The following is a 115,343-nucleotide window of genomic DNA, read 5'->3' as shown; positions in this document are numbered from 1 at the left end:
CCAGTTGTTTATTTGTTGCTTACGAAGAAAGAGAGCAACTTTACTGAAGTAAAATCAACAACGGAACATCACGAAGTTAAAAGTCAAAATTGGGTAGCTTATTTTATTGAAAAACCGTTATTGAGTTTTGCTTTTTGCGGACTTTTGATTATTTCAATAATTTTAATTTTGCCCCGATTAGAAACTGGCTTTTTACCAGAGATGGATGAAGGAAGTATTGTTTTAGATTATGAATCACCACCAGGAACTTCATTAGAGGAAACGGATCGAATGTTAATTGAGGTAGAGAAAATAATACATACTATTCCAGAAGTAGAAGCGTATAGTAGAAGGACAGGGACACAAATGGGCTTTTTTATTACGGAACCCAACAGAGGTGATTATTTAATTCAGCTTAAGAAAGACCGATCTAAAACTAGTAATGATGTTATCGATGAAATTAGATTAAAAGTAGAAACTTCACAGCCTGCACTTCGAATCGATTTTGGTCAAGTGATTGGTGATATGTTGGGAGATTTAATGAGTTCTGTTTCGCCTATTGAGGTAAAAGTTTTTGGGAATAATCAACAAGAATTGCAAAAAATCGCAAAACAAGTAGCTCAAATTGTCGAAAAAACAGAAGGCACCGCTGATGTATTTGATGGAATTGTATACGCTGGGCCATCGATAAGTATTACGCCTAATTACAGTCAATTATCCCAATATGGCATTAGTCCAGCTAATTTGCAATTTCAATTACAAACGTTGTTGGAAGGGAATGTGATCGGTTCTATTTTAGAATTAGATAAGGCGGTACCCATACGAATGATTTATCCCAATACTCAAAACAGAAATTTAGAAGAGATTAGAAAGATTTTTATTTTCTTACCAAATGGAAAATCAATACCGATAACTAATCTAGTTACTATTTCGATTTCAAAAGGAATTGCCGAAATAGAACGCGAAAATTTACAGATGATGTGCGTTGTTACCGGAAGGTTAGACAATAAAGATTTAGGTACGGTGATGCAAAACATTAAAAAAGAAGTATCCAGCAAAGTGACGCTACCGAGTGGCTATTATATTGATTATGCTGGAGCTTACAAAGACCAACAACAATCGTTTAAGGAATTATTGCTTATTTTGATGGCTTCTTGTTTATTAGTTTTTGGTGTTTTGTTATTTCTGTTTCGAAATCTAAAAGTAGCTTTCATTCTGCTGTTTATTTCAGTTTTGGGTATCGCAGGAAGTTATTTATTATTGTTCTTGACAAACACACCACTGAATGTAGGTAGTTACACCGGATTGATTATGATTGTTGGAATTATTAGTGAAAATGCCATTTTTACCTATTTACAATTCAAAGAAACCTTCCTTAGTTCGAATAATAAAAAACAATCGTTGGTCTATGCGATTTCAACACGTTTGCGACCAAAATTAATGACTGCTTTAGGAGCCATTATTGCATTATTACCTTTGGCGATTGGTATAGGTACAGGTTCAGAATTGCATCAACCTTTAGCAATTGCTGTAATTGGTGGTTTTTTAATAGCAATGCCATTACTTTTGATCGTATTACCAAGTTTATTGTTTTATTTTAATATTGAACATAAAGAATAGTTTACTTATTGAATAGTAGAACGTTTTGCTTGTTGATTTAGCTAGAGATTGACAGTGTTTTTAATCTAAGTCAGTACAACAATGGAATGCGATAGTAATCGTTGTTTTTAATTACTTTTGGAATAAAAAGAAAATAATGGGTTTCAAACATTTATTTAAAGCAAAATTGAATTGGTTTTCCACCAAAGAGGAGGAGGTTTCGACTTCTAAAATTTACAGTAAAACCCATACCGTTAGCATTGAAGGGAAGCCGATTTTGAATGTTTCTGCTGCCAAAGCATTTAAAGGTGATCCAACGTTGTATAATCCAGAAGATTTGCTCCTAAGTAGCGTGGTTTCCTGCCACATGATGTCGTACTTATATGTATGTGCTCAAAACGGAATCGAAGTGCTTTCATACACTGATAATGCGGAGGCAACACTTGAAGTTTTAGATAACGGCAGCGGACGCTTTATTGAAGTTTGCTTGTATCCAAAAGTGATCATAACACAAAAAGATAAAGTAGCAGAAGCGATCACTTTACATAAAAAAGCAAATGAACTTTGTTTTATTGCTAATTCCTGTAATTTCCCGATTATTCATGAGGCGAGTTGTGAAATAGGATAAGCTTTGAAGTTTAAAAGGAGCATTTTGTGGTTTCGGTAATTTATTTACATTTCAAGGATGTTCGGGTTCTATTTTCTAGATGAAGACAGAAAAAGAGTCCAACTAAAAGTGAAAGTAGTAATTATGAAAACAGCTACCGAAGAAACAGCGAACGAGGAGGTAGCAATATATAAAACGGCTAGGAACAAGAACACCGAAACAATTTTTCTTCGAGAAAATAAGAACAACCTAAAAGATTCCACAAGCTCCATAAATCTTGAAAAACCAAAATTTACAGATAGATATTGGCTCGCTAAAAGAGTAAAGTCTAAAAATTGATAAACTACACGAAAATAAGAGCTACCACTTAGTTCAAAATGAGGTAATTTATTTGTTAGTTTTTTCATTGGTTTTTTTGATTTACCCAAAGTTACGAATTCAAATTTGAGTCTCCTACTTTTCAACCAAGAACTAACAATACATTTACGCTATCACAGATTTATAATCTGTACTCATTGACAGTTATCTAAGATAACAAATCTGATTCTAGTTCTCATTTGTAACTAGTACTGATTAATAAAAAAAAAGCCTTGCAAATCAAAGATTTACAAGGCTTTTTGTGGAGTCGGGGAGAATCGAACTCCCGTCCAAACAAGCAACTAAAAGGCTTTCTACACGTTTATTTCCTGATTAGATTTTCGATAGTGAGCAAGGTCAGAAACAGCCACTCAATACTTATCTTCTTTATTTCGAAGTCCACCCGAAGCTTATGGAAATCTAGGTTTAAATTTACGATTCACCTTTATCGACCGCTATAAACCAAAGCTTTCGAGGTAAATCCTGCTTTCCTATCTAATAGGACGAGGCTAATCTTACTATAATTCAGATTATGCAGCAAGAGCGTAGTTTCCTTCGCCGTGTATGTGTTTTGGAACCTTTTATTAACGAGAATTGTCCCAGTTCTCCACGTGCTTACTTTTCAATTCGACTTGCTGTCAAAACCAGTCGACCCCTTTTTTTATTCTAACTCAAAAAATAATTTGAGTTTGCAAATGTATTGTATTTTAACTGAAATCTGCTATCTGCATTCACAATATTAAACATCAAATATCATTCCTCTTTTCCGTCGTCCTCTAATTTGAAAGGATAGTCACCAAAAAGTGCGGATAGATTTCGAACTTTATAGGTCATACGATTGAATTTGTTCGATAATGCTATAATAGTCACTTTTTCCTCTGGTAAGGTAATGTAAGCAGAAGTATTACCATGCCACCAACCATTGTGAAAATAAAAGTTCTGTCCTGTTGGCCAGTTCATCATTCGTATCCCTAAACCATAGTTGTTTTTTCCTTTATGTTCGTTACTGTAGCCAATAAAGGCTTTTTGTAGAAGTTTTGCTGGAAAGAACTCAGGAGAATTTCTCCCCATATCAAATTTTAATAAATCTCTTGGTGTAGAGTAAATATTTTTGTCTCCATAAATACCATCTAAATAATCTAGATTTACTTTAGAAAAATTCCCTTTGTAAGATGGTGTTGCTGTTTCTTTGTCTTTTTCATAATCAAATACATAGGTGTCGTTCATTTCTAAAGGCTTGAATATAATTTGCTCCATTGCCTTTTTATATGGAAGTCCAGTCACTTTTTCGATAACTAATGCCAACATGGCATAATTAGTATTGCAATAACTAAAACGGGTATCTGTCTTGAATTCTAAATCAATCCCTTTTGTAGCCATAATGGTCAAAATATCTTGATTAGTAAGTATCTTATGACGGTCCCAAATCCCTTTTTTTTCTGTGAAGTAGGCATAATTACGCATACCTGTCCTATGACTTAAAAGCGTTTTTATAGTTACGTCAGGATAAGGAAACCCTTTTAAAATAGTGTTTAACTTTTGATCTAAACTTAGTTTTTTTTGATCTATTAATTTTAAAACTGCAGTAGCGGTAATTACTTTGCTAACAGATGCAATATGTAGAGGTGTACTACTAGTCATCTCCTGCTTAGTTTTGTAATTAGCTAGTCCTTCATATTTTTCAAAAATAATATGCCCATTTTTAGCGACTAAAAAGCCTCCATTAAGACTATTATGAGGCCAGTTTTTATTATAAAAATGAGTGATGGAACTTTTCTTAGACGCTATATAGCTTTCAGAAAGTTTTGGCCCTTTTTTTATCAATTCAACTTTTTTAGTTTTAGTTGTTTCTTCTAATGCTGTGGTGGATTCATTCTTTTGTTTACAGGAACCCAAAACCAATGACAGCATGAGTATTTGTAGTATATTTGCTTTTTTTATAAAGATCATTATTTGGTGAAGTTGAAACGCAAATATATAGAATCAAACTTTGTTGTTATTATTTTTTTTTAAACCTTAACAGTATTTTATTAAAGTTTTTGGCTTCTAATTACTATCATTTTGGGCTTCAGCTTTTAATACATGGAAGGATTATTTATTTTATAAAAATCAAACAATTTTAGTTTAAAGTGTTATATTTGTAACAATTAGATTTTACAAAATTAGAATAAGCCAAAACGAAAGCCTTAAATATATATGAAATTCGGAATTTTAAAAGAAAGAAAGAGTCCACCAGATAGAAGAGTTGTTTTTTCACCTGATGAACTGCTACGATTAAAGCAACTTTATAAGGATGCTACGATAAAAGTGGAAAGTTCAGAGATCAGAATTTTTACCGATGAACAATATAAAGAATTGGGAATCGATATTGCGGATGATATTAATGATTGCGATGTTTTATTTGGAGTTAAAGAAGTTCCAGCGGACTCTTTAATAGCTGATAAATCGTATTTCTTTTTTTCGCATACAATCAAAAAGCAGCCGTATAATAGGGAATTACTACAGACTATTCTTGAAAAAAATATCGACTTATATGATCATGAAACGATAGTCAACGAAAATAACCGCAGGTTAATTGGTTTTGGAAGATACGCCGGAATTGTAGGGGCTTATAATACGATTCGTGGGTTCGGACTAAAGTTTGGATTATTCAAATTAGCTAAAGCAGAGACACTATCCGGAAAAGAGGAGTTGATCAATCATTTGAAAAGATTGGTTTTGCCTCCGCTAAAATTTGTGATTACAGGATCAGGAAAAGTGGGTGGTGGTATCAAGGAAATTTTGGATGCCATGAAGATCAAGGAAGTTTCTATTGAAAACTACTTAAGCAAAAACTACGCGCAGCCTGTTTATACACAAATTGAAGTATTAGATTATAATAAAAGGATAGATGGGAAAGTTATAGATTGTAAAGATTTCTATAAAAATCCAACGGAATATGTTAGTGATTTTGAGCGATTTGCAAAAGTTTCTGATATTGTTATTACGGGGCATTTTCATGGAAATAATGCACCAGATATTCTAACAAAAGAGATGCTGCAGTCGAAAGATTGTAAAATTAAAGTAGTAGGGGATGTGTCATGTGACATTGATGGACCTATTGCTTGTACTCTTAGATCATCCACAATTGCAGAACCGTTCTATGGTTACCTACCTTCTGAACACAAAGAAGTTGATGTATTTCATCCTGCGGCGATCGTTGTAATGGCGGTAGATAATTTGCCATGTGAATTGCCAAAAGATGCTAGCGAAGGTTTTGGAACAATGTTTATGGAGCACGTTATTCCTGCATTCTTTAATGGTGATAAAGATGGGATTTTGGCTAGGGCCAAAATGACTGAAAAAGGAAAATTAACTGCAAGATTCAGCTATTTACAGGATTTTGTAGACGGGAAATAGATTCTGAATTAGGAGTATTTGATTATTTCTTCAAATGCTTTTAGGTTATAAATAAAATTAAATTGAAAAACCCTGCAATGTTACATTGCAGGGTTTTGAATTTATGACTTTAATTGGAACTATTTAAGACTTCCAACCATATCTTCTGGTTTTACCCAAGCATCAAAATCTTCTGCGGTAACATACCCTAAACGAACCGATTCTTCTTTTAAAGTTGTTCCGTTTTTGTGAGCAGTTTGAGCAATTTCTGCTGATTTGTAATATCCGATTTTAGTGTTTAAAGCAGTAACTAACATTAATGAGTTGTCAACCAACTCTTTTATACGTTTGTAGTTTGGTTCAATACCTTGAGCACAATGTTCGTCAAAAGACGTACATGCATCACCTAATAGACGAGCTGATTGCAAGAAGTTTGCTGCCATTACGGGTTTAAAAACATTTAATTCATAATGTCCTTGCATTCCACCTACAGTGATTGCTACATCATTACCCATTACTTGAGCACAAACCATAGTTAAAGCTTCGCATTGTGTAGGGTTTACTTTTCCGGGCATGATAGAGGAACCTGGTTCGTTTTCTGGAATGATTAATTCACCAATTCCTGAACGCGGTCCTGAGGCCAACATACGGATGTCATTTGCAATTTTATTTAATGAAACAGCCAATTGTTTTAATGCGCCATGTGATTCTACAATCGCATCGTGAGCGGCAAGTGCTTCAAATTTATTTTCGGCAGTTACGAAAGGATGTCCTGTAAATTCAGCAATGTATTTTGCCACTGTTACGTCATAACCAGCAGGAGTATTTAATCCTGTACCTACTGCAGTTCCTCCTAATGCTACTTCTGATAAGTGAGCTAAGGTATTTTTTACCGCTTTTAAACCATAGTTCAATTGCGCCACATAACCAGAAAGTTCTTGGCCTACTGTAAGTGGCGTAGCATCCATAAGGTGTGTACGACCTATTTTCACTACGTTTTTGAATTCGGTTGCTTTTGCGTGTAATGTGTCTCTTAATTTTTCAACACCTGGAATTGTAACTTCTACGACTGCTTTGTAAGCGGCAATGTGCATTCCTGTTGGGAAAGTATCGTTTGAAGATTGTGATTTGTTAACATCATCATTAGCTTTAATGAATTGTTCGCCTTCACCAATTTCAAATCCTTTAAGAACTTGAGCGCGGTTAGCAACCACTTCGTTCACGTTCATGTTACTTTGTGTACCAGAACCCGTTTGCCAGATTACTAATGGAAATTGATCGTCTAATTTACCCGCTAGAATTTCGTCGCAAACTGCAGCAATAGCATCACGTTTTTCAACAGGCAGAACACCTAAGTCGCAGTTAGCATAAGCAGCTGCTTTTTTTAGATAGGCAAAACCCTCTATGATTTCTTTTGGCATAGAAGCCGATGGACCTATTTTAAAATTGTTTCTAGAACGTTCTGTTTGTGCTCCCCAGTATTTGTCAGCTGGAACTTGCACTTCACCCATGGTGTCTTTTTCTATTCTGAATTTCATTTTATTGTTGATTTGTATGTGTTAGTTTAAAAATTAATTTCTGGAACTGTACCTGATGTCCTAGCCCCGATAGCAGTGAAAATCCTTATATGCCATTGTTTGGTATATAAGATTGTAGCGAATAGCGGGAATAGCTCCTTAAATTGAGCTCAAAAATACGGATAAATACTTTTTTATGAAAATTGAATTGGATTTTTATTGCTAAGAAAAAATAATAAACATACATTTGTACTTACATTCAAAAATTCCGGAAAACATGTTTGAATTTTCACAGTACTTAGGTTTTTTACTTTTTTTAACCATCCTAACAATGGGATTTTGGTTAATGTTTTTTTTAGTTAGTTTCGTATCCTATTGGGTAGGTGGCGCAACTTATGAAGCATATAAAGAAAAAAGAAAAGCAAAGAAAGAGCAATCAGTTTAGTTTGATTGACACATAAAAAAGGACCCGTTTGTACGAGTCCTTTTTTTTTATGTTTTTTTTTGAAAAAAAATACGGGCTCGTATTGAAACGAACCCGTACTTGTTGAATTAATTAACCTAATTAAATCACTTATTATCCAGGAAATCCGCCGCCTTCTTCCTCATTGTTTTTTGGCGCATTTTTATCTTTATCCGTTTTCTTTTTGTTGATTCGGTAGGTGAATGATAAATTAAACTGCCTTTTTCTCCACTGAAATTCACTGTATGAACTTACACTAGGTAAATTAGTTTCGGATCTCATTTTTCTCGAATTGAATATATCACTTACGTTAAAAGCAATTGTTGCTTTGTCTTTCAGTATGTCTTTGCTAAATGCAGTGTTGATCATATATTGACCTAAACTTCTACCTTGTGCAGTGTTGCTAGGTCCAAAATACATTGCGCTAGCTTGCCATTCAACTTTTCCAGGTAGTGTTAAACGAGAGTTTACACGAGAAAACCATGAAAAAGCTTCGTTATCGAGATTTTGAATAATTACTTCGTTTTGTGAATTAGTGTACACAAAATCACCCGTTGTATTCGTGTTATACAAGTTGAAACTACTGTTTATTTTCCATTTTTTGATTGGAGAATAATTTAAAGTAAACTCGAATCCAAATTTTTGCTCTTTTCCAATGTTGATAGGTGTACTCAAAATTACTGGTGTACCATCTACAAATTCACCACTTTCATAACGTACAAATGAGAATACATCAGTTGTATTTTCAAAATACATAGAGGTGTTAAACGTTACTTTATCCCAACGTTTAATGTATCCAATATCAAATTTATCTGTCAAAGAAGGATCTAAATCAGGATTACCTCTAAAGATATTAATGTTACTTGATACGTTAGGGGTAGGATCTAAAAAGCGACCTCTTGGTCTAGATAAACGTTTACTGTAACTTAAAGAGATGCTACTTTGGTCTGAAATTTCATAATTTACAAAAGCACTTGGGAAAAACTTATTGTATTTTTTATTGTTGTACTCTGCCGAACCTAATAAGTTCACATCAATGTTTGTGTCTTCCCAACGTAAACCAAATAAATAAGAAAATTTATTTACTTTGAAACCATATTGTGTATAAAGGGCGTTGATTTTTTCTTTGTATTCTAATGTATTTGATAAGAAATTACCAACAGTATTTCCATTGTCATCAGAGAAAATATCATACGCTTTATTTAGATTATTGAAGTTTCCTTTATATCCTGCTTCAAACTGGCTTCCTTCCCCAATAGGCAAAACGTAATCTGCTTGAAATTGAAATTGTTTTTGAACTTCATGATTGTTTGTAGTACCAAAAGTTGATTTCTCTGGAAAAGTATCGTTTACTCCGTTGATCGTTGAATCATCTTTATCATTACTTTTTGAAAACGAACCATCAACCGTTAGTTTATGTCCTTCGTCATTGAAGTTCTTAATTAAGTTAGAGGAGTATTCAAAGTCTTCGCCATTGTCATTTCCGTTATTTAAACGGTAGCTAGTCGAAGCGAAATCTCTATTGCTGTCAAAAGCATTGTAATTTACTAGATCTTCATTCTTTCCGCCATTTTCTCTGTAACTAATCGAGTTGGTCCAAAAAGTAGTAGGATTTATTGTCCATTCTACACCAGATTTTGTGTTAATTCCGTCTCTGGTTCTTTTCGTATTTCTAGTTTCATCGATGTATTTGTTAGTAGAACCGTCAGAATTGAAATATTGAGCATTAGTTAATCCTCCACCTTCATTGGTTCTGTAACTATAGCCAGTTGACGTAAAGTAATTCAGATTTTCAGTTTTGTAATTTAAGTTTGCGCTTAAACCATAGGTTTCAGGAATTCCTGTTGAAGCGATGAACGAACCATTAAACCCTTGGTTTTTTCCTTTTTTAAGGATGATATTTAAAATTCCGGCGCCACCTTCAGCATCGTAACGAGCAGATGGATTAGTGATTACTTCTACCTTGTCAATAGCATCTGCAGGAATTTGGCGCAAAGCTTCGGCCATGTTTAAAGCATTTGAAGGGCGACCGTCGATGAAAATACGAACATTATCACTTCCTCTTAAACTTACGTTTCCTTCTACATCAACAGAAACGGAAGGAACGTTTTCTAAAACATCACTTACTGTGCCACCTTTAACTAACATGTCTTGACCTACATTGTATACTTTTTTATCGAGTTTAATCTCGACAGTAGATTTCTCTGCACGAATAACTACTTCATTCAGTTGTGCCGCATCTTCACTTAATGAGATTGTTCCTAAATCAGTACTTGCTTTAAGCGCTTTATCTTTTAATTCTATTGATTTGAAAGAAATAAACTCAATTTTGATGGTGTAAATTCCTGGATTCACATCTATATTGAATTCTCCTTTTGGACTTGTAATACCTCCAGCTACAACTTTAGCATTTTTAGAACTGGTAAAGGTTACTGTTGCGTATTCTAGCGGTTGTTTGCTTATTTTTTCAATAACAGTTCCTGTTATCTTAATTTTTTCTCCCATTGGACCTCCTTGCTGAGAAAAACTCATAAAAAAGGTTAGAAATAAAGTGAGGGTAAAAAAGTTTTTTAAAAAGTGCTGCATCATTACTAATTTTAGTTATGCAAATTTGACTACAAATTTTAGATATGGTTTAATGTACAAATCATAAAAAACTGTTAAATAAAACTACTGCTGATTACAGGAAACCGGTCATTTTTTCTAAGTCTCTGCCAATGATTGCCTTGTCTTCGCTAATTACGATAGGGCGTTCTATAAGAATTGGATTTTCGATCATGGATTTTATGATTTCTTCGTCTGTCATTACTTTGTTTTTATAGTTTTCTATCCAAATTTTTTCTTTTTGACGTACTAACTCCAATGGTTTAAAGTTTAACTTTTTCAAGAGCGCTTTTAGTTCGTCTACAGTAGGAGGGTTTTCCAGATATTTGATGATTTCATATTCTTTTCCTGCCTCTTCTATAAAGGCAATACAGTTTCTTGATTTTCCACAGCGTGGGTTATGATATATTTGTATCATGTGCTTGTTTTTTTCTTTACTAATGAAAATTAAAATAAATAAAGTATTTTCGAAGGAACAAAAATAGACTTTGATAGTCTAACTACTTATATATAATTAAAGAAATAATACATGTTTATAGAACAGGGAGTACATTCAGAGAATAAATTTTGGAAATATTTAATTGGTTCAGTAATAATAATTGCGACCTCATTTGTTGGTCAGGTTCCGTTGCTATTGGGGATAATTTATGAAACAGTTGCAAAAGGAGTCCCTTATCCTGCCGGAAATGAGGAGCTGATGCATTTTTTTGACCCAAATTTGACTTTGTTTCTCATTTTGATTTCGTTTGTTTTTACCATGGTGGGGATTTATTTTGTAGTGCGCTATTTGCACAAGCAAACCATGCGGTCCGTGACGACATCGAGACCAAATATTGATTGGAAGAGGGTGTTTTTCTCTTTTTCTTTATGGTCTGCTTTTACGATTATTTCCACATTACTTTTTTACTATACTAATCCTGGTGATTTTGTATTGAATTTTAAACCCGTACCCTTTGCAATATTAGTAGTTATCGGAGTGTTTTTAATTCCAATTCAGACAAGTACAGAAGAATACGTTTTTAGAGGGTATCTCATGCAGGGATTTGCAAACCTGGCGAAAAATAAATGGTTTCCTTTACTGATGACGTCGATAATTTTTGGCGCTATGCATCTCTCTAATCCAGAAGTTTCAAAAATGGGGAATATCATTTTTGTATATTACATAGGAACAGGCTTATTTTTAGGAGTATTAACCTTGATGGATGAAGGAATGGAGCTGGCCTTAGGTTTTCATGCTGCCAATAATCTAGTAAGCGCTTTATTAGTTACTTCAGACTGGTCTGCTTTTCAAACACATTCTATATTTAAGGACATATCTGAGCCTAAAGCTGGACTGGACGTAATATTGCCAGTAATGGTAATTTACCCAATACTTTTATATATCTTTAGTAAGAAATACCAATGGAGCGATTGGAAAGAAAAATTGACAGGTAAAATTCAGATTCAAGAAAACAACACTATTTAAAATAACATACTAGTAATGAAAGAAGTAACTTATAAAAACGTACACAGTGATTTTAAATTGAATGGGTTTTCTCTAAATAAAAAAGATTTATGCAGAGTGTCCTATTGTTTGATAAAAGAAGGAGATGAATTTGAGAAGTCGATAGGTGATTTTTTATTAGACTGGTTTGATGAAAAACCATATATCGATTTACAAACTTCTGGAACTACAGGAATACCTAAAATGATTAGAACAAATAAACAAATGATGGTGAATTCTGCCTTGGCTACAGGTGATTTTTTTAAATTAAGCCCTGGAGATAAAGCTTTGTATTGTTTGCCTACTAAGTATATAGCCGGAAAGATGATGTTGGTTCGCAGTTTTATTCTTGGGTTAGATGTAGATTTTGTTGCACCAAGTTCACATCCATTAACAAAGAATGAGACCAAATATGATTTTGTGGCCATGGTTCCTTTGCAAGCTGAAAATTCATTGGCAGGATTGAAAGATGTGAAAAAAATGATCGTTGGTGGTGCCAAAATGAGTAAGTCACTTGAAAAAAGACTTTTAAAAGGCAAAACAGAAGTGTACGAGACTTACGGTATGACCGAAACTGTCACACATATTGCTGCCAAAAAAATAGGGGAGAAAGCATTTTCAATTTTACCGAATATTCAAATTTCACAAAATGATAAGAATTGCCTAGTAATTGATGCGCCAAAGATTTCTGATGAAATTATTGTCACTAATGATTTAGTAGAATTAATAAATGATCATCAATTTATTCTTTTGGGAAGAATTGATAATGTAGTCAATAGCGGCGGAATTAAACTGATTCCAGAGCAAATCGAAGAAAAATTATCACATGGAATTCATTCTAGATTTTTTGTGGGAGGAGTTGCAGATGCCGTTCTAGGAGAGAAATTAGTACTGATTATTGAAGGGGAAAAACTGCTACTAGATGAGGATATTTACAGTTCATTAGACAAGTATGAAAAGCCAAAAGAAGTTTTTTATATTGATAAATTCTTTGAGACTGAAAGCGGAAAGATAAAAAGACAAGAAATGTTAGAAAGTATATAATACCATTTAATTCAAACACTAAATGGTATAAATTTTTTTCTGGTAAAAAGCATCATGTGCAGTAGTCATTATGCTTTTTTATTGGTTACAAAGACAGTTAGAACTATCGACTTTCTGTGTATGGTAGCTTCTACAGATGTTTTGCCACTAATAAAAAATTATTAATCTGTGATAATTGGTGTAATCTGTGTTAAATTTTGATTGTACAGACGCTCTGTCGGCCAAACCAAAACTATGGGCATAAGGTGCTTCGTTGATTCTACAGATTTAAAAAGGATTAGTGGTGTTTTATCTCTTTAGGACTTCTAAAAACTCTTACTGATTGGTTATTAGGTCATTTAAAATCCAGTTGAGCTCAGGATCATTTCCTTTCAGTCGGTCTTCTAGGGTAGTGCTGATTTCTTTGTCGGGAAAAATCCCATGCCCTTTTATTTCGGTTTTATGATGAGGAGCCATCATCATTAATCCGATTCTAATTTTTAATTTAGAATTGGGTAATTTTATGACTGGCATAAATCCCGCCACCGTTCCGTTAAAGGCTCCGCCGGTTTCTTCTCCGACAAAAGTCACCCTTTTAGAGCTTTTCAAGTTGGAAGAAATAAGACTGGAAGCCGAAAAGCTCCCTCCGTTTATCATTACATAAATTTTTCCGTTAAAAGGATTAGTATTCACTTTATGCGGTTTAGTTTGGGTGGCATAATATTTTTTGCCAGAAGTATCTTTATGTACCGTCAAGAGTAAATAGGAGTATACTATAGGAGCGTAAATCGCTTTTAGGATTTTTACGCCAAAAGAACCTCCATTAAAATAAGCACCTTCTATCAAACTTGATTTTGAGACTACTTCCGACTTATCCAAGAACACAAAAGTAGAGTCGGCCAAATAAGAGTATAAATCAACAATTTCATTTAAGCGCCCACCGCCATTATCTCTTAAGTCAAGAATCAGGGTATTGGATTTATATTTTTCAATTTTACGAAAGCTTTCTTTATAAAAAGGCCTAAAATCCCCTTTGTTAAAACTTCTAATCTTCATGATGGCAACACTGCTGTCTTTTTCGATGAAATCTAGGTTTCTGTTGTAGTTTTTCGAATCAGCTTTATACCCATTCACTCTTTTCTTCCTTCTGATTGTTCGCGATTTTGCTCTGTCAAGCGCAGTAATCCTTTTTTGGGTTTTAGGTTCTTTTTTCTTAATCGAATCGTCTTTATGCCGTCTGATGGTAATTAATTGGATGCTGTCCTTATATTTTAAAGTATAAGTTAAGCTGTCTTTTATACCATTTTCAACAGTAAAATAAGAAGTAAAACGCTTGCCTGAAGTAGCAGTTTTTAATGTGGTATTGTAACCGTCTGAACTATAGTAGTTGTTGTATTCCTCAATTAAAGCTAGTGGTTTTATTCCATTCACGGTGATCACTTCAGATCCTTCTTTTATGCTTTTGTCGTAGGACTTATTGTTTACGACATACAATTTATTGTCAAAAAAATCAAAGTCAAATTGTGAAAATGGGCCTGTTCCTTTTTTAATAAGTGCTTTCGTTTCCTTTTTCGTCACTTGCATTGAAGCAGGATAGAGGTAGGTATGACCTTGCCTTACGGCGGCTACAACTGGACTCAGTTTTTTATAAAATTGAAGCGGAGTAATGGGTTCTCTAATAGTTGATTTCAGACTGTCGAATTTATAATCTAAAACGGACTTGCTAGTATACCAATATAGTTGTGGGTGTAAATTTTGTAGTTTTTTATACGTAAAATCCACATCCGATTTTAACTGATCTATGGGTATTAGAGCCGTTAAATGTTCATTGTTTTTTTTTACAGAACTACACTGGGTAAAGTACAGGAGAATAAAAACGTATATAAATATTTTTTTCATGGTTTTTAAAAAAGGGTTGTGTCATTTTTATTCTGCAAATGAACAGCAATTTTGATTATCAGGTTCTATTTATCCCAGTTCGTTTTTTGAGATTACTTTCTCGTATGCTTTTCTGGCACTTCCTCTAAAATGCACTTCGCCACGGTAGGTGTAACCCATTTTTTCAAAAATAGCCATCATAGCAAAGTTGTCAAAATTAGTATCCGCTTTGAGGCTGTAGATGTTGTTGCTTATCGCAAATTCCTCTATGAAGTTCATTAGTTTTTTGGCTAAGCCTTTCCCTAAATGTTTTTCTGAAATTGCGACTCTATGAAATACTACAAAATCATCATCGGTTAGCCAGCTTCCTTCTATTTTTTGATATTCGGGTTCGTCGTTGATCAATACCGCGCTATAGCCGATGATGGTATCATCTTCGGTCAAAACAAATCCTGCATTTCTGTCAATGTCGTTTTGTATCACGTCTGGATTAGGATAACCGTCTTGCCATTGATTACTGCCATCTACTTTTCTACGTGCGATTGCCTGTTGTAAAATGATCCAAATATGTGGGATTTCTGAAGTTGTGGCTTTTCTAAAATGATAGGTCATTGCTATACGATAGGGATTTAGTTTATTCTAAAAGTAGTGTTTCGTGTTCAAGTTAATACATTGAAATAAGTGCCTGTTTTTTTCTAAACTTAGATTTACTACCTCTTACTTTTGTACGTAAAAATAGGGAAAAATAATTTTAAGAAAGGTAGTTATAAAAGGGTTTTCGAATGGATTATTTTGGCTGTTTTATGTTCGCTTGCATAAGTAGGAAGTTTTTGGGAGCCATGGTATTGCGCTTGTACAATCGTATTTGAACGGAATTGTGAACGGCTTGGTTCAATAAAGTGTTTATTGTTGGCTTTGCAATCGTAACTTAGACTTAAATGTTATAGGTAGTTTTTATTCTCACACATATGAATTGTTCAAAGGAAGGATGAATTTAAAATCACTTCCCTTCCCATCTTCGCTTTCGACCCAAATTTTACCCTTGTGCTTTTCTACAAATTCTTTGCAAAGTACTAACCCTAAACCAGAACCTTTTTCGTTAGCTGTACCATAAGTAGTAATATTTGATGATATATTAAATAGTTCAGTAAGTTTTTCTTTATTTATACCAATACCGTTGTCAGAGATGGAGATTTCCACATGTTCTTGTCTTGAAACTGCATTGATATTAATATATCCTCCTAGTTTTGTAAATTTAATCGCATTGGAAATAAGATTTCGCATAATTGTTCGCAGCATGTTTTCATCGGCATATACTTCGATTTTCTCCAATGAGCAATAATTTAAAGAGATGTTTTTAGATTTTGAAAGTGAAGTATTTAGTTTTATTATTTTTGGCATAACGTCTGATAAAATTATTTTTCCTGGGTTAAAACTAATTTGTCCTGTTTGCGATTGTGCCCAATTTAACAAGTTGTCAAGTAAAATAAGTGTGTCTTTAGCCTGTGATTTTATAATGTTTATATACTCCTTAGTCTCTGTAGTCTCTAGGTCCTCAGTGTTTTCAGTTAATAGTTCTGAAATTCCTATAATGTTATTAAACGGGTTTCTTAAATCATGAGCTATTATAGAAAATAATTTGTCCTTTGTGGCATTAAGTTCTATTAATTGTTTTTTACTTTCCTTAAGTGCATTTTCCGCTTTCTTCCGTTCAGTGATATCATGAATTACTCCTACAAGAAACTTCTTTCCGTCAGAATCAATAAACCGCCTCTTCCTTGTGGAAATTATTCTGGTTGCAACACCACTTATTGTAAGTGACTCTTCATTTATATTTTCCACTCCATCTGCTATTACTTGCTTGTCAATTTTTAAAAAGCTTTCTTGCTCTTCAGGTGGAACAACCTCGGCAAGTGTCTTCCCTATAGCGTCAGCTTTGGAACGACCAATCATTTCGCAGAAAGCATCATTTACAATAAGTAGCTTGCTTTGCTCATCCTTTAGAAAAACTGGATCACCAATATTGTTTAGGATAGTCATGTAATCATAATCTAGTTCCTCTTCATTTTGAATTGAAGATTGTAAACTTAAAATTTCGTTCTGTTCTTTGAGTTCAGCAATTTGGTCTAGTAGTTCTTGATATGTCAATTTATCTTTTTCCATACAGAGGTTCTTTTATAAACCAAAGCCATTTCTTTTAAAGAAAAACATTTGGTTTTTATAAAAATACAAAAAATATGTAAGATGTTAGGGCCTCATTGTCAATTATTTAAATACTTAATACTCATGGAAAATGAATTTAAGAGTTTAAAACGGTTACCAATGGATTAGTATCATTAACTAACCATTATTTAGCGAATTTTCTATGATATTTTTTTGTACCGAATACCTTACTTAGATCTATGAACTAAATAAAGCGTTGCAAACCATATAAAAGGATAGGAATCTTATTGTTTTTTAAATGAACGGGTTCTGAAAATAGTCCGTAGTCACATAGCCCCGATAGAAGCGGCATCGCCCGATTTAAATAAACGAAGGCAACAAGCCTTGTTTTTTTAAATCGGGAATACAGCGGATAGCGGGAGGGAACTAGTTATGAAACTGAAGTTGTTCTGCTCCTAGAAATAAAAAAGGATTTATTATACCTGAATTACACCCAAGTTAAATTTTTTCTCAATAGGGGAGTGATTCGCCGCTTCGATACCCATAGATATCCAAGTTCGAGTGTCTAGAGGATCGATAATCGCATCTGTCCACAATCTAGACGCAGCATAATAAGGAGAAACCTGCTCGTCGTATCTTGCTTTTATTTTATCAAAAAGCGCTTTTTCTTTCTCTTCGTCGACAATTTCTCCGCTTTTCTTCAAGGAAGAAGCTTCGATTTGTACCAATACTTTTGCAGCTTGTGTTCCGCCCATAACGGCTAGTTCTGCACTTGGCCAAGCAAAGATTAACCTTGGATCGTATGCTTTTCCACACATCGCATAATTTCCAGCACCGTAAGAATTCCCCACGATAACGGTGAATTTTGGCACTACAGAGTTGCTTACGGCATTAACCATTTTGGCTCCGTCTTTTATGATTCCGCCTTGTTCTGATTTAGATCCCACCATAAAACCGGTAACATCCTGTACAAAAACTAAAGGGATTTTTTTCTGATTACAATTGGCTATAAAACGGGTTGCTTTGTCCGCACTGTCCGAATAGATTACACCACCAAACTGCATTTCGCCATTTTTAGTTTTTACCACTTTTCGCTGGTTAGCAACAATTCCTACTGCCCAACCGTCAATTCTGGCATAACCAGTTATTATCGTTTGACCGTAACCATCTTTATACGCTTCAAATTCTGAATTATCCACAAGACGGTTGATGATTTCCATCATATCGTATTGTTCATTTCTTGCTTTCGGTAGAACTCCATAAAGTTCTTTTTCGTCTAAGGCTGGTTTTTCTGATTTCACTCGGCTATAACCGGCTTTGTCAAAATCACCTATTTTATCAACTATATTTTTTATTTTGTCTAAGGCGTCTTTGTCGTCTTTCGCCTTGTAGTCCGTCACTCCCGAAATTTCACAGTGCGTGGTTGCACCTCCTAAAGTTTCATTGTCGATACTTTCTCCAATGGCTGCTTTTACTAGATAACTACCTGCAAGGAAGATACTACCTGTTCCCTCAACAATGATGGCTTCATCACTCATAATAGGTAAATAAGCACCTCCGGCAACACAGCTTCCCATTATCGCCGAAATTTGGGTAATCCCCATACTACTCATTTGAGCGTTATTTCTAAAAATACGTCCGAAATGCTCTTTGTCTGGGAAAATTTCGTCCTGCATCGGTAAATAAACACCGGCACTGTCTACTAAATAGATGATAGGCAAGCGGTTTTCCATGGCAATTTCTTGTGCGCGAAGATTTTTCTTGGCTGTAATAGGGAACCAAGCACCCGCTTTTACAGTGGCATCATTTGCAACAACAATACATTGCTTGCCTCTGATATATCCCACTTTGACTACAACACCTCCAGAGGGACATCCTCCATGTTCAGCGTACATTCCTTCACCAACAAAAGCTCCAATTTCAATACACTTGGCTTTAGGATCAAGTAAATAATCAATACGCTCGCGCGCCGTCATTTTGCCTTCAGCATGTAGTTTTTGAATCCTTTTTTCGCCTCCTCCCAATTTTACTTTAGAAAATTTTTGTTTTAATTGAGACAATAAAAGTTTATTGTGATCTTCGTTTTTATTGAAGTTTAAATCCATGTTGTAATAGTGTTATAATAGTTTGTGCTAAAATACAAAATCGAACGAAATAAATTTTATTATTTTGGGTCCTTTGTAAATAATTTTCGAGATAAAACCAAAAAAACAGGGGCGAACTCCTGTTTTTTTACGAATATGATAAAATCTACGTGTTTATTTTTTAGAATCGTTGACTAATCGTTTTAGAATCGCCCATTGTTTTAAGGCATCGCGCGCTTCAACAGCAGGGTACCCTAATACTGTTTTTCCGGCAGGGACATCACAGGTAACGCCAGATCCAGCGCCTACGATTGCGCCACTTCCTAATGTAGCATGGTCTTTTATCGAGGCGCTTCCGCCAATAATTACTCCATCGCCTAAAGTTACTGAACCTGCTAATCCACTATGTCCTGCCATAATGCAAAAACGACCCAATTTACTGTTATGACCTATCTGAACTAAATTGTCAATTTTACAACCATCTCCTAAAACGGTAGAACTAAATTTACCACGATCTACGCATGAGTTGGCGCCAATTTCAACATTGTTTCCTATTATTACATTTCCTATTTGTGGAATTTTCACCAAGCCTCTTTGTGGGCAAGGGCGAAATCCAAATCCATCTGCTCCAATGGTTGCATTGGGATGTATGATACAGTCATTACCAATGTGGCAACGCTCTCTGACCACAGTTCCAGACCACAGTACTGTATTCTTTCCTATGGTGCATTCATCCAAAATAGTGACATTAGGATAAATAATCGCATTTTCTCCAATTTTTACGTTTGGCCCAACGTAACAACCAGCACCAATTTTTGTTCCACTGCCGATAGTAGCTGATTTGTCAACAACCGCCGTAGGGTGAATGTCAACATAAAATTGAGGCATGGGATGAGCAAAAAGTTCCAAAACCTGAGACATCGCTAAATCAGCATTTTTCACTTTGATGAAAGCTCTGTTTTCTCCTGGTTCTATTGAAATATCCTCGTTTACAACTGCAACGCAAGCTTTAGATGTTGACCATAGTTTCTCATACTTTTTGTTTCCAATAAATGAAATTTCAGAGTCAGTTGCAACCTCTAGTTGCTCAGGTGCTGTAATTGTTTGTGAGGTACTACCAAATATGACTCCTTTAAGGACTTCGTTTATTTCTTGGACGGTATAAGATTTCATAATGTTACTGATAGATTGGGTTATGATAGAATTCTCAAATAAAGTGATTTAGTCTTAAAGTTCCAAATGTTTGCAGATACTTTAACAGGATTAAAAGTAGTATTTATATAACTTTTTAAAATAAAAGTATAACGTAGTGAGATGTCAAACTACTATTTTTGCGAATTAAATTTTGATTCTAGAATATGAAATATTTTCAAATTAAGCTTTCTGTTTTTCTACTTCTTTTTTCTTTTACTGTTAGTGCTCAGGTTCAGGCTTTGTTTAACAGTAAAACGCAACTTAGAAATATGACGGAAAGATGGGAACTGGATACTACCTCAGTGCGAGGGACCTTTTTAGTTACTCCTTATAAGCCTATGTTTGTATTGCCAGGACGCTGGTCAAACAACCCAAATGAAAAACCCACATCAGGAAATATTGATCCGGATTATATAACGCGTAAAGCTATTGATTATAATACTATTGAGACTAAATTTCAATTAAGCTTTAAAACTAAAGTGTTGCAAAGTGTTTTTTGGGGACATGGTGATTTATGGTTGGCCTATACTCAAAAGTCACATTGGCAAATCTATAATACTAAGCTTTCACGTCCCTTTAGAGAAGTTAATTATGAACCCGAACTTATTTTGAATTTTCCGGTGAAGTTTAATTTATTTGGTTTTAAAGCTAGAATGGTGGGAGTCGCATTAAATCACGAATCAAATGGGAAAAGTGATCCTTTTTCTCGAAGCTGGAACAGAATTATACTGCATGCAGGATTTGAACGTAACAATTGGACTGTGTATGTGAGACCTTGGTTTCGTGTGCCAGATGCGATTGATGACAATCCTGATATTTCAGAATATGTAGGCAGGGGAGATGTGAATGTCATCTATACCAAAAACGGTAATATCCTTTCTTTTGTTGGTAGTCATAATCTAAACTTTAATTCTAAAGCAAGAGGGAACGCCGCTTTTTCATGGTCTTATCCGGTTAGAAATAATTTAAAAGGATATCTATTAATTTCTCACGGTTATGGTGAAACACTGATCGATTATAACAATCTGCAAACGACTGTTGGTGTTGGTGTTTCTTTAATTGAATGGTTATAAAAAAAAAACTCATTTAATTTTAGTCGCTAAAATTAAATGAGTTAAACGCTAATAATTATTTATTTTGAACCTTACTTAATTGTGATTGGGATGCCGTATTTAACGCGGCTATCTTTACCGTCTACTTTTCCAGGAATCCATAACGGGCTATTAAATAACACTCTTAAGACTTCAACATTCATGTCATAATTAAGTCCTTCAATTATTTTAAAATCTTTTAAAGTACCATTTGTTTCAACAACAAATTCAATTTTCATAATGCCTTTTGCTGCATTAGGGCTTTTGAAATTCTTTGCCACATACTTGTAAAATTCATTTATCCCTCCTGGGAATTCAGGTTGTACATAGTATGGGAAAAAAGTAATTTCAGTTCCGGTTTCATTAAAACATTTTCCATCAATAAAGTCACCGTTTTTGTAGTTTTCGCTACGTTTGATTTCGCTATTTTCATAATAGAGGTTTGAAACTCCGTCAATTTTACCGTTTTTGTAAATCAATTCTTTTTCTTTATTTCCATTTTTATACCAAGTTATAGACGTACCATCTTTAATGCGTTTTTTTAAATTTGAAAATTCATCGTAGTTACGTTTTGTTCCATCTACAAAATAAGTGGTTCTAGTAGTACCTTCTTTAGAATCTTCATAAGTGCTATAGTAAGTAGCTCCTTCAGCTGAGCGCAATTCTTTAAAATCTTCAGTGTAATATGTTTTTTTTTGTCCGTAAAAAGAAACTGACAATAGTAAAACAAGAAGGGCAAGCGATTTTTTCATCAAAAAAGTTTAATTTAGTGTTCAAAAATAATAAAATAATCTTTTTAAAAAAGGCTATTGATGTCAATCGAATGTTAATTAATACCGTGAATCATTGTGAAGATTACGATTTACTTCCGTAAAAGCTTTATTGGTAGTAATTTATAGAATGCGTAAATGATAAATTATTACGTTTATCATGAATTATAGGAATACTGTCAAAACAGATAATTGTTGAATATTATACCACAGTTATAAATAAGTGGCAATTAAAGGTTAGCTAATCTCCTTTCATCGGGTTTGTTCGCAAGTTCTCTCTCGTTTGTAAGCATTGTGATGTTTGCCACCTATATATAACAACGGTTATAAGCAATGCCTAAATTCCGTCATAATCTGCACCTGTAAACTCTTCATCTTGTAACATTTGTCTTTAATTTAAAGTTATAGCAGATTTGTAAGGCACTGCATATAGCCGATAACCGTTGAATGAGTTTTTTAAATCAGGTTTTAATTTTAGCGGGAGTATGTCTCTTTAGCCTGAACCTTCAGGCTCAATCAAATAATAGTATGATGGAAAATGCATTATTAATTGCAAATAAGAACAAAGAAAAGTTGGAAAAAAGTAATCAGCTATTGGTTGTATATAATAACGATGCTAATAGCTATGCGGCATTTTTAGTAGTTTTAGAAAAGAAAGATGCTTTGTGGGTTGCCAAACAAGAACCGGTAAAAGCAGGTATAGGAAAAAATGGTTTTGCATTGCCGCTTGAAAAACGAGAAGGAGATGGCAAATCACCGACAGGAATATTTCGCTTAGGAAAATTATTCTCGTACGAAAAGCAACTCAATACTTTGATGGAAAACCAACAAACTACGGCTGAAGACAAATGGATTGATGACCCCGACTCAGATCAGTACAATATGTATGTCAAAGGAGCTACTGAAGCAAAATCATATGAGAACTTATTGTTGAAAAATGATGCTTACAAATATTGTACGGTAATTGAATACAATACAAACCCAATTGTAAAAGGAAAAGGGAGTGCTATATTTTTTCATTTGGCCGTAAAGGAGCCTTATTTTACCGCTGGTTGTGTTGCTATTGATGAAAATAATATGAAATCAATTATCAATTGGTTAGACCCCAAGCAAAACCCAACTATTATTATGGGAAATTTAGAGGTGTTAAAAAATGGATTGTAAGTAATGTCAAAATAAAAGGCCTCTTACCATTTCGAAAAATGAAAGTAAGAGGACTTTTTTAAGTTTAAACAATCGAACGTGATTAATAGAAGTGAAAATTATTCTTCTTCGTCTCTTTGCCCCATCATCATTAGATAAGCTTTCAAGAATTCGTCGATTTCCCCGTTCATCACACCGTCAACGTTACTGGTTTCATAACCCGTACGCACGTCTTTTACTAATTTATAAGGTTGCATCACATAATTGCGAATCTGCGAACCCCATTCTATTTTCATTTTTCCGGCTTCGATGTCAGCGCGTTGCGCCAATTGTTTTTTTAGTTCGATTTCGTACAACTGTGAACGAAGCATTTGCATGGCACGTTGTCTGTTGTCTTGTTGCGAACGTGTTTCTGAACACTGAATTTGAATTCCTGTGGGTTTGTGAAAAAGCTGTACTTTAGTTTCTACCTTATTTACATTTTGCCCACCAGCACCACTAGATCTAGAAGTCGTTATTTCAATATCGGCAGGGTTAATGTCGATTTCGATACTGTCATCTACAAGCGGATATACGTATACGGACGCAAAGGAAGTGTGCCTTTTGGCATTACTGTCAAACGGAGAAATACGCACTAAACGATGAACTCCATTTTCTCCTTTTAAATATCCAAAAGAATAATCCCCTTCAAACTCGAGCGTAACCGTTTTTATTCCGGCTGCTTCTCCTTTTTGAAAATTCAGTTCTTTTATTTTATATCCATATTTTTCTCCCCACATCATGTACATACGCATGAGCATTTCGGCCCAATCGCAACTTTCAGTTCCTCCAGCGCCTGCAGTAATTTGTACGACAGCACTTAAAGAATCACCTTCGTCTGAAAGCATATTCTTGAATTCAATGGCTTCAATATGATTTGCGATGCCGCTATACTGTTCGTCTAGCTCTTCTGCTGTGAGTTCTCCTTCTCTATAAAATTCATAGGCTAACTGCAATTCGTCAGTCATTTCGACTGCTTTATCGTAATCTTCAATCCATTTTTTCTTATTTCGAAGATTTCTTACAATTAGTTCCGCTTCTTTTGCGTTATTCCAGAAATCTGGAGCAAAAGTCTTTTCTTCTTCGTTAGAAATTTCAATTAGTTTGGCATCAACGTCAAAGATACCTCCTCAACGCACCAAGGCGCTCTACAATACCTTTAATTTGTTCGGTAGTTGTCATAAATTATGTAATTTTGTAGGACAAAAATAAGAAAATTTTTTACTTAGGAACAAGTGAAGACTTATCCGTGTTAGAAATAAAAAATAAATCAATGGAAATAAATTTAATTAGCGATACAATTACCAAGCCGACACATGAAATGTTGCAGTTTATGTTCAATGCCGAAGTAGGTGATGACGTATATAAACAAGATCCCACAGTAATAGAATTAGAAGATACTATTGCACAAATTTTTGGGATGGAAGCAGGGCTATTTTTCCCTTCAGGGACTATGGCTAATCAAACGGCAATAAAACTACATACAAACCCAGGAGAGCAAATTATTGCTGATAAGTATGCTCACGTTTATCTTTATGAAGGTGGAGGCGCGTCTTTTAATAGTGGAGTGTCCTTTTCTTTGCTCGATGGTGATCGCGGAATGATTACTGCCGAGCAAGTGGCAGGAGCAATCAATGACCCTGAATTTTATCATAACCCGTTAACGAGTTTAGTTTGTGTTGAAAACACGACTAATAAAGGAGGCGGTGCTTGTTATGAGTTAGACGAGTTAAAAAAAATAAAAGAAGTATGCGTAGCTAATAATTTGAAGTACCATCTTGATGGTGCCCGAATTTGGAATGCGTTAATTGCCAAAAAGCAAGATCCAAAGGCATTCGGTCAATTATTTGATACTATTTCGGTGTGTTTGTCTAAAGGATTAGGTGCGCCAATAGGTTCGGTTTTATTAGGAGATAAAGCGACAATTCATCGTGCGCTGCGAATCCGAAAAATATTAGGAGGCGGAATGCGTCAGGTAGGCTATTTGGCTGCAGCCGGATTATATGCTTTAGACAATAATATCAGCCGACTTGCCGAAGATCATAGACGCGCCAAAGAATTAGCATCTATATTAAATACTAAAGAATGGGTTGCCAAAGTAGAGCCAGTAGAAACAAATATTTTGATATTTACGTTGGCGCCTAATTACAGTGAAAAAGTTTTAATTGAGAAACTAAAACAAAAAAACATATCCATTAGTTCAATGGGACAGGGGAAATTAAGAATGGTAACGCATCTTGATTATAGAGAAGTCATGCATACTTATGTATTAGAAACTTTGTCAAAGATGTAAATTATGAAATATGAATTATGAGTTGATTTAAAACTCATAATTCATATTCTTATAACTGTTTTGGATTATTTGAACAAATTATCCATTCCAGGAATCATTGGCATATCCATTTTTGCAACAGCATCAAGTTCTGCTTCATTCACTTTAGTCGCTTTCTCGATTGCTTTGTTCATCACTAAAATCATATAATCTTCTAGTTGCTCTTTGTCTTGTAATAAGTCATCGGCAATAGTGATTGATTTTATTTTTCTGTTAGCGGTAATCGTAACTTTTAATAAACCGTCTGTACTTTGTTCATCAACGAGAACAGTATCCAGGCGTTTTTTAGTTTCTTCCATTTTTTGTTGGGTTTCTTTAAGCTTACCCATCATTCCCATTAAATCCATTTTTGATAATTTAAAAATTATTGAAATACGAAATTACGCATTTTGAAGGAATAAGCAATGTTAAATAAGATGAAAAACGGATACGTTATAGTGGGGCTTTGTCTATTTTTGTAGCTTCGTTACAAATATGAAAATTCAAAAAATGACAGAAAACATAAAGCCACCAGTAGTTAAAATTATACCAACAGTATTAGAGAAATTCGGGGATATCAGGGTTGATAATTATTATTGGTTAAAGGATCGAGAAAATCCGGAAGTTATTGACTATCTGAATAAAGAAAACGAATATTATCAAAAAATGACTGCTCACACGCAGGATTTACAAAAGGATTTGTTTGAGGAAATGAAATCCCGAATCAAGGAAGACGATGAATCAGTTCCTTATTTATATAACGGCTACTATTATATTACCCGTTTTGAAACGGGTAAAGATTATCCTATTTATTCTCGAAAAAAGGAAAGCCTTTCGGCAAAAGAAGAAATTATGCTTGACTGCAACGAATTAGCAAAAGGCAAAAAATATTTCAAACTAAGCGGATTAAGTATTAGTAATGACAATCAGCTTGCTACCTATGCAATAGATTTAGTAGGAAGAAGAATTTATACTTTAGAAGTAAAAAATCTGATCACTGGCGAAATCTTAAGTGATAAAATTGAAAATACAACGGGGAACTCCACTTGGGCAAACGACAATCAGACAATTTTTTATACCACTCAAGATGCTGAAACCTTACGTTCAGATACGGTTCTAAAACATAAATTAGGAACAGATACGTCAGAAGACAAAGTGGTTTATTTTGAAAAAGATGACACTTTTGATGTTGCTGTGGGTAAAGAAAAATCAAAAAAATATATTTTGATCAGCTCATCAAGTACTTTGACTACTGAGTTCATGACTTTATTAGCAGACAACCCAGATGGGAAATTTAAAGTTTTTCAGAAAAGAAAAAGAGGTCTAGAGTATAGTATTTCTCATTTTGGAGATCATTTTTATATCCTTACAAATAAGGACAAGGCGACTAATTTCAAGCTGATGAAAACGCTTGAATCTAAGACTGCTATGGAGAATTGGGAAGATGTTCTTGTTCATAGAGAAGATGTCTTATTAGAGGATATTGATATTTTTAGAGACTTTTTGGTGGTTTCAGAGCGTAGCAATGGTTTGAGTGAAATTAGAATCATTCCTTGGAATGGAAAAGAGGAGTATTATTTGCCTTTTGAAAGTGAAACTTATACCGCTCATGCTTCTGCAAACGTTGATTTTGACACGGATATTTTACGATATGCTTATCAATCCATGGCGACACCTGCTTCGATTATTGATTTCAATATGAATACCAAAGAAAAGGAAGTCAAAAAAGAACAAGAAGTGCTAGGTGGTAACTTTGATAAGGATAATTATATTGAAGAACGTGTTTGGGCTACTGCAAAAGATGGGACTCTAATACCTATTTCTATGGTCTATAGAAAAGGCTTGAAGAAAGATGGGAAAAATCCATTATTGCTTTATGCATACGGTTCTTATGGTCATTCCATGGATGCCTATTTTTCATCAACAAGACTATCGTTGTTAGATAGAGGATTTGTATATGCTATAGCGCACATTCGCGGTGGTGAGGATTTAGGAAGACAATGGTATGAAGGTGGAAAATTATTAAAAAAGAAAAACACTTTTAAGGATTTTATAGATTGTTCTAAATTTGTAATTGAGCAAAAATACACTTCTGCAAAACATCTATATGCCGAAGGCGGTTCAGCAGGTGGTTTATTGATGGGAGTTATTTTAAACATGGCGCCAAAACTATATCATGGTGTGATTGCTCAAGTTCCTTTTGTAGACGTTGCAACTACAATGCTGGACGAAACAATCCCATTAACAACCGGGGAATATGACGAATGGGGAAATCCAAACGTTAAAAGATATTATAAGTACATGAAATCCTATTCACCTTATGATAATGTAAAACCCCAAGCCTATCCTAATATGTATATATCGACGGGTTTACATGATTCACAAGTACAGTATTGGGAGCCGGCTAAGTGGGTAGCTAAGCTGCGAACCTTGAAAACCGATGAGAATCTTTTGTTTTTAGATACGAACATGGATGCAGGTCACGGAGGTGCGTCTGGAAGGTTTGAAGCGCTTAAAGAATTAGCGAAGGAATTTAGTTTTTTGCTAGATTTAGAGAAAATTAAAAAGTAATTCAAAAAATTTTGTTAAATTTGCAACGTTTCGGGGTCTAATAAATTTGGTCTCGACAAACTATTTTTTTATGAAAGAAGAAATACAAGCTTACAATAGTGTTTTAGAATTAATAGGAAATACACCTCTTATTAAACTAAATAAAGTCACAGAAAAGTTAGAAGGTAATTTCTATGCAAAGGTAGAAGCTTTTAATCCTGGGCATTCGTCGAAAGACAGAATCGCTTTATACATAATTGAAGAGGCCGAAAGAAGAGGGATATTATCTCCTGGAGATACCATAATCGAAACGACATCTGGGAACACTGGATTTAGTATTGCAATGGTCAGTATCATAAAAGGATATAACTGTATTCTTGCCGTAAGTTCAAAATCATCCAAAGATAAAATTGATATGTTACGCAGTTTAGGTGCTAAAGTCTATGTTTGCCCAGCACATGTATCTGCAGATGACGAGCGTTCGTATTATAATGTAGCTAAAAGATTACACGAAGAAACAAAAGGATCAATTTACATCAATCAATATTTTAATCAGTTAAATATTGATGCACACTATAATTCTACGGGACCTGAAATTTGGAAACAAACAAATGGTAAAATAACTCATTTAGTTGCTTGTAGTGGTACTGGAGGAACGATTTCTGGAACGGCTAAGTTCTTAAAAGAGCAAAATCCTAATATTAAAGTACTTGCTGTTGATGCTTTTGGTTCGGTATTGAAGAAATATCATGAAACAAAAGAATTTGACAACGATGAAATCTATCCATACAGAATTGAAGGTTTAGGGAAAAATTTAATTCCATCGGCTACAGATTTTGATACTATCGATAAGTTTACGAAAGTTACCGATGAAGAGAGTGCACATTGCGCAAGAGAGATTACTAGAAAAGAAGGCTTATTTGTAGGTTATACTTCTGGAGCTGTTTTACAAGCAATTAGACAATATGCTGAAGAAGGTGAATTTGACGAAAACAGTAATGTAATTGCCATTTTTCCTGACCACGGTTCTCGTTATATGAGTAAAGTATACAGTGATGATTGGATGCACGAACAAGGATTTTTTGATAGTGTAAATCAAGAAGAGGTTCAGAAAATCGAACTTATAAAATAGAAAATTACATTTATAGATAATAAAACTCCAGAGAAATCTGGAGTTTTTTTGTTTGTATTCAACATTAGAGTAGCGTTTAAGAGATTTCTTTTATTTATTCAAATGGGAATATAGATGGTCAAATTGCTATGATACAAAAGCATATCGCTTAATAGAATTAGAAAAGTAGCTTATCTATAAAGAAATAAAACCCGCTTAAATGGCCTTTAAGCGGGTTTTGGTGAACAAAAAAACTAAAAAAATTATTTTATAGCAGTCTTAGATTATAGTATATCCAATTCTTGCATGCAGGTTTTCATCATTTCGTATGTTCTCTTAATGTCATTATCTAGACCAATTGAAAAACGGATTAAACCATCAGTCAATCCCATTTCTACTTGTTCTTCCATAGGAATTTCACTTGAAGTAGAGGTTCCGGGAGCGCTAAACAATGTTTTGTAGAATCCTAAACTTACGGCTAGGTATCCTAAGTTGCGTGATTGCATTAGCTCCATTAAAGCATTGGCTTTTGCCAAAGAACCAATGTCTAATGTCATCATTCCACCAAAACCATATTCCGGATTGATCATCGACGCAAATAAATCGTGACTTGGATGGCTTTTTAAACCAGGATATACCGTTTTTATTCCGTCTTTTTCAAAACGTTCTGCTAGGTATGCAGCATTATGACTGTGTTGCTTGATTCTTAGGTGTAGTGTACGTAGATTTTTCATAACACTTGCTGAACGCATACTATCCATTGTTGGCCCTAGCAACATACTAGCTCCACTGTTTACGTCTTTCAGCTGATTAATAAAGTCTTGTGATGCACAAGTTACTCCACCCACAGTGTCGCTACTTCCGTTGATGTATTTTGTCAAACTGTGAATTACAATATCAGCACCAAATTTAACTGGAGAAACAGATAAAGGAGAGAAGGTGTTATCAACAACCAATGTCAAATTATGCTTTTTGGCAATTTTGGATAAACCAGCTATATCAGCTACTTCTAATAAAGGATTACTTACTGTTTCACAATACAATACTTTTGTATTAGGAGTTATAGCAGCTTCGACTACATCTAGTTTTGTGATGTCTACAAATGTAGTTTTGATACCAAATCTTGGTGCGAAGTTTTTAAGAAAAGCATACGTTCCTCCATAAATAGTTCTGCTTGAAACGATGTGGTCTCCATTTCCGCACAACTGCATCAAAGTAGGAGTGATAGCACCCATTCCTGAAGCGGATACGTTTGCCGTTTCAGTACCTTCCATTGCAGCCATTGCTTTGTCTAAATACAAATTACTTGGAGAGGAATGGCGGGAATACAAGTAGCAACCTTCCATGTTACCTTCAAAGGTGTCAAACATAGTTTTTGCTGAAAGGAAAGTATAGGTAGAAGAGTCAGAAATAGATGGGTTTACACCACCAAATTCGCCAAAATATTGTAAGTCTTGAATGTTGTCTGCGGGGTTGAAGTTCATGTTGTTGTTTTTTAAGTTAGTTATTTTATTAGATCGTGTATAATTGGCTTTAAGCCACTAAAAAAGAATTCGACTGCTATTACCATAACGATAAGTCCCATAAGTCTCATCATTACATTTATGCCTGTTTGTCCTATTACTTTTATAATTTTAGAAGAGCTCAATAGAATGATGTAGGTGGTTAAGACTACGGCCGCTATAGAAACTAGCAGAATCACTATTTTGGAAATTGAGGAAGCATCTTCCATTAAAACAATTGCGTTTGTTATAGCGCCTGGGCCGCAAATCATAGGAATCGCCAAAGGTGTTATAGAAATATCATTTACATAGTTTTTGACTTCATTTTTTTTGATTTTTACAGCGCTTAATCGAGCCTGTAGCATATCCATTCCCATCATGAAAAAAATGACTCCTCCTACTATTTTAAAACTGTTTACGGAGATCCCAAAAAACTTGAATAGTAATTGTCCCGAAAGGGCAAAGCAAATGATAATAATGAAGGAAACTAAGGATGCTTTTTTAGCAGTAAATCTTCGTTCCTGTTCCGACAAATCAGTCGTCATAGTCAAAAAAATAGGCATTGTACCTAATGGATTGATTAGGGTAAAAAAAGAGGTGAGGCATAGAAGGCCAAAAGTTATTAAATCATCCATTACAACAATACTATTTATAATGTAAAGGACGTTTATATAGTTTTTATTGTCAATAATAGAGTCTAAAATCAGTTTTTTATATTGTTATAATGAGTTTATGTAGATTTTATTTCTATTTTTATCGAATATTTTATGCTTTCGCCAAAAAAACTACAAAATGACTTTAGACTTAATAGACAAAAAACTACTTTTATTATTACAAACGGACAGCAAAAAGACTACAAAAGAATTGTCTTTGAAATTGAATCTGTCAGTTACTGCGGTGTATGAGCGCATTAAAAAATTAGAGCGTGAAGGTATTATTGATAAATACGTGGTGTTGCTCAATAAAGCGAAGGTTGAAAAAGGATTTGTAGTTTTTTGTCATCTAAAACTCATTCAGCACACGAAAGAATTTGTAACCAGATTCGAAAGTGATGTAGTGCAATTAAAGGAAGTATTAGAATGTTATCATGTAAGTGGCGATTACGACTACATTCTTAAGATTGTGGTGAAAGACATGGAGGCCTACAGAGAGTTTTTAGTCACAAAGTTAACTACCCTACAGCATATAGGTAGCACGCAAAGTACCTTTATGATCAGTGAAGTTAAAAATACAACGGTTGTAGAAGTTTAAGGAAATTTACTGCTAAGAAGGTATTGTTTGCGACATATTAAATGGGTTGTAGTGTAAAATCTTAAGAAAATATATTTAATATTAAACTTTAAACAAAACTTAATTCCTTAATTTTGTGCAACATTTTATAAAAAAACAACAAAAATAAATATACTATGAATTCATTTGACGTAGTCATTATTGGTTCTGGCCCAGGCGGATATGTATCAGCAATTCGTTGTGCACAACTTGGTTTCAAAACAGCAATTATCGAAAAGTATTCAACTCTTGGAGGAACTTGCCTTAACGTAGGGTGTATTCCTTCAAAAGCATTGTTATCTTCCTCGCATCATTATGCTGAATTAGCACATTTTGCTGATCACGGAATTGAAGTTTCTGGTGAAGTAAAAGTTAACCTGGAAAAAATGATTGCACGCAAACAAGCAGTTGTTGATCAGACTTCAGGCGGAGTAAAATATTTAATGGACAAAAATAAAATTACTGTTCTAGAAGGATTAGGTTCTTTTGTAGACGCTACTCACGTTGCGATTGCAAAAGCAGACGGAACTAGCGAAACAGTAGAAGCTAAAAATATTATTATTGCGACAGGTTCTAAACCTTCTAATTTGCCATTTATCAAAATTGATAAAGAAAGAATTATTACTTCGACTGAAGCATTAAAATTAAAAGAAGTACCAAAACATCTTGTCATCATTGGTGGTGGAGTTATTGGTATTGAATTAGGTCAGGTGTATTTACGTTTGGGAGCGCAAGTTTCTGTAGTGGAATTCATGGACCGAATTATTCCAGGAATGGATGCTTCATTGTCTAAAGAATTGACTAAAGTTTTAAAGAAACAAGGAATGAAATTCTACGTTTCACATAAAGTAAAGTCAGTAGAAAGAAACGGTGATGCCGTGACTGTTCAAGCAGAAAATGCCAAAGGAGAGACAATTACTTTGCAAGGAGATTATTCTCTTGTTTCTGTAGGTCGTCGTCCTTATACAGACGGTTTAAACGCAGATAAAGCTGGAGTGAAAATTTCAGATAGAGGAATGGTTGAAGTAAATGATCATTTACAAACTAATGTTCCTAATATTTATGCAATAGGTGACGTTGTTCGTGGAGCGATGTTAGCACACAAAGCAGAAGAAGAAGGAGCTATGGTTGCTGAAATCTTAGCTGGACAAAAACCACATATTGATTACAATTTAATTCCAGGTGTTGTGTATACTTGGCCAGAAGTGGCTGCGGTAGGGCAAACAGAAGAGCAGTTAAAAGCTTCTGGAGTGGAATTCAAATCTGGAACCTTCCCTTTCAAAGCATTAGGTCGTGCAAGAGCAAGTGGAGATTTAGACGGTTTTGTAAAAATTCTTGCTGATGCAAAAACTGATGAGGTTCTTGGAGTTCATATGATTGGAGCTCGTTGTGCTGATTTAATTGCTGAAGCGGTTGTTGCAATGGAATTTAAAGCGTCAGCTGAAGATATATCAAGAATGTCACACGCGCATCCTACTTTTGCGGAAGCGATCAAAGAAGCAGCATTAGCGGCTACAGATAATAGAGCATTACACGTATAGTCAGAAAGACTTTTATGTTTTTATACCAAAAAAGAAACCCGTTCATTGAACGGGTTTCTTTTTTGGTATTTACTTGTAATTGGAATTAATCCATTTTGAATAATCCTTTATAATTTTCCCAATGAGTGAAAATAAGGAATATGTTCCCCACGAATACAAAAATCGCTAGTGGAAGGTTTTCTGGAGTTAAGAAGTAGTTTATTAATAATATATTAAGTGTTACCGGGAAAATGACAAGATTGGCTAATGTGGTGAATTTCCCTGTTACAAATGACAAACCACATAATAGCTCAACACTTTTTGCTAATGGAAATAAATAAGTTGAGGCCATCAAACCAAGCTGGAATGCTTTGAACTCTCCAGTTGATGCAGGCTCAGGACTTAAGTGTAAAAAATAGCTGATAGAGGTATAGAGAAATAGAAGCCCAAGTAGAGTCCGAATAATAATGGTAGCAATTTTCATAATATATAGGTTTATTGGTTAAAAATTTAAAATGTTCTGATGCGGTAAAGCTCATTTATTTTTAATACTATATTCCATTTTGATTACCGTCTCTATCAGAAAAAAAAACAATTGTAATTTGATTAAGTGTTTTAATATTAGCGCGTTATTGTAAATTTACGAAAAAAAACAACTGATTTTTCTTATAACGACATATTAAAGGAAATTTTTTATTGTAATTTTGAACTTTAAAGCCAAAATTTTTTTGAGAACATCAATTCATAAGCCGATTTCAAATCCAAAATTGTTTAAAAAACAACTTCTAATTTGGTCGCAACAGTTTCGTGAAGTTATTTTTATGGATAGTAATGATTATCCGCAGCAACATTCAAGTTTTGACTGTGTTGTAGCAGTAGACGCTTTCACGTCAATAAAAACAGACTATCATAATGCTTTTGAGGATTTAAAACAATATCAGCAAATTACAAAAGACTGGCTTTTTGGTTACTTATCCTATGATTTAAAAAATGATGTAGAGGATTTGCAATCGAATAACTTTGACGGTTTGCATTTTCCGGATTTGTTTTTCTTTCAACCTAAAAAAATATTTTTATTAAGAGGGAATGAGGTTGAAATTCAATATCTAAACATGTGCGATGATGAATTAGAGGCTGATTTTGACGAGATAAATCTGCAAAATACCGACGTAGAATTGCGTACAACAGCAGTTGAAGTCAAACAGAGAATTTCAAAAGAAAAGTATCTCGATAAGGTTTCAAAAATGCTTTCCCATATTAATCAAGGGAATTTGTATGAAGCTAATTTTTGTATGGAATTTTATGCTGAAAATACAATTATAGATCCACTGGATAAATTCCTTAAGCTCAACGAAATTTCTCAACCTCCATTTGCTGTTTTTTTTAAAAATCACCGTCAATTTGTACTTTCGGCATCACCGGAGCGGTATTTGAAAAAAGAAGGAGAACTTCTTGTTTCACAGCCTATAAAAGGAACTTCGAAACGATTCTTGGACCCAATTAAAGATGAAGAATCAAAGAATAAACTATCAGCAGATCCAAAAGAACGTGCCGAGAATATTATGATAACGGACTTAGTGCGTAATGACTTATCGCATACGGCACAAAAAGGATCGGTACAGGTTACAGAACTATGTGGTATTTACTCTTTTATGCAAGTCCACCAAATGATTTCTACGGTTACGTCTAGATTAGATTATCAATATGGCGCTGTTGATGCCATAAAGAAGTCTTTCCCTATGGGAAGTATGACCGGCGCACCTAAGATTTCGGCCATGAAAATTATTGAAGATCTCGAAGAAACTAAAAGAGGATTGTACAGTGGAGCAGTGGGTTACTTTACGCCCAGTGGAGATTTCGACTTTAATGTAATCATCAGAAGTATTTTATACAATCAGGAAAATCAGTACGTTTCTTTTTCTGTAGGTAGCGCCATTACTGCGTTGTCAATTCCAGAAAGCGAGTATGAAGAATGTTTGCTTAAAGCAAAAGCAATGCGTGAAGTATTGCAATAATCGACATTCATAATTCGATATTGAATTTTAATCTTTATTTTTGAACTATGTTAGATAGACTCAAAAATCATATTACTCAAAACTTCCCTTTTTTAGAAAATAAAAAACTTCTTCTGGCTACTAGTGGAGGCTTGGATAGTATTGTAATGGCTCGATTGTTTAATCAACTGGACTACGCAATTGCTTTGGCTCATTGTAATTTTCAATTGCGGGGATTAGAGAGTTTCGGAGATCAAAATTTTGTTCAAGATTATGCTAGTACTAATAATATTCCAATGTTTTTGACCCAATTTGATACTGAGGCTTTCGCCAAAGATTACAAGCTTTCGACACAAGTTGCCGCTCGTGATTTGCGTTACAATTGGTTTTATGAACTTTTGGAAACAGAGGGGTTTGATTATGTTCTTACTGCTCATCATGCAGATGACAATATAGAAACATTTCTTATCAACTTAAGCCGAGGTACGGGATTGGAAGGTTTGGTCGGTATACCAGCCCAAAACGACAAAATTATACGTCCGTTATTGCTTTTTTCGAGGGAGGAAATTGCAAACTATGCCAAAGAGAACAAAATAGAGTGGAGAGAAGACAGCAGCAATGCCTCCGATAAGTATTTGCGCAATAAGATTCGCCATGATTTAGTTCCATTATTAAAAGAATTAAATCCACATTTTATCCCTTCGTTTCAAAAAACACAATCCTACTTGCAGGAATCACAGGTCATGGTTGAAGACGCTTCGATTATGGTGTACCAGCAAGTGGCAAAGCAAGAAGAAGAAGGGATTTATTTTGATTTAAATCAATTAAGAAAATTACCAAACTATACTTCCTATTTATATCAATGGTTGCATGAATTTGGATTTTCTGCATGGGATGATATATATGATTTGGTCGAAAGTCAATCAGGGAAACATGTTTTTTCTGCCGAGTTTCGATTATTGAAGGACAGGGATTCGTTAATTCTAAGCCCAATTGATTTAGAAGCTAATTCGGAGGAGGAGTATTTTATTGATGAAGGGATGGAAGACGTTAAGATTCCCTTAAATCTTAGCTTTTGTAAAGTAGATGACATTTACATTCCTACAAATACGACTATATTTGTTGACCAAGAGAAATTAGAATTCCCTTTAGTTTTACGTAGGTGGAATGATGGAGATAATTTTCAGCCTTTTGGAATGGAAGGTAAGTCAAAAAAAGTGAGTAAGCTTTTTAAAGATGAGAAATTATCCTTGTTAGAAAAAGAAAATGTCTGGATCTTATGGTCAGGAAATAAAATTGTTTGGGTTGTTGGTATTAGACAAGATGAACGATTTAGAGTAGATAACAAAACACAAAATATATTAAAAATAGAATTAGAATAATGAAGAAAATATTAGTTATCCTTATTACTTTTTTGGCTTTTGCCAATGTAAATGCTCAAATTCTAGATCCAGTAAAATGGACAACAAAAATTGAAAAAACATCAGACAACACCTATTTATTGACTTTTGATGGCGTAATTGAAAAAGACTGGCATCTGTATTCCCAGTTTACTCCAGATGGTGGCCCACTGGCATTAGAAGTTGTTTTTAAAAATCCAAAAGGTAATTTTAATCTTGTAGGTAAAGCGAAAGAAAGCAAAACCAAAACGGCTTACAATGATATTTTTGAAGTAAATGAAACTTATTTTCAAAGAAAAGCTCAAATACAACAGATAGTCCATGTTACGAATCCAAAGCTGACTAAGCTTGAAGCCGAGTTGAATTATCAGGTTTGTAAAGAAGTATGTATCAATTTAGAGAAGAAATTCACTTTTACCATACCTACTACCAGTACAGCTGTGGTTGCAGTACCAAAAGAAGCCGCTGCTGCAGTAGCAGTTGAAACTGATACGATAAAGGAAGATTCTTTAGCTCCGAGTCTTGGTGCAAGTAATATTGTAGTTGCGACACCTGAAAAAGAGGTAGTTGCAGAATCCAAATCAGATACACAAAGGGGATTGTGGTCTATATTTTTTATCGCATTTTTATCAGGGTTTGCTGCCTTGCTGACGCCATGTGTTTTTCCAATGATTCCTATGACGGTTAGTTTTTTTACCAAACAAAGTAAAACAAAGGCAAAAGGGATTAGAAATGCAATCATTTATGGGATTTCAATTATTGTGATTTATGTGCTTCTTGGATTCTTAGTAACCTGGATTTTTGGTGCTGATGCTTTGAATGCCCTATCGACAAATGTGTGGTTTAATATTATTTTCTTTGTTTTATTAGTTGTTTTTGCGGCTTCATTTTTGGGTGCATTTGAAATTATGTTACCTAATTCTTGGGCAAATAAAGTAGACAGCCAAGCTGATAGAGGAGGGATTATAGGTATTTTATTTATGGCATTGGCACTTGCAATTGTATCGTTCTCTTGCACGGGGCCGATAGTAGGTACGCTATTGGTGGAAGCCGCTTCCAAAGGAGGAATCGCTCCAATCATTGGAATGTTTGGTTTTTCATTGGCATTAGCCTTACCATTTATGCTTTTTGCTATGTTTCCCGGATGGTTGCATTCCTTACCAAAATCTGGTGGATGGTTGAATACGGTGAAAGTCGTTTTAGGATTTTTAGAATTGGCTTTAGCCTTTAAATTCTTATCAAATGCCGACTTGGTATTGCAGTTGCATTTGTTGGAAAGAGAAGTATTCCTAGCTATTTGGATTGCTATTTTTGGAACATTGGCCTTTTATTTATTCGGCAAAATTACGTTGCCACATGATAGTCCGTTGACGCATATTTCAGTAGGACGATTAATGTTGGGATTACTAGCTTTAACTTTTACAGTGTATATGATTCCAGGACTTTGGGGAGCACCTTTAAAAATTATTAGCGCTTTTCCTCCTACATTAGAATACAGTGAAAGTCCTAAGGGATTAGGTGGTTCAGCAATTAGTGTTGCAAGTGCCATTTTACCGGAGGGAGCTAAAAGTGGGCCTCATGGAATAGTGGTTTTTGATGATTATGAAAAAGGATTGGCTTATGCCAAAACAGTAAATAAACCTATTATGCTTGATTTTACAGGTTATGCCTGTGTAAATTGTAGAAAAATGGAAAATAATGTCTGGTCTGATGCTATGATTTTGCCTATTTTAAACAATGAAGTAGTACTTATATCTTTGTATGTTGATGATAAAAGAGATTTGCCTAAAAACGAACAGTTTGTATCGAAAACAACAGGTTCTGAAATTGAAACAATAGGGGATAAGTGGACTGATTTTATGATATCAAAATATAAAACGAATACACAGCCTTTGTACGTTTTAACGGATTTAGAAGGGAATAACTTAAATAAAGAAAAGCCAACCATTAGTTATGTGAGTGTAGAAGAATATGGAACTTGGTTGAAAGCAGGAGTTTCTAATTTCAAGAAATAAAACCATTTATACTTATTAGATAGTCTAAAGTTATTTAGTATAAGCCGATAACTGGTGTCGATTTTGGGACAGTATGAAAGTATGGTTTTTACTGGACTATGTAAGTCATGATTAGTATAAAATAGAAAATCCCAATCTGAATTTCAGATTGGGATTTTTTTGTGTTAGGCTAGCCTTACTACAAGTTCTTTTATAAATACTTTTATAAAAACTCTCCGTGTTGAGAGATGTCTAAACCTAACTCTTCTTTATCTTCACTTACTCTTAGTGGAGTGATCTTATTTACAATAAAGAATAAGAAATAAGATGCTGAAAAAGCAAATACGGAAACAATAATCAAAGCAGTTAATTGGTGAATAAATAAAGTCGTTTCACCAAATATTAGACCTTGATCTGTAACAGCTGAATTTACTGTTTTAGAAGCAAAAACTCCTGTCAATAACATCCCTGTCATTCCACCAACACCGTGGCAAGCAAATACATCTAACGCATCGTCAATTTTACCTTTTGGGAATTTACTCACGATAAGATTACTTACAATACTACTAAAAATACCAATGAATATTGCATGTGGCATACTTACAAATCCTGCGGCAGGAGTGATCGCTACTAATCCTACTACGGTACCAATACAAGCTCCCATTGCTGAAAGTTTGTGACCAAGAATTTTATCCAGAAATACCCAAGCCATTCCGGCTGCGGCTGCAGCTACAGTTGTTGTTCCTAAAGCTTGTACAGCCAAACCGTTTGCTCCTAATGCAGAACCTGCATTGAAACCAAACCATCCGAACCATAATAAACCAGTTCCTAATAATACATAAGTAATACGTGCAGGATTTGATTTTTGTGCTTTTCTTTTTCCTAAAAACATTGCGCCAGCTAATGCCGCCCAACCAGCACTCATATGTACGACAGTTCCACCAGCAAAATCAAGAACTCCCATCTTGAAGAATAATCCTTCTGGATGCCAAGTCATATGACATAAGGGTGCATAAATCAATATAATGAATAGAACCATGAATAATAGATAAGCCCAAAAGCGAATTCTTTCAGCAAAAGCTCCAGTTATTAATGCGGGTGTGATTATTGCGAATTTTGCTTGAAATAAAGCGAATAATAGAAAGGGTACAGTTGGTGCAGCAACCCAGGCTGTATTTATACCAACGCCTTGGAAGAACAAGTTAGGTAAAGGATTACCGATAATACCTCCAATTGAAGGTCCAAAAGACAAACCAAAGCCAATGACTACCCAAAGTACGGTCACAACGATCATAGCCATGAAACTTTGCAACATTGTGCTGATTACATTTTTTTTACCTACCATACCACCGTAGAAGAATCCTAAACCAGGGGTCATGATTAAAACAAGTGCTGTAGCAACAATCATCCATGCTGTATCTCCAGTATCGAATGCTACTGCTTCGGCAGGGATAGGGTGTGCAGAAAGAATGGAAGTTGAAAATAGGGTCACTACTAAAAGGGAAATTAGTAGGATACTTAAAACGATTTTTCTCATGTTGTTTAGAATTAATTTTTGACAAAAGTATAAAATCATTCAACATCCCTCCTAATATTGATGTAAAACTCGTTATTTTTATGTTTTTAGTATTTTGACCCCTAATTTTTTGCGGGTATGTTTGATTTGTGAGATGAAAACAAGGATTTGCTAATGTATTCGGAAGTGGAATATTCAGAATTTTATTGTTTTGTACTAAGTCAAAAAAAAACAGACAATTTACGATCGCGTAAATTGTCTGTTTTTATAAGGAAAGACTAAGTTGTTTTATGACTACTAGTTTTGATTGTATTTTTCTTTATATCTTTTATTCAATACAGATTGATGAGTTTCAAGACTTATCATTCGACCTTGAATAAAAGCATGTGATACTTTATTAGTTCTCATGTCTAAGGCATCACCTGCAGACAAGAATAAAGTGGCATCTTTTCCTATTTCTAATGTACCACATTGAGCATCTATTCCTAATATTTTGGCAGTGTTAGAAGTGATTAATTGCAAAGCTTGCTCTTTATCTAGGCCGTAGGCAGCACATGTACCAGCTAAAAATGGTAAGTTTCTGGTATTCATGCGCTCATGAGAACCGCTATTTTCCAGTCCTACTAATACTCCTTTATCGGTTAATAATTTTGCTGCTTTATAGGGTAGGTCGACATCATCATCCTCATGTTCAGGCATATCATGGACTCTTTTTAAAAGTACACCGATATTGTTTTTTTGTAATAATTCAGCAGTCTTGTATGCTTCATATCCACCAACAATTACCATTTTTTTAATACCATTACTTTTAGCTAATTGAACAGCATCAATAATTTGTTTCTCTTCATTAGCATTTATAAATAAAGTTTGAGAACCATCAAACAATCCTCTTGCCGATTCCAAAATTAAATTTCGTTCTTTACTATTATCTACTTGATATGCTTTTGCATTGGTCAAAAAAGTAATGATTTCGTTGATTTGAGTTTTGTAATCTTTATTTTCTTCAATACTTCCTGGCTCAAACCAAGATCCACTTTTCTTATAGCTGGAAGGGAAATTAAGATGAATTCCATCATTTTCTTTCATAATTGCATCTTGCCAAGTCCAAGCATCTAACTGAACTATAGATGAGGTCCCTGATATACGCCCACCACGAGGTGTGATTTGAGCAATTAAAACACCATTAGGTCTAACGGTTTCAATTACTTTTGATTCTGCATTGTAGGCTATAATACTTCTTACATTGGGATTCATTAGCCCAATTTCATTTTCATCGTCAGATGATTTAATGGCGTCAATTTCAACTAAGCCTAATGTGGAATTTGGTGCTATGAAACCAGGATACAATTCTTTACCGCTGGCATCAATCGTAATATCATAGGCACTTTTATCTATTCTAATTGTTGTAGCATCTGCCATCATAGTAATCTTACCGTCTTTAAAACCTAAAGCACTATTTTCGATTACTTGTCCATTACCAATGTGTGCTTTGGCATTTAGAATCAGTATTGATTTTGATTGTTTTGGAGCAGGTGTTTGTTGTGCATTTGCAAGGATTGATAAACTTAATACCAATACTAATATATATATGTGTTTATTCATTTGTTTATAATTTATTAGGTAATTGTGATTCTTAAAATGCGATTTATTCCAGTTCTAATGTATCACAGTGGTATTCTTTCTTTTCTTTGCGTTTTGGTTCTTGAGTAGTTGCGCCTTTGTTTTTCTCTTGTAATAATTGACCAATTAACTCGTTTCTTTCTTTGGCAATAGCGACTCTTTGTTGCTCATCTTTTTGAACATCATAGTAGACTATACCTTCAATTAGAGTTTTCTCTGCTTTTGCATATATAGATAAAGGATTGTTGTTCCAAAGAACTATATCAGCGTCTTTACCCACTTTTATACTTCCTACTTTGTCATCTATGTGTAATAACTTGGCTGGATTAAGAGTGACAAACTTCCAAGCATCTTCTTCAGAAACATCTCCATATTTTACTGCTTTTGCGGCTTCTTGATTTAATCTTCTTGACATTTCAGCATCATCAGAATTATAGGCTACTACTAATCCTGCATTATGCATTATTGGACCATTATAAGGAATGGCATCATTTACCTCAAACTTGTAAGCCCACCAGTCTGAAAAAGTGGAAGCACCAACGCCATGTTCTTTCATTTTGTCGGCTACCTTATAACCTTCAAGAATATGAGTGAAGGTGTTTACTCTGAAGTTAAATTTATTGGCAACATTCATCAACATTAAAATTTCTGACTGAACATAAGAATGGCAACTAATAAAACGCTCTTTATTTAGTATTTCAGCTACTGTTTGTAAATCTAAATCTACGCGCGGAGCATTTCCTTTTCCTTTTTTTGAATTATAGTTTTTCCAAGCTAAATCATATTCCTTGGCACGTTGAAAATAATCAGTAAATACTTGTTCAACACCCATTCTTGTTTGAGGGAAACGAGTTGGGTTTATATTTCCCCAGTTGGATTGTTTTACATTTTCACCCAATGCAAATTTGATGAATTTAGGTTGGTTTTTATATAGCATTTCATCTGCATCTTGTCCCCATTTCCACTTTACAATGGCAGATTGTCCACCGATAGGATTTGCAGAACCATGCAACAACTGTGAAGTAGTAACTCCACCGGCAAGTTCTCTATAAATATTTATATCTTCAGAATTCACTACATCTTGTATGGATACTTCGGCACTTGAGTTGTGTCCACCTTCATTTACTCCGTTAGAAATTGCGATATGGGAATGTTCATCAATAATTCCACTGGTCAAATGCTTTCCTTTTGCATCAATAATAGTTGCAGATGCATCAGAAAGGTTTTTACCAATAGCGGCGATTTTCCCATTCTTAACTAGAACGTCTGTTTCTTCGATAATACCTTCTTTCTCATTTGTCCATACCGTAGCATTTTTGAATAGTAAAGTTTTGGTGGTTGGCTTCTTGTCATTACCGTAAGCTACATTCGGAAATGTTGTAGCCATAATAACATTGTTTTTTTGCAACTTTAATGAATCCACAGGTTTTACAAATGGAGCAATTTTATTAGCTGACCATTTTACTTCATTTCCATCAAATAAAATCGCTTTTCCAGAAAGCGTTTGAACGTCTTCTATGTAGCCTATTAATCGGGTGAATTTTGTTTGCGTAGAATCGGTTGACTTTAGCACATTAGAAATCCAGTTGTTTGAAATCGAAAGTTTAGAGCTTAATTTTTTAGAATCAGCAGTATTGACTTCAGATTTAGGAGTCTCTATCTCACCGGTAATTTTCCATTTGTATTTTTTATCGGCAATAGTCAAATCGTATTCTCCTCTAATATCTTTAACATTGATGTCATTGACAACATATTTAGACCCTTGAACCCAGTTTTCATAGATTTTAGTTTGGTCATTAAATATTTCACCTGAGGTGATGATAAAGTTGGCGTAGTTTCCAATTTTCAAACTTCCAATTTCATTACTTTTTCCTAATAGCGAAGCAGGTACCGTTGTTAGTGCTTCTAATGCTTTTGTTTTATCAAAACCATATTGTATTGCTCTAAGTAGGTTTGTTCTAAAATCCTCTGTTTTTTTTAATTTATCAGTAGTCAATGCAAATACGATTCCGTTGTCTGTTAGAACTTTAAGATTGGTAGGCGCTTGATTCCAGAAACGTAAATCTTTCAATTCCATTTGATTAGCCTGATTTGGATCAGACACGTCATAAGCTTCAGGAAAATTTATTGGAATAATAAATTGAGCATTAGTATTTTTAATTTCTTCAATTCTTTCGAATTCATTTCCTATTCCCTTCATAATATAATTCAAACCGAATTCCTTAGCAATCTTTGAAGCTCGCATGCTATTGAGTTTATCTTCAGTAGCGAATATTTGAATTAATTTTTCATTTTCAGCTAAAGCAGCCAATGACAAATCCTTAGTTTCAGCATTTCCATTTTTATACCATTTCAAATCGTGATTTACTTGTCTTAACAGTGCCATCATACCCATTAATGAGCTAGGATAGGCCTGATTAGAAGTAGCGCTTCTGGTAAAACCAAAATGATTAGAAATTTTAGCAGTTAATAAGCGATTACTTTGATCACTGTTATTTAAAGCAATTAATGAACCAGTTCCTCTGGCAATACCATCTTGAACATGCGTACCCACGACACCAAATCCAGCTTTCAATAATTCTTCGGCTTTTGGTTGGTCGTATTTGAAATTGTCATAAGCATTAACTTCTGAACGGATGTGTTCATTCCAATAATAGCCTTCTCGCTTAGTATCATACGATTGACTTTGACGATTACCTTCTGTTTTTTTTGGTTTGTCCATTCCAAAACTAGTATACATATCAATAAAAGAAGGGTAAATTGATTTTCCGTCTAAGTTTACAGTAATAGTGTTTTTGGGGATGTTTACTGAAGTTCCTGCCGCAATTACTTTCCCATTTTGAATAAGTAAAGTTCCTTTTTCGATTATTTGTGTTGGAGTTACAAAAATCTTGGCGTTGGTAAAAGCAGTATAATTATTGTTTTTGTTTCGTACACCTTCGTTATTAGGAAAGTATTCTTGAGCATTAATTTTTGGTATAAAAATTAATAAAAAGAGAAGGGTAACTATTCTTTTCATAGGTTTTTTGTTAATTTTTTCTAAAAGTATAGAATAACTGTCTTTAAATGTTAAAAAATCTAATAATTAACACTTGTTTATTTCATTTAAGCGATGAGTTGTTTTTATTTCAATAAAAAAGGGAAGACAACTGTTGATTATCTTCCCTTTTACTATTTTTCAATGGTATTCTAACCAATGGTTTTTTCGATGTAATCTGAATTTAGGAGATATAAGGCTCCCATGTACTGTATCTTAAAAGAGACTAGATCTCCTATTTTATATTTCTTTTTTGAATTTGAAATGTCAATTACTAACATATCAGAACTAGCATCGACGATAGTGATGTCAGGATCTTCTGCTTCAATATATTGTGGTTGCATATCCAAAAGTCCAATATCCAGAATTGCACGTAAAGAAGTAACTCCTAAATCAGCATCATCTTCCATTACATAAGTATTCCCAACTCCACTTTCTCCTAATTCACCTGTGGGAGTGTCTGGTTTTTCAGTAATTTCGATAATCTCTGAGTACAGTTTAAATACATCATTGTGCATTCCTTTTATAGTTTCCCCTGTAAATAGGTCTTTACCAAAAAATAACGCTTCTCCAATTCTGAAATGATTCACCGCCATAGGACGTGCATTTTTTAGTATTAACGGGATAGCTACTGAAGTTCCGCCAGAAACCCAGGGTATTTCAATATTAAATTTAGCTTCAATCAATTGTTTGTATAGACTCAGCTGAATTAACTTATCTTGGGTAGGCATTATTCCGCTCAGGCAATTAAGATTGGTACCAATACCTCGAATTTCAATATTTGGTAAACTTAGAATGCTGCCGTAAAACTCAACTAGTTCTTCACCCATTACACCTTCACGCAAATCACCCATCTCAATCATAATAATGATTTTATGGATTTTATTTTGTTTTTGTGCTTCTTTAGAAAGCATTTTTATGGTATCGATTTCAGTATTGAAACTTACATCTGCGTATTGTACAATATTTTCAATACTTCGCTTCGCTGGTGGTTTGATATAAACGGTTTGGATCGTAGGGTCTAGCGCCTTTATTTTTTTTAAGTTACTGATTCGGGAATCATGCATTTCTCGTACGCCTAACGCGATAATTTCTTTCAAGTAAATTTTATTCCCACATAGAAGCTTCGTCACAACACCCCATTCTATATTTCTTGATTCAAAAATGTTATTCAAGAAAGTATAATTCTCCTCTAATTTTTTTCGGTATAGTTTTATAAAGGCCATTATTCTATAATTTTACGTGGAATCGTTTTCGAAATTCGGGTTAATAATTCATAATTCAGTTGATTACTATAGTCGCTAAAAGAAGCTATAGATACAGAAAGATCATTTTGAGAACCAATAAGCACCACTTCATCGTCTTTCTTTACTGATTCAAGGTTTGTAACATCGACGGTCATCATATTCATGTTTACAGAACCAACAACGATACACTGTTGTCCATCAATAAGAACTCTTCCCTGATTGCTTAATGAACGGCTATAGCCATGGGAATAGCCAATAGGAATAACAGCAACTTTCATTTTTCTTTCTGCTAAGAAACTAGTTCCATATCCGATAAACTCTCCAATCTTCACCTTTTTCACACTCATTATTTTACTTTTCCAAGTAATAACTCTTTGAAGAGGATCTATCTTGCTTTTTTTTGTGCTTAAAAAATTGACAAATACTTCAGGGCTTGGCCATAAGCCATATTGAAGGATTCCAATGCGTACCATATCCATTCTAGTTTCAGGAAACATTATTGATGCTGCTGAACAGGCTGAATGTTTTATTTCTGGTTTTAACTCATTTTTACAAAGATATTGATATATATCTTCGAATCGTTTAATTTGCTTATCGACTCTATAATAGTTCGCTATACTTTCGGCACCTGCATAGTGCGTACAAAGTCCTTTGAAAAAAACATGTTCTTTTTCTTTTTTTAGAAAAGCAATTACGGCATTTAGTTCGTTTTTTTCAAAGCCGGTACGGTTCATTCCGGTCTCTACTTCAATGTGTACAATTGCTTTTTTATGAAGTTTTTTTGCTGTTTTTGCCGCTTTTGTCAGCCGAGCTTTATCAAAAACAAAAAACTCTACATTATTATCAACCACCCATTCCATGTCTTCGTCTTGAACGAGTCCCATGACCATGATAGTGGCTTTGTCTTGCAGTTCTTCTTTTATATCTTTTGCTTCTTGTACATCAAAAACAGAGAAATGTGTAATTTCGTTTTTATATGCCATCGAAACAATTTCCTTGACTCCATGTCCATAAGCATTGCCTTTTACAACGCATGATATTTGTACTTTTTTTCCAAAAGTAGTGCGAAGAAAAGAAAGATTCTTCTTGTAGGCAGTCGTATTAAGTTCTATTGTTGAATTAGTGTGCATTTGTAATCTGTTTGCTTATGTGGTGAAAAATAGATACTCCGGTTGTAATAATGTCGTCTGGAAAATCATAGTCAGGATTGTGTAAAGCTGGCGTGTCTGCTCCTGACCCCAGTCCGAACATCGCACCTTTAAAATGCTGAGTAAACAAACCAAAATCTTCTCCCCAAGTAAAAGGGGTAGATTTTTCCAGTAGTTCAAATTTATTTTGTTTTGCTGCTTCCTTGATAAAGTGAACCGCCGTTTCATCATTCTCGTTAGCTTGGAAACCTTGTGTCCATTGTATGTTGCATTTCAATCGGTATTCATCTGCAACAGTCTGGGCTATATTTTCTAAAGTGGTTTCTATCTTTCTCATCTGAGCATTACTGTCGCTTCTCACTGTAAAGTGGACTTCTCCAGCTCCCGCAGAAACACCGTACGCCTTTTTACCCATTTTGGTATAAATAGGAGTGATTAGGCAATAATTTTCTTTTGAAATGTCAGCCTGAATAAAAGTATTAAATTGGGTAATAATCGAAGCTATCGCTAAGGCAGGATTTATTCCTTTTTCAGGTTCTCCGGCATGTGCAGTAATCCCATCCAATTTGATGATCATGCTATTCACTGCGCAAGTAAAAGTATCGTTTTTAACTACAATCTGATTTTTAGGATATCCAGGTAAATTGTGCAAGGCAAAAACATAGTCAGGTCGAAATCTTTCAAATTTCGCATCTGAAAATACTTTTTGCGCACCGCTACCATCTTCTTCAGCAGGTTGGAATAAAAGAATTACTGTACCTGTTTCGGGCTTGTGTTGGTATAATTGGGTTGCTAAACCGCATAAAATAGCCATATGTCCATCGTGGCCACATTTGTGAGAAACGCCATTGCTTAGCGAACGATGTTCGAACGTATTGATTTCTTCAATGGGTAAGGCATCCAATTCACATCTAAACAATACCGTTTTTCCTGGTTTTTCACCTTTATAAATGGCAATAATTCCAGTTCCTCCTATATTGGTTATGACTTCATCAGCTGGATAATTTTCCAGAAAAGAAGTGATTCTTTTTGCAGTTTCCACTTCTTTTCCAGAAACTTCCGGGTATTTATGTAGTTCCTTTCGCAGTAGAACAAGTGGTTCTACGCGTTGGTTTAAATTCTCCATTTTGGACTATTTGATAAGACGCATTTCTAGGTATTTATTAGTAAAACCTAATTTTTCATATAATCCTTTAGCAGGATTGTCTGGCTCTACGTGAAGTGCTATGTTTCCTTCAGCAATAGATATTGCTTTTTGCATTAATTTTTTTCCAAACCCTTTACCACGTTGGCTATTGTCAACAGCGATATATACTAAAATATTCTCTGGGATGAAATCTTTCATTCCAGTATTGTTTAAAATAACAACTCCAACAATTTTATTATCGTCTAAACCTACGACTATATTCCCTCCTTTATCAGGGTTCATAACGTAAGCGATACATTTTAGAATGTCTTCCACTTTATCTCCGTACTCTTCTAAATGAGTAAAAAGAAACTGAGCAATAATTTGATTTGTATATGTTTTGTCTTCTCCTGAAGTACTATTAATTATTTTGAATTCCATTTTGTTTTTCTTTTTTGTTATGATGATAAATTGATATTGTAACGAACAATAATAGTGAAATACTTATTCCGTAAATATTTGCGTCTAAATGTTCGGGTAATTTTATTCCTAAAGGTAACTTATTTTCGGTAATTATAAGTAAAATTGTAGTTGCTCCTCCAAAAAGCATACTCCAAAAAGCAGCGATTGGGTGGCTTTTTTTCCAAAATAAAGCACCTAGGACGGGGATGAATAATCCAGAAACCATAAAGGCGTAGGAGTAGAGCATCAGTTCCAGGACGTTTTGCATTTGGGAAGCCAATAATATCGCGAAAATTCCAACTAGTAAGGTTACGATCTGAGAAAGCTGAAGTTCTTTTTTATGAGTCAACTCTTTTTTAGAAAATTTAGCAATAATATCAGTAACGATATTTCCCGAAGCAGCCATTAAACAACTATCGGCGGTAGAAAGTATGGCCGAAAAATAGGAGGAAAGCATTAATCCCATTAACCCAATCGGTAAAATGGTGGCCAGTAAAATAGGTAATCCCATTTCGCTGTCCATTGATGCAGCATCTGTAATTCCGTCAAACATTCCTTTTGTTGCAGCTACTTTTGCTAACATTCCAAGAATAACTCCCATGAATGCCATTATAGGCCATTCAAAAACTCCGGCAATTATCCAGGCTTTTTGTGCTTCTTTTTCTCCTTTACTGGCGTAAATACGTTGGTATAGCGTCATCCCAACAAACCAAATAGGAATAATGGTGACGGACCAATTTAGCAATTGGTACCAAGTTACATTTGTCAGTGATAAATATTTAGGGTCTAAAGTTTCTTTAATAGCATCGTAACCTCCAACGGCATTATAGGCAACAGGTATTCCTATAAAAACTAATCCACCTATAAGGATTAACCATTGAATTGTATCGGTGTAAATCACAGCTTTTAGTCCCCCAATTGAAGTATAAGCCACCGCAATAACTCCCATAACAATCAAAGCCGTTTGAATATTCAAACCATCAATTGTTGCCGAAGCTAATTTGGCTCCAGCCAAAACCTGCGAACTAGTGAATCCGATGTATCCAATTGCAGAAATAATTCCAGCTAGAAGCGCTACTTTTCCATTATAGAAATGACCGAAGATTTGCGGGAAAGTGAAAAATTTATATTTGTGTCCTAACTGACTTACTTTCGGAATTAGGAATACGGCACTTAACCAAGCGCCAAGAAGTCCTGTAAACAACATCCAAGAACCGGATATTCCCATTGTAAAACCAAGTCCTCCCAGTCCAATTGAGAATCCACCCCCAACATCAGTAGCTACTACGGATAGACCAATATGCCAGCTGCTCATGTTTCTTCCACTAACATAAAAGTCCTCGGCAGTTTTATTTTTATTAAAAAAATAGAGACCAACACCTAACATAGCCAGCATGTAAACGACAAAGATTATATAATCTATTATGTGCATTTCTTGTTATTTCAGATTATTTAGTAGCCTGCAAATGGAATTTTTCCAAAAGGCAAAAGATGCAGCGAACTGCAAAAAAGGTATGTTTTTTCAAGTTGATTTCAGGATGATGAAATCGTAGATTTGGTTGTAAGAATTATTGATAATAATTCGTTTTTTAACCCCGAAAAAGCAAATAATTAGCGGCAAAGATAAGAAAATATATCCAAAAAGCTATTAATGGCGCAATATGACTCTTTTTGCTCTATCCATAAATGACATTTTAGTGGTATAAAAGCAAATTATAATCTGTTGTAAGAAATTGATTAAATGTGTTGAAATACAGTTGTTTAGATGTTTTTTCGTTTTTAAGCTGAAGGAATTGTTTATCCTTCGCGTTTAATCTGAAATAAACAAAAATCTGAAGTAGCTTTTTGGACTGATTCTGTTATTTTACGTTAGGAATAACTTTTATTCATCGGCGAACGGCGGGTTGCTAATTGTTTTATGTAATTCTGAAAATTGTGCGGATTGGTATATTAAAATTCATTATTTTTAATAAAATTATCCTCTATGCTAGTTAAAGTTTTTGGAAGTGCCGTATTTGGAGTAGAAGCTACAACAATTACCGTCGAAGTGAATATTGATAAAGGAATTGGATATCATTTAGTGGGGTTGCCAGATAACGCCATCAAAGAAAGCAGCTATAGAATTGCTGCTGCTCTAAAGAATAATGGTTATTCCATGCCCGGAAAAAAGATAACGATTAATATGGCTCCTGCCGACTTGCGGAAGGAAGGTTCAGCTTATGATTTAACTTTAACTATAGGGATCCTTGTAGCATCTCAACAAATTCAAGCGATTGATGTCGACAAATATATCATTATGGGTGAGTTGTCGCTGGATGGTAGCTTACAACCCATTAGAGGTGCTTTACCTATTGCCATCAAAGCCAAAGAAGAGGGTTTTAAAGGTTTTTTTCTTCCAAAGCAAAATGTGAAAGAAGCGGCTATCGTTACTGGATTGGATGTTTATGGTGTTGAGAATGTGCAAGAAGTTATCGATTTCTTAGAAGGAAAAGGGACTTTAGAACCAACAACAATAGATACTAGGGCAGAATTTTATAAAGATTTAGATTTTCCTGAATTTGATTTTTCGGATGTGAAAGGTCAAGAGAGTATTAAGCGTTGCATGGAAATAGCTGCTGCTGGTGGTCATAATATTATTCTTATAGGTCCTCCAGGTGCCGGAAAAACGATGTTAGCCAAACGATTGCCAAGCATTTTGCCACCCATGACTTTGCGAGAGGCATTAGAAACTACTAAAATTCATAGTGTTGCGGGAAAACTGAAAGAAGTAGGCTTGATGAATCAAAGACCTTTTAGAAGTCCGCATCACACGATTTCAAATGTGGCGCTTGTTGGTGGGGGAAGTTATCCGCAACCGGGTGAAATATCTATGGCACACAATGGCGTTTTGTTTCTGGATGAATTACCTGAATTCAAACGTGATGTATTAGAAGTAATGCGTCAACCTTTGGAAGATAGAGAAGTAACGATTTCGCGAGCCAAGTTTACGGTGACTTATCCTTCGTCGTTTATGCTGGTAGCGAGTATGAATCCGAGTCCGAGTGGCTTTTTTAACGATCCAGATTCTCCACAAACGTCTTCACCACATGAGATGCAGCGGTATTTGAGTAAAATTTCGGGGCCGTTACTGGATCGAATAGACATTCACATCGAAGTTACACCTGTTCCTTTCGAAAAATTATCTGATGATCAAAAAGCAGAGAGTAGCGTCGATATCAGAAAAAGAGTGACGGCAGCGCGTGAAATTCAGTCGGCACGATTTGAACAAATGGAAAACATACATTATAATGCTCAAATGAATACCAAGCATATCAGGGAATACTGTGCTCTAGATGATGTTTCTAAGCAATTGTTGAAAACCGCCATGGAACGGTTAAATCTTTCGGCCCGCGCATACGATCGTATTTTGAAAGTAGCGAGAACTATCGCTGATCTTGATGCAGCTCCCACGGTAATATCCTCTCATATCGCCGAAGCGATTCAATATCGTAGTTTAGATCGTGATGGTTGGTTGGGGTAACAATATTAGCTAGTATTCAGTTCTTATATGATTTGAAAAATGGTCTTAAGTAAAAAAATCGTGAATAATAGCCCCGATAGAAATGAAAATCCTTGTGAGGGCTAGCGTTTAGCCCTCACAAGGATTGTAGTGTATAGCGGGAGATAACGTCTAAAAAAACGAAATCATTCTGCTCCTAAAAAAAGAAAACTTACAGTCTTAGCTGTTATTTTTAGTTAGAACGTCTGTCATTATTAGTATTTGGACGTCTAGGACCAAAGCTATTATTGCTGCTTCGGTTCGTATTATTATCCGTTTTAGGTTTCTTTGGCGTTGAATTGCGCTGTGGTCTTCCTTGTCCTTGCTTAATAGGTTGAGTAGATGCTTTAGGGTCTGGCTCAAAACCTGCAACATTTTCTGTAGGTATTTTAAGGCCAATCAATTTCTCGATATCGCGTAAAAAAGTAGTTTCGTCTGGGCTAAATAAAGAAATCGCTTCTCCATTTGCTCCAGCTCTTCCTGTTCTACCAATGCGGTGAACGTAATCTTCGGGAATATTGGGCAATTCAAAATTTACAACATGAGGTAATAATGGAATGTCCAAACCACGAGCTGCAATATCTGTAGCTACCAAGGCAGTTATATTCCCACTTTTGAAACCGGCTAAGGCTTTTGTTCGTGCCCCTTGTCCCTTATTTCCGTGAATAGCTGCGGCTTGAATTCCAGCGCTAATCATGCTTTCAGTAAGTTTATTTGCACCTTGTTTTGTTCGAGTAAAGACCAAAATCTGTTTCCAGTTTCCTTCAGTAATCAATTTAATAATCAATTCTGTTTTTTTCTCTTTTGCAACAGGGTATACTTTTTGAGTAATAGCATCAACAGTAGTGTTTTCTGGAGTAGCTTCAACAGAAACGGGTTTATGCAAAATACCCATTGCCAATTTCTTAATATCTTTTGAGAATGTTGCAGAGAACATTAAGTTTTGCCTTTTTGCAGGTAATACTTTCAGTATACGCTCTATGTCTCTTAAAAAACCCATGTCTAACATTCTGTCAGCTTCATCTAAAACTAAGATTTCCACTTTAGACAACGTTAGTAAACCTTGATTTTGCAAATCGATTAATCGACCTGGAGTGGCAACTAAAATATCGACACCTTGTCGTAGTTGAGCTACTTGTGGTTTCTGGTTTACACCTCCAAAAATAACAGCAGAACGTAAATCTAAAAATTCACTGTATTCTTTTATATTGGCAAGTATTTGAGCAGCTAGTTCTCGTGTTGGCGTTAATATTAAGGCACGAATCGGTCTGTGGCTTAAATGTTTACCTTGCGATAATATTTGTAATATTGGTAGGGTGAAACCTGCTGTTTTTCCTGTTCCTGTTTGTGCAGATGCTAATACATCTTTACCTTCTAAAATAGGTGGAATTGCTTTTTGTTGTATTGGAGAAGGGGTTGTGTACCCTTTTTTGCTGATGGCTTTTAATAAAGGATCAGATAGGCCTAATGAGTTGAATGACATAAATTGTGTTTAGGAAGTAAACACTATTATTTAGAGTACTTCTTTAAGTTGGCGCGAAGATACTGCTAATTTTTCCTATCTGGTTTGATTGTTTCACTTTGTTGAAATATAAAATTGATTTCATTTCAATCTAATAAAGGAAAGGCAAGGAGGAGAATGGTCATGCCAAATCAAATACCGAAGTTATTGATAGTATAACTTTATCGAGAATGTAATTATTAAAGTAGTTTATAACAATTGATTTTGGACTCTTATTAAGCTATGATATATTATTGTAATGTAAGAATGTTAATGTTGTTCAAAGTATTCTTTTATAAACTCATGTTGTTGATTTACATTCATTTTATCAGCATCCTTGATTTGTATTTTTAATTTCAAAAAACGTTCATCTTCACTTAAAAAGTCAAAAAAATCAAGTTTAGAGGTAGAAGGGCCAAAGAGGATTATTTTCTCATATTTTAACAGCTCCTTACCAATTTTATTATAATGTTTGTTTAAACCGGTGTCTTTATAACGACTTAGTAATAAAATTCTTTTTAAAGGGTTTGATTTTTTTTCTTCTGTTTGGAACTCACGCACAATTGTTTGAATTGTAAAAGGTTTTGTGGTAAACTGTATTAAATAGGCAACAGAGTCATCCATCCATAATCCTAGTTGATTTGTGTTTTTCATATCGTTTACTTATTTGATATAAAGTTATCGATATAAACGAATGCAATGATTTTTATAAGTCAATAGGTATTTTTATTGAGACGACTGTATGGAAAGTGTCGATGAATGGTATTTTAAATAATATATTTTTTTGCTTTAAAGGAAATTTGTTATCATTCTATGAAGTAGTTTAAAACAAAAAAAATCGGGAGTGAGTCCCGATTTTTAATAATTCTAGTGTCTTTATTTTTATCTTATCTCGTCAAAAGTATTTCCTTGTTTGATATCTCCTGTTTTATATCCCTTCATAAACCAATATTTACGTTGCTCAGAAGTACCATGTGTAAAGGATTCCGGTACAATGTGTCCCTGCATTTTAGATTGAATAGCATCATCGCCTACGGCATGTGCAGCACTTAATGCTTCCTCAAGATCTCCATCTTCCAGTATGTCATTCATTTTTTGGTTGTAATGTGTCCAAACTCCTGCATAAAAGTCAGCTTGTAATTCCAATGCCACAGATAGTTTATTGGCTTCAGCCTTACTTTTACCTTGTTGCAACTGACGCATTTTACTCGATGTTCCTAATAAAGTTTGAACGTGATGCCCTATTTCATGTGCAATAACATAAGCAGTAGCAAAATCTCCACCCTTAGCTCCAAAACGAGTTTTCAATTCTTCGAAAAAAGCTAAATCCATATATACCTTTTGATCTGCAGGACAATAGAAAGGGCCTGAATCTGAGGTTGCATTACCGCAGCCAGTTTCAACTCCACCGATGAATAATACAATATTTGGTTTTTTGTAATTCAAATTATTTTCATTGAAAATTTTAGTCCAAACATCTTCATTATCTGCGAGTACTGTTTCTACAAAGGCTTGCTCTTCCAGTTCTTTTGCAGTTAGATCTCGTTGTTCTGTAGGAGCACTTTGTCCTTGATTCATTTGTTCTAAAACTGGTGTAAGCATTTGGGCATTTTCACCTCCAAAAACATTTATCAATAGTATTATAATCCCTATAATCCCTCCTCCTACAACTGTCTTTCCACCAGAAGACATACCTCTTCTATCTTCTACATTGTCACTTTGTCTACGTCCTTTCCACTTCATATGATTTCAATTTTTGATACTTTTTTTATAAAATAGTATCGAAGATATATAATTTTTTAATTAAAAATAAACTTTTTGTGATTCTACGAAGTGGTCCACTTCAATAAAGTGTCTTCTATCACCCGCTTTATAATAGGTTTTGAAATATAATCATTCATCCCTGCCGCAATACACTTGTCATTTACTTCTGCTCCTGTGCCCGCTGTTATCGCTATTATTGGAACTGATGCGCCTAATTTTAATTTTCTTATTTCTATTGTAGCTTCATATCCATTCATTATTGGCATCTGTATATCCATAAATATGATATCAGGTAAGATATTTTCAAACTCATTTACAGCTTCTAATCCATTTGGGATTTCATGAATAACGGCTTTGGGAAGTACATTTTTAATAATTGTTTTGAGCAATAACATATTAATTTTATTGTCCTCAACGAGCATTATTTTTAATGCTTCTAATCGAGCATCAGTTTGAAAAGCAAAACGGTCAACAACTTCTTTATCGCTGATAAGTATAGTTTCTACTTCTGGCTCATTAGTTGTTTGTAAATCCAAATCGAAATAAAAGGTACTACCACTTCCAAGTTCGCTACTAAGTTGCAAGCGGCTATCCATTAGTCCTAGTAATTTGTTTGAAATTGTCAGACCTAAACCAGTACCGCCAAATTTTTTAGTTGTGGAGCTATCTTCTTGAGAGAAAGCTTTAAATATTTTCTTTTGATTTTCCTTTAAAATTCCAATCCCGGTATCAAGTACGGAAAAACGGATGTTGCTTTTAGAATTAGTACCGTTGATTAGTGAAATATCCAGTTTTACAAATCCTTTTTCTGTGAATTTCACGGCATTAGCTAAAAGATTAATTAGGATTTGTTTTAACCTAATGCTATCTACCCAAAAATAAGCAGGTATTTCTGGCGCTACTAAAAGGTCTAGTTGAAGCTTCTTTTGGTTTGACTCATAATGGATTAAATCAATAATTTGGTTTAAAAGGTCTTCAATTTTGTGTTTTTCGACGTGCAAATCAAGTTTACCCGCTTCAATTTTAGAAAAATCGAGGATGTCATTTACAATTCCCAATAAGGAATGAGCGGATTGATTAACGGTAATCATATGTTTTTCCTGGACTTCTTCAAGCTTAGTTTTCATCAATAGATCAGTAAATCCAATGATTCCATTTAAAGGAGTTCTGATTTCATGGCTCATATTAGCCAGAAACTCTGATTTGGCTTTATTGGCCGCTTCAGCATATTCAAGCCCTTTTATGGCATCTTCCGTCATTCTTCTTTTAGTGATATCCAGCATTATACCTTCAATATAAGTGATTTTGCCATTGTTGATTACAGCATCACCAAACTCTTCTACCCAAACGATTTCACCAGCTTTATTTAAGATGCGGTACGTGAAATGGAAAGGTTCAGATTTGGATAACTTCTCTCTAGATTCACCAAGTACTCTATCATAATCTTCAGGGTGAATCAGGTCGATATAAAAAATTCTTTTTTCCAAGAATTCGATTTTATCATAGCCTGTTAACTTTTTAATCTCATCATTGAGATATATTTTGGTAAATTTTTCATCATTATCCGAAAGATAAACAGCGCCTGGGATATTATTGGCTAACAAACGGAATTTTTCTTCACTTTCGTAAATTGCTGTTTCTCCGGCGATATGTTCGATAGATGAGGCGACGTTTCTGGCTAATGTTTGCAGAATATTAACTTCGTCTTCAGTCCATTTCTTTTCTTCAGAGGTATCATCAAATCCTAAAAAGCCATGAAATTTATTTTTTATGAAAATTGGGAAAAGGATCAATGAAATTACATCTACATTAGTCAACTTATTTTTTAACGATTCATTTTTAATTTTGGATACGGTCGCCTCGTAAATTTTATTGTTTAATATCGGTTCAATTAATTCTTCGAAGTAATCATACGGTATATTTTGAAGTTTTGGGTTATTTTCGGTTAATGTCGTATTGTTCATTATCCATCTGTATTTCTGGCTAATTAAATTAGTAGAAGGATCGTTTTCATAGTAATAGGCACGATGCGATTTAGTAGCATTCCCCATAATAATCAATACATCAGAAAAAATATCGGAAATATCTTTACTATTTAAAAACTTTTCTGTGCATTGGGTCATCGCTGCCAGTAACTCACTTTTATAAGTCAATCTGTTTTCGATGTCCAATCTCATTTTAGACTCAAATGCTATTGCAATAATATCAGAAACAGATCGTGAGAAATTGATATCTTCATTATCCCATTGCTTCGCGTCTTCAGTAGCTTCAATGCAAAGAATTCCTTTTAATTCACCATTAATAAAAACGGGGGTGTCAAGTAATGATATGATGTTATTTTCAGGAATGTAATCTATACATAATTCCTTAGTAATATCATTTGTATAGACATCAGAAGCTACAATTTGCATTTTATTTTCAACCGTTGAAAAATATTTTGGAGATGATATTTTAGTTAGTTCATGGTTGTTTGAAAATGCATTAGTTTTATAATCATATAGTTGCATGCAACGCAATTTATTTTCAAAATAATTCCAATAACTAGCGCGACTAACATTAACTGTATGAGCTGTGATTTCCAAAATTGATTTTAATTTAGAGTCTAAACTTTCATTATTAGAATAACTCTTTGAAGTAAATACTTTTAAAGCAGCACTATATTTTATATTTTTAAGTTGTCGTTCACTTTTTTCTTTTTCAATGGTTTTTAGGAAGGTTATATCTCTAGCAATTACTGAATAACCAGATATTTTTTTATTTTCATCTCGATTGATTGTTACTTTTTGGGAAAGCCATATTTCATCTCCATTTTTAGTAATAATTGGAAATTCAAAACTAGGGAAGCTATGCATTTCGGCTGTCGAATTAGTATAGAAGTCAAGCACTTTTTGTCGAAAACTATCTTTGAGTAAACGGTCAAATTTAAAGCTATACAATTCTGTTAGACTATATCCGGTGACTATTTCAGTGTTTTTATTTATAAAAACATAAGTACCAAAACGGTCAAGCTCATAAATTATATCGTGAGCTGATTCAACAATGTTTTCATATCTTTTTTGTGTTTTTATTTGCTGTGTTACATCATGACCAATACCAATAATTAAATCCTTAGCATATCTTTTATCATGCCATTCGATATGCTTATATTCTCCATTTTTACATTTTAGTTTTCTTACAAAGACTCTTTCTACAGAATCACTATCATGAAATTTTTCTCCCGTAAATTCAGGGTCTTCAGTGACCTTCCAAAACAACATTCCCATAACCTCATTAACTGAATACCCTAAAATAGTGGTGACCGTTTCACTACAAAATAAAACTTGCCCCTTTCTATTGCATACAAGAATAAGAGAGTTTCCGTTATTTATAATTTGATCTGAAAAACGAAATTTGTCTTTAACATTTAGTGATATAATATACTGAATGAAATTTATGGTGAAAACAATTAGAGAAAAATTAAATAGAGCTATAGTTGTTTTAATAGGCAACAATTCAAAGTAAGCAGCAAGAGCAATGTATGAAAAAGCGGACGCCACAAAAAGCCAATATATTAGTATCGGTTTAAAAATGGTGTAAGCAAAGTAAAAAGTTACAATAAAAGATAGAACAGGTATGACATCTGTCGATGTGAAAAGTAAATTTCTACATATTAGTAAAAAATAGAAGAAGTAAAATACGATGAATATTTGTTGTATTTTTCGAAAAAGGTAAGATGATTTTGTACTAATTACATAAACAATTAAATAAAATATAGCTGTGCCAATATTAAATAAAAATAAACTTTTTGGTCTTATACTAAAAATTTCATAATTAATTTCAGCGATAATATTTGCAACTCCTAAGAAGAGAAGATAGAGTTGATATTCTTTATTTCGTACATATTCTTCATTGTTTTTTTCAATTATTGTGTTCTTTAATGTTCTTTTTGATTTGACAAGAGTGAAAATAAAAAAGGCAATGAAAACGAATAAAAATCCCCATAGTAAAGGCGTTTTAATCGAAATAGTCATTTCAATTACCCGTGCAAATGACACTAATGCTTTTGGTACGGAGAACCAACAAAAGGAACCATAGTTTGAAACAATCGTATTAAAAAAGCTATAGTAATGTACCATAGAGAATATGTTTTTGAATTGTAAAATTGAAATTTGTAGGTTAGTAATTTAATGATTTTTTTATAATATAAACGCGATTTACTTATAATAAATTAAATCGCGTTTCCTATTATTTACAGTAGATTAGATGTCTCTATTTCTTCTTCATTGTCAAATCCGATAATTTCGTTGTACATGGCATAGTACATGGAATACATGAATGGAAGAGTGAAAAATACTCCAATACAACATCCAATAAATCCAACCATTGATCCAATAATTGCTACAAGTATGAGGCCAAGAAGGATTAGGGGTTGTTTTAATACAATTGAAAAACTATATTTTATCGCATCTACTGCATTTAGGTCGCTGAAAATAATAAGTGGAATAGTTAGTATTGTAAAAAAAGATATAGCAACAGAAATCATAGGTCCTACTAGTATAATACCGCTATAATTTAAGGCCGTTTCTATTCCTTGGCTCGAGATCAAAATTAGAAATGTTGCAAGAAAAATTTGCACGAAATGCTTTGTATTATAGTAACTAAAAACGGTTGATACGTGAAATTCCTCATCTCTTTCAGCGCAGTAAGCCATTTTAATTAGTCCGGCTTGTAATGGACTAATTAAAGAGGAAAAGAAAATCGATATTCCCATATAAATAAACAGATAGACTCCGCTAATGTTTTTTAGATTTAGGCTTAACTCTTGAAATGATTCCTGAGATAGTGCAGCTATTCCGAAAAGACTTATACCCACACTTGCTATTATTGTCATCAAGATAACCATAAACACAAAGATCATAAGTCCTGCATAGAGGGCTATTTTTTTATAATTTTCAAATGCTTTGTTAAAAACATTTGCAAAATCTAACTGGTATCCATTACGTAGTATTTCTTCTATTCGGTCTTGTTTCAGATTCATTTTTTTGTTGGTTATGTATTAGTTTAAAATAGTAAAGTTGGTTTATAATTTAAAATAGACTTCTTCAAAGGGGACGCGGAAGCGTTCTCCATAAACGCCAGATTCTTCCCGAATTCCACAGCCGATAATCATATTTATTTCAGCTGCAGCTGGTAAATTTAATATTTTTTTTACTCTTAGCGAATCAAAACCTTCCATAGGACAGGTATCATAATTTATGGCAGCCATACTAATCATAAAGTTTTGCGCGGCTAATGCAGCACTTTTTTGAGCTACTATTCGCATATCGCTTCTTCGTGCTTGTCTATAAATAGGTTTAAATATTCCGATGACTTGAAAAATAAGAAATTTTAGGGCACCCAAGATTCCTATGAAATCAAAGTAGAGTGTAGGAACAATTTTCTGATAATAGTTCAGGGCAAATTTTTCTCTTTTGGAATAGTCAGCAGCTGATTTGTCACCGTACTGCGATTTTAAAAAAGCAACATTAGATTGTACTCTTTTTCTCCAAAGATCTTTTCTAGCCACTACGACAACCATTTGCTTTGCAGTTTTTGCTGCATTTTGATTAAAGCTTACTTGCGTGAGCTTTTCTAGCACATCGACTGAGGTAATTTGGTAGAATTCCCAGAGTTGCATGTTACTGCTTGTAGGGGCGAGAGTAGCCAGACGAATACATTTTTTCACTTTCTCATCATCAAGGGCTTCAGCTTTAAAGACACGCACGGAGCGTCTGTATTGAATAGCTTCGCTTACTGATTTCTCTTTAATTAAATCCATTTCAGTAATTTCTTGATTGTAGTTAGTTTGTCTTTATAAGGTGCATATCGCATGGGTAAATCCAACCAGTTTGCTTTTTTTACAATTGATTTTTTATGTGAAAAAGTGTCAAAACTTAATGACCCATGATAGGCACCAATACCACTATGACCTACACCTCCGAAAGGCAGACGTTTATTTGAAAAATGAACTACTGTGTCATTTATACAGCCTCCTCCAAAAGAGTAGTTTTGAATAATTTCACTTGCAAATGTTTTATTCTCCGTAAAAATATATAGTGACAATGGTTTCTCGTATTTTGAAATCACGGCGTGTAAGTCAGCACCACTAGAATATTCAAGAATAGGTAATAAAGGCCCAAATATTTCGTCCTTCATGATAAGACTGTCAATATCAGATTCATCAATAAGCGTTGGCGCTATGTAGCAATCGGATTCATTCGTTTGACCGCCAAAAATGACTTTGTCGTTGTCAATCATTGCAGTTAATCGAGTCCAATTTTTAACATTGACAATTCTGGCATAATCAGGGGATTCTTCTGGTTTATTACCATAAGCAGCGGTTATTTCCTCTTTCATATATTCGATAAACTTATTTTTCATGTCTTTCTGAATCATGATATAATCTGGAGCAATACAGGTTTGTCCCGCATTAATGAATTTTCCCCAAACAATTCTTTTCGCAGCCAATTTCAAATTGGCAGTTTCATCAATAATACATGGATTTTTTCCACCAAGTTCCAATGTTACTGGAGTAAGGTGTTCTGCTGCAGCTTGGGCAACTATTTTCCCTACGGGAACGCTGCCGGTAAAAAAGATATAATCCCAGCGTTGCGAAAGTAAATTTTTGGATACATCCACACCACCCTGAATAACTTCAACGTGATTCACATGGAACGTTTTTGCTATTATTTTAGCAATAATAGCAGATGTATTAAGTGTTAATTCAGAAGGTTTGATGACTACTTGATTTCCGGCAGCAACTGCAGAAACCAAAGGACAAAGAGCCAATTGGAACGGGTAATTCCATGGAGCAATAATTAATACCTTTCCATAAGGATCTTTGTAAATATAATCTTTAGACGGAAAATTGAGCAGTGATGGAAAAACCCTTTTTGGCTTTGCCCATTTATTCAAGTTCTTAATCGTATCTTTTAATTCAGAAATAACATAGCTGGTCTCTGTTAGTACAGCTTCAAAAGCAGGCTTTTTAAAATCATCGTATAAAGCTTTAATGATCTCATCTTCGTGAATTATAATAGTATTAAGAAGTTTTATTAGAGTTTCTTTTCTATATTCTATATTAGTTTTGTAGCTCATTATAAATTTGGGTCATTAATTTCTATGCAAGTTAATTCTTAAATTTTAATAATGTTTTTTTATTATGCTAAAATTATAGTGCATTCCAGATTACTTCATTCGGTACTGGAGCAATTATGGAGAGTGTTTCTTTAGAGACTGGATGAACAAAAACTAATTTTCGGGCATGCAGATGGATACCGCCGTCCGGATTGCTTCGGTCAAAACCATACTTTAAATCGCCTTTTATTGGAGAGCCTATGGATGAAAGTTGCGCTCTAATTTGATGGTGTCTTCCTGTATGCAGATTGATTTCTAATGCAAAGTAATTGTTCAATTCCTTAAAAATGGTATAATCCAAGCTCGCTAATTTACTGTCAGGAACTTCTTTTATGTGTGCTTTTGAGGTATTGTTTTTTTCGTTTCTTTTAATGAAATGAATCAGTTTGTCTTGAGCGTTAGCGGGTTTGTTTTTTACAATTGCCCAATACGTTTTTTGAGTTTCCCTGTTTTTGAATAACTCATTCAAGCGAGGTAACGCTTTGCTAGTTCTGGCAAAAACTACAATTCCAGTTGTGGGTCTGTCTAAACGGTGCACCACACCAAGGAAAACTTCTCCTGGTTTGTTGTATTTTTCTTTGAGATATTCTTTAACGACTTCCGATAAAGGTTTATCGCCCGTTTTATCGCCTTGTACAATATCGCCTACTCGTTTGTTCACCACAATAATATGGTTGTCTTCATGTAAGACTTGGAGATTGTTTTTGTTCGAAATTATTTTCAAAATGAATTTTATAATTTAGGTATTGCGAGAAAGGTATTGTTATCTTTCAATATCAACTCCTTAAAATTAAGTGTACTAGTTTAAGGAGTTGCTATTCTATTTTTAATATTGTTCCTTGTCATTAGGGAAGTCACTCGATTTTACATCGGCAACATATTGACCAATGGCGCTCGTCATATCATCATATAAATTCATGTATCTTCTCAGGAAACGAGGGCTAAATTCATTGTTCATCCCTAACATGTCATGAATAACAAGCACTTGCCCGTCAACGCCACCTCCAGCACCAATTCCTATTACTGGAATCGAAATACTTTTAGCCACTTTTTCAGCTAAATGAGCAGGGATTTTTTCTAAAACCAAAGCAAAACAACCTAGTCTTTCTAACAGTTTAGCATCTTCAACTAATTTATCTGCTTCTTCTTCTTCTTTGGCACGAACGGTATAGGTTCCAAATTTATAGATGGATTGCGGTGTTAAACCCAAATGCCCCATAACTGGAATACCTGCATTTAATATTTTTTTAATTGACTCTTTAATTTCTTTTCCACCTTCCAGTTTTACGGCATGTCCACCGCTTTCTTTCATAATTCTAATGGAAGAACGCAAAGCTTCCTTCGGATCTGATTGGTAACTTCCAAAAGGTAAATCTACTACAACTAAAGCTCTTTCAATTGCTCTAACAACCGAAGAGGCATGGTAAATCATTTGGTCTAATGTAATTGGTAAAGTTGTCTCATGTCCAGCCATCACATTTGAAGCAGAATCACCCACAAGAATAACATCAATACCGGCTGTATCCACAATTTTAGCCATGGTGTAATCATAAGCGGTCAGCATAGAGATTTTTTCTCCATTTGCTTTCATTTCAATTAAGGACTTAGTGGTAATTCTTTTATAATCTTTTTTTGCGACAGACATAGTTTTATTTTTATGAGTTGTAAAAGTAGTAAAACAAATGATTATGTAATATAAAAATGGATTCGACTTTCATCGAATCCATTTATAAAAATCCACTTTGTAGAGATTTAATTTATAAAATTAATTTTTCTTTAGAATATTATCTAATACGGCAATGTAGTCATCAATAGAATCAGTGTTGGTATTTATGGCTATACTACCGTTTCCATAAGGTTGATACATCTTTATATTATCACGAGAAAAAAGACCAACAGTAGGTACTTTCGAAGCGCTGGCCAAATGCATAATTCCGCTATCGCCTCCTATAAAAACTTCTGTATTTGCCATAAGCGCGCCTATTTCGCGAACATCTTTACTGTAAAATGTTGGTGCTTTGAAACCTATTTGGGAAACGTTTTCCACGGGTAACACTTCGATGATATTGTAGTCTGAATATTCTGCTTTTAATCGGTCATAAAAAGGTGCCCACCAGGATTCCGGATAGCATTTGTCCGCTGTAGCAAAAGTAAAGATGCAAATGGTTTTTTTATCGTTTTGTACAATAGTATGTAGTGTCTTTTTAGCTTCCGCAAGTTCTGAAGGACTTAACTTCAAGTCTAAATGAGGAACAGGGCTATTGTTTTCTTTGAATCCAAGTTTAGTTAAATAATGCCTAAAGTTGTACACGGGGTATTTAGCAATATGCTCATAATCGTTGTACTTCAATTGAATATCATCAACATCATCTCCAAAAAACTTATATTTTGAATTCACAAATTGCGCAGATAATCTTCCAGACGAAGAATTCTCCACTACATTTATCACAATGTCATAACTGTATTTTTTTAAGGAAAGCCAACCTTTAACGTATTTAGTAATCTCTTTAAAAGGTTTTCTTGGGAGTTTTATAACTCGATTGATGTTAGTGTAATTTTGAAAAATAATAGGCGCTAAGCCACCATTGACAAATAAATCTATTTCACAGTCAGGAAAAGTTGCAATAACATCCTGCACTAGCGGAGTGATTAACAATTGATTTCCTAATCTAGGGTTGGGTCTACAAATTAGAATTTTTTTAAACTCCACTTTTGTCAAATCGATATTTTGATCAAATTGTGAAGCCCCGACGTTCTTCGTAAGGCGACGCATTAGTTTTCGTCTTAATGCGTTAATGTCTGTTTTTAAACCCATGATTTATATAAAATTTATTTTAATCTGTACTTTGATACAAGCTTCAAATCTTATTTCCTTAGCTATTGTAAAATAGTTTTCAAAGGAACGATTTTTTTTTATATCCTAAAGAAGGAAAGCGGTCCTTTAAGTAAAAAAGCAGAAGGCTATAGTCTAAGTTATTTTTTTTAATGGCATGTCTTTTGTATTAGTGAATCGGATTGTATTACTCTTGTACAATTTAAGAAAAGCAAAAACCATGAAGTATTTTATCGCTCTATTATTGTTGTCGGGTTCTATGTATTCTCAAGAACAGGTGTTTAATGTACAACGTTATTGTGTTGACGAATTTCCTTTTAAGATTGGAGAATGCGATATTTCAGGAAATGAATATTCGTTTGTGTTCCTCGATAGAAAAAAGAATGACGTGGTATTCTTTTTTACTAATATGAAATTGAAATATAAAATTATGAAATCAGTGGTCTATTCTCCGGATCCTAATTACATACTTTATTCTTTGGAAAACGAGAAAGGTACTGTTGATATGAAAATTAACAAACAGAACACTAAGATGGAATTTCTATATCCTAACAACCATATTTACTTAACGGTAGGTAAATCAACTAAGTTGTAATTGCTTTTTTAAAGTGATAACATTAATCAATAATTGCAATTTCTTCTTTGGGTTGTTTTATTCGAATCGTTATTCTTTTGTATTCCCATTGTGTTCCGTTTTTGTAAGCTGAAATATCCATTTTACCATTTGCTTTGCTGCCTTTGATTCTAATTGTTATTTCGACAGACGTATTATCATTTGTGTATTTTGCATCTCCTTCTAGAATGGCTAATTTGCCAATGGGCTCTATTTCTCCAAGGATTGTTTTTGCTCTGTGGTTTGCATTTACTTTTTCAATTGCTTTAGTATATAGAGAATCCTCGGAATACGCTTGCGCAAAATTGCTAGCGGTGCCATCAATGCTAGTTGTCGCTAGCAAAGTTGCGACAATTGTAAATAGCACGATACAAGTGGGTACAAACCATTTCCAATTAGTTTTCCACCAACTTGTTGGAGCTATTAATTCGTTGTCCATTATTTGTAAATTTGTTTTATTGAAGTAAAACGGTTCTAGTACGCTAATATAGCTGTTTTATTGCATTTAAGATTTAGACCTTCATTTTACCACGAAATGCCCTAGCCCCGATAGAAGCGGCATCCTTTATAGCTGCCGTTTTTGGCAGGTGTAAAGATATAGCGGAAAGCGGGAAATAGCTCCTAAAAAATAAACCACCCTCTTATTTTGAAATAAAAGGATGGTTGCTATATTTTATGATAATGTGATTTTTATGCCGTAGTGGGATAGTATTTTTTTCGAAACCAAAAAGCGACATTCACTAAGGCGATCAATGCCGGAACTTCTACTAATGGGCCTATAACCCCTGCAAAAGCTTGTCCGCTGTTGATGCCAAACACACCAATTGCAACTGCGATGGCCAATTCAAAATTGTTTCCTGTGGCTGTAAAGGCAATAGCAGTACTTTTAGAATAGTCGGCGCCAAAGTATTTCCCGACCATGAAGCTCAAAACAAACATCAAAGTGAAGTAGATAACAAGAGGAATGGCGATTCGAACGACATCCATCGGGATTTGAACGATTAATTCTCCTTTTAGGCTAAACATGATCACAATCGTGAATAATAAGGCGATCAGGGTAATTGGGGAGATGAAAGGGACGTATTTATTCTGGAACCAGTCTTCGCCTTTTAAATGAATTAAAGCATATCGACTGATGATTCCCAACGCAAAGGGAATTCCTAAATAAATACCAACACTCTCGGCAATTTGTCCAATACTGATGTTGACTTCAAAACCGGTGTAGCCAAAATAGGGTGGAAGTACGGTGATAAAAATATACGCATAAACACTATAAAGCAGTACTTGAAAAATACTGTTTAAGGCAATTAGTCCAGCTGCATATTCTCTGTCTCCATCTGCAAGGTCGTTCCAAACTACAACCATAGCAATACAGCGAGCGAGCCCAATAAGGATAACGCCAATCATGTATTCAGGATAGCCATTGAGGAAAATGAGCGCCAAGGCAAACATTAAGATTGGGCCTAAAACCCAATTCAAGAATAGGGAAGCACCTAGCACTTTTGTGTTTTTAAAGACTTCTCCCATTTGTTCGTATTTCACTTTTGCCAATGGCGGATACATCATTAGGATAAGTCCAATTGCCAACGGGATATTAGTGGTACCACTTGAAAAGGAATTGATAAAGTCTCCGCTAGAGGGGAAGAAGTTCCCGATGGCAACACCTATTGCCATGGCAAGGAATATCCAAAGGGTTAAATAACTATCGAGAAACCCTAGTTTTTTTCGGTTCAATGCAGGAGCGCAATTAGTTGCAGACATATTATTTTTTTATTTGTGAGAATACATAGAAAAGCTCCGTAGCAATTTGGATGCTTCTTTCTTTGTATTTTTCTTCTTGTTGGGGTGTATTATCAAATGCCTTTGGGTCTTCAAAAGTGATAGGAATGCGTTTTTCAGCACCAGCAATAAATGGGCAGCCGTTATCAGCACTTGAGCAAGTCAATATTGCTGCAAAGTCGGATTGCGGATTAAAACTGTCGTCATAGGTTTTAGAAAACCCAATAATAGGATGTTCATTTTCACTATATTTTATGCTGTAAACGGGATTCGTACCTTCAGAAAGTGGTTTCAGTTGGAATCCTGATTGTTCTAATGTTTTCGCAGCCATGGGGAATAATGCCGTAGCTTCTGTCCCGCCGGAATAACAATACACGTTTTTCACATTAAAATGTGCTGCTGCTGTTTGTGCCCAAACTTGCGATAAATGGCTCCTTCTTGAGTTGTGGGTACAAATAAAGTTGAGTCGGATGTCTTGTTCTTTATTTACTTTCTCTTGAATAAAATCAATAAGTGGTAGCAGTATTGCTATTCGTTCGGGAGTAATAGTCCCGAATTGAAAGGAGCTAATTTCATTTTCTATCGAAGGGAATACACTAGTATTAGATTGTGTCATACACGGAGTAGATTTTAGTTAACAACAGCCTCCACCAGGAGTACAGCTATTCGTTTGAGTTGGAATTTCAGATAGTTTTGTTTTTTGCTTTTCTTGCGGAATTCCACATGCGTCTTCTGCTAGGCAAGCGGTTTGTTTGTTCAATAGTGTAAAATCCTTTCCGTTGAATCCTAAGTCGTATTTACCAATAGTTTCTGCTTGGTACTCTACTTCTATTTCGTGGTCTTCAATTCCTAGAACTTTTTCAGATAGTGTGATAATATCCAATAGTTTCTTTGGTTTTAAACGGTGTTCAAAGTCATTGGCATCCCACAACTGGAAGTTTACCACGGTTTCGTTTCTTACTTTTCCTCCGCAGTCAATGAAGTTTTTGGTGATTAAACCTACTTCAGTAACGTGAAAATGTTCTGGTACATAAGTGCCATTTGGCAATTGGAAAGTTACATTTTCTAATGTGCTTAGCTGTTTTTTAATTTCTGATAACTTCATTATTTTATATTTTAAAAATTAACAACATTGATTTTTTTTGTTTTCTAAATAGGTGTTTACTTGGTTGAAGAAGCCACGAATTTTATTGAAGCCTTCTTCGTCTAGACAATAACAAATCGCGTTACCTTCAAAACTACCTTTGATGAGTCCGGCGTTTTTTAATTCCTTTAAGTGTTGGGATACGGTAGGTTGTGCAAGGGGCAATTCGTTTACAATATCTCCGCAAACACAGCTGTTTACTTTTATAAGATGCTGAATTATGGCAATACGAGCCGGATGGCCAATTGCTTTCGCCAAGATTGCCAACTCATTTTGCTCTTCGGTAAAATGTTCTGTTTTAGTAACTCCCATCGTTATATATTTATATTGCAATATTACGATATAGTTTGTCGACAGGCAAACTTTAGTATGATTATTTTTGTGAAACATAATAAGAGTAGTGGAGAATACTCTTGTTTAGTTGAACTAGCTAGCTCCTGGTATCTTTTTATCTCTTTTAGTTTTAACTCCTAGTAACGCGGTTTCGCTTTTTATTTGCCATAGATTTATAGATTAAAAAAATAATTTTTTGGAAATCAGTGAATCTATGGCAATTATTTTACTAGTACTAGGCTATGCTCGGAGGTAGTTTATTTCTGAACACTGCTATAGCTCAAACGTCTCTTTTGCGATAGCATGAAACCCCACACTTTTTACTTTGTGTTCAATATCTGCTAATGAAACGATTTGGTTTGTATGTACCGTAAATTCTCGAGGAAAAATTTCAGTATTGAGGATAATGTCAACAATTCCTTCTAATTCTAATAGGCTGTTTTTAATTGCTGTTAAATCGTTTTCTTCCATCGCGTTTGTTCCAAAAGTTTTACCGTGATTTCCTGGAATAACATTTTGTGATAGTAAACTCATGTTTGTATTGTTTTAAGATTAGTGAAAAAAACAAGATGAAAATAGCACCCTTTTTTAGTAGTATAAATTTAGTCATTTATTAGGTACAAACTGTAATAAGCAGGATGGTATTTTAGGTTGACATACTAGCTATTTTATTTGTAAACAAATAAGAGGTGTTGAACTTACGTCAAATGGACTTTCAGAAGAAGTGTTAATTATCTCATTGTATTTAAACAAAGATGTAACGACTGTTTTTGTAAATTAATCACTAACTTAGTGTATTATATATCAATTAGTTAAAACCTTAAGTAAGATGGAAAATAAAGATAATAAACCAAGTCCTAAATCTCAGAAAACGGAAGAAGCAGATAAAGATAAATTACCGGATTCTTTGAACTATCCGCCAAGTGAAGATATCTACAATAAAGGACATAAGGAAGGGGATATCAATCCTGCGGATATCACTAAAAAGAAAATACCAGTTGAAATTAATAACCGAACAGAATTCAATGAAAAAAATTTCGAAGAAGATATGTCAGGAGGAGATTTAGATATTCCAGGGTCAGAATTAGACGATGCGCAAGAGGAAATAGGAAGCGAGGATGAAGAAAATAACCACTACAGTATTGGCGGTGATAACCACAACGATTTGGAAGAAGACAATGGATAGTTATTGCTACTACAAAAGATCATAAAGTTCTTTTGCAGTAGCAGTTTTTTAGTGTCTACCTAAGCGATTATAAAAAAGTACGAACACTATTTTAGTGAATATTACTGTACGTATATAATGCGAAAAGCACTAATAGGAAGGTAATAACGACTGAATTAATAATGATGATAGCACTACTTTTGGCTAAGGAGACTATAAATTTGTTTCCGTAAAAACGACGGTGTGCCGGAAAGAAATAATAAATCATCCAAAATATCCCCAACGATTTTAAGCTAAAATGTACCCATTCTAGAATAGGGTTTTTCCCAAATAAGATAAATATTTTATCAATAAAAAATAGGGTCAACACCAGTAAAAGAATAAATGAAAAATAATGCAGAGTAAAGATTCCGCTATCATAGTAATACCATTTTTTCTTATCATGAAAAAGCCATAAAACAAAGGCGAAAACAGGCATGTACATAAACAATAATTTCGGTAAATTATTTGTAAATGATTCAGTGAACTTTTCTACAATTTGTTCGTTTGTATTTTCTTCTTTAACGGTTAACCATTTTTTCAGGAACCAATATTCAGTGTTGCTTACCTGTACCTTTTTACCTCCATGTTTTTGAATGGAGTCTAATTCGTTGATGGATTTGTATCCAAAATCAGCAACTTCTTTTTTCGGAATCGAATCAGTAGTTTGGGCGTTTTTTATTTTTTCAATTTTATCTGTTTGCTGTAGTATTTTTTTTATCGTGTCATTGTTCTGTTGCGATAGCAAACCGACCTTTGTTAATCCATCCACACTCTTTTCTTCTATATGCAAAGAATCTATGGTGGGTATAATTACTTGTTTTTGTTTTGTAACAGCGGCTGTAATTTCTTTTTCGGGATTGTTAGGAAATAAGGAGATCATTAAAAAAGTCACAAAACTTATAAAAATATAAAGTCTTATAGGATTTAAATAAGACAAGCGCTTTCCTGACATGTACGCTTTAGTTAAGGCGGCTGGTTTAAAAAACAAAGAAAATATTGTCTTCCAAAAGGAATTGTCGTAATGAGTTAAGTCTTCAAAAAAATGAATAAAGATATGATGAAAAGACTTGCGGCTCAATGTGTTTTCCTGTCCGCAATGTGGACAATACCGTTGGTCGGCAACATGGTTACAATTGAGGCAGGTTTTATCTAGACGTACTTTTTCTTTTGACATAGGCAGTTATTGGTAATCAATTCAAGATTGTAAATTTATTAAACTTTCAGGTCGTTCTATTATTATTTCTATAAGATTTAACATACTTCAACTTTATAAATAATATAGTAATCGACCTTGCATCAGCTATCAGAATGGTGTATTAACGATACCCTTTGAGAAGCATTAGATTATATAAAAATAGATTTTAATCTGTTGATAAATTAAAAATCGTCAGTTTTAAGTAGGTTTTAATCTAAAAATCTTCTGTCAGGTCATTAAATATTAATGCGAATCAGTGTGAAAAAATTAACTAACTAATTGTTTATATATACAGCTGATAGGTTTTATATGTCTATTGGGCTTAACTTATTGGTAATCTAATTTTTATCTCAACCCTTGATTCGCGTTATTAACTTAATAATAATGATACAATGCTACTTTATTGCACATGAAAATTAATGGGCGAAGACATTTTATAGATGATTGAGATATAGAAAGTCGTGTATGATTCTGTTTTTTGAAATGATTAATGTTGATTTAAATCCTTACAAAAGAGAAAGCCTGCAACAAAAAAATACTTTTGTTGCAGGCTTTATTTATAATTTTCGTTATTTCATTTTTTAGATTTCGCGCTTGATTTGGATTGTCAATTCAACTTTTTTAAGAGTTGATTAGTTATACACATTAGTTCCGTGTTCATGAATGTCTAAACCATCAATTTCTTCTTCTTTAGTTACTCTAAGTCCCATTGTTTTCTTTAAGATAAACAATACAATAAAAGAAGTAACGATTGCCCATGCAGCAATTGCAAAAACACCAATTGCTTGAACACCTAATTGAGCAAATCCGCCTCCGTAAAGTAAACCTCCATCAGTTGCAAAAACACCAACTAATAAAGTTCCTAGTGCACCACAAACTCCATGTACAGAAACTGCTCCAACTGGGTCATCAACTTTAAGTTTCTTGTCTATAAATTCAATTGCAAATACAACCACGGTACCGCATATTAGTCCAATAAACGCTGCTCCTACTGGGCTTACTGCTGCACAACCAGCTGTAACTCCTACAAGACCGGCTAAAACACCGTTTAAGGTCATAGAGATATCAGGTTTTCCGTAAAGGCCCCATGTTACAAACATGGCGGTCAAAGCTCCTGCTGCTGCAGCAATATTTGTTGTTATGATAATTCCGGCTACCGCATTGGCACTATCACCTGATATTGCTAATTGAGAACCAGCATTAAAACCGAACCAGCCCAACCAAAGGATAAAGACTCCTAGTGATCCTATCATTAGATTGTGACCTGGAATAGGGTTTGATAAACCATTTGTGTATTTCCCAATTCGGGGACCTACCATTATAGCAGCTACCAATGAAGCCCAACCTCCAACGGAGTGTACAACAGTTGAACCAGCAAAATCTATAAAGCCTAATTTAGTTAACCATCCATCACCTTGCCAAACCCAGTGACCTGAAATTGGATAGATAAATACGGTCATCATCAAAGAAAAGATAAGATAGGTAGAAAATTTTGTTCTTTCAGCAATCGCACCAGATACTATTGTAGCAGCAGTTGCAGCAAATACAGTTTGAAAAAACAGACTGTGCATGTCTTTTACACTGTCAAAAAACAAAGTTGGGTTTCCTATAAATGAGCCGATGGAATCTCCGTACATAATAGTGTATCCAATTGCCCAAAATCCGATGGTACCGATACAAAAGTCCATCAAGTTTTTCATTATTATATTCCCGGTGTTTTTTGATCTGGTAAATCCAGCTTCCACCAAAGTAAATCCGGCTTGCATAAAAAACACTAAAATTCCGCAGATTACCACCCACATTAAGTCTAATACAGCATTCGTATCCATAGTATATTTTTTTATTAGTTAGTTTATAGAGTTTGGTTAGTTGAGCGCGTCAGATCCTTTTTCTTTAGTTCTGATTCTATAGGTTTCTTGAATTTCAGAAACAAATATTTTACCATCACCAACCATTCCTGATGATGCCGCTTCTAAAATTGCATCTATTGTTTTCTCTAAAAATTGATCAGAAACGACAACGGAAATATATCTTCGTTGAATGTCTGTGGTACTATAGGTTATTCCTCTGTATACATGCCCTTCTTTTTCATTGCCGACTCCAGTAACATCCCAGTAGGTGAAAAAATTGACTTCGATTTTGTGTAAAGCCTCTTTAACTTCATCAAATTTTGATTTTCGAATAACAGCTTCGATTTTTTTCATTAGGTAAATAATTTAGTTAATATTGATTAATTGGTTTTGGTTGTTATGTGCTCATTAATTTAACTTTTGAAATAGGTTAAATAAATTCATTTCTTACACGATTTTTAGTAACTGATTTTGACGAATTTATTAACTTTTCTTTAAGACAAGAAAGAATAATTAATGTTTTTGATCCAATTTGGAAAGAATTATCAATTACAAAAAATGACTTCCGAATTTTAGTTATTCGGTATTTTTATAGTAAAATATCGAAATATTCATAATTGATATTTTTAATAACACCCCCTATTTTTTGAGGGTGTGTGTTTTATTTTTATTGTTTTTAGATGTTTTTATAGGTTGTAATTCCTATTTTCAGGTCAAAAATTATGTAAAATAACTGTTTGTTGTTTTTTGAGTTAAAATCAACTTGTTCTACTTTCTATTTTAGTAAAGAAAAGTTAACAGTATGTTTTTTGATTATTAGGCATAAAAAAACAGCCTTTAATCCTGATTGGACTAAAGACTGTTCTTCGATTATTAATTAAGAATTTAGGTCTTGGTAATATCTAAATATTGAGAATTAGTTTAGTGTATTTTTTCAAGTTCCAGATATAGCATACTCATTTCCTTTTCAAGTTTTTCAATTTCATTTCGCCAAAAAACAATGTTATTTGCGATTGAACTAATTTCGTCTTCTCGTTCGCTATTTGTTCTCAAAAACTGAAAGTCACGCGCGTCATTTAATTCGTTTTTTGAATTATTTAAATTGGAGTGTGTAACGGCAAGTAAATTTTTAATATCTGAAAGCCGACTATTGATTGCCAGTTTTCTTTCTTTTCCAACCCTTTCTGATTCTATTTTTTCTCGCTCAGCAATAAAACTCTTTTGATCTTCAATTTCTTGTTCTTGTATTTTATACTGCTTGTTGTTGTATTCCGTTTGATTATTTCTCTCCTCTAATTTTAAGGTTCTACTCTCTAGGATAGTATTGAAAATTAAAGTTCCAATTATTAAAACTAAAGTTCCTACGCCGATAAATAGGACGGTTTTATTTGCGCTTGCAAAACTCCGGGGCTCATTTAAAGATTTAGTTATTGAATGAGCCGAAGGAGCGACAAATGATTTTATTGGAGGAGGTGTTGAGAATAATATTTTACTTAATTCCTCTACATCGCCTGCATCTTTCCAATCTTCCATTCCTTCGCACCATACGGAAGTAGTTTTGGTTATTTTTTTTTCTTTCAGTTCGACAAAATTAAAAGGACCGCTGTCAGTAGTTCCGTCGTGTAAGTAATAGGTATTCATAGGCGTTATTTTAATTGATTCTGTTATTACTCTTTCATTTTCGTTCTTTCTACATTCTTTGGCTTAAAAAATTAATCCAAAAACATAGTTCTTATTCAGATAGTAGAAAGGACTCTATGAGAAAGCAAACAACATGCCTATTGCGATACTATATAGTAATTATATAACTATTTTCTAAAATTCTTAATTTGTGGTTTATAAAAAAGACATTGATATTCGTCGTGTTGTGACTTGAGTCATCTGGTAGCTTTTGTAGATCTTTATAAGTGTACTTTTTCGAAGAATAGTACATTAATTATACCTCAGCAATAAAAGGTTTTTTTTGTAATAAGGAGGATAGTAGACTTTAGGTTCCGGTTAGGTTTTACTGAACAATTCTATTGTTTTGGCTATAGCCTCATCAAAGTTTTCCCATGTTTTTTCTGATGTCAAATCGGTTGCTATAAATGTTTTATTGAATTTAGATAATAAGGTAAAGTAAACATAGCCACCTAGCATTAGTTGAAAAGCCGCATTAAGCGATTCGTCTTTTGTGTTAGTGGTAAATGTTTTGCCTACTTGGGCATTGAAGTACTTAAAAAGACTTTTCGTGTCCTCATTATTTTCGATTAATTGCCAGCGTAAAATTTCTTGGGTTAAAGTGTTTTCGCGTAATTCTTTGGTTCCTTCTTTAATGAAGCCTTTTAAATTTTCTAAATTATCCTTTTTTTCGTCAATGACTGAAAGGGATTTAAAGAAGTCGCCTTTTTGAGCAAAAAGCAAAAGTAGGCCTTTCATACCTCCAAAATAGCGGTAGATTAATGATTTAGAAACTCCTGCTTCCTTGGCAATGGCATTTATCCCAACTCCTTGAGGGCCTTTTTCTTTTAATATATCCAAAAAGGCTGTGTAGATCTTTTCTTCGGTAGCTGCTCTGTCTTTTTTCATTACAATTTGGATAGAGATAATACACCGCCTAATGTTATTCCGGATTCAATTATTCGGGGATAATGTTGTTGTAATAATTGGAACATATAAGGTAAGGGTACTTCATTAAAAGTTCCGTAATCTTCAAGGTACTCCATAAAAGCTTTTTTACCAGTTTGATCAAATTCTTGAAATATAGAATCGGTTTCTCCATCAAACTCTAAAACTTTTACATTGAGGAGCTCACAAAGTTCTTTGTTGAAAGCGGGTGTGGCCTTAATCCATTTATTATCTAGATAGATTTCGATATAACCATGTGGTACGAGTACATCTGAGCCAAATTTTTCAACAATCTGATCTACCGCGATGTGGTTTTTTACTTTTGCCAATCCTAATCTAGCCGGAATTTTCTCTGCTCTTAAAATCGCAATCAAAATTATTACTTTATCGATACAATGGCCACTTTTATGAGTTGTTAGCTCCGATGCGCGCCAATCTTCATTTATTAAACTAAAACGATAGGGGTAATACGGCCAGTTATCGCGAACGTATTCATAGGCTTTGATCGCAAATTCTTTAGGTGTCGGTGCTCCATCGGTGCTTAAAAAGGTATGTATAGCTTGTATCTTATTGTCTGCTAAATCGAAATGATAAGTTTCTTGTGTGTATTGCTCCATAGTGAGTAAATTATGTAACCTATTGGTTAACTGCAAAATTAATGCTTTAATAATTTAAATTAAGATAAATTGAAGTATATTTGTTACCGTATGGTAACATTTTTAAATTTATGTTACCAAGTGGTAACTTTAATTAATGAAAATGGAAGCATATATCTACGATTCAGTTCGAACACCCAGGGGAATTGGAAAAGGCAACGGCTCTTTAGCCCCAGTTAGTCCGGTTCAATTATTAACTACTTTGTTGACCGCCTTAAAAGAAAGAAACGATTTAGACACTAGTTTAGTAGAAGATTTGATAGTTGGCTGTGTGACTCAGGTTGGGGAACAAGGAGGGAATATTGCCAAAGTCGCTGCGCAGTGTTCTAATTATGGGGATCATCTCTCGGCCGTTTCCTTAAACCGCTATTGTGCTTCTGGGCTGGAAGCTATTAATCAGGCCGCAGCTATGATTAAATCAGGTTGGTCTGAGTTAATTATTGCTGGCGGAGTAGAATCCATGTCAAGAGTGCCCATGGGAATTGACGGTTCTGCTTGGTTAATGGAGCCCGATGCTGCTTTTGGACACTTTGTTCCTCAAGGAATCTCTGCCGACTTAATAGCAACGAAATATGGGTATTCTCGAAATGATGTAGATGGCTTTGCGGTAAATTCTCAAAAACGAGCTGCCTTTGCACAACAAAACGGCTTTTTTGATAAATCCATAATTCCAGTGACTGATATAAACGGCTTGGTTCATTTGGCAAAGGATGAATACATTCGAGCAAATACCACTTTAGAAATATTATCCAAATTATCGCCAGCATTTGAAAAAATGGGCGAGCAATTGTTTGATCAAATAGCCATAGATCGATACTTAGAAATCGAAAAAATAAATCATATACATCATGCCGGTAACTCCTCTGGCCTTGTTGATGGTGCTTCATTAATGTTAATTGGTTCCAAAGAAGTAGGGGAAAAACTCGGATTAAAACCAAGAGCGATAATCAGAATGGGTGCCGTATTGGGTAGTGAGCCATTGATCATGCTCGAAGGGCCTATTCCGGCGACTACAAAAGCGTTGCGAAATGCTAAAATGAAGGCGAGCGATATTGATGTTTTTGAGGTTAATGAAGCTTTTGCAGTGGTTCCCATGCGTGTGATGGATCATTTTAATATAGATCATTCCATTGTAAATGTCAACGGAGGAGCGATAGCTATGGGGCATCCGTTAGGAGCAACAGGCTGTATGATTCTGGGAACTGCCTTGGACGAATTAGAACGTCAAAATAAAAGTGCCGCTTTGGCAACTTTATGTGTTGGTGGAGGAATGGGAATAGCAACCATTATTGAACGTATTTAAAAACCAATTATCCTTTAGATTATGAATAATAAACATATAAAATATAGTATTGATACTGATGGTATTGCAATTGTTACTTGGGATGTGGCGGATTCTCCGGTAAACATCATGAATGAAGTTACTATGGCCGAATTCTTTTTAACTGTAAACCTTGCCATATCAGATGATGCCGTAAAAGGAATTATTATTGCTTCCGCCAAAAAGGATTTTATAGTCGGTGGTGATTTAAAATGGTTTTTGAATTATGACAAATCAAAAGAAGAATGTTTTGATATGCTCATGCAAACCAACACCTATTTACGGAAAATGGAGACTTGCGGCAAACCGGTTGTGGCTGCCATAAACGGTCTAGCACTTGGGGGAGGATGCGAAATAGCATTAGCCTGCCATTACCGAATCATGAGTAGCTATCCAAAAAGTTATATAGGATTGGTCGAATGTTCCGTTGGGTTATTCCCTGGAGCAGGTGGGACACAACGCTTTTTGAGAATGTTAGGTTCGCAGAAAACCATCGAATACATTACGAAATCTAAAAAACTAACTGCAGAACAAGCCTTGAAAGACGGTCTTGTCGATGAAATATGCAGTCCAGAAGATGATATCGTAATGCTGGCTAAAAACTGGATTATAACTAAGGGATCAAGCGAACAACCTTGGGACAACAAAAGATTTAAAGTTCCCGGAACTCCATTGGGTGTTGGACAAACGTCTGGAGTTACTGAATTTTTCAGTGTTTCGAATGCGATGGGGTATAAATCAACCCATGGAAATTTACCGCATATAAAAAATGTTCTAAGTGCCATTTATTATGGCGCAGCCTGTCATATTGATAAAGGATTAGAGATTGAAGCACGTTATTTTGTGGATACCTTATTCAGTAAAGAAACCAAAAATATTATCCGCGCTTCTTTTATTTTTATAAACGATGCCGCCAGAGGAAAATCAAAACCGAAAGGCTATGACCGAGTTTCTTTCAAAAAAGTAGGCGTTATAGGTGCCGGAATGATGGGGGCCGGGATTGCTTATGTAAATGCAAAGGCCGGAATTGATGTGGTGCTGAAAGATGTGAGCGTATCAAAAGCAGAAAATGGAAAAGGTTACATTAAAACACAAGAGCAAAAAAAATTAGAAAACGGATATACAACTGAAGCCAAAATAGAAGCGCTATTACAAAAAATAAAAGCTTCAGATTCAGATGCTGATTTAACGTCTTGTGATTTAATTATTGAAGCGGTTTTCGAAAACGAAAAATTAAAAAATACGATTACTATTGAAACCGAAAAAGTGATTGACGAAGCCGTAATTTATGCTTCGAATACTTCGACAATTCCCATAAGCCAACTCGCGAAAGCCTCGGTCAGACCGGATAAGTTTATTGGGTTGCATTTCTTTTCGCCTGTAGAAAAGATGCAGTTAGTAGAAGTAATTGTTGGTAAAGAAACAAGCGAAGGAACTTTGGCAGCAGCCATAGATTATGTAACTGCCATTGGGAAAGTACCCATTATCGTAAATGACGGTCGAGGTTTTTTTACTTCAAGAGTTTTTGGTAAATTTATAAATGAAGGAATTACAATGCTTACCGAAGGGGTACCGCCTGCCGTAATTGAAAATGTGGCTAAAAAGATAGGCATGCCAGTAGGTCCTTTGGCGATTTCAGATGAGATTAATTTGAAATTAATGTTGGCTATAATGAGCGAAGATCCCAATTTAACGCCTCATGAGATTGATTTACGAAGGACTTTGGTTACTATTATTGAAACGCATGGACGAACAGGTAAAAAAGAAGGGAAAGGCTTTTATGATTATCCAATAAATGAAAAGAAATCAATTTGGAAAGAATGGTCAAAAATTTATCCTCCTCAAGCCAGTTATGATGAAGAAGAAGTAGGCAGAAGATTGTTATTTGCTATGGTTATAGATGCTTACAAATGTTTAGACTCCGGAGTGCTTCAAGAACCTAAAGATGCTGATGTAGGTTCGATTTTAGGATTAGGGTTTCCAATACACACGGGAGGAGTGATGTCGTACATTGATTATGTAGGAGCCAAGGAATTTGCTTTGTATAGTGCCAAATTAGAAGCGAAGTACGGAGAGCGATTTAAGATACCCGAAAGTTTACAAGAACGAATTAAAAGCGCAGGAACCGGCCGGGTTTTCTACGAGAACTAAAAATAGACCAACTAAAAAACTAAAAGATATGTTACAGAATATACTAATAGAAAGAAAGATATACGCATCAGAAGAACATAAAATGATGCAAGGAATGATTCAGGAATTCATCTCGAATGAAATAATGGATAAGCTGGATGACTGGGAAAAAGAAGGCATGGTAGGCCGTGAAATATGGAAACGAGCTGGGGATTTGGGATTATTGTGCATCGATATGCCAGAAATTTACGGAGGCGGAGGACTTGATTTTTCATTTAACGCTTTATTCATCGAAGAATTTGCGAAAAAAGGAATTAGTGGGCCCGGTTTTTCATTGCATTCTGACATTGTAGCGCCTTATTTGTTGAAATATGGAACTGAGGATCAAAAGCAGAAGTATTTGCCACAAATGGCCAAAGGCGAAATGATTACTGCAATAGGGATGACTGAGCCGAATTGCGGGAGTGATTTGAAAGCACTTCGAACCACCGCCGAAGATAAAGGCGACCATTATGTAGTAAATGGACAAAAAACGTTTATCACCAATGGTTTTATGTGTGATATGGCCATTGTAGCAGTAAAAACAAATGTCAATACAGATCAGGAAGGAGTGACTTTGCTTATAATGGAATCATCGATGGAGGGTTTCAGTAAAGGAATTCCTTTTAAGAAAATAGGAATGAAATCTCAGGATACCTGTGAGTTGTTTTTTGATAATGTAATAGTGCCCAAGGAAAACAGACTGGGAGAGGAGAGAATGGGTTTCAAAATTATGATGGAAGAATTGGCTCGTGAAAGATTGACAGTAGGTATTTTTGCAGTAGCAACAGCCGAAGGAGCCATTGAAGATACCATCGCTTATACGACGGAAAGAGAGGCTTTTAAAACTCAGATTGCTGGATTTCAAAACACCCAGTTCAAACTAGTTGAATGTACCACCCAAATGCAAATACATCAGGCTTTTTTAGATCGCTGCATAGAGTTATTAGTAGATCACAAATTAACGACTGAAACCGCTTCAATGATAAAATATTCGGCGACCGATATGTGTGGTAGCGTGGTTGATGAATGTTTGCAATTGTTTGGAGGTTATGGCTATATGTGGGATTACCCGATTGCTCGTATGTATGCTGACAATCGTGTGGCTCGTATTTATGCAGGGACTAATGAAATTATGAAAATAGTAATCGCTCGTGGATTGTTTAAAGACTTATTGAAAAGATGAAAGAAGTATTAGAAAAATATGCAGTAGTTTCAACTGTAAAAGTACAATGGGGTGACATGGATGCCTTGCAACACGTAAATAATGTGGTATATGTTCGCTGGGGAGAAACAGCCAGGATTGATTATTTTAGAGCGCTTGGGTTTTTTTCATCTAAAGGAGAGAAAATGAAAACAGGTATTATTTTAGGATTCCAGTCGGTTAAATATATTGCTCCGGTAACCTATCCAGATACCATTCATATTGGTACAAAAACGGAAGAAATCAGGGACGATAGAGTCGTCCTTAAATCTTTTTATTACAGTGAAAAAAGCCAAAAATTGATGGCGATAAAAACACATGAGGTCATTTTGTTTGATTTCAAAACCCAAAGTAAAATTCCGGTTCCAAAAGAATTAGTACTTCAAATAAATAATTTAGAAAGTATTTAATTTTTAAACTGAAACAGTAAACCGCGCCATATGCAAGAAATTCTGCCGTTAGAAGGAATAAAAATTTTGGATTTCACTCGCTTATTGCCAGGGCCACTTGGTACGCATATGTTGAGTCAAATGGGAGCGGAAGTGATGAAAATTGAAAGCCCGAAACGAATGGATTATACGCGGTATTATCAGCCGCAAATTAAGGGAGTATCTACGTTATTTCATACGCTAAACCATACCAAAAAACAACTGATCATAGACTATGAAACCTCAGAAGGATATCAGCAAATCGTGGAAGAAATAAAATTAGCTGATGTGTTGGTGGAACAGTTTCGCCCCGGCGCGATGGAAAGTTTTAATTTATCATTCGACACCGTAAAGAAAATTAATCCAAATATCGTTTATATTTCGGTCACTGGTTACGGACAATCGGGAGATAAAAAGGAGGCCGCAGGCCATGATTTAAACTATATGGCCGAAACGGGATTGCTCAGTATGAATCGGGACGAACAAGGGAAGCCGGTACTTCCTGGTTTTCAATTGGCCGACATTGCCGGAGGTTCGTTCATGTTAGTTTCTGCCTGCACCAGCGGACTGTTAGCGCAAAGATTACGGAAAACCCCGCAATATATTGACGTTTCCTTATTTGACGCTACGCTGGCTCTTGGTGCGATAGCTCAGGGGATGTTGCAGGGAAAGGCCGACTATAATCAGATGCCTTTTTTAAGCGGAGGCTTGGTTAATTATAATGTCTATGAATGTTCTGATAAAAAATGGATTGCCTTGGGCGCTTTAGAATTAAAATTTTGGAATTCTTTTTGTGACATGGTGCAGCGGCCTTTGTGGAAAACTTCAGATATTTCAACTTTGGTTACTGATTTTTTTGACAAAAATCAATTAGAAGAATTATTCAAAACAAAAACTAGGGATGAATGGGTAGTGATGGCTTCAAGTTTTGATGTGTGCTTGTCTCCGGTACTAGAAGTAAAGGAGGTGTATGAGCAAAAACATACTAAAGACAGAGCTGTTTTTAAGGAGATTAAAATTGATGAGGAACAAATCTATATTTACGATAAACCTTATAAAAACTATATGGACTAAAACGTTTTTTATAGTGAAGAGTAGTAAATAGGTTCACTAAAACTAGAGAAACAATTGTCCATGGAGATATTTCTTTTGTTGACCAATATATAGACGGATGAGGTACAATGGGCGGAAGCTCGGATTCATTAAAAGAAAATATGGACCTTACTCATTTCAACGACTTAACAAAAAGAGCTGCGCTTTTAATTTATAGATTGATTAATACTAAATTTTAAATTGATAAGGAATATAATAGCTAACTTGAGCCGTAAAATTTAGTAAAAACGTCAAGCTTAGCTAACCAGAAATAATAACATAGATATAATGGCACTTATTACAAAAAAAACGAGTCAACTACTACTTTTATTCTTCTTCTGTATTTTGCAATCATTTTCTCAAGATACGGGTAGTAAAGAAATTAATCGACTTCAAAAATTAGCACAAGAAGTTACCATTATTAGAGATAATTGGGGTATTGCCCATGTATATGGCAAAACTGATGCTGATGCTGTTTTTGGGATGCTTTATGCGCAATGTGAAGATGATTTTAAGCGTGTTGAAATGAATTATATCGAAAAATTGGGGCGTCTTTCTGAAATCAAAGGGTCATCGGTTTTATATAATGATTTGGAGATACGCCTTCTCATTGATGTAGATGAAGCAAAAGCCGATTACAAAAAAGCAGCTCCTTGGTTGAAAAAACTTTTAAATAGCTATGCTGATGGAGTCAACTTTTACCTTTATAAACACCCTGAAGTAAAGCCTGCTTTATTGACACATTTTGAGCCTTGGTTTCCTTTGCTTTGGACAGACGGAAGCATTGGCGCCATAAGTACTGCGGATTTAACCACTGGCGAACTGAAATCTTTTTACTCCGGCAATGCCGATAAGGTTTCTTATATTGAACGGGAAAAAGACATGCAAACGGGATCTAATGGCTTTGCTTTGGCTCCAGCCAAAACCGCTTCAGGAAATACTATTCTTTACATCAATCCTCATACGACTTTTTATTTCAGACCTGAAATACAGATAAGTAGTGAAGAAGGTTTGAATGCTTATGGAGCCGTAACTTGGGGACAATTTTTTATATATCAAGGATTTAATGAAAACTGCGGATGGATGCACACCTCTTCAAATGTCGATGTAGCCGATATGTATGCGGAAAAAATTATAACTAAGAATAAAAAACTATTCTATGAATACGATTCAAAATTGGTTCCCGTTATCGAAAAGACAATTACGATTAAATACCTTCAAAAAGGAAAATTAATCCCGAAAGAATTCAAAACGTACTTTACCAACCATGGTCCAATAATGGCCGAAAGAGATGGAAAGTGGATTAGCCTAAAGTCAAATAACAGAAATATGAATAGTCTTGTTCAAAGCTGGGTAAGAACAAAATCGAAAGGATTTGACGACTATAAAAAAGCAATGGATCTGAAAGCCAACACTTCAAATAATACCGTTTATGCTGATAATAAAGGGAATATTGCCTATTGGCATGGGAACTTTATTCCTATTAGAGATAAAAACTTAAACTGGTCAAAAGTTGTTGACGGAACGACATCAGCAACACAATGGAAGGGCTTGCATGAGGTCTCGGAAACTGTTCATTCCTATAACCCTTCCAATGGTTGGCTGCAAAATTGCAATTCCACACCCTATTCGGCTGCTGGTGTAGAGAGTCCGAAAGAGGAGGACTATTTACCTTATATGGCACCGGATGGAGAAAGTTTTAGAGGAGTAAATGCAGTTCGTTTATTAAGCAAAGGCGAAAAATATACTTTAGATAAAGTAATTGCCGATGGATATGACACGAAACTCTCCATTTTTGAGGTGCTAATTCCTGCCTTAGTTTCTAGTTTTGAAAAAAATATAAAAACGGATACTACGCTTTATGCAGACTTGGCGGAACCGATAGCCGTTTTAAAAAAATGGGACTACTATGCAAACGAGAATTCGGTTGCTACAACTTTGGCTAACGAATGGGGATTTACCTTAGATCCTATCATTAGAAAGACTTACATCAATGAAGGTGAGTTAGATCAGGTTGAAAATACAGTAGATTTCGCGAAAAATGCTTCGCCGGACCAACTGCTACCGCAATTGCAAATGGTTGTTAAGGAATTAAAAACGAAATATGGAACATGGCAAATTCCTTGGGGCGAAATCAATCGTTTTCAAAGATTGTCTGGAGATATAAATCTCGATTATGATGATGCCATTGCCAGTTTGCCCATAGGCAATTCTTCCTCACTTTGGGGCTGTCTACCAGCTTATAAAAGTAGTTACCAAAAAAACACAAAGAAAAGGTATGGTTACAGCGGCAATAGTTTCGTGTGCGCTGTAGAATTTGGAGATAAAATAAAAGCTAAGTCTTTATTGGCCGGTGGAAATAGTGGAGATCCTAAATCGAAACACTTTGATGATCAGGCAGGAATGTATCAGAAAGGCGAATTCAAAGATGTACTTTTTTACAAAGAAGATGTAGAGAAAAATGCAAAACGAAACTACCATCCCGGAGAATAACAGCTAATAGAAAATAAAAAAATCCGCTTGAGAGAAACTTCTGCTAAGCGGATTTTATCGTAAAATAGTTCTAGCTGTAAATACCATTTGTGATTAAGTAATTTCCTTCTCCGCTTTAGTTTTAGTCTTTAGATTAAGTTAGTAGTGTAAATAATTTTTCCAATTTCTATTAGTACGTCATAGCATACAGTTGATTATTCAGCATTCGTAAAAATATCAAGATTTGAAATTCTGCCCTATTTTTCAATTTAGAGCAGTGAATGCAGCATGTTGAAATTTGATAAGCCATTTTTTTTTAGTAATTTTAAGGAAATAAAAGAACTATGAAAATTATAGCCTTTGGCGCAAGCCCCAGTAGAAATTCCATTAATAAAAAATTAGCAACATATGCTGCTGGTTTATTTGAAAATGGGGAAGTTGAAGTGCTTGATTTAAATGCGTACCAGATGCCAATATTCACTGTGGATATTGAAGAGTATATAGGAGAACACCCTTTAGCGCAAAAGTTTTTGGATAAAATTGGCACTGCGGATGTTTTAGTGGTTTCCATGGCTGAAAATAACGGAAACTATTCAGCGGCTTTTAAAAATATTTTTGACTGGTGTTCGCGTATTTCTGGGAAAGTTTTTCAGGAAAAGCCAATGCTTCTAATGTCCACCTCAGACGGAAAAAAGGGAGCAGCAAATGTTTTGGGTATTGCTAAAAATGCGTTTCCATATTACGGAGGAAATATAAAAGCGGCATTCTCATTACCTAGTTTTTATAGTAATTTTGATGTTGAAAACGGGATGATAACTAATCCTGAATTAGATAATCAATTGAAGGCGATTGTTAATAGTTTTCAATTCTAAAATCAAGAATCGTTAATCTTCAACCTAAAATCATTTTGTCAATATCATTCTTAATAACTTTGAGGGCGTACTCTTTTAAAATATATTGAGATATCCTATATTAGCACAAAATCCACAAAATTTAAAATGTCAGATCAAAATCAATATACCGAAGATAATATCCGATCGCTCGATTGGAAAGAGCACATCCGTATGCGTCCTGGTATGTATATTGGGAAATTGGGAGATGGTTCTTCTCCTGATGACGGTATTTATATTCTTCTAAAAGAGGTGCTGGACAACTGTATCGATGAATTCGTTATGGGTGCTGGTAAAACTATCGAGGTGACTATTAAGGATAAAACGGTTACCGTTAGGGATTACGGTCGTGGAATTCCTCTTGGAAAAGTGATTGACGTAGTTTCTAAGATGAACACGGGGGGGAAATACGATTCCTTAGCTTTTAAGAAATCAGTTGGTTTGAATGGAGTAGGAACAAAAGCAGTAAATGCTTTGTCCAATTACTTTCGTGTAGAATCCGTTCGTGATGAGAAACAAAAGGCCGCCGAATTTTCAGCGGGGAATTTAATGCTGGAAGAAGATGTTATTGATACCACGAAGAGAAAAGGAACTAAGGTAACTTTTATTCCGGATGAAGCCATTTTCAAAAATTACAAATACCGTTATGAGTATGTAATCAAGATGTTGAAAAATTATTGTTACCTAAATAATGGACTAACAATAGTTTTCAACGGAGAAAAATATTTTTCTGAAAATGGTCTGAAAGACTTATTGGAAGAAACAATTCATGCAGATGATTTAGAATATCCTATCATTCACTTGAAAGGAGAGGATATCGAAATCGCATTAACACACAGTAAAACACAATATAGCGAGGAATACCATTCGTTTGTAAACGGACAGAACACCACACAAGGAGGAACGCATCTTGCTGCTTATCGTGAAGCAATTGTAAAAACCATTCGTGAATTTTACAATAAAAGTTTTGAAGCTTCAGATGTGCGAAAATCGATTGTGAGTGCTGTTAGTATCAAAGTGATGGAGCCTGTATTTGAATCACAGACGAAAACCAAGTTGGGTTCTACTGATATTGGGTCGGAACCTGGTATGCCGTCCGTGCGTACTTTTGTAAATGATTTTGTTAAAACTAAATTAGATAATTACTTACATAAAAATACGGCGACTGCCGATGCTTTATTACGCAAAATTCTTCAAGCAGAACGAGAAAGAAAGGAATTATCAGGAATTCGAAAATTAGCCAAAGACCGAGCTAAAAAATCGAACTTGCACAACAAAAAATTAAGAGATTGTCGTGCACATCTTACGGATACTAAAAATCCAAGGAATCTAGAAAGTACGCTTTTTATCACAGAGGGAGATTCTGCATCTGGTTCGATTACAAAATCTCGTGATGTTAATACACAGGCTGTTTTTAGTTTGCGTGGAAAGCCGTTGAACTCCTACGGCATGAGCAAGAAAATTGTTTATGAAAATGAGGAATTCAATTTATTGCAGGCTGCATTAGACATTGAAGATGACATGGAAAACCTGCGTTACAATAATATTGTGATCGCAACGGATGCCGATGTCGATGGAATGCACATTCGTTTATTGTTAATTACTTTTTTTCTACAGTTTTTTCCTGAATTGATAAAAGAAGGGCATTTGTATATTTTACAAACACCTCTTTTTAGGATTCGAAACAAGAAAGAAACTATTTATTGCTATTCTGAGGACGAGCGAAAAGCAGCCATTGAAAAACTGAAACCAAAACCGGAAATTACTCGATTTAAAGGTTTGGGAGAGATATCACCCGATGAGTTTAAAAATTTCATTGGAGATACGATTCGTCTTGATCCCGTTATGATGGATAAAAACACCTCGATTGAACAACTGCTTTCTTTCTACATGGGGAAAAATACGCCAGACCGACAAGAATTTATCATCAAGAACTTGAAGGTGGAATTGGACGTGATTGACGCAGTATAAAAAATAATATTAAGTTGATAAGAACTTTTCTTATACAATTCAAAGAAAATAAATGGACGAAGAAGAAAATATAAATCCAGAAGAGCAACAAGAATCAAAAAAGCCTGAAGGACAGCATTTTTACGATAATAGAGAAGACGAGAACGATACTATTACCAAAGTTACGGGAATGTATAAGGATTGGTTTCTGGATTATGCTTCCTATGTAATTCTAGAACGTGCTGTTCCTGCAATTGAAGATGGTTTTAAACCGGTTCAACGTAGAATCATGCACTCTCTAAAGGAGTTAGATGACGGTCGTTACAATAAAGTCGCTAATGTAGTGGGACACACTATGCAATACCATCCTCACGGGGATCAGAGTATTGGTGATGCGATGGTACAGATTGGACAAAAAGAATTATTGATTGATTGCCAGGGAAACTGGGGAAATATCCTGACCGGTGATGGAGCTGCAGCTTCTCGTTATATTGAGGCTCGTTTGTCTAAGTTTGCTTTGGAGGTTATCTATAGTCCCAAAATTACGGATTGGGGAATGTCGTATGATGGAAGAAGAGCTGAACCTAACAATCTTCCCGTTAAGTTTCCATTGCTTTTAGCACAAGGTGCTGAAGGTATTGCAGTAGGACTTTCGACAAAAGTATTACCACATAATTTTAATGAGTTAATCGATGCTTCGGTAAAAATATTGAAGGGGAAACCTTTTACGATTTATCCGGATTTCATGACTCAGGGTATCGCAGATATCTCCAACTATAATAATGGATTGCGAGGCGGTCGTGTACGTGTACGTGCAAAAATTGCGCAACTGGATAAGAATACCTTAGTGATTACCCAAATTCCGTTTTCGACAAATACGACTACTTTAATAGACAGTATTTTGAAAGCCAATGATAAAGGGAAAATCAAAATCAAAAAGATTGAAGACAACACAGCTGCCGAAGTTGAAATTTTAATTCATCTTTTTCCTGGAGTTTCTCCAGATAAAACTATTGATGCGTTATTTGCTTTCACGGCCTGCGAAACATCTGTAGCGCCATTAGGTTGTGTTATTGAAGACAATAAGCCTTTGTTTATTGGTGTTTCTGATATGTTGAAAATTTCGACTAACAGAACGGTTCAATTACTAAAAAGCGAACTTGAAATTCAATTAAGTGAACTGGAAGAACAATGGCACTTCTTGTCTTTGGAGCGAATATTTATCGAAAACAAAATCTACCGTGACATTGAGGAAAAAACCACGAGAGAAGATGTTATACAAGCAGTTGATGATGGTTTAAAACCGCACATTAAACATTTAAAACGTGCTATAACAGAAGAAGATATTCTACGTTTGTTAGATATCCGAATCATGCGTATCTCTAAATTTGATAGCAATAAGGCACAAGATAAAATTGAAGCTTTAGAAGGAAATATAGAACAAGTAAAACATGATTTAGAACATTTAATTGATTTTGCTATTGCTTATTTTATCAAGCTGAAAGAGAAATACGGAAAAGGTCGCGAACGCCAAACAGAGCTTCGTGTTTTTGATGATATCGAAGCTACAAAAGTAGTTTTACGAAATACTAAACTATACGTTAATAGAGAAGAAGGCTTTGTAGGAACGAGTTTGAAAAAAGACGAGTATGTTACAGATTGTTCAGATATTGACGACGTCATTGTTTTTCTACGTGACGGAAGCATGATGGTGACTAAAGTGGATGCCAAAACCTTTGTGGGTAAAGATATTATTCACATTGCCATTTTTGACAAAAGCGACAAGCGCACTATTTATAATGTGATTTATCGTGACGGTAAATCTGGTCCTTCTTATATAAAGAGATTTAACGTTTCAGCGGTTACCAGAGACAAGTTGTATGATTTGGCAAATGGAACTAAAGGATCGCAAATACTTTATTTCACTTGTAATCCGAATGGAGAAGCCGAAGTGATAACGATTATATTACGTCAGATAGGAAGTATTAAGAAATTGAAATTTGATATTGATTTTGCTAAAATGGCTATTAAAGGTCGTAGTTCCAAAGGGAATTTAGTTTCCAAGTATCCGATTAAGAAGATTGAAATTAAAGAAAAGGGAATATCGACTTTACTACCAAGGAAAGTTTGGTATGATGATACTGTCCAAAGATTGAATGTTGATGCAAGAGGAGAATTGTTAGGGGAATTCAGACCTAATGATAAAATTTTGATTATTCAACAATCGGGGAAATTAAAAGTAATTACGCCAGAATTGTCCACTCATTTTGATTCGGATATGGTTGTATTAGAAAAATGGGTTCCTAAAAAACCAATTTCTGCCATTTATTACGATGGAGAAAAAGAACGTTATTACATTAAACGTTTCTTGGTTGAAACTGAAAATAAAGAAGAACTGATTATAACGGAGCATGCAAATTCACAATTGGAGATTGTATCAACGGATTACCGTCCGGTAGTTGAACTAGTTTTTCCAAAGATAAAAGGAGTTCAAAAAGAATCAATGACAGTCGATATTGAAGACTTTATCGCGGTAAAAGGATTTAAGGCACTAGGAAACCAATTAACCACTGATAGGATCAAACAGGTTAATATGCTAGACCCATTACCTTATGAGGTTCCTGAAGAAATTATTCCTGAACGCCGAATCACAAATGATGATGGTACTGATGTTCAACTCGATGAAGACGGACAAGTCAACTTATTTTAATTTCCAGATATAAAAAAAGCTCCATAAGGAGCTTTTTTTATGTTCTAATATATTTTATTTCTTTTTAGAGGCTTTCATATTGATGACTTCTACCATCAACGAGAAAGAAATTGCAAAATACAAATACCCTTTTGGGACTGGAGTTACATGACTTCCAAAAATTAGTGCGTTTGATAAGTGAGCACTTTCTGTAAGCAACATAAAGCCAATAAGAATTAAGAAGGATAACCCCAGAATTTGTATCGAAGGGTGTTTGTTTACAAAACTACCTACAGGAACAGCAAACTGCATCATGATAAGAACTGAAATTACCACTGCTGTAATCATAATGTATAAAGCACCTTCTACACCATTAGTCATACCCACTGCAGTAAGAATACTGTCAAAAGAGAAAACTAAGTCAATCATAATGATTTGCAAAAGCACATTTTGAAAAGATTTAGTGGCTGCTTTACCTAATTCCTTTTCTTCAAGTCCTTTTTCGTCTACTTTTTCTCTGATTTCACTAGTGCTTTTATAAATAAGGAATAAACCACCAAGAAGTAATATGACACTTTGTCCCGTAATTCCAGCTGACAACCACTTTAAATCGATTGTGAACCATGGTTCTTTCATTTGAATCAATAAATTAATACCAAACAAAAGAGCGATTCTCATGAACATGGCAAGAAACATACCTATTTTAGTTGCCTTTTTTCGACTCTCTACCGGTAATTTACCTGTAGCAATCGAAATGAAAATGATGTTGTCTATTCCAAGAACAATTTCCAGGAATGTCAATGTTAATAAGGCGATCCAAGCATCAGGATTTAAAAATACTTCCATTTTGTTTTATTATGAATTGATGATTAATAGGTTCAACTAGGAGTGTTTAGTCGGCTAATTTTGTTACTATTCCTTTTTGTTTTCCTGGTATTCCTACCATTCCAAATTCAAAGGTATATGTATTTTCTGAAGTGGTCAAAATTTTCATTTCTATTGACTTTTCCTCTGCCATGTTCTTTGGGTGCAATTTTTTCAAAATGTACTCACAATCGTTAATCCATCGAATCGATGCTGTATCTGTTTTTCCATCGTATGTTTCAATTTCCAGGCTATCATTACGTTCAAACACGGTTGTTTTTTTAACACCGTCCACTTCGTATTCAAAACTGAATTTACCGGTTCTAAAATCTTTGCAATCACGTTCGACGTTATAGCAGGAAATAAATAGTAGAAGTAGGGGAAGTAATAGTAATTTTTTCATTTCAAATTATTTTTTGGAGCTTTGTCTTTCTATTCGTTTTAATCTGTGATTGCGAGGAATGAAGCAATCTTTTTTCGGGGTTACTTGATGCTACGCGAAAAATAGATTTCAACTGTTTTAAGAGCTAGCGGTATGTTATTTTAATCGTTTTAATTCTTCGTCGGTAAAATGTTTAATGCTCTTTTCCTGAGCAAATTTCGCCGCATTATGCTGATTCGAGTTGTTTTTGGGAATCGATAAACTGTCCCAATTACTATTTTTTAATTGTTTGGCATAAAAAACTATTTGTCCTATATGGTAGGGATAGTGGGCCAATTGTCTGTTTATTGCATCGAGTGCTGTTTGTCCTTCATTTCGGATGTAAATAATTTGCACAAGTTCTTCCGGTTTTAAAGATTCGATTGCTTGAAAAAAGCAGTTCCAACCTTTGTTCCATATTGCTATTACTTCTTCTTTGGAGGTGATGCTAGTTTCAAATTCATAATCGCGTTCTCTCCATTCTTTTTCTCCATCAGTAGTTAGGAAATCTGTCCAGCGAGATAACATATTTCCCGAGAGATGTTTTACAATTGCCGCAATGCTGTTAGAATCATCATTTGGTGTAATAAAAAGCTGTTCCGTTTGTAATTGATCGATTGCTTTCTCGCCAATTGTTTTGTAATAATGCATTTGCTTTTTTACACTTGAAAGATACAGTTCATTTGTTTCCATCTTTACTGAATTTTTATATCATATTTATCGAGAAGTCCAGGAATTCCTTGTGCGGAAAACTTAGCCTTTTTCATAGGATTGAATTCTGGGTCAATTTTATAATTGTAAGCAGTCAGGAAATCAACTTCCTTTAATTGGGTATCATTAAAAATGGCATTGTCTAAATTGCAATTTTCAAAAACCGAATTAGAAAGTGTGCTTCCTATGAAACTAACTTCTTTCATCGAACAGCTATTGAATTTTGTTTTTGGCATTTTCTTATTGGCAAAAGACGAGTAATCCAAAACACAATCTTGAAAACTCACCGTAAATAGAAAATCAGTACAGCTGTTAAATTGAATTCCCAGTAATTTGCAATTGGTAAAATGGACTGTTTTTAAACTGGTTCCCATTAAACTGGTCATCGAAAGATTGCAATCGATAAACTCACAATCCATAAAAGTATTGTTTGAGAAATCACTGTTAGATAAATCGCAATTTTTAAAGACGCAATCTTCAAATTCTCGATTACTGACTTTCTTGTTTATAAAAACTATTTTTTCAAATGTTTTTTGAATGTGAATTAAGTCTTCCATTAGTCGTTAAATATACCTTTCATAATTGTTTTTAATCCTAAATACATTAAATACATGGCTCCCAGGCAGGCAGCAATACCGATTGCTAGAACAAGATAATGCCACAGGTTTTGCTTGTTGATGAATGCATTATAAATAATTGACGGACCTATAAATAACAGCGGCAGAGCACCGGTTAAGTATTTAATTCCTTTGGATAAAAGTTCTTTATTGGTTGCCATTAATTTTAGTTTAAAAGGGTTGATTTAACCACAAAGCGTACTAAGTTTTTGCAAAGTACTTTAATTTACAACTTCTTGACTTATTTATTATAAAAGGCAACGGCTTTCCTAACACTTCCGTGTTCTTTCAATAAGGCAGCTGCTTCTTCATAGCTAACTGGAATTTCTCCCATAATCATTTTGGTACCGCGATCAACGAGTTTGGTGTTGCTTAGTTGCATATCGACCATTTTGTTGCCTTTTACTTTTCCGAGTTGGATCATAGTGGCGGTCGAAATCATGTTCAACACTAATTTTTGTGCTGTACCAGCTTTCATTCTGGAGCTTCCGGTTACAAATTCTGGTCCAACTATAACTTCAATAGGGAACTGTGCTGTTTCAGAAAGCGGGCTTCCTAAATTACAGGAAATACTTCCTGTAAGAATATTATTTTTGTTACACATTTCTAAACCACCTATGACGTAAGGCGTTGTTCCTGATGCGGCGATACCGACCACGACATCATTTTCAGTTATATGTTGTTCTTGTAAATCTTTCCAAGCTTGAGTTGCATTGTCTTCGGCATTTTCTACGGCACTGCGAATCGCCATGTCGCCACCGGCAATGATTCCGTTTACCAAGTCAAAGGGTACACCAAAAGTAGGTGGACATTCTGATGCATCCACAATCCCTAATCGTCCAGAAGTTCCGGCGCCAATGTAGAATAATCTTCCACCCAATTTCATTTTAGCTACAATTTGAGTGACTAAAGTTTCAATTTGAGGAAGTGCTTTTTCAACAGCATAAGGAACGGTTTTGTCCTCCTGATTGATATTAGCAAGCAGTTCTTGTACAGACATCTTTTCCAGATGGTCGTATTTTGAGGATTGTTCAGTAGTTTTTGTAAATGTCATTTTTTCTTAAATATTCAAATTTTGTATGCGTAACTCTAAACTGTTTTAGGATTAACTCGTGAGTTGTCCTTGTCGTGCGTGAGGGATAGCAGTGGAAATCCTTTTTTATGTAGCGATAGCGAAATAAAAAAGATTGCAACGCATAGCCCGACCCTTGTGGTCACGCCCACACCTTAAATTTATAAAAAATAAGCCAATGCAATTCCCAAAACAATCATGGAAACTTTGGCAATATTGAATTTGTGCCCTTCACTGCTTTCAAAAATGATCGTGGAGGAAATATGAAATAATATCCCGATTACAACGGCCGTGATTTCAGTGTAATAGAGATTCAGTATCGGTAAAAAATCAGATGCTAATGTCCCTAATGGAGTCATTAATGCAAAGGTAATCATAAAGCCAAAAATCGCTTTTTTATTTAGGTGCGAATTAATAAAAAAAGTGGTTAGGATAATTGCTATCGGTAAATGGTGAATGGCAATACCAACTGCTAAATCATGGTGATGGCTTACCGGAAAACCTTCCAGAAAAGCGTGTATGCATAGACTGATAAACAACAACCACGGAATGTGAGACATGTTTACGTGTCCATGGGTGTGCCCATGTTCTGCGCCTTTTGAGAAAAATTCAAGTATAATCTGGAATAGAATTCCAAGCATTATGCAGATTCCTATATTTGGATTTTTACTTTCATAAACATCCGGTAACAGGTGCATCACAGTCAGAGATAATAGAAAAGCGCCACTAAAAGCCAATAGTAACTTTAGGTTGGTTTTGTTTTTAGGTTTTAAAAACAAGGCTATCCCATATCCTAGTAGTACTGAGAGTAAAGGTAAAAGGTAATTCATACTTATTTGTTGAATTGTTGTTTTGCTGAACTGCTGAATCATCCCTTTTTAGTGGGTGATTATACAAATTAACGGATTGCCGAATAGATTATTTAAAAATCATTATTAATCTCTCGCTTTCATTCCTATAGAACTTTTTCAATTTATAGTCTCCAAAAGTGTCTAAAAGATAGATTCCAGCTTCTTCCATTAAGGTTTCAAAGTCTTGCAGTGTTAAAGCTTTTACTTTCTCAGTGTAATGAAATTTTTGCCCTTTGTCTTCGAAGTCAATTTCTTTATAAATATGTCCGTCTTTTAAATAGCGCTTCAAGTGAAAGTCAATTCCTTCGACCGTTTTTGTTTCTTCTGGAACAAGGGTGTTTAGCACTTGGTTTACATTCATGAAATCAATCACGGCAAAACCATATTCAGACAAGCTTTCTTTGATTGCAATTAGCGTTGTAAGATTGTCTTCGTCATTTTCGAAATAACCAAAACTGGTAAACAAATTAAAAATGGCATCGTACTTTTCTTCAAAAGGCTCTCGCATGTCGTGCACTTTAAAATGCAAAGTGTCATTGGTGTTTTTACTTGCTTCGGCGATACTGTTCTCAGATAAATCAGCACCCAAAACATCAAATCCCAATTCGTTCAAGTAGATTGAATGGCGGCCTTTACCACAAGCTAAGTCAAGTACTTTAGCTTTTTCAGGCAGATTAAGGTAATTCGTTATGTTGTCCATAAAAAGCTGCGCTTCGCTATTGTTTCGCTCTTTGTAAAGGATGTGATAATAAGGTGTATCGAACCAAGAACTGAACCAAGTTTCTGCTGGTTGTTCTGGATTTATATTCGCTGGTTTTTGTTCTTCAGACATTTATTCTTTTTCAATTAATTCAAGTCCGGCAAATTTAGTGTATTTTTGCTGAAAAATAACGAAACCGTGCAGATACACAGAGATTCTCGTTGAGAAACCTTTAATTTCGATCACGGATTAAACATAAAGCAGAAAAAGGTCTGTTTTAATTGATACACACAAATGGAAAATAATTTTAAGATGGTTGCCAAAACCTTTTTTGGTTTTGAGGAAATATTAGCAAAGGAATTACAAATGTTGGGCGCACAAGACGTGGAACAGGGTGTAAGAATGGTAAGTTTTAAAGGGGATAAGGGGTTTATGTACAAAGCGAATTTGTCATTGCGTACCGCTTTAAAAATTTTGAAGCCTATTTATTTTTTTAAGGCAAATAATGAACAAGCTTTATATAAAGGAATTTCTGGTGTAAACTGGTCAAGATATATTAGTGCCAATCAAACTTTTGTGATTGATGCGACTGTGCATTCAGATAATTTTAATCACTCTGAATTTGTATCTCAAAAATGTAAGGATGCCATTGTAGATCAATTTAGAGAGCGAACAGGACAACGTCCAAGTATTGATAAAATACACCCCGATTTAAGAATCAACATTCATATCGATAAAGATCAAGTTTCCGTTGCGTTAGACACTTCTGGAAATTCGTTGCATCAACGTGGGTATAGAACAGCAACTAATATTGCTCCTATAAATGAAGTATTAGCAGCAGGTGTTTTATTGCTTTCAGGTTGGGATGGACAAGGTGATTTCTTAGACCCAATGTGTGGTTCAGGTACTTTCTTGGCTGAAGCCGCTATGATTGCTTGTAATATTCCGGCAAACATTAACCGTAAAGAATTTGCATTCGAAAAATGGCATGACTGGGATAATGATTTGTTTGACAATATCACGGACAGTTTATTGAAAAGAGTAAGAGAATTTCATTACACTATAAAAGGCTTCGACAAAGCGCCATCAGCAGTAAGCAAAGCCAAAGACAATATTAAGAATGCCAATTTAGAAGAGTATATTACTATTGAAGAGAAAAATTTCTTTGATACGGAGAAAACGACACAAGGAAAATTACACATGGTATTTAATCCTCCTTATGATGAGCGATTGGATATCCACATGGAAGAATTCTACAAAAATATTGGTGATACTTTGAAGAAAAACTATCCTGGAACTAATGCTTGGTTCATCACAGGGAATCTAGATGCATTGAAATTTGTAGGATTAAAACCTTCAAGAAAAATCAAACTTTTTAACGCTAGTATTGAAGCGAGATTAGTTAAATACGAAATGTACGAAGGAAGTAAGAGAACTAAATTTCAGACTCAGGAACCAGAACCAGATAATACTGCGGCTGTTTCAGACAGTAGTGATCAGTAGTCAGTTCTAGAGCAATAAAGAGTATATCAGTTAGAACAAATAATTGAGACAATAAAACTCCCCCCAACCCCTTCCTTCGGAGGGGGTTGGGGGGAGGATAAAGACAATAAAACTCCACAAAGTCTCCCCTTCCTTCGGAGGGGTTGGGGGGAGGATAAATTTTTAATATTATATACAATGAGTAAATTACAAGTAAGAGCATTTTTATACCAATTAGGCTGTTTTGCCATATTATTCATCTCAGCGCGTTACTTAATAGAGCGTTATACGGGGTTAACCGACTTTTGGATTCCTTTGACTGCCTTTGTTGTTGGAACGCTTTTGTCTCCAAAATTCCAAGCTGTTAAAACGCAAGACGGCGAGAAGTTGTATATGAAATGGATTTTTACCAAAGGAGTAAAAGAAATAGGATAACGTTTATCCAAAATGCACATCAAAAAAACCACCTCTTTACTGATTATTATAATCAATGAAGAGGTGGTTTTTTATTTTTGAATAAGTAGCGATAGCGTAGAATTATGAAATCTATCTCAAATAAAATGCCTTTCTAAACACAATAAACGCTATGTTTCTATGTGTTTAAAAAAGAACCGCAGCTTCACTGATCTTATAATCGTGAAACTGCGGTTTATTATTTTGTAAAATTAGCGTAGTACTATGTATTCTATGTTAAATGAAATGCCTTTCTAATCACAATAAAGGCTATGTTTCTATGTGTTTTAAAAAACAAGTCTATCATCTAAAAGTAAAATGTTCCTACCGAAAATTCGCAAATTTTTATTTTTGAATAAGTAGCGATAGCGTAGAATTATGAAATCTATCTCTAAACGTAATAAAACCTACCTTTCTATGTGTTTTGATAAACAAGATGAACAAACTTTATTTTTTAGTAACTCCTTTTTTAGGCACTACGACTGGTATCACTTTCTTTTTATAAATAGGAATGAAATAGGAAACGGTGTAATTGAAACCAACTCCAAAATCACCATCATAAGTTCTGTTAAAACCTGGGATATAAAGGTTCTCAAAATTATCCGGCTCTTTATTAGAAACCAATCGGTTCAAGCGAAAGCTGAATCCCACGAAAACATTATCAAAAACTTTAGCTTTTATTCCGGCAACCACTTCGATCCAACTAGCTGTTAGTCCATTGAATTTTTCTCCCGAAGCAATGGCAGGTATTTCTCCAAAATATGGATTGGCATTATAAATTTTGTAGCTGTTCAATTCCTGATTAAAAGTACTGAAACCGTAACGCAGTCCAATTGAGATAATGTTCTCCATGTCCAACCAGTTTTCGTAAGCATTGTAATCAAAACCTGCTTTTAGATACGATCCTTTTGTAGTGAAATTCAATCGAGTGTCATCAGTAGTTTTATTTTCATTTCCAATTTCGGCAGCCAAAAAATATTTTTTTGTCAATCGATAGTCACCCACAAATTCGATTCCTTTATAATCCTTGTCATATAAAGCACGGCTCAATTTGAAAAGATCAACACCCACACGCAATCCGTAACGGTCTGTTTTTACAGGAACGGCTGTGTTTTGTTTCTCATCGGGCAATTTCACTGTCTTTAATTTCCCGTTATCAGGAATTATAGCTTTAGTACTCGTACTGTCAGCTACATTTTTTAGAGTAGTGGTTTGCTTCGCCAATTCGCCTTTTTGACTCGTGTCTTGTGCTTCTACTAAAAACAAAGAAAAAATGAGGCAAATACTAAAAATATATTTCAAGGTGTGTTTCATTTTCGTTATCGATAGTACTGTTTTTTACGGCGACGTATTGAATCCATTTCTGATCTGGTATAGCGGCATCGGTAAGTATAGGCGTTTGAGGATCTAGTGTATATACTGTTTTAAAACCACAGGCTCGAGAAACAAATACATTTTCTCGCACGTAAGTAAATTTGAGAACGTCTTCATTTACTAATGTGGCAGTAGCACTTCCGTAGTTTAGGATAAAGCTAAAGGTAGTTGCATCTGCATCTGTTTTCAGCGGAATTGAAACAGTGCTTCCATTGATCAAAGTACTACTTTCATAAGTAACCCCTTCGGTCATTCCTTCTCCAATTATGGTTAAATCAGTCACTTCTTTCAGTTCTGATGGATTGTTTACATCGTAAAATGAAATCACTAAGCGCGGAGTGGTAACTGTATCGGCATCACAGATATCGTCTTTCTCACAACCGGAGAAAGACAAGGCGATAACAAACAGTAACAGTATTATTTTTTTCATATCTATTTTTAGTGATCAGTAATTAGTAAAAAGTAATTAGCACAAAATTGAAACTAATTACTTTTTACTAGGGACTAGCTATCTTCTTTCTAAAAGAACCACATTCTCTACGTGATGCGTTTGCGGAAACATATCCACAGGACGTACGCGAGCTACTTTGTATTTCTCGTCCATCAAAGCTAAATCACGCGCTTGTGTAGCGGAGTTACAACTTACATAAACGATTTTTTCAGGAGCAATTTTCATGATTTGTTCAATCACGTCTTTGTGCATTCCGTCTCTCGGTGGGTCAGTGATGATAACATCAGGTTGTCCGTGTTGTGCGATAAAAGCATCGTTAAATACGACTTTCATATCTCCTACATAGAACTCACAATTATCAATATTATTACGAACGGCATTGGCTTTAGCATCCTTGATGGCGTCAGGAACACTTTCTACACCTATAACTTTTTTTGCTTTTTTAGAAACAAATTGAGCAATAGTTCCAGTTCCAGTATATAAATCATACACGATTTCATTTCCTGTTAAACCAGCAAAATCTCTCGTTATTTTGTATAATTCATACGCTTGATCAGAATTGGTTTGGTAGAATGATTTGGCATTAATGCTAAATTTCAATCCTTCCATTTCTTCTAGGATGTAATCACGTCCTTTATATAGTTTAATATCGGTGTCGTATAAAGTATCGTTTGCTTTATTATTCACTACATATTGCAAAGAAGTGATTTGTGGGAACTTCTCATAAAGATGATCCAATATTAATTCTCTGTTTGCTTTATCGTTTTCAAAAAACTGAATCAACACCATGATTTCTCCGGTAGAAGAGGTACGTAACATTAAAGTACGTAGCAAACCTTCGTGTGCTCTTGGGTTAAAGAAAGTCAGACCATTTGCATTAGCAAAATCCCTTACTTCGTTTCTAATTGCGTTTGATGGATCTTCTTGTAAATGACATTTGTTGATGTCTAGGATTTTATCCCACATTTTTGGGATATGAAAACCTAATGCGTTTCTGTTTCCTAAATCTTCGGTACTTCCTATTTCGGCTTCGGTCAACCAACGGCTGTTTGAAAACGAAAATTCCATTTTGTTTCTGTAGAAAAACTGTTTTTCTGAACCTAAGATTGGTTCAAATTCAGGAAGTTCTACTTTCCCAATGCGTTGCAAGTGGTTCAATACTTCATTTTGTTTGTAATACAACTGTTGGCTGTATTTCATATTTTGCCATTTACAACCACCACAAACACCAAAGTGTTCGCAAATAGGTTCTATACGATGTTCTGAAAATTCATGAAAGTGAATCGCTTTTCCTTCATAATAGGCCTTGCGCTTCTTAAAAGTTTGCACGTCAACCACATCACCCGGAACCACATTCGGGATAAACACTACTTTCCCATCAGGAGCCTTAGCTACTGATACTCCTTTTGCACCTGCATCGATGACTTTTATCTGGTGAAACACCACCTTATCTGTATTTTTCTTTGCCATGGCGCAAAAATAAGCGTTTGTACCTTAATATTTTCAAAAAGAGGTGATTTTTATTTGAGCCTATTCCCGCTTTCCGCTACAAATCCCCAGTTCTTCAAGCAAGAATACTACCCCAGTAAAGGAGCTTCCGCCGGTCGCTCTTTACCGGCGAGTATTCTAAAGCTTTCATTCCTGCGGGTTTTCCGCTAGAATCGAGGGCAGGGGAGTTGGGTGTTGTTTAGATTTTGAATTAAAAATGATTTTTTCGTTTCATCCATTCGTAGTTGACACTAACTGCAAACTGTATAGCGGGACAGCAACATCAAAATTTTACACGCAATAATTCTATACTAATGAAGAAATGATTTGTAAAATTGTGCAAAACCATGATTGTTAATGTGCACTAGGTAAGCTGTTAAAGAAAAAGAGAGCCACATGGCTCTCTTTTTTAAATTTAATATTTTTATTTTACTTACAACTCAATGCTTAAATAGCCGCTTTTTTGTAATTGAAAGTTATAGAGAATTCCATTGTCAACAACTTCGAGTTCTTTTGGGATATTATCAGCGTTTACCTTGAATTTTTTTAATGAAAAACCACAAGCAATTAACGTAACGTTATTCTTTTTGGCCATTTCCACATATTCTGTAATGAGTTCCTTGTCGGTTAGATCAGTAACAGTTTTACCACAAATTATTACCTTAAAGTTTCCGAAATTTTTGCCGTCCTCAGTGGCAAGTGCTTTGGCGGCTAAAACAATAGGTTTGATTTGTTGAATGTTTTTTGTTAAAACTACATAGTTTTTTGTCGCTACCACCTCTGTTTTTGGAACCAAAGAAGAACAAGCGGTTAGCAAAGTAAAGATGGATAGTATTAAAAGATAAGATTTAATTGATTTCATTTTGTTTAGTTTTTAGATTATTTAAATTATTCATTATAAAAAATAGCAAACCTCCCAAGAGGGCAATATTTTTAAACAGTGGGCCTATAGTTACCATTTGACCTACTTGTATCGTGATGGTAATAGGGACTAATATCAAAGCCAAAATTAATGCGGCGTACTTTGTTTTATACCCGATCATTAATGCAATTCCTGCTATTAACATAGGGATACCCGAAGCGATAACGGTGATACTGGGATCTCCGAAAAGGTAGGCCAGCTCCCTAAATCGGGCTTGATTGATTTTATGAACTGTTTTCTCGAGATTGAATAAGTGATTGAAACTCGCAACGATAAAGATGCCACTTAGTAACACCCTTAAAACGATGATAGAATTTCTATTTACATTTAAAGTATTAGTCATTTGTTATTGTATTAATTTTTTTGAAAGGAAACCACAGCAGTGCGCAAACCGAGCTCTTTAGGTTACAGTGCTCTGAGCTATGGACAATAATAAAGTCGATGGATTTGTGAAGCTTAAAAGTATTGACATACCGCAGAATAATAAGCCAGGGGATAGCAATAAATTTTATTCTGCATCATGGAACGTAACTAATTCTATAGGATTAATTTGATCTACGATGCAAAGCGCAAAGCAGCATCGTATACTTTAAATCTTTTAAATAAGATATAGAAGGGTATTGTATTCTTATTCGGGTTTACTGAAGTTAAGCGGGATAAAATGGAAGGGTGTATGGTTGCAAAACCTATAGCAGTACTACTTATAGTTGATAAAAATGGAAATAAGGGGGCTTTAATAGTCTGTTCTTCCTTTACTATCGTAGTTGAACAATAACCAATATTACAACTCGTTTTTTTTTGAAATGAACTTTGATTTTTATTTAGCGTTTTTGTTGTTTTAACACTAAACTCCTGCTGCAATAAATTTCGAAAAGAACAAGGAGCAAGAAGCAGTAAAAGCCCCAGTAAAAGAACAATTCCTGTTTTACGATTTCCTGTTTGCAGATTTCTTATTTTTCGCATTGTTTTATGAAGGTCTTTTAATTAGAAATACTTTCTAAATTGAACTTTGGCCAAATGTAAACATTAATTTATGCTTGCTATTTTTTTAACGATTAATTAACTCCTTTTTTTTATAGTATGGAGTAACTATTTTGACGAATAGGTACAATTTCCATTAAAAATGATTTTTACGTTTCATCCATTCATAATTCACGATTGTCAGAAAATAAAAAACCACATCGGCACATATTTTTCCAGCCATAATCCCCGTTAAAGAATTTCCAGTTAGGATAGGCAGCCAATACATACAAAACGGACGGATAAATAAAATATCTAATACAGCAGGATAGCCAAACTCCAGTAATAGGTTTTTGATTATCATCAGCACGTCACTGAAAGATGTCTTTTTTTGTATGGCTTTGTTCTTTTTGTCACATTGCCAATAAGCCATACCAATAATCACACTATAGAAGGCAAAATATTCAATAAAAGTAATCAAGTAGGCGGTTGTCAAGCCACTAAAGATTCTGCTAAACTGTGAGCCCAGTAATGCCGCCGTAGTAGCCGCTACTTCCGCGTATTTATAACGGTCAAACCATTCTTTAAACTGTGTTTTAGAAAGCATAATTGTGTGTACTACTTTAATGAAAGACAAAACTATACAAAATTATGATTAGGAAACAGTAATGTTGTTTTTGTAAAGGATTAACCTTGATACAAGATTTCTTTATGAAGTTAGGATTGCGAGTACAAATGAGGAACATCTGTTTTCTGATGCTTAACATCTACTAAATTTCTAAAGTCTTTTCCCGTAGGTTCTTCAAAAACTTCCAGTTGGAATTGAGACGTAATAGTTAGCAGATGATCAAAAATATCCGATTTGATTTGTTCATATTTTTCCCATTCTTTTTCATAGGTGAAACAATAGATTTCTAATGGCATTCCTTTAGAAGTCGCATCTAATTGTCTAACCATATTTGTCATTTCGATATTAATATTAGGATTTGAAAGAATGTAGTTTTCGGCATAAACTCTAAAAACGCCAATGTTAGTCAAACTTTTGGCGTTAACTAGATTCGATTCATTATCAATTAATGCCGAATTGGATTTTTTAATTTCAGCTTCTTTCTCAAGGATGTAATCTCGTATAAGTTTGTATTTTTTAAACTGCTCTAACATTTGATCATCACAAAAACAAAAACTACTCACCTTTAGATAAATGGCTCTTTTTATTCTTCGTCCACCTGAATTGCTCATACCGCGCCAGTTTTTAAAGGAATCAGTGATGAAAGCATAGGTAGGAATCGTGGTGATTGTTTTATCCCAGTTTTGAACTTTAACGGTACTTAAATTGATGGACATTACATCTCCATCGGCATCATATTTTGGCATCGCAATCCAATCGCCCACGCGCACCATATCATATACTGACATTTGGATGCTCGCCACAAAACCTAAAATAGTGTCTTTGAAAATTAATAATAGAATAGCGGTCATAGCTCCCATGGCTCCCAGAAAGTAAAAAGGACTCTTTCCTAAAAGTAGAGACAAAATCAGGATTGCGCCAACGAAATAAACAATAATATTCAGCACTTGAATGTAACTCGTAATGGGTTTATCCATGAAAATAGGAGACTTAGACAGTATTTCATCAAAGACAGCCAGTAAAGCAATAATCGTCCAGATGATTACCATGAGGATCACTATCATGGCTAACGTAACGATATAACTTGAAAGCGTAGGGTATTCTGCAAAAATAGACGGCACAGTAAGAATGACAAGAAGCGCCGGAATGATATAGGCAAGTTTATCAAATATTTTTTTCTCGATTAAGATGTCGTCCCAGGTAATCTTAGTTTTTAAAAATAGTTTGTGAATCGAATCAACAATGATTTTTTTGGTTAAAAGCCAGGCGATAAAACAAATAATAAGTAAACCCAAAAGAAGTATAGGAAGATTGATGTAATGCGCAATTTGAGGATCTACACCAAAATAGTCGGTTAACCAGCTAGGATCTAGTTGTATAGAGGAGTATTTTTCGTCAAGTAGAATCATTGCTTTAATTTGTTTTATGCAAAGGTAACATTCACAATCTAAGACAAGAACAGAACCTGATGATTAGGTTTTTCTTAACAGTATTAAAAAATTTCAGGGATTGCTAGACTTAACTATGTTACAACGTTAATTAATCGCTTTAAACTGTTTCATTTCTTGCAAAGGTTCGATAGCGTTGTAATCTTTCCAAATCTTTGGGTCATACGATTTAATCGTTATAAACTTGAAGTCCTGTTCTTTAATTTTTTCAATGGCAGCAACGCTTGCTTCAGTACGAGACATATTTAGGAACTCTGTTTTATTGCGATTATTGGCTTCGATTTTAAAATCAAGTGCCAATACATCTTTTTCGCCGCTTGTTAATTCTATAAGTTTCAAGGGACGATTGAGATAAAAGTAATTTCCCGTTTCGGTAGCGGCATACTGCATATAGTAGTTGTCGTCTTCGGCTCTTTTTTTGTAAATAATGGTTCCTTTACTAACATTTTCAGATACTTTAATTCCTAAAAGAAACTTCATATTAAAATTATGCAACTTTTCTCCTTCGTCTAGGACATAATCGGTTCGTAGGACGGCATAATCAGTTTCAGAAATATAGAGTTTACCCACATACATGGCTTTGCTTCTTCGAGGTTTAAAAGTAAGGACATAAGCAAATTCGTTTTGATTAGTGTAAGTAGTCCCTTCAAAGGTGTAGTCATACAGCTCTGGTTTTTGTATAAAATCAAACCTCTTGTTCTTTAACAAATTGTTTTGATACATAAAGCTGTTAAGGTTGCTTTTTGTAGCAGTTAACTGGTTTTTTATTTCTATGTTAACACCTGTTTTTTTCTTTCTATTGAAGTCTTTGCGCAGCGAAATCGTATCTCTTGATCCAAAAAAACCACTTTTTACTCGGTAATATTTAGTGGAGTCTAAGTGTTGTAACATCATATCCATAGCTGTTTTTTCTAAATCGTCTAAGGACGTAGACTCTCCTTCATTTTTTAAGACAGTAGCTTTTAAAACAGCTAGTTTGGAGGTAAATACAAACTTATCAGCTTTTTTGGTTTTAACCGAATAGTAGTTACAAAGAATATCAGTAAATGATAACGGCGGATGCGATATTAATTTTTTAGAAAAACCCTGCAAGTCATTGTTGACTTTTGATAAAGCTTGCTTGCTAAAACCAGTTGATTTGTTAATCTCCACATCGATTATAGAAGGATTAAAATAATTAGAGGTTCTGTAAAAGAACATTTCTTTTGACCCTTTTTCACCAGTGGTATAATTACGGCTCAAGTTGGCTTTTACATTTGCCATAATCTCATATGGATTGGGTTTTATATTGGATACAGCAACATCATTTAGTTGAAAAACACCAGGCGTCAGTTTAATGCTATAATCATACTTTTTTAATTCTGCGACGGTCAATTGCTGATTGACATAACCCAAATAGGAAACCGTAAGCAGCGTTTCATCTTGACTATTATTTTCTGAGAGTGTAAAATAGCCTTCACCATTAGAAACCAAGTTTTCAGATTCGTTTACCTTTATATTAGCATACGGAATACTTTCTCCAGTTGCTGCATCAATGATTTTACCTTTTATGTTTTGAGCAACTCCCAGCTGAATAAGGAAAACAATGAAAAAAGAATTAATTAAAATTTGCTTCATTTTGTTAAAATGTTTAATTATGATGATTGTCTTTGATATACTAAATTGATTTTTTAAATAAAATTCATTGTTTCTATTTTTCAAATGTAAAGGTTATTAGAATAGGAATCAGAGCATGTTTATTAATTTGGTGTTAATTTTCTTACTAAATTAAATTTTGTACTTAACAGTGAAAACAAAACCCGTCCGGTTCAGCGGTAGTGCTAAAAATGTTGATTGTAAAATTTTTAAAACTAAACTTTAAAATAGAATTAAACATAATACCTTTACGCCTCTATAATTAGCTATTATTTAAATGAAAAAACTATTACTTATTGCGATTTTCACAATTACCGCTGGTGTTTTTGCACAAGGGAATAACCCCAATACCGTTAGTGACAATTACACTAAGAAGGAAGTACACATTAAAATGCGTGATGGAACATCGCTTTATACTGCAATTTATACGCCCAAAGACCATTCGAAAAAATACCCGATAATTATGCAACGCACGCCTTACAGCTGTGCACCTTATGGTCCAGAGCAATTCAAGAAAAGCATTGGTCCTAGTGAAACCATGATGAAAGAAGGCTATATTGTAGTCTATCAAGATGTGCGCGGGCGATGGATGAGTGATGGTTTGTATGACAATATGCGCGCTTTCATTCCTAATAAAAAGTCAAAGAAGGATGTTGATGAAGCTTCAGATACCTATGACACAATTGACTGGTTAGTCAAAAATGCAGACAACAACAATGGAAATGTAGGTGTTTGGGGAATTTCATATCCTGGATTTTACTCTACTTATTCTTTATTGAGTAGGCACCCTGCATTGAAAGCGGTTTCGCCTCAGGCCTGTATTAGCGATTTCTTTTTTGATGATTTTCACCATAACGGAGCGTATTTATTGAGCTATTGGAAAGCGACACCACTTTTTGGGATTCAAAAATCAGAACGCACAACCAATTCTTGGTACAAATTCCCTGATTTAGGAACCAAAGATGATTATCAGTTTTTTCTAGATGCAGGATCTTTGTCTAATTTGGATACTTATTATGGAAAAGATGATGAATTTTGGCAACAGCTAAAAGACCATTCGAGTTATGATGATTTCTGGCAAAAAAGAGGAATTCTACAACATCTAAAAGACATTAAACCTGCAGTTATGACCGTGGGTGGTTGGTTTGATGCTGAGGATTTATACGGACCTCTGAACACCTATCAAGCTATAGAGAAGACCAGCAAAAACTACAATACGATTGTTATGGGACCATGGAGTCATGGAGATTGGGCAAGAGATGGAGCCAAAGCAATTATTGGAAACATAAACTTTGGGGATAGTATTTCAGGGTTCTTTCAAAAAAATATTGAAGCCAATTTTTTCCGTCATTTCTTAAAAGATAATGGTAAAGGAGAAAACAAACTGCCGGAAGCCTATGTATTTGATACTGGATCCAAAGATTGGAAAACCTATGATGTTTGGCCTCCAAAAAATGCAGCGAAAGCTAGCTTTTATTTGGCACAAGATAAATTAATGAACACGGCACAAAATGGTGTTGGTTTTCAAGAGTTCATTAGTGATCCTAAAAAACCAGTTCCTTTTACGGAAGATATCAATCAAAAAGGGATTACACCAAGAAAATACATGACGGATGACCAGCGTTTTGCGGCACGACGTCCTGATGTATTAGTCTATGAAACCGAAATTTTAAAGGACAATATGACGTTGGCAGGTGATATCTTGGCACAATTGCAGGTTTCCACTTCAGGTACAGATTCCGATTGGATTGTAAAAGTAATTGATGTTTTTCCTAGTGATGAACCAGAAACAGCTGAGATAGCTCCGTATTTAAAAATGAGCAATTACCATATGATGGTACGAAGCGAAGTGATGCGCGGTCGTTTTAGAAATAGTTTTGTCAATCCAGAACCTTTTGTGGCTAATCAAAAAACAGCGGTAAATATCAAATTGCAAGATGTAATGCATACGTTCAAAAAAGGACATAAGATCCAAATCCAAATTCAAAGTACTTGGTTTCCTTTGATTGACTTGAATCCGCAAACTTTTGTAGATAATATTTTTTATGCAAAGCCAGAAGATTTCAAAAAGCAAACACAACGTGTGTATGACGATTCTAAAATCATATTTACCGTTTTGAAATAATAGTAGACGACGTTCAAACTAAAAACCCAATCCTAATAAGTAGTGATTGGGTTTTTGTTTTTATGGAGTTATGATTGTTTTTGAGTATCGATTCTACAGCTTTCAATACTAATATTTAAAGCGTTAACTCTTTAAAATAAAAAAGCCCAAATTCAGTTGATTTGAGCTTTTAGACTATGTTTTGTAAATAGCAGATTTGACTGCATTAATCAATATAGTATTACTGAATTTTAATTTTTATTGAATCAAAAGTAGTGGAGTTGACACCAATCAATCCGTAAGCAGTTTCTCCTATTTTAATAGTTTTTCCATTAATGTTGTAGTCATTCAAGTCAGTATTGAATTTTTTGTTAGCTGAGCTTGCGGCTATCATATTTCCACCTGCTAAACCTGGTCCAAGGATTAAACCTATAGGAAATGAACTCGAAGTTTCGGTGTAGCCATAGGAATTAGTTTCAGTTTTCATAAATTGTGTTGGAGACAAAAGTAAATACCATAGATAAGAGGCAGGACTTTGTTTTAACATTCTGTATACTGTTTCTTTTTCCATTATATAAAGCATTGTATTGTCGTCATATGTTAGCACGAGATCTCTCCCAAAAACCAAATCTTTCTCTGTATTGTTTGTGATTTTAATTGCGATTACTTTTAGGTTCCTTTTGTATTCTTTTTTGGCATACTTTTTATCTAGCAAGCTGTATTTATATTCAAAAGTAACGCCATTGTTTGTGTTTTTTGAAAGGTAATTTAAAGCTGCTGGATCAATAGAGTGGTAACTTGATGCGCAACTGTTCAATAATAAAGCGCATGACGATAGGAGGATAATTTTTAAAAATTTCATAAAATAGGTTATTTTGTTAGGGCTGTTTTTTAGCGGAGCCAAAACTAGTAAATTTCTTAATAAAATAAATAAAAAAGAATGAAAAATATTATAATTATTAATAATTAGGCGTTCCTGTTTCTTAGCTACAGTTTCTAATGATTTTGGTTGTAGTTCATAATCTAAAAATACAATTTCAGGTATAAAGAATTACTGGTTTAGTTGTACGATTTAAAAACTTAAAATGAATTTGTTTGTTGGCTGGCGATCAAAGCGGATACAATTTTTCATGTACAATCGCTGTGGTCGTATTTCTAATAAACTAATTGCGCTTTACTATTTACACATTTTATACTTATCGGGGAAGGAGGGACGTCACAAGTTGAAATAATTCCCCATTTATTATTGAATTCTTTTTGGGAATTTGTGTATTTGTCCACTTTGTAAAGAAAGTCAGTCGTATTCAATTTTAATGAATAGGCGATAAATTCAGTAGGTCCACCACAGGCTTTAGAACCAATGGGGGTAAAGGTCCAGTCAGCTGGATTCTCACATTGTTTACTGACAGCAAGGGACAGAATTTCGGCATGCATTTTTTCAAGATTTTGTGCCTCTTGTTCTTGAGAAGTCCCGTTATCATTACTGCAACTTGTAACAGTTAGTCCAATTATCAAGATTAATAATTTTAAGTTTTTCATAAATAGTAGTATTAAGTAATTTGACTAGGGTTTATTGTTTGGCACTAATAAATATTAATTAGTAGCTTGTTTTATTACACATACAAAGCGATAATCTGCTCAACAATTGGTTCCATTAGCTGATAACCAGCTTTGTTTGGGTGCACTCCATCTTCTGAATAGGCGAGTGGCAGCCCCTTTTGATCGTCAACCATAGCTGAGTAGTAATCGACATATGGAATATCATTTGCCGTAGCATAACTTTCAATACTTTTATTTAAAGCTACAATGGTATCGGCAGGCTTTTCTTTTGGTTTCCAATAAAAATAATTAGCAGGCAAAACGGAACATAGAATAATCTTTATATGATGTGCCTGAGCGAGTTCTACCATCGAAAAAATATTGTTTTGGATCATTTTAAGAGTTGAAGTCCCTGTATTTCCAGCTATGTCATTTCCGCCAGCAAGAATTACAACCACCGCTGGTTTTAAGTCAATAACATCGGCTCTAAATCTAAGCAGCATCTGCGGTGAAGTTTGTCCGCTAATTCCGCGATTGATATACGATTTCTCGTGAAAGAATTCGGGCTGTACATTGCTCCAAAATTCGGTTATGGAATCACCCATAAAAACAATTCTATTTTCGCGGGTTTGTGTGGCATCTATTATTGCGTTTTCTTTTTTGTATTTGTTTAAATAAGGCCAGTCTTGATCTTGTGTTTCTATTGTCATAAAATGTAGTGCTTAAAGAAAATAAAGTTAGTTTTATTTTTTTATACTGCAAATATTTTCAAGTAAGCAGATAAAATTAGAGTGTTGAATCTTTTTTTATCTGATTCCTATGTATTTATGTGGAATATTCATGAATAATGCTTTTTTTTAAGCTAGATTTAAACTCAAAAATAATTTTTCACGTATATCATTGAAATAAATACAATTATGTTTTTTTATAAAAAATTATCGCAAATCAGTTTTCTTAGTAGGAGTTATGCTTTCAAATTTTTATTTGTAGCTTTTATCGGTATTCATATTCCTCTAATAGGGTTGTTGTTTTTAGTTCTTTATGGAAATTTTTCATTTTCTCCCAATGAGATATTGATTTTTGCACTGCTGATGACTTTATTTGCTTCGGGGGTTACTTTAGCGATCCTAAAGCATTTAATTAAGCCCATAGAAATTGCTTCCAAGGCATTGAGAAATTATAAGAAAGAGAGACAGGTGCCAAACTTGCCTTTGAATTTTCATGATGAGGCTGGTTTCTTAATGCGCAACATTCAAGAAACAATATTGGAGCACGAGAGATTTATTGTTGAAAAGCAAGACTTGGTCTATTTGCTGTCCCATGATTTAAAAACGTTTGCGGGACAGCCTCAGTCATTAGCTACCCTCATATTAGAAGCTGATCCATCAGATGAAATCAAAGAATTAGCAGAATTGATTTACCAGTCGTCCAATCAACAGTTTTTATACATTGAAAATTTTTTAAAGTTATTAAAGGAACAAGATGAAATAGTACAAAGCAGTCCAGGCTTAAAAATGATTGAATTTACCAGTATGATTTCAACCGTTGAAAAGCTAGTACAGCAATTACTGATAATTAAAAAAATTAAATTAAACGTATCAATTGACATACAAAAGGACGAACTATTAATTGAGGAAGAATTATTAATTAGGGTACTAGTGAACTTGATTGATAATGCCATAAAATTTTCTTATCCTAACAGTGAAGTTAATTTGAGAATTTATAAAGAAAATACAAAGTTAGTTTTTTGTGTTTCTGATAATGGAATAGGATTTAACCATAACCAGACAGAGGAGTTGTTTAAAAAATTCACAAAAATGAGCAAACTGGGAACATCAAATGAAGGTTCGACGGGAATTGGTTTGTACTTGTGTAGAAAAATTGTAGAAAAAAATCAAGGGCAACTTAACGCGTCAAGTGAAGGGCAAAATCGAGGTTCTACTTTTACCGTTATTTTCTAATTGCCTAATTAGATAAAGGTATTCTATTTTTGAAATCCGCAATAAAATTAATTTTATTGCGGATTTTGCGCATGTGTCACTTAATTAAGTGAATTTAAATGAATACTACTATTGTTTTAAGATTTATGCTGTAGTTAATTCATTAAAAGAACAGGGACATGTGTCGTTTATAGTTTTTTTTAACACTTTAATCGGATATGTAAAATAAATCGCAGCAGTATGTTAAAAATAATATAATTTAGTTTTTAGTTAATGATTTCAAAGTCATTATCTGGATGTTTTTCTACCTACAAAAAAACATTTGTTTTGAATAAATAGAGTACAATTAATCACCAAATAGAAGACCTTATTCTATACGATTTATCTTTTTACAGTTAGACAATAAGTATTTTATATATAATAATTTCAATTCAAGTGAGTATGAGAACAATTCTACCTAAATCGGGATTTTTTACTTTTATTTTTTTAGTTTCTACTTTGTTGTTTGCCAATGTGGTTTTCTCGCAGGCAACGGTCACGACAGATAAGGATGATTACGCTCCAGGTGAGTATGTAATCATTACTGGTGCTGGATGGGAGCCGGGAGAACGTGTTGACTTCACTTTTGTTGAAACCCCCAAACCTGCTACCTGTGTCAATTCTCATGATAATTTTGCCATCGCAGATGCGAGTGGCAATATCTATTATGGTGGTTTTTTGATTAAGGAAAATCATTTAGGCGTTCATTTTGTATTGACTGCTACAGGCCAGGCTTCTGGGAGAATTGCTGTAACTGAGTTTACGGATGCGAATGTTAAATTTTCTACTCTAGGCCTTCCTTCAGGTATTAGTGTTACAGTTCAATACCAAGGAACTGCAGGAGGTAGCACTGGAGGACCTGTAAATTCATCTGCTACATTCTCAACTTCAGGAAGTGGATCCAGTAGTACGATAGCACTTACAGGACCTTTAAGTTTTCAATTCCCTTCTACAATTACTGTTTCAGGAACGACATATGCTTTGGTGAGTACCTCTCCCGGTTCACCGACAAATGTTCCCATTAACGGCAGTTATGATATAATAGCTACATATACAACTTGTACAGCACCAACAGCACTTACTTATGCATCAAATAACCCTGCTTATTGCACCGGTATGGCAGTTACTGCTAACTCGCCTTCAAATGGAGGAGGAACTCCCACATCATATTCTGTGTCGCCTACTTTACCGGCTGGATTAACTTTAAACACCACAACCGGTGTAATCACAGGAACTCCAACGGTAGCAATTGGCGCTACAGATTATACAGTACTTGCAATAAATTCATGCGGATCGACATCTAAGGTTATTAATATAACAGTTAACGCTGCACCATCAGCACTTACATATTCATCTAATACTGCGACTTATTGTAGGGGTGGTGCTGTTAGTGCTAACTCACCTTCAAGTGGCGGTGGAACTCCCACATCGTATTCTGTGTCTCCTACCTTACCGGTTGGATTAACTTTAAACGCCACAACCGGTGTTATCACAGGAACTCCGACAACAGTAAGTGTTGCGACTAATTATACAATCACTGCAATAAATTCATGTGGATCAACAACTAAGGTTATTAATATAACAATAAATACAGCACCAGCATTTACAGCTTGCCCTTCAAATATAACTTCAAATACTGCAGCAGGTGCTTGTAATGCAATAGTAAGCTACACAGCTACAGCTTCAGGCACACCTACACCAACTATTTCCTATGTATTTACTGGAGTAACAACAGCAAGTGGCTCTGGTACCGGAAGCGGCTCTACATTTAATAAAGGAGTTACTAATGTTACAATAACTGCAACTAATAGTTGTGGTATTGCTACTTGCAGTTTTATAGTAACGGTAAACGATACACAGTTACCAACGATCACCTGCAATGCACCGATCGTTGTAAGCAATGATGTTGATGTATGTGGTGCAACAGTAACTTATACCGTAACATCTGCTGACAACTGCGCAGGTCAAACTGTTGCTCAAACAGCAGGTCTTGCCAGTGGATCAGTGTTCCCGATAGGAGTAACAACCAATACGTTTGTTGTAACAGATGCAAGTGGCAACACAGCAACCTGCAG

98 protein-coding genes and 1 other RNA gene (1 of these 99 running past the window's edge) are annotated in these 115,343 nt (G+C 34.6%); 32 read left to right on the top strand and 67 right to left on the bottom strand.

What is annotated here, in order from left to right; all coding sequences use genetic code 11:
* Both BLV35_RS07150 and BLV35_RS07145 read left to right on the top strand, forming a co-directional pair.
* A protein-coding gene (locus BLV35_RS07150; RefSeq protein ID WP_091087067.1) for an efflux RND transporter permease subunit crosses the window boundary here: on the top strand, positions 1–1,599 show its 3' portion. 1,440 nt of this gene lie to the left of the window's left edge; 1,599 of the gene's 3,039 nt are visible here — the last part of the coding sequence; its start codon lies beyond the left edge, outside the window; the stop codon is at positions 1,597–1,599.
* 136 nt (positions 1,600–1,735) lie between these two features.
* Positions 1,736–2,206: an OsmC family protein gene (locus BLV35_RS07145; protein WP_091087062.1), complete on the top strand. Its 471-nt coding sequence runs from the start codon at positions 1,736–1,738 to the stop codon at positions 2,204–2,206.
* 68 nt (positions 2,207–2,274) lie between these two features.
* On the opposite strand, the gene BLV35_RS19145 is transcribed toward BLV35_RS07145, so the two are convergent.
* The 3 genes from BLV35_RS19145 to BLV35_RS07130 form a co-directional block, all read right to left on the bottom strand.
* Positions 2,275–2,592, bottom strand: a complete 318-nt coding sequence (locus BLV35_RS19145; protein ID WP_143031845.1) for a hypothetical protein — start codon at positions 2,590–2,592, stop codon at positions 2,275–2,277.
* 210 nt (positions 2,593–2,802) lie between these two features.
* Positions 2,803–3,198, bottom strand: a transfer-messenger RNA (tmRNA) gene (gene ssrA / locus BLV35_RS07135).
* A gap of 97 nt (positions 3,199–3,295) precedes the next feature.
* Positions 3,296–4,492 carry a serine hydrolase domain-containing protein gene (locus tag BLV35_RS07130; RefSeq protein ID WP_091087053.1) on the bottom strand — a complete coding sequence of 399 codons (1,197 nt, stop codon included), beginning with the start codon at positions 4,490–4,492 and terminating at the stop codon, positions 3,296–3,298.
* Positions 4,493–4,738: 246 nt separating this feature from the next.
* Between BLV35_RS07130 and BLV35_RS07125 the strand changes: the two genes are divergently transcribed.
* On the top strand, positions 4,739–5,941 hold the full coding sequence (locus BLV35_RS07125; RefSeq protein ID WP_091087049.1) for an NAD(P)-dependent oxidoreductase: 1,203 nt from the start codon (positions 4,739–4,741) through the stop codon (positions 5,939–5,941).
* 119 nt (positions 5,942–6,060) lie between these two features.
* Here BLV35_RS07125 and fumC read toward each other — a convergent pair whose 3' ends face one another.
* The 3 genes from fumC to arsC all read right to left on the bottom strand — a co-directional run bounded on the left by fumC (position 6,061) and on the right by arsC (position 10,922).
* Positions 6,061–7,458: a class II fumarate hydratase gene (gene fumC / locus BLV35_RS07120; protein WP_091087045.1), complete on the bottom strand. Its 1,398-nt coding sequence runs from the start codon at positions 7,456–7,458 to the stop codon at positions 6,061–6,063.
* 556 nt (positions 7,459–8,014) lie between these two features.
* Positions 8,015–10,432 carry a TonB-dependent receptor gene (locus BLV35_RS07110; protein ID WP_245712026.1) on the bottom strand — a complete coding sequence of 806 codons (2,418 nt, stop codon included), beginning with the start codon at positions 10,430–10,432 and terminating at the stop codon, positions 8,015–8,017.
* Between the two features lie 148 nt (positions 10,433–10,580).
* Positions 10,581–10,922, bottom strand: coding sequence for an arsenate reductase (glutaredoxin) (gene arsC, locus BLV35_RS07105; protein ID WP_091087035.1), 342 nt, complete (start codon positions 10,920–10,922; stop codon positions 10,581–10,583).
* A gap of 111 nt (positions 10,923–11,033) precedes the next feature.
* On the opposite strand from arsC, the gene BLV35_RS07100 reads away from it, so the two are divergent.
* Positions 11,034–11,969, top strand: coding sequence for a CPBP family intramembrane glutamic endopeptidase (locus BLV35_RS07100; RefSeq protein WP_091087031.1), 936 nt, complete (start codon positions 11,034–11,036; stop codon positions 11,967–11,969).
* A 15-nt stretch (positions 11,970–11,984) separates the two neighbouring features.
* Positions 11,985–13,031 (top strand): AMP-binding protein, encoded by a 1,047-nt coding sequence (locus BLV35_RS07095; protein ID WP_091087027.1) that lies wholly within the window; start codon positions 11,985–11,987, stop codon positions 13,029–13,031.
* A 315-nt stretch (positions 13,032–13,346) separates the two neighbouring features.
* Here BLV35_RS07095 and BLV35_RS07090 read toward each other — a convergent pair whose 3' ends face one another.
* The 5 genes from BLV35_RS07090 to lpxD all read right to left on the bottom strand — a co-directional run bounded on the left by BLV35_RS07090 (position 13,347) and on the right by lpxD (position 20,308).
* Positions 13,347–14,909, bottom strand: a complete 1,563-nt coding sequence (locus BLV35_RS07090; RefSeq protein ID WP_091087025.1) for a S41 family peptidase — start codon at positions 14,907–14,909, stop codon at positions 13,347–13,349.
* A 69-nt stretch (positions 14,910–14,978) separates the two neighbouring features.
* Complete coding sequence (locus tag BLV35_RS07085) at positions 14,979–15,500, bottom strand: GNAT family N-acetyltransferase (protein WP_091087022.1); 522 nt, start codon at positions 15,498–15,500, stop codon at positions 14,979–14,981.
* A gap of 348 nt (positions 15,501–15,848) precedes the next feature.
* Complete coding sequence (locus BLV35_RS07080) at positions 15,849–17,051, bottom strand: PAS domain-containing sensor histidine kinase (RefSeq protein WP_091087019.1); 1,203 nt, start codon at positions 17,049–17,051, stop codon at positions 15,849–15,851.
* Positions 17,052–17,527: 476 nt separating this feature from the next.
* Complete coding sequence (locus BLV35_RS07075) at positions 17,528–19,156, bottom strand: acyl-CoA carboxylase subunit beta (RefSeq protein ID WP_091087016.1); 1,629 nt, start codon at positions 19,154–19,156, stop codon at positions 17,528–17,530.
* Between the two features lie 153 nt (positions 19,157–19,309).
* Positions 19,310–20,308, bottom strand: a complete 999-nt coding sequence (lpxD, locus tag BLV35_RS07070; RefSeq protein WP_091087013.1) for a UDP-3-O-(3-hydroxymyristoyl)glucosamine N-acyltransferase — start codon at positions 20,306–20,308, stop codon at positions 19,310–19,312.
* 185 nt (positions 20,309–20,493) lie between these two features.
* On the opposite strand from lpxD, the gene BLV35_RS07065 reads away from it, so the two are divergent.
* Positions 20,494–21,402 (top strand): phospholipase A, encoded by a 909-nt coding sequence (locus tag BLV35_RS07065; protein WP_091087009.1) that lies wholly within the window; start codon positions 20,494–20,496, stop codon positions 21,400–21,402.
* Positions 21,403–21,473: 71 nt separating this feature from the next.
* Here the strand turns inward: BLV35_RS07065 and BLV35_RS07060 are convergent, their stop codons facing one another.
* Complete coding sequence (locus BLV35_RS07060) at positions 21,474–22,172, bottom strand: energy transducer TonB (RefSeq protein ID WP_091087004.1); 699 nt, start codon at positions 22,170–22,172, stop codon at positions 21,474–21,476.
* A 465-nt stretch (positions 22,173–22,637) separates the two neighbouring features.
* Between BLV35_RS07060 and BLV35_RS07055 the strand changes: the two genes are divergently transcribed.
* Positions 22,638–23,354 carry a L,D-transpeptidase family protein gene (locus tag BLV35_RS07055; protein WP_091087001.1) on the top strand — a complete coding sequence of 239 codons (717 nt, stop codon included), beginning with the start codon at positions 22,638–22,640 and terminating at the stop codon, positions 23,352–23,354.
* A gap of 98 nt (positions 23,355–23,452) precedes the next feature.
* Here BLV35_RS07055 and prfB read toward each other — a convergent pair.
* A protein-coding gene (gene prfB / locus BLV35_RS07050) for a peptide chain release factor 2 (RefSeq protein ID WP_143031844.1) occupies positions 23,453–24,554 on the bottom strand; the annotation gives its coding sequence in 2 pieces (ribosomal slippage) (positions 23,453–24,490 and positions 24,492–24,554; 1,101 coding nt in all).
* 91 nt (positions 24,555–24,645) lie between these two features.
* Here prfB and BLV35_RS07045 point away from each other — a divergent pair.
* Entirely contained in the window at positions 24,646–25,665 is a 1,020-nt protein-coding gene (locus BLV35_RS07045) for a threonine aldolase family protein (protein WP_091087668.1), read from the top strand.
* Between the two features lie 65 nt (positions 25,666–25,730).
* On the opposite strand, the gene BLV35_RS07040 is transcribed toward BLV35_RS07045, so the two are convergent.
* Positions 25,731–26,051: a YbaB/EbfC family nucleoid-associated protein gene (locus tag BLV35_RS07040; protein ID WP_091086995.1), complete on the bottom strand. Its 321-nt coding sequence runs from the start codon at positions 26,049–26,051 to the stop codon at positions 25,731–25,733.
* 142 nt (positions 26,052–26,193) lie between these two features.
* Between BLV35_RS07040 and BLV35_RS07035 the strand changes: the two genes are divergently transcribed.
* Complete coding sequence (locus BLV35_RS07035) at positions 26,194–28,254, top strand: S9 family peptidase (RefSeq protein ID WP_091087664.1); 2,061 nt, start codon at positions 26,194–26,196, stop codon at positions 28,252–28,254.
* Between the two features lie 70 nt (positions 28,255–28,324).
* Positions 28,325–29,365: a cysteate synthase gene (locus tag BLV35_RS07030; RefSeq protein WP_091086992.1), complete on the top strand. Its 1,041-nt coding sequence runs from the start codon at positions 28,325–28,327 to the stop codon at positions 29,363–29,365.
* 263 nt (positions 29,366–29,628) lie between these two features.
* Here BLV35_RS07030 and BLV35_RS07025 read toward each other — a convergent pair whose 3' ends face one another.
* Positions 29,629–30,828, bottom strand: a complete 1,200-nt coding sequence (locus BLV35_RS07025; RefSeq protein WP_091086988.1) for an aminotransferase class I/II-fold pyridoxal phosphate-dependent enzyme — start codon at positions 30,826–30,828, stop codon at positions 29,629–29,631.
* A 20-nt stretch (positions 30,829–30,848) separates the two neighbouring features.
* Entirely contained in the window at positions 30,849–31,481 is a 633-nt protein-coding gene (locus tag BLV35_RS07020; protein WP_091086985.1) for a MarC family protein, read from the bottom strand.
* Positions 31,482–31,638: 157 nt separating this feature from the next.
* Here BLV35_RS07020 and BLV35_RS07015 point away from each other — a divergent pair, with 157 nt between their 5' ends.
* Entirely contained in the window at positions 31,639–32,097 is a 459-nt protein-coding gene (locus BLV35_RS07015; RefSeq protein ID WP_091086981.1) for an Lrp/AsnC family transcriptional regulator, read from the top strand.
* 155 nt (positions 32,098–32,252) lie between these two features.
* The gene (lpdA, locus tag BLV35_RS07010) at positions 32,253–33,656 is read left to right on the top strand and encodes a dihydrolipoyl dehydrogenase (RefSeq protein ID WP_091086977.1); all 1,404 of its coding nucleotides are present in this window, start codon (positions 32,253–32,255) and stop codon (positions 33,654–33,656) included.
* Positions 33,657–33,741: 85 nt separating this feature from the next.
* Here lpdA and BLV35_RS07005 read toward each other — a convergent pair whose 3' ends face one another.
* Positions 33,742–34,119, bottom strand: a complete 378-nt coding sequence (locus BLV35_RS07005) for a DoxX family membrane protein (protein WP_091086974.1) — start codon at positions 34,117–34,119, stop codon at positions 33,742–33,744.
* 244 nt (positions 34,120–34,363) lie between these two features.
* Between BLV35_RS07005 and BLV35_RS07000 the strand changes: the two genes are divergently transcribed.
* From BLV35_RS07000 to BLV35_RS06990, 3 genes are read left to right on the top strand one after another with little or no spacing between them, the layout of a single operon-like run.
* On the top strand, positions 34,364–35,650 hold the full coding sequence (locus BLV35_RS07000) for an anthranilate synthase component I family protein (protein WP_091087660.1): 1,287 nt from the start codon (positions 34,364–34,366) through the stop codon (positions 35,648–35,650).
* Between the two features lie 47 nt (positions 35,651–35,697).
* Positions 35,698–37,011 (top strand): tRNA lysidine(34) synthetase TilS, encoded by a 1,314-nt coding sequence (gene tilS, locus BLV35_RS06995; RefSeq protein ID WP_091086970.1) that lies wholly within the window; start codon positions 35,698–35,700, stop codon positions 37,009–37,011.
* Positions 37,011–39,044: a protein-disulfide reductase DsbD family protein gene (locus BLV35_RS06990; protein WP_091086966.1), complete on the top strand. Its 2,034-nt coding sequence runs from the start codon at positions 37,011–37,013 to the stop codon at positions 39,042–39,044. The genes tilS and BLV35_RS06990 overlap by 1 nt, the downstream gene beginning before the upstream one ends.
* A gap of 202 nt (positions 39,045–39,246) precedes the next feature.
* On the opposite strand, the gene BLV35_RS06985 is transcribed toward BLV35_RS06990, so the two are convergent.
* The 8 genes from BLV35_RS06985 to BLV35_RS06950 all read right to left on the bottom strand — a co-directional run bounded on the left by BLV35_RS06985 (position 39,247) and on the right by BLV35_RS06950 (position 50,611).
* A complete protein-coding gene (locus BLV35_RS06985) occupies positions 39,247–40,560 on the bottom strand; it encodes an ammonium transporter (RefSeq protein WP_091086963.1) in 1,314 nt (437 codons plus the stop codon).
* A 276-nt stretch (positions 40,561–40,836) separates the two neighbouring features.
* Positions 40,837–42,141, bottom strand: coding sequence for an amidohydrolase family protein (locus BLV35_RS06980; RefSeq protein WP_091086959.1), 1,305 nt, complete (start codon positions 42,139–42,141; stop codon positions 40,837–40,839).
* A 43-nt stretch (positions 42,142–42,184) separates the two neighbouring features.
* The gene (locus tag BLV35_RS06975) at positions 42,185–45,178 is read right to left on the bottom strand and encodes an amidohydrolase family protein (RefSeq protein WP_091086956.1); all 2,994 of its coding nucleotides are present in this window, start codon (positions 45,176–45,178) and stop codon (positions 42,185–42,187) included.
* 170 nt (positions 45,179–45,348) lie between these two features.
* Positions 45,349–46,422, bottom strand: coding sequence for an alanine/ornithine racemase family PLP-dependent enzyme (locus BLV35_RS06970; RefSeq protein WP_091086953.1), 1,074 nt, complete (start codon positions 46,420–46,422; stop codon positions 45,349–45,351).
* Positions 46,422–47,573: an alanine racemase gene (alr, locus tag BLV35_RS06965; RefSeq protein ID WP_091086950.1), complete on the bottom strand. Its 1,152-nt coding sequence runs from the start codon at positions 47,571–47,573 to the stop codon at positions 46,422–46,424. Before alr ends, BLV35_RS06970 begins: the two co-directional genes overlap by 1 nt.
* Positions 47,563–48,717, bottom strand: a complete 1,155-nt coding sequence (locus BLV35_RS06960; RefSeq protein WP_091086947.1) for an amidohydrolase — start codon at positions 48,715–48,717, stop codon at positions 47,563–47,565. The genes alr and BLV35_RS06960 overlap by 11 nt, the downstream gene beginning before the upstream one ends.
* Positions 48,718–48,723: 6 nt before the next feature.
* Positions 48,724–49,158 (bottom strand): GNAT family N-acetyltransferase, encoded by a 435-nt coding sequence (locus BLV35_RS06955; protein WP_074724109.1) that lies wholly within the window; start codon positions 49,156–49,158, stop codon positions 48,724–48,726.
* Positions 49,139–50,611: a sodium:solute symporter family protein gene (locus tag BLV35_RS06950; protein WP_091086943.1), complete on the bottom strand. Its 1,473-nt coding sequence runs from the start codon at positions 50,609–50,611 to the stop codon at positions 49,139–49,141. Before BLV35_RS06950 ends, BLV35_RS06955 begins: the two co-directional genes overlap by 20 nt.
* A gap of 552 nt (positions 50,612–51,163) precedes the next feature.
* On the opposite strand from BLV35_RS06950, the gene BLV35_RS06945 reads away from it, so the two are divergent.
* Entirely contained in the window at positions 51,164–52,699 is a 1,536-nt protein-coding gene (locus BLV35_RS06945) for a YifB family Mg chelatase-like AAA ATPase (RefSeq protein WP_091086940.1), read from the top strand.
* 211 nt (positions 52,700–52,910) lie between these two features.
* On the opposite strand, the gene BLV35_RS06940 is transcribed toward BLV35_RS06945, so the two are convergent.
* The 10 genes from BLV35_RS06940 to BLV35_RS06895 form a co-directional block, all read right to left on the bottom strand.
* A complete protein-coding gene (locus BLV35_RS06940) occupies positions 52,911–54,200 on the bottom strand; it encodes a DEAD/DEAH box helicase (protein ID WP_091086937.1) in 1,290 nt (429 codons plus the stop codon).
* A gap of 288 nt (positions 54,201–54,488) precedes the next feature.
* Complete coding sequence (locus BLV35_RS06935) at positions 54,489–54,872, bottom strand: hypothetical protein (RefSeq protein WP_091086933.1); 384 nt, start codon at positions 54,870–54,872, stop codon at positions 54,489–54,491.
* Positions 54,873–55,100: 228 nt separating this feature from the next.
* On the bottom strand, positions 55,101–55,961 hold the full coding sequence (ypfJ, locus tag BLV35_RS06930; RefSeq protein ID WP_091086929.1) for a KPN_02809 family neutral zinc metallopeptidase: 861 nt from the start codon (positions 55,959–55,961) through the stop codon (positions 55,101–55,103).
* Between the two features lie 83 nt (positions 55,962–56,044).
* Entirely contained in the window at positions 56,045–60,097 is a 4,053-nt protein-coding gene (locus BLV35_RS06925; RefSeq protein WP_091086925.1) for a PAS domain S-box protein, read from the bottom strand.
* Positions 60,098–60,210: 113 nt separating this feature from the next.
* Positions 60,211–60,999, bottom strand: a complete 789-nt coding sequence (locus BLV35_RS06920) for a DUF2189 domain-containing protein (RefSeq protein ID WP_091086922.1) — start codon at positions 60,997–60,999, stop codon at positions 60,211–60,213.
* Between the two features lie 42 nt (positions 61,000–61,041).
* Positions 61,042–61,779: a nitroreductase family protein gene (locus tag BLV35_RS06915; RefSeq protein WP_091086917.1), complete on the bottom strand. Its 738-nt coding sequence runs from the start codon at positions 61,777–61,779 to the stop codon at positions 61,042–61,044.
* Positions 61,770–63,098: an aldehyde dehydrogenase gene (locus BLV35_RS06910; RefSeq protein WP_091086913.1), complete on the bottom strand. Its 1,329-nt coding sequence runs from the start codon at positions 63,096–63,098 to the stop codon at positions 61,770–61,772. The genes BLV35_RS06915 and BLV35_RS06910 overlap by 10 nt, the downstream gene beginning before the upstream one ends.
* A 73-nt stretch (positions 63,099–63,171) precedes the next feature.
* Positions 63,172–63,861 (bottom strand): RluA family pseudouridine synthase, encoded by a 690-nt coding sequence (locus BLV35_RS06905; RefSeq protein WP_091086911.1) that lies wholly within the window; start codon positions 63,859–63,861, stop codon positions 63,172–63,174.
* Between the two features lie 102 nt (positions 63,862–63,963).
* Positions 63,964–64,782 (bottom strand): 3-methyl-2-oxobutanoate hydroxymethyltransferase, encoded by an 819-nt coding sequence (panB, locus tag BLV35_RS06900; protein WP_091086907.1) that lies wholly within the window; start codon positions 64,780–64,782, stop codon positions 63,964–63,966.
* Between the two features lie 120 nt (positions 64,783–64,902).
* Positions 64,903–65,952, bottom strand: coding sequence for a glycosyltransferase family 9 protein (locus BLV35_RS06895; protein WP_091086904.1), 1,050 nt, complete (start codon positions 65,950–65,952; stop codon positions 64,903–64,905).
* Between the two features lie 238 nt (positions 65,953–66,190).
* Here BLV35_RS06895 and BLV35_RS06890 point away from each other — a divergent pair, with 238 nt between their 5' ends.
* Positions 66,191–66,565: a hypothetical protein gene (locus BLV35_RS06890; protein ID WP_143031843.1), complete on the top strand. Its 375-nt coding sequence runs from the start codon at positions 66,191–66,193 to the stop codon at positions 66,563–66,565.
* 22 nt (positions 66,566–66,587) lie between these two features.
* Here BLV35_RS06890 and BLV35_RS06885 read toward each other — a convergent pair whose 3' ends face one another.
* The 6 genes from BLV35_RS06885 to BLV35_RS06860 all read right to left on the bottom strand — a co-directional run bounded on the left by BLV35_RS06885 (position 66,588) and on the right by BLV35_RS06860 (position 70,373).
* Positions 66,588–67,022, bottom strand: coding sequence for a cytochrome c oxidase assembly factor Coa1 family protein (locus tag BLV35_RS06885; protein ID WP_091086897.1), 435 nt, complete (start codon positions 67,020–67,022; stop codon positions 66,588–66,590).
* Positions 67,023–67,273: 251 nt separating this feature from the next.
* A complete protein-coding gene (gene arsB, locus BLV35_RS06880) occupies positions 67,274–68,344 on the bottom strand; it encodes an ACR3 family arsenite efflux transporter (protein WP_091086894.1) in 1,071 nt (356 codons plus the stop codon).
* A gap of 1 nt (position 68,345) precedes the next feature.
* Positions 68,346–68,978 carry an arsenate-mycothiol transferase ArsC gene (locus BLV35_RS06875; protein WP_091086891.1) on the bottom strand — a complete coding sequence of 211 codons (633 nt, stop codon included), beginning with the start codon at positions 68,976–68,978 and terminating at the stop codon, positions 68,346–68,348.
* A gap of 18 nt (positions 68,979–68,996) precedes the next feature.
* Entirely contained in the window at positions 68,997–69,467 is a 471-nt protein-coding gene (locus BLV35_RS06870) for a DUF6428 family protein (protein WP_091086886.1), read from the bottom strand.
* 18 nt (positions 69,468–69,485) lie between these two features.
* Positions 69,486–69,818, bottom strand: coding sequence for an ArsR/SmtB family transcription factor (locus BLV35_RS06865; protein ID WP_091086883.1), 333 nt, complete (start codon positions 69,816–69,818; stop codon positions 69,486–69,488).
* 294 nt (positions 69,819–70,112) lie between these two features.
* Positions 70,113–70,373 (bottom strand): heavy-metal-associated domain-containing protein, encoded by a 261-nt coding sequence (locus BLV35_RS06860; protein WP_091086879.1) that lies wholly within the window; start codon positions 70,371–70,373, stop codon positions 70,113–70,115.
* A 295-nt stretch (positions 70,374–70,668) separates the two neighbouring features.
* Here BLV35_RS06860 and BLV35_RS06855 point away from each other — a divergent pair, with 295 nt between their 5' ends.
* Positions 70,669–71,025, top strand: coding sequence for a hypothetical protein (locus tag BLV35_RS06855; RefSeq protein ID WP_091086876.1), 357 nt, complete (start codon positions 70,669–70,671; stop codon positions 71,023–71,025).
* A gap of 91 nt (positions 71,026–71,116) precedes the next feature.
* Here the strand turns inward: BLV35_RS06855 and BLV35_RS06850 are convergent, their stop codons facing one another.
* From BLV35_RS06850 to BLV35_RS06825, 6 genes are all read right to left on the bottom strand, one after another.
* Entirely contained in the window at positions 71,117–72,220 is a 1,104-nt protein-coding gene (locus BLV35_RS06850; RefSeq protein WP_091086872.1) for a DUF3667 domain-containing protein, read from the bottom strand.
* 653 nt (positions 72,221–72,873) lie between these two features.
* Positions 72,874–74,070, bottom strand: coding sequence for an ammonium transporter (locus BLV35_RS06845; protein WP_091086868.1), 1,197 nt, complete (start codon positions 74,068–74,070; stop codon positions 72,874–72,876).
* Between the two features lie 36 nt (positions 74,071–74,106).
* Entirely contained in the window at positions 74,107–74,445 is a 339-nt protein-coding gene (locus BLV35_RS06840; protein WP_091086863.1) for a P-II family nitrogen regulator, read from the bottom strand.
* Between the two features lie 567 nt (positions 74,446–75,012).
* A complete protein-coding gene (locus BLV35_RS06835; RefSeq protein ID WP_091086860.1) occupies positions 75,013–75,732 on the bottom strand; it encodes a DUF4339 domain-containing protein in 720 nt (239 codons plus the stop codon).
* 357 nt (positions 75,733–76,089) lie between these two features.
* Positions 76,090–76,659: a TetR/AcrR family transcriptional regulator gene (locus tag BLV35_RS06830; protein ID WP_091086856.1), complete on the bottom strand. Its 570-nt coding sequence runs from the start codon at positions 76,657–76,659 to the stop codon at positions 76,090–76,092.
* A complete protein-coding gene (locus BLV35_RS06825; protein ID WP_091086853.1) occupies positions 76,659–77,315 on the bottom strand; it encodes a transglutaminase-like domain-containing protein in 657 nt (218 codons plus the stop codon). The genes BLV35_RS06830 and BLV35_RS06825 overlap by 1 nt, the downstream gene beginning before the upstream one ends.
* 142 nt (positions 77,316–77,457) lie before the next feature.
* On the opposite strand from BLV35_RS06825, the gene BLV35_RS06820 reads away from it, so the two are divergent.
* The 9 genes from BLV35_RS06820 (at position 77,458) to BLV35_RS06780 (ending at position 91,590) form a co-directional block, all read left to right on the top strand.
* Positions 77,458–78,657 carry an acetyl-CoA C-acetyltransferase gene (locus tag BLV35_RS06820; protein WP_091087656.1) on the top strand — a complete coding sequence of 400 codons (1,200 nt, stop codon included), beginning with the start codon at positions 77,458–77,460 and terminating at the stop codon, positions 78,655–78,657.
* Positions 78,658–78,678: 21 nt separating this feature from the next.
* Positions 78,679–80,826: a 3-hydroxyacyl-CoA dehydrogenase NAD-binding domain-containing protein gene (locus BLV35_RS06815; RefSeq protein WP_091086850.1), complete on the top strand. Its 2,148-nt coding sequence runs from the start codon at positions 78,679–78,681 to the stop codon at positions 80,824–80,826.
* 28 nt (positions 80,827–80,854) lie between these two features.
* Positions 80,855–82,030 carry an acyl-CoA dehydrogenase family protein gene (locus tag BLV35_RS06810; protein ID WP_091086846.1) on the top strand — a complete coding sequence of 392 codons (1,176 nt, stop codon included), beginning with the start codon at positions 80,855–80,857 and terminating at the stop codon, positions 82,028–82,030.
* The gene (locus BLV35_RS06805; RefSeq protein ID WP_091086843.1) at positions 82,027–82,458 is read left to right on the top strand and encodes an acyl-CoA thioesterase; all 432 of its coding nucleotides are present in this window, start codon (positions 82,027–82,029) and stop codon (positions 82,456–82,458) included. The genes BLV35_RS06810 and BLV35_RS06805 overlap by 4 nt, the downstream gene beginning before the upstream one ends.
* A gap of 30 nt (positions 82,459–82,488) precedes the next feature.
* Positions 82,489–83,550, top strand: coding sequence for a CaiB/BaiF CoA transferase family protein (locus BLV35_RS06800; protein ID WP_091086840.1), 1,062 nt, complete (start codon positions 82,489–82,491; stop codon positions 83,548–83,550).
* 306 nt (positions 83,551–83,856) lie between these two features.
* Positions 83,857–86,061 carry a penicillin acylase family protein gene (locus BLV35_RS06795; protein ID WP_091086836.1) on the top strand — a complete coding sequence of 735 codons (2,205 nt, stop codon included), beginning with the start codon at positions 83,857–83,859 and terminating at the stop codon, positions 86,059–86,061.
* Between the two features lie 323 nt (positions 86,062–86,384).
* Positions 86,385–86,912 carry an NADPH-dependent FMN reductase gene (locus BLV35_RS06790; protein ID WP_091086832.1) on the top strand — a complete coding sequence of 176 codons (528 nt, stop codon included), beginning with the start codon at positions 86,385–86,387 and terminating at the stop codon, positions 86,910–86,912.
* 126 nt (positions 86,913–87,038) lie between these two features.
* Positions 87,039–88,901, top strand: coding sequence for a DNA topoisomerase IV subunit B (locus tag BLV35_RS06785; RefSeq protein ID WP_091086829.1), 1,863 nt, complete (start codon positions 87,039–87,041; stop codon positions 88,899–88,901).
* A gap of 52 nt (positions 88,902–88,953) precedes the next feature.
* Positions 88,954–91,590: a DNA gyrase/topoisomerase IV subunit A gene (locus BLV35_RS06780; protein ID WP_091086825.1), complete on the top strand. Its 2,637-nt coding sequence runs from the start codon at positions 88,954–88,956 to the stop codon at positions 91,588–91,590.
* Positions 91,591–91,644: 54 nt separating this feature from the next.
* Here the strand turns inward: BLV35_RS06780 and BLV35_RS06775 are convergent, their stop codons facing one another.
* The 8 genes from BLV35_RS06775 to BLV35_RS06740 form a co-directional block, all read right to left on the bottom strand.
* The gene (locus BLV35_RS06775; protein ID WP_091086823.1) at positions 91,645–92,415 is read right to left on the bottom strand and encodes a TerC family protein; all 771 of its coding nucleotides are present in this window, start codon (positions 92,413–92,415) and stop codon (positions 91,645–91,647) included.
* A gap of 46 nt (positions 92,416–92,461) precedes the next feature.
* Positions 92,462–92,836 carry a DNA topoisomerase IV gene (locus tag BLV35_RS06770; protein ID WP_091086820.1) on the bottom strand — a complete coding sequence of 125 codons (375 nt, stop codon included), beginning with the start codon at positions 92,834–92,836 and terminating at the stop codon, positions 92,462–92,464.
* 135 nt (positions 92,837–92,971) lie between these two features.
* Entirely contained in the window at positions 92,972–93,547 is a 576-nt protein-coding gene (locus BLV35_RS06765; protein ID WP_091086815.1) for a DUF1572 family protein, read from the bottom strand.
* 2 nt (positions 93,548–93,549) lie between these two features.
* Positions 93,550–94,122 (bottom strand): pentapeptide repeat-containing protein, encoded by a 573-nt coding sequence (locus BLV35_RS06760; protein WP_091086812.1) that lies wholly within the window; start codon positions 94,120–94,122, stop codon positions 93,550–93,552.
* Positions 94,122–94,343: a DUF6095 family protein gene (locus BLV35_RS06755; RefSeq protein WP_091086808.1), complete on the bottom strand. Its 222-nt coding sequence runs from the start codon at positions 94,341–94,343 to the stop codon at positions 94,122–94,124. The genes BLV35_RS06760 and BLV35_RS06755 overlap by 1 nt, the downstream gene beginning before the upstream one ends.
* An 80-nt stretch (positions 94,344–94,423) precedes the next feature.
* Positions 94,424–95,236, bottom strand: a complete 813-nt coding sequence (gene murQ, locus BLV35_RS06750) for an N-acetylmuramic acid 6-phosphate etherase (protein WP_091086805.1) — start codon at positions 95,234–95,236, stop codon at positions 94,424–94,426.
* A gap of 179 nt (positions 95,237–95,415) precedes the next feature.
* Complete coding sequence (locus tag BLV35_RS06745) at positions 95,416–96,084, bottom strand: ZIP family metal transporter (RefSeq protein WP_091087651.1); 669 nt, start codon at positions 96,082–96,084, stop codon at positions 95,416–95,418.
* A gap of 88 nt (positions 96,085–96,172) precedes the next feature.
* Positions 96,173–96,937, bottom strand: a complete 765-nt coding sequence (locus tag BLV35_RS06740) for a class I SAM-dependent methyltransferase (protein ID WP_091086804.1) — start codon at positions 96,935–96,937, stop codon at positions 96,173–96,175.
* A 162-nt stretch (positions 96,938–97,099) separates the two neighbouring features.
* Between BLV35_RS06740 and BLV35_RS06735 the strand changes: the two genes are divergently transcribed.
* Both BLV35_RS06735 and BLV35_RS06730 read left to right on the top strand, forming a co-directional pair.
* On the top strand, positions 97,100–98,308 hold the full coding sequence (locus BLV35_RS06735; protein WP_091086800.1) for a THUMP domain-containing class I SAM-dependent RNA methyltransferase: 1,209 nt from the start codon (positions 97,100–97,102) through the stop codon (positions 98,306–98,308).
* Positions 98,309–98,485: 177 nt separating this feature from the next.
* On the top strand, positions 98,486–98,722 hold the full coding sequence (locus BLV35_RS06730; protein ID WP_091086797.1) for a hypothetical protein: 237 nt from the start codon (positions 98,486–98,488) through the stop codon (positions 98,720–98,722).
* Positions 98,723–99,187: 465 nt separating this feature from the next.
* On the opposite strand, the gene BLV35_RS06725 is transcribed toward BLV35_RS06730, so the two are convergent.
* The 9 genes from BLV35_RS06725 to BLV35_RS06685 form a co-directional block, all read right to left on the bottom strand.
* The gene (locus BLV35_RS06725) at positions 99,188–100,042 is read right to left on the bottom strand and encodes a DUF6048 family protein (protein WP_091087650.1); all 855 of its coding nucleotides are present in this window, start codon (positions 100,040–100,042) and stop codon (positions 99,188–99,190) included.
* Positions 100,026–100,544 carry a DUF6452 family protein gene (locus BLV35_RS06720; RefSeq protein WP_091086793.1) on the bottom strand — a complete coding sequence of 173 codons (519 nt, stop codon included), beginning with the start codon at positions 100,542–100,544 and terminating at the stop codon, positions 100,026–100,028. The genes BLV35_RS06725 and BLV35_RS06720 overlap by 17 nt, the downstream gene beginning before the upstream one ends.
* A 78-nt stretch (positions 100,545–100,622) precedes the next feature.
* A complete protein-coding gene (gene rlmD / locus BLV35_RS06715) occupies positions 100,623–102,035 on the bottom strand; it encodes a 23S rRNA (uracil(1939)-C(5))-methyltransferase RlmD (RefSeq protein WP_091086790.1) in 1,413 nt (470 codons plus the stop codon).
* A gap of 451 nt (positions 102,036–102,486) precedes the next feature.
* Positions 102,487–102,915 carry a sulfur reduction protein DsrE gene (locus tag BLV35_RS06710; RefSeq protein ID WP_091086786.1) on the bottom strand — a complete coding sequence of 143 codons (429 nt, stop codon included), beginning with the start codon at positions 102,913–102,915 and terminating at the stop codon, positions 102,487–102,489.
* Positions 102,902–103,318: a DoxX family protein gene (locus BLV35_RS06705; RefSeq protein ID WP_091086783.1), complete on the bottom strand. Its 417-nt coding sequence runs from the start codon at positions 103,316–103,318 to the stop codon at positions 102,902–102,904. The genes BLV35_RS06710 and BLV35_RS06705 overlap by 14 nt, the downstream gene beginning before the upstream one ends.
* A gap of 212 nt (positions 103,319–103,530) precedes the next feature.
* On the bottom strand, positions 103,531–103,938 hold the full coding sequence (locus tag BLV35_RS06700) for a hypothetical protein (RefSeq protein WP_091086779.1): 408 nt from the start codon (positions 103,936–103,938) through the stop codon (positions 103,531–103,533).
* Positions 103,939–104,092: 154 nt separating this feature from the next.
* Complete coding sequence (locus BLV35_RS06695) at positions 104,093–104,542, bottom strand: hypothetical protein (protein WP_091086776.1); 450 nt, start codon at positions 104,540–104,542, stop codon at positions 104,093–104,095.
* A gap of 110 nt (positions 104,543–104,652) precedes the next feature.
* Positions 104,653–105,972, bottom strand: coding sequence for a mechanosensitive ion channel family protein (locus BLV35_RS06690; protein WP_091086772.1), 1,320 nt, complete (start codon positions 105,970–105,972; stop codon positions 104,653–104,655).
* Positions 105,973–106,098: 126 nt separating this feature from the next.
* The gene (locus BLV35_RS06685) at positions 106,099–107,628 is read right to left on the bottom strand and encodes a carboxypeptidase-like regulatory domain-containing protein (RefSeq protein WP_091086769.1); all 1,530 of its coding nucleotides are present in this window, start codon (positions 107,626–107,628) and stop codon (positions 106,099–106,101) included.
* Positions 107,629–107,923: 295 nt separating this feature from the next.
* On the opposite strand from BLV35_RS06685, the gene BLV35_RS06680 reads away from it, so the two are divergent.
* Positions 107,924–109,771 carry a CocE/NonD family hydrolase gene (locus tag BLV35_RS06680; RefSeq protein WP_091086766.1) on the top strand — a complete coding sequence of 616 codons (1,848 nt, stop codon included), beginning with the start codon at positions 107,924–107,926 and terminating at the stop codon, positions 109,769–109,771.
* Positions 109,772–109,991: 220 nt separating this feature from the next.
* On the opposite strand, the gene BLV35_RS06675 is transcribed toward BLV35_RS06680, so the two are convergent.
* The 3 genes from BLV35_RS06675 to BLV35_RS06665 form a co-directional block, all read right to left on the bottom strand.
* Positions 109,992–110,612 carry a hypothetical protein gene (locus BLV35_RS06675; RefSeq protein ID WP_091087648.1) on the bottom strand — a complete coding sequence of 207 codons (621 nt, stop codon included), beginning with the start codon at positions 110,610–110,612 and terminating at the stop codon, positions 109,992–109,994.
* Positions 110,613–110,905: 293 nt separating this feature from the next.
* Positions 110,906–111,289: a hypothetical protein gene (locus tag BLV35_RS06670; RefSeq protein WP_091086762.1), complete on the bottom strand. Its 384-nt coding sequence runs from the start codon at positions 111,287–111,289 to the stop codon at positions 110,906–110,908.
* Positions 111,290–111,363: 74 nt separating this feature from the next.
* Positions 111,364–111,999, bottom strand: coding sequence for an SGNH/GDSL hydrolase family protein (locus BLV35_RS06665; protein ID WP_091086759.1), 636 nt, complete (start codon positions 111,997–111,999; stop codon positions 111,364–111,366).
* Between the two features lie 207 nt (positions 112,000–112,206).
* On the opposite strand from BLV35_RS06665, the gene BLV35_RS06660 reads away from it, so the two are divergent.
* Together BLV35_RS06660 and BLV35_RS06655 are read left to right on the top strand one after the other, a co-directional pair.
* A complete protein-coding gene (locus BLV35_RS06660; RefSeq protein WP_091086755.1) occupies positions 112,207–113,250 on the top strand; it encodes a sensor histidine kinase in 1,044 nt (347 codons plus the stop codon).
* 420 nt (positions 113,251–113,670) lie between these two features.
* Positions 113,671–115,343 (top strand): putative Ig domain-containing protein (locus tag BLV35_RS06655; RefSeq protein WP_143031842.1); only part of this gene is annotated, 1,673 nt, incomplete at its 3' end.

Source organism: Flavobacterium gillisiae (genome assembly GCF_900107635.1).
Lineage (GTDB): Bacteria > Bacteroidota > Bacteroidia > Flavobacteriales > Flavobacteriaceae > Flavobacterium > Flavobacterium gillisiae.
The sequence above is the reverse complement of the archived record's forward strand: the minus strand, read 5'-3'. Positions and strand labels throughout refer to the sequence as shown.

What these genes read in the sequence shown, in the direction of transcription:
- BLV35_RS07080 (WP_091087019.1), bottom strand. Translation starts at nt 17,051, where the DNA reads ATGGAAAAAGATAAATTGACATATCAAGAACTACTAGACCAAATTGCT.
- tilS (WP_091086970.1), top strand. Translation starts at nt 35,698, where the DNA reads ATGTTAGATAGACTCAAAAATCATATTACTCAAAACTTCCCTTTTTTA.
- BLV35_RS06870 (WP_091086886.1), bottom strand. Translation starts at nt 69,467, where the DNA reads ATGAAGTTATCAGAAATTAAAAAACAGCTAAGCACATTAGAAAATGTA.
- alr (WP_091086950.1), bottom strand. Translation starts at nt 47,573, where the DNA reads ATGCACACTAATTCAACAATAGAACTTAATACGACTGCCTACAAGAAG.
- BLV35_RS06805 (WP_091086843.1), top strand. Translation starts at nt 82,027, where the DNA reads ATGAAAGAAGTATTAGAAAAATATGCAGTAGTTTCAACTGTAAAAGTA.
- BLV35_RS06865 (WP_091086883.1), bottom strand. Translation starts at nt 69,818, where the DNA reads ATGGGAGTTACTAAAACAGAACATTTTACCGAAGAGCAAAATGAGTTG.
- BLV35_RS06795 (WP_091086836.1), top strand. Translation starts at nt 83,857, where the DNA reads ATGGCACTTATTACAAAAAAAACGAGTCAACTACTACTTTTATTCTTC.
- BLV35_RS06940 (WP_091086937.1), bottom strand. Translation starts at nt 54,200, where the DNA reads ATGTCATTCAACTCATTAGGCCTATCTGATCCTTTATTAAAAGCCATC.
- BLV35_RS07045 (WP_091087668.1), top strand. Translation starts at nt 24,646, where the DNA reads ATGGAAATAAATTTAATTAGCGATACAATTACCAAGCCGACACATGAA.
- BLV35_RS06810 (WP_091086846.1), top strand. Translation starts at nt 80,855, where the DNA reads ATGTTACAGAATATACTAATAGAAAGAAAGATATACGCATCAGAAGAA.
- BLV35_RS07075 (WP_091087016.1), bottom strand. Translation starts at nt 19,156, where the DNA reads ATGGATTTAAACTTCAATAAAAACGAAGATCACAATAAACTTTTATTG.
- BLV35_RS06860 (WP_091086879.1), bottom strand. Translation starts at nt 70,373, where the DNA reads ATGAGTTTACTATCACAAAATGTTATTCCAGGAAATCACGGTAAAACT.
- arsB (WP_091086894.1), bottom strand. Translation starts at nt 68,344, where the DNA reads ATGTCTGCAACTAATTGCGCTCCTGCATTGAACCGAAAAAAACTAGGG.
- BLV35_RS07020 (WP_091086985.1), bottom strand. Translation starts at nt 31,481, where the DNA reads ATGGATGATTTAATAACTTTTGGCCTTCTATGCCTCACCTCTTTTTTT.
- BLV35_RS06855 (WP_091086876.1), top strand. Translation starts at nt 70,669, where the DNA reads ATGGAAAATAAAGATAATAAACCAAGTCCTAAATCTCAGAAAACGGAA.
- BLV35_RS07035 (WP_091087664.1), top strand. Translation starts at nt 26,194, where the DNA reads ATGACAGAAAACATAAAGCCACCAGTAGTTAAAATTATACCAACAGTA.
- BLV35_RS07085 (WP_091087022.1), bottom strand. Translation starts at nt 15,500, where the DNA reads ATGACCTATCATTTTAGAAAAGCCACAACTTCAGAAATCCCACATATT.
- BLV35_RS06840 (WP_091086863.1), bottom strand. Translation starts at nt 74,445, where the DNA reads ATGAAAAAAATCGAAGCTGTTATTCGAAAATCAAAATTTGATGAAGTT.
- BLV35_RS06690 (WP_091086772.1), bottom strand. Translation starts at nt 105,972, where the DNA reads ATGATTCTACTTGACGAAAAATACTCCTCTATACAACTAGATCCTAGC.
- BLV35_RS06935 (WP_091086933.1), bottom strand. Translation starts at nt 54,872, where the DNA reads ATGAAAAACACAAATCAACTAGGATTATGGATGGATGACTCTGTTGCC.
- lpxD (WP_091087013.1), bottom strand. Translation starts at nt 20,308, where the DNA reads ATGAAATCTTATACCGTCCAAGAAATAAACGAAGTCCTTAAAGGAGTC.
- BLV35_RS07100 (WP_091087031.1), top strand. Translation starts at nt 11,034, where the DNA reads ATGTTTATAGAACAGGGAGTACATTCAGAGAATAAATTTTGGAAATAT.
- BLV35_RS07110 (WP_245712026.1), bottom strand. Translation starts at nt 10,432, where the DNA reads ATGAGTTTTTCTCAGCAAGGAGGTCCAATGGGAGAAAAAATTAAGATA.
- BLV35_RS19145 (WP_143031845.1), bottom strand. Translation starts at nt 2,592, where the DNA reads ATGAAAAAACTAACAAATAAATTACCTCATTTTGAACTAAGTGGTAGC.
- BLV35_RS06950 (WP_091086943.1), bottom strand. Translation starts at nt 50,611, where the DNA reads ATGCACATAATAGATTATATAATCTTTGTCGTTTACATGCTGGCTATG.
- BLV35_RS06790 (WP_091086832.1), top strand. Translation starts at nt 86,385, where the DNA reads ATGAAAATTATAGCCTTTGGCGCAAGCCCCAGTAGAAATTCCATTAAT.
- BLV35_RS06670 (WP_091086762.1), bottom strand. Translation starts at nt 111,289, where the DNA reads ATGAAAAACTTAAAATTATTAATCTTGATAATTGGACTAACTGTTACA.
- BLV35_RS06885 (WP_091086897.1), bottom strand. Translation starts at nt 67,022, where the DNA reads ATGGACAACGAATTAATAGCTCCAACAAGTTGGTGGAAAACTAATTGG.
- BLV35_RS07065 (WP_091087009.1), top strand. Translation starts at nt 20,494, where the DNA reads ATGAAATATTTTCAAATTAAGCTTTCTGTTTTTCTACTTCTTTTTTCT.
- BLV35_RS06675 (WP_091087648.1), bottom strand. Translation starts at nt 110,612, where the DNA reads ATGAAATTTTTAAAAATTATCCTCCTATCGTCATGCGCTTTATTATTG.
- BLV35_RS06985 (WP_091086963.1), bottom strand. Translation starts at nt 40,560, where the DNA reads ATGAGAAAAATCGTTTTAAGTATCCTACTAATTTCCCTTTTAGTAGTG.
- BLV35_RS06745 (WP_091087651.1), bottom strand. Translation starts at nt 96,084, where the DNA reads ATGAATTACCTTTTACCTTTACTCTCAGTACTACTAGGATATGGGATA.
- BLV35_RS06920 (WP_091086922.1), bottom strand. Translation starts at nt 60,999, where the DNA reads ATGAATCTGAAACAAGACCGAATAGAAGAAATACTACGTAATGGATAC.
- BLV35_RS06785 (WP_091086829.1), top strand. Translation starts at nt 87,039, where the DNA reads ATGTCAGATCAAAATCAATATACCGAAGATAATATCCGATCGCTCGAT.
- BLV35_RS07145 (WP_091087062.1), top strand. Translation starts at nt 1,736, where the DNA reads ATGGGTTTCAAACATTTATTTAAAGCAAAATTGAATTGGTTTTCCACC.
- BLV35_RS06685 (WP_091086769.1), bottom strand. Translation starts at nt 107,628, where the DNA reads ATGAAGCAAATTTTAATTAATTCTTTTTTCATTGTTTTCCTTATTCAG.
- ypfJ (WP_091086929.1), bottom strand. Translation starts at nt 55,961, where the DNA reads ATGAAGTGGAAAGGACGTAGACAAAGTGACAATGTAGAAGATAGAAGA.
- BLV35_RS06735 (WP_091086800.1), top strand. Translation starts at nt 97,100, where the DNA reads ATGGAAAATAATTTTAAGATGGTTGCCAAAACCTTTTTTGGTTTTGAG.
- BLV35_RS06720 (WP_091086793.1), bottom strand. Translation starts at nt 100,544, where the DNA reads ATGAAAAAAATAATACTGTTACTGTTTGTTATCGCCTTGTCTTTCTCC.
- BLV35_RS07055 (WP_091087001.1), top strand. Translation starts at nt 22,638, where the DNA reads ATGAGTTTTTTAAATCAGGTTTTAATTTTAGCGGGAGTATGTCTCTTT.
- arsC (WP_091087035.1), bottom strand. Translation starts at nt 10,922, where the DNA reads ATGATACAAATATATCATAACCCACGCTGTGGAAAATCAAGAAACTGT.
- BLV35_RS06660 (WP_091086755.1), top strand. Translation starts at nt 112,207, where the DNA reads ATGTTTTTTTATAAAAAATTATCGCAAATCAGTTTTCTTAGTAGGAGT.
- BLV35_RS06925 (WP_091086925.1), bottom strand. Translation starts at nt 60,097, where the DNA reads ATGGTACATTACTATAGCTTTTTTAATACGATTGTTTCAAACTATGGT.
- BLV35_RS06710 (WP_091086786.1), bottom strand. Translation starts at nt 102,915, where the DNA reads ATGAAATCAATTAAATCTTATCTTTTAATACTATCCATCTTTACTTTG.
- BLV35_RS06780 (WP_091086825.1), top strand. Translation starts at nt 88,954, where the DNA reads ATGGACGAAGAAGAAAATATAAATCCAGAAGAGCAACAAGAATCAAAA.
- BLV35_RS07030 (WP_091086992.1), top strand. Translation starts at nt 28,325, where the DNA reads ATGAAAGAAGAAATACAAGCTTACAATAGTGTTTTAGAATTAATAGGA.
- BLV35_RS06680 (WP_091086766.1), top strand. Translation starts at nt 107,924, where the DNA reads ATGAAAAAACTATTACTTATTGCGATTTTCACAATTACCGCTGGTGTT.
- BLV35_RS06755 (WP_091086808.1), bottom strand. Translation starts at nt 94,343, where the DNA reads ATGGCAACCAATAAAGAACTTTTATCCAAAGGAATTAAATACTTAACC.
- BLV35_RS06975 (WP_091086956.1), bottom strand. Translation starts at nt 45,178, where the DNA reads ATGAAAAGAATAGTTACCCTTCTCTTTTTATTAATTTTTATACCAAAA.
- BLV35_RS06700 (WP_091086779.1), bottom strand. Translation starts at nt 103,938, where the DNA reads ATGCGAAAAATAAGAAATCTGCAAACAGGAAATCGTAAAACAGGAATT.
- BLV35_RS06770 (WP_091086820.1), bottom strand. Translation starts at nt 92,836, where the DNA reads ATGAAAAAATTACTATTACTTCCCCTACTTCTACTATTTATTTCCTGC.
- BLV35_RS06765 (WP_091086815.1), bottom strand. Translation starts at nt 93,547, where the DNA reads ATGGAAACAAATGAACTGTATCTTTCAAGTGTAAAAAAGCAAATGCAT.
- BLV35_RS06980 (WP_091086959.1), bottom strand. Translation starts at nt 42,141, where the DNA reads ATGAATAAACACATATATATATTAGTATTGGTATTAAGTTTATCAATC.
- BLV35_RS07060 (WP_091087004.1), bottom strand. Translation starts at nt 22,172, where the DNA reads ATGAAAAAATCGCTTGCCCTTCTTGTTTTACTATTGTCAGTTTCTTTT.
- BLV35_RS06815 (WP_091086850.1), top strand. Translation starts at nt 78,679, where the DNA reads ATGAATAATAAACATATAAAATATAGTATTGATACTGATGGTATTGCA.
- fumC (WP_091087045.1), bottom strand. Translation starts at nt 7,458, where the DNA reads ATGAAATTCAGAATAGAAAAAGACACCATGGGTGAAGTGCAAGTTCCA.
- BLV35_RS07090 (WP_091087025.1), bottom strand. Translation starts at nt 14,909, where the DNA reads ATGAAAAAAATATTTATATACGTTTTTATTCTCCTGTACTTTACCCAG.
- BLV35_RS06945 (WP_091086940.1), top strand. Translation starts at nt 51,164, where the DNA reads ATGCTAGTTAAAGTTTTTGGAAGTGCCGTATTTGGAGTAGAAGCTACA.
- BLV35_RS06915 (WP_091086917.1), bottom strand. Translation starts at nt 61,779, where the DNA reads ATGGATTTAATTAAAGAGAAATCAGTAAGCGAAGCTATTCAATACAGA.
- BLV35_RS07040 (WP_091086995.1), bottom strand. Translation starts at nt 26,051, where the DNA reads ATGGATTTAATGGGAATGATGGGTAAGCTTAAAGAAACCCAACAAAAA.
- BLV35_RS06850 (WP_091086872.1), bottom strand. Translation starts at nt 72,220, where the DNA reads ATGTCAAAAGAAAAAGTACGTCTAGATAAAACCTGCCTCAATTGTAAC.
- BLV35_RS06970 (WP_091086953.1), bottom strand. Translation starts at nt 46,422, where the DNA reads ATGGCCTTTATAAAACTATACCGAAAAAAATTAGAGGAGAATTATACT.
- BLV35_RS06910 (WP_091086913.1), bottom strand. Translation starts at nt 63,098, where the DNA reads ATGAGCTACAAAACTAATATAGAATATAGAAAAGAAACTCTAATAAAA.
- BLV35_RS06760 (WP_091086812.1), bottom strand. Translation starts at nt 94,122, where the DNA reads ATGGAAGACTTAATTCACATTCAAAAAACATTTGAAAAAATAGTTTTT.
- BLV35_RS06740 (WP_091086804.1), bottom strand. Translation starts at nt 96,937, where the DNA reads ATGTCTGAAGAACAAAAACCAGCGAATATAAATCCAGAACAACCAGCA.
- rlmD (WP_091086790.1), bottom strand. Translation starts at nt 102,035, where the DNA reads ATGGCAAAGAAAAATACAGATAAGGTGGTGTTTCACCAGATAAAAGTC.
- BLV35_RS06730 (WP_091086797.1), top strand. Translation starts at nt 98,486, where the DNA reads ATGAGTAAATTACAAGTAAGAGCATTTTTATACCAATTAGGCTGTTTT.
- murQ (WP_091086805.1), bottom strand. Translation starts at nt 95,236, where the DNA reads ATGACATTTACAAAAACTACTGAACAATCCTCAAAATACGACCATCTG.
- BLV35_RS07015 (WP_091086981.1), top strand. Translation starts at nt 31,639, where the DNA reads ATGACTTTAGACTTAATAGACAAAAAACTACTTTTATTATTACAAACG.
- BLV35_RS07130 (WP_091087053.1), bottom strand. Translation starts at nt 4,492, where the DNA reads ATGATCTTTATAAAAAAAGCAAATATACTACAAATACTCATGCTGTCA.
- BLV35_RS06890 (WP_143031843.1), top strand. Translation starts at nt 66,191, where the DNA reads ATGAAGTATTTTATCGCTCTATTATTGTTGTCGGGTTCTATGTATTCT.
- BLV35_RS07005 (WP_091086974.1), bottom strand. Translation starts at nt 34,119, where the DNA reads ATGAAAATTGCTACCATTATTATTCGGACTCTACTTGGGCTTCTATTT.
- BLV35_RS06875 (WP_091086891.1), bottom strand. Translation starts at nt 68,978, where the DNA reads ATGACACAATCTAATACTAGTGTATTCCCTTCGATAGAAAATGAAATT.
- BLV35_RS06990 (WP_091086966.1), top strand. Translation starts at nt 37,011, where the DNA reads ATGAAGAAAATATTAGTTATCCTTATTACTTTTTTGGCTTTTGCCAAT.
- BLV35_RS07025 (WP_091086988.1), bottom strand. Translation starts at nt 30,828, where the DNA reads ATGAACTTCAACCCCGCAGACAACATTCAAGACTTACAATATTTTGGC.
- BLV35_RS06825 (WP_091086853.1), bottom strand. Translation starts at nt 77,315, where the DNA reads ATGGAGCAATACACACAAGAAACTTATCATTTCGATTTAGCAGACAAT.
- BLV35_RS06845 (WP_091086868.1), bottom strand. Translation starts at nt 74,070, where the DNA reads ATGGATACGAATGCTGTATTAGACTTAATGTGGGTGGTAATCTGCGGA.
- BLV35_RS06835 (WP_091086860.1), bottom strand. Translation starts at nt 75,732, where the DNA reads ATGAATACCTATTACTTACACGACGGAACTACTGACAGCGGTCCTTTT.
- BLV35_RS06895 (WP_091086904.1), bottom strand. Translation starts at nt 65,952, where the DNA reads ATGGGTTTAAAAACAGACATTAACGCATTAAGACGAAAACTAATGCGT.
- BLV35_RS06960 (WP_091086947.1), bottom strand. Translation starts at nt 48,717, where the DNA reads ATGGAGAATTTAAACCAACGCGTAGAACCACTTGTTCTACTGCGAAAG.
- BLV35_RS06775 (WP_091086823.1), bottom strand. Translation starts at nt 92,415, where the DNA reads ATGGAAGTATTTTTAAATCCTGATGCTTGGATCGCCTTATTAACATTG.
- BLV35_RS06665 (WP_091086759.1), bottom strand. Translation starts at nt 111,999, where the DNA reads ATGACAATAGAAACACAAGATCAAGACTGGCCTTATTTAAACAAATAC.
- BLV35_RS06830 (WP_091086856.1), bottom strand. Translation starts at nt 76,659, where the DNA reads ATGAAAAAAGACAGAGCAGCTACCGAAGAAAAGATCTACACAGCCTTT.
- panB (WP_091086907.1), bottom strand. Translation starts at nt 64,782, where the DNA reads ATGTCTGTCGCAAAAAAAGATTATAAAAGAATTACCACTAAGTCCTTA.
- BLV35_RS06955 (WP_074724109.1), bottom strand. Translation starts at nt 49,158, where the DNA reads ATGGAATTCAAAATAATTAATAGTACTTCAGGAGAAGACAAAACATAT.
- BLV35_RS06705 (WP_091086783.1), bottom strand. Translation starts at nt 103,318, where the DNA reads ATGACTAATACTTTAAATGTAAATAGAAATTCTATCATCGTTTTAAGG.
- BLV35_RS07125 (WP_091087049.1), top strand. Translation starts at nt 4,739, where the DNA reads ATGAAATTCGGAATTTTAAAAGAAAGAAAGAGTCCACCAGATAGAAGA.
- lpdA (WP_091086977.1), top strand. Translation starts at nt 32,253, where the DNA reads ATGAATTCATTTGACGTAGTCATTATTGGTTCTGGCCCAGGCGGATAT.
- BLV35_RS06820 (WP_091087656.1), top strand. Translation starts at nt 77,458, where the DNA reads ATGGAAGCATATATCTACGATTCAGTTCGAACACCCAGGGGAATTGGA.
- BLV35_RS06800 (WP_091086840.1), top strand. Translation starts at nt 82,489, where the DNA reads ATGCAAGAAATTCTGCCGTTAGAAGGAATAAAAATTTTGGATTTCACT.
- BLV35_RS07095 (WP_091087027.1), top strand. Translation starts at nt 11,985, where the DNA reads ATGAAAGAAGTAACTTATAAAAACGTACACAGTGATTTTAAATTGAAT.
- BLV35_RS06695 (WP_091086776.1), bottom strand. Translation starts at nt 104,542, where the DNA reads ATGCTTTCTAAAACACAGTTTAAAGAATGGTTTGACCGTTATAAATAC.